The sequence below is a fragment of the Janthinobacterium sp. SUN176 genome, assembly GCF_030587335.1.
Lineage (GTDB): Bacteria > Pseudomonadota > Gammaproteobacteria > Burkholderiales > Burkholderiaceae_D > Janthinobacterium > Janthinobacterium kumbetense.
Genome location: NZ_JAPWIA010000001.1, coordinates 4158283 through 4273625, shown reverse-complemented (window position 1 = coordinate 4273625; position 115343 = coordinate 4158283). Strand labels below are relative to the sequence as shown.

General features: G+C 62.3%; 102 protein-coding genes (2 of these 102 only partly in view). 68 read left to right on the top strand and 34 right to left on the bottom strand.

Going from position 1 to position 115343, the window contains the following annotated elements; genetic code table 11:
• Positions 1–231, bottom strand: partial view of a M20 aminoacylase family protein gene (locus O3299_RS19290; protein ID WP_305062930.1) — the beginning only. Its footprint begins 963 nt before the window's first position; only the first 231 of its 1194 coding nucleotides appear in the window; the start codon lies at positions 229–231; the stop codon falls past the left edge of the window.
• 207 nt (positions 232–438) lie between these two features.
• Between O3299_RS19290 and O3299_RS19285 the strand changes: the two genes are divergently transcribed.
• The 4 genes from O3299_RS19285 (at position 439) to O3299_RS19270 (ending at position 7263) form a co-directional block, all read left to right on the top strand.
• Positions 439–2514, top strand: coding sequence for a molybdopterin-dependent oxidoreductase (locus O3299_RS19285; protein ID WP_305062929.1), 2076 nt, complete (start codon positions 439–441; stop codon positions 2512–2514).
• A gap of 2 nt (positions 2515–2516) precedes the next feature.
• Complete coding sequence (locus O3299_RS19280; protein WP_305062928.1) at positions 2517–3566, top strand: aminopeptidase; 1050 nt, start codon at positions 2517–2519, stop codon at positions 3564–3566.
• 276 nt (positions 3567–3842) lie between these two features.
• Positions 3843–5525 (top strand): long-chain fatty acid--CoA ligase, encoded by a 1683-nt coding sequence (locus tag O3299_RS19275; protein WP_099666194.1) that lies wholly within the window; start codon positions 3843–3845, stop codon positions 5523–5525.
• 55 nt (positions 5526–5580) lie between these two features.
• Positions 5581–7263 (top strand): long-chain fatty acid--CoA ligase, encoded by a 1683-nt coding sequence (locus O3299_RS19270; RefSeq protein WP_305062927.1) that lies wholly within the window; start codon positions 5581–5583, stop codon positions 7261–7263.
• Here O3299_RS19270 and O3299_RS19265 read toward each other — a convergent pair.
• Positions 7260–8432, bottom strand: coding sequence for an acyltransferase family protein (locus O3299_RS19265; protein ID WP_305062926.1), 1173 nt, complete (start codon positions 8430–8432; stop codon positions 7260–7262). The genes O3299_RS19270 and O3299_RS19265 overlap by 4 nt on opposite strands.
• A 158-nt stretch (positions 8433–8590) precedes the next feature.
• Between O3299_RS19265 and O3299_RS19260 the strand changes: the two genes are divergently transcribed.
• Positions 8591–9457, top strand: a complete 867-nt coding sequence (locus O3299_RS19260; protein WP_305062925.1) for a LytTR family DNA-binding domain-containing protein — start codon at positions 8591–8593, stop codon at positions 9455–9457.
• On the opposite strand, the gene O3299_RS19255 is transcribed toward O3299_RS19260, so the two are convergent.
• Both O3299_RS19255 and O3299_RS19250 read right to left on the bottom strand, forming a co-directional pair.
• Complete coding sequence (locus O3299_RS19255; protein WP_305062924.1) at positions 9454–11046, bottom strand: alkaline phosphatase; 1593 nt, start codon at positions 11044–11046, stop codon at positions 9454–9456. The genes O3299_RS19260 and O3299_RS19255 overlap by 4 nt on opposite strands.
• 42 nt (positions 11047–11088) lie before the next feature.
• Positions 11089–11529 carry an acyl-CoA thioesterase gene (locus O3299_RS19250; protein ID WP_052139932.1) on the bottom strand — a complete coding sequence of 147 codons (441 nt, stop codon included), beginning with the start codon at positions 11527–11529 and terminating at the stop codon, positions 11089–11091.
• A gap of 61 nt (positions 11530–11590) precedes the next feature.
• Here O3299_RS19250 and O3299_RS19245 point away from each other — a divergent pair, with 61 nt between their 5' ends.
• The 11 genes from O3299_RS19245 (at position 11591) to O3299_RS19195 (ending at position 22745) form a co-directional block, all read left to right on the top strand.
• A complete protein-coding gene (locus tag O3299_RS19245) occupies positions 11591–13441 on the top strand; it encodes an ABC transporter ATP-binding protein/permease (protein ID WP_305062923.1) in 1851 nt (616 codons plus the stop codon).
• Positions 13442–13636: 195 nt separating this feature from the next.
• Entirely contained in the window at positions 13637–14593 is a 957-nt protein-coding gene (locus O3299_RS19240) for an amino acid ABC transporter substrate-binding protein (RefSeq protein WP_099666199.1), read from the top strand.
• Between the two features lie 99 nt (positions 14594–14692).
• The gene (locus O3299_RS19235) at positions 14693–15442 is read left to right on the top strand and encodes an amino acid ABC transporter permease (protein ID WP_305062922.1); all 750 of its coding nucleotides are present in this window, start codon (positions 14693–14695) and stop codon (positions 15440–15442) included.
• Between the two features lies 1 nt (position 15443).
• Complete coding sequence (locus O3299_RS19230; RefSeq protein WP_152254769.1) at positions 15444–16136, top strand: amino acid ABC transporter permease; 693 nt, start codon at positions 15444–15446, stop codon at positions 16134–16136.
• Positions 16137–16155: 19 nt separating this feature from the next.
• A complete protein-coding gene (locus O3299_RS19225) occupies positions 16156–16881 on the top strand; it encodes an amino acid ABC transporter ATP-binding protein (protein ID WP_099666201.1) in 726 nt (241 codons plus the stop codon).
• A gap of 31 nt (positions 16882–16912) precedes the next feature.
• Positions 16913–18361 (top strand): amidohydrolase family protein, encoded by a 1449-nt coding sequence (locus O3299_RS19220; RefSeq protein WP_305062921.1) that lies wholly within the window; start codon positions 16913–16915, stop codon positions 18359–18361.
• Positions 18362–18512: 151 nt separating this feature from the next.
• Positions 18513–19577 carry a dihydroorotase gene (gene pyrC / locus O3299_RS19215; protein WP_305062920.1) on the top strand — a complete coding sequence of 355 codons (1065 nt, stop codon included), beginning with the start codon at positions 18513–18515 and terminating at the stop codon, positions 19575–19577.
• A 7-nt stretch (positions 19578–19584) separates the two neighbouring features.
• Positions 19585–20403, top strand: a complete 819-nt coding sequence (locus tag O3299_RS19210) for a DUF3025 domain-containing protein (RefSeq protein WP_305062919.1) — start codon at positions 19585–19587, stop codon at positions 20401–20403.
• Between the two features lies 1 nt (position 20404).
• Positions 20405–21394 (top strand): Gfo/Idh/MocA family protein, encoded by a 990-nt coding sequence (locus O3299_RS19205; RefSeq protein WP_305062918.1) that lies wholly within the window; start codon positions 20405–20407, stop codon positions 21392–21394.
• 11 nt (positions 21395–21405) lie between these two features.
• Complete coding sequence (locus tag O3299_RS19200; protein ID WP_099666206.1) at positions 21406–22620, top strand: MFS transporter; 1215 nt, start codon at positions 21406–21408, stop codon at positions 22618–22620.
• Complete coding sequence (locus tag O3299_RS19195) at positions 22620–22745, top strand: hypothetical protein (RefSeq protein WP_255206293.1); 126 nt, start codon at positions 22620–22622, stop codon at positions 22743–22745. Before O3299_RS19200 ends, O3299_RS19195 begins: the two co-directional genes overlap by 1 nt.
• A 7-nt stretch (positions 22746–22752) precedes the next feature.
• Here the strand turns inward: O3299_RS19195 and recG are convergent, their stop codons facing one another.
• Positions 22753–24855, bottom strand: a complete 2103-nt coding sequence (gene recG / locus O3299_RS19190) for an ATP-dependent DNA helicase RecG (RefSeq protein WP_305062917.1) — start codon at positions 24853–24855, stop codon at positions 22753–22755.
• Positions 24856–25032: 177 nt separating this feature from the next.
• On the opposite strand from recG, the gene queA reads away from it, so the two are divergent.
• From queA to O3299_RS19130, 12 genes are all read left to right on the top strand, one after another.
• Complete coding sequence (gene queA / locus O3299_RS19185; RefSeq protein WP_305062916.1) at positions 25033–26088, top strand: tRNA preQ1(34) S-adenosylmethionine ribosyltransferase-isomerase QueA; 1056 nt, start codon at positions 25033–25035, stop codon at positions 26086–26088.
• Between the two features lies 1 nt (position 26089).
• Complete coding sequence (gene tgt, locus O3299_RS19180) at positions 26090–27229, top strand: tRNA guanosine(34) transglycosylase Tgt (RefSeq protein ID WP_035822848.1); 1140 nt, start codon at positions 26090–26092, stop codon at positions 27227–27229.
• Between the two features lie 196 nt (positions 27230–27425).
• Positions 27426–27758, top strand: coding sequence for a preprotein translocase subunit YajC (gene yajC / locus O3299_RS19175; RefSeq protein ID WP_077408845.1), 333 nt, complete (start codon positions 27426–27428; stop codon positions 27756–27758).
• Positions 27759–27855: 97 nt separating this feature from the next.
• Entirely contained in the window at positions 27856–29721 is a 1866-nt protein-coding gene (gene secD, locus O3299_RS19170) for a protein translocase subunit SecD (protein ID WP_099666209.1), read from the top strand.
• Positions 29722–29811: 90 nt separating this feature from the next.
• Positions 29812–30834: a protein translocase subunit SecF gene (gene secF / locus O3299_RS19165; RefSeq protein ID WP_099666210.1), complete on the top strand. Its 1023-nt coding sequence runs from the start codon at positions 29812–29814 to the stop codon at positions 30832–30834.
• 75 nt (positions 30835–30909) lie between these two features.
• Positions 30910–31659: a hypothetical protein gene (locus O3299_RS19160; RefSeq protein ID WP_305062915.1), complete on the top strand. Its 750-nt coding sequence runs from the start codon at positions 30910–30912 to the stop codon at positions 31657–31659.
• The gene (locus O3299_RS19155; RefSeq protein ID WP_180278668.1) at positions 31656–32357 is read left to right on the top strand and encodes a YafY family protein; all 702 of its coding nucleotides are present in this window, start codon (positions 31656–31658) and stop codon (positions 32355–32357) included. Before O3299_RS19160 ends, O3299_RS19155 begins: the two co-directional genes overlap by 4 nt.
• A 90-nt stretch (positions 32358–32447) precedes the next feature.
• Complete coding sequence (locus tag O3299_RS19150; RefSeq protein ID WP_305054237.1) at positions 32448–33074, top strand: glutathione S-transferase family protein; 627 nt, start codon at positions 32448–32450, stop codon at positions 33072–33074.
• A gap of 196 nt (positions 33075–33270) precedes the next feature.
• Entirely contained in the window at positions 33271–33435 is a 165-nt protein-coding gene (locus O3299_RS19145) for a hypothetical protein (protein ID WP_305054236.1), read from the top strand.
• A 557-nt stretch (positions 33436–33992) separates the two neighbouring features.
• Positions 33993–35300, top strand: a complete 1308-nt coding sequence (locus tag O3299_RS19140; protein ID WP_305054235.1) for an HlyD family secretion protein — start codon at positions 33993–33995, stop codon at positions 35298–35300.
• A 39-nt stretch (positions 35301–35339) separates the two neighbouring features.
• Positions 35340–37475, top strand: coding sequence for a peptidase domain-containing ABC transporter (locus O3299_RS19135; protein WP_305054234.1), 2136 nt, complete (start codon positions 35340–35342; stop codon positions 37473–37475).
• Positions 37476–37904: 429 nt separating this feature from the next.
• Complete coding sequence (locus O3299_RS19130; RefSeq protein ID WP_143451431.1) at positions 37905–38018, top strand: class IIb bacteriocin, lactobin A/cerein 7B family; 114 nt, start codon at positions 37905–37907, stop codon at positions 38016–38018.
• Between the two features lie 382 nt (positions 38019–38400).
• Here the strand turns inward: O3299_RS19130 and O3299_RS19125 are convergent, their stop codons facing one another.
• The 3 genes from O3299_RS19125 to O3299_RS19115 all read right to left on the bottom strand — a co-directional run bounded on the left by O3299_RS19125 (position 38401) and on the right by O3299_RS19115 (position 40305).
• Complete coding sequence (locus tag O3299_RS19125; RefSeq protein ID WP_046684532.1) at positions 38401–39249, bottom strand: HDOD domain-containing protein; 849 nt, start codon at positions 39247–39249, stop codon at positions 38401–38403.
• 291 nt (positions 39250–39540) lie between these two features.
• Complete coding sequence (locus O3299_RS19120) at positions 39541–39825, bottom strand: hypothetical protein (protein WP_070220679.1); 285 nt, start codon at positions 39823–39825, stop codon at positions 39541–39543.
• 45 nt (positions 39826–39870) lie between these two features.
• Positions 39871–40305 carry a MarR family transcriptional regulator gene (locus O3299_RS19115; protein WP_180278670.1) on the bottom strand — a complete coding sequence of 145 codons (435 nt, stop codon included), beginning with the start codon at positions 40303–40305 and terminating at the stop codon, positions 39871–39873.
• A gap of 131 nt (positions 40306–40436) precedes the next feature.
• On the opposite strand from O3299_RS19115, the gene O3299_RS19110 reads away from it, so the two are divergent.
• From O3299_RS19110 to O3299_RS19065, 10 genes are all read left to right on the top strand, one after another.
• Positions 40437–41381 (top strand): GlxA family transcriptional regulator, encoded by a 945-nt coding sequence (locus tag O3299_RS19110; protein WP_099666215.1) that lies wholly within the window; start codon positions 40437–40439, stop codon positions 41379–41381.
• A 141-nt stretch (positions 41382–41522) separates the two neighbouring features.
• Positions 41523–42764, top strand: coding sequence for an acetylornithine/succinylornithine family transaminase (gene astC, locus O3299_RS19105; protein ID WP_305054233.1), 1242 nt, complete (start codon positions 41523–41525; stop codon positions 42762–42764).
• A gap of 107 nt (positions 42765–42871) precedes the next feature.
• Positions 42872–43903 (top strand): arginine N-succinyltransferase, encoded by a 1032-nt coding sequence (locus tag O3299_RS19100; RefSeq protein ID WP_099376231.1) that lies wholly within the window; start codon positions 42872–42874, stop codon positions 43901–43903.
• Between the two features lie 13 nt (positions 43904–43916).
• Positions 43917–44969, top strand: coding sequence for an arginine N-succinyltransferase (gene astA / locus O3299_RS19095; protein ID WP_305054232.1), 1053 nt, complete (start codon positions 43917–43919; stop codon positions 44967–44969).
• Positions 44962–46452: a succinylglutamate-semialdehyde dehydrogenase gene (astD, locus tag O3299_RS19090; protein WP_305054231.1), complete on the top strand. Its 1491-nt coding sequence runs from the start codon at positions 44962–44964 to the stop codon at positions 46450–46452. The genes astA and astD overlap by 8 nt, the downstream gene beginning before the upstream one ends.
• A 9-nt stretch (positions 46453–46461) precedes the next feature.
• Positions 46462–47802 (top strand): N-succinylarginine dihydrolase, encoded by a 1341-nt coding sequence (gene astB, locus O3299_RS19085; protein WP_305054230.1) that lies wholly within the window; start codon positions 46462–46464, stop codon positions 47800–47802.
• Between the two features lie 153 nt (positions 47803–47955).
• Entirely contained in the window at positions 47956–52683 is a 4728-nt protein-coding gene (locus O3299_RS19080) for an NAD-glutamate dehydrogenase domain-containing protein (RefSeq protein WP_305054229.1), read from the top strand.
• A complete protein-coding gene (locus tag O3299_RS19075; protein WP_289917799.1) occupies positions 52683–53714 on the top strand; it encodes a succinylglutamate desuccinylase in 1032 nt (343 codons plus the stop codon). Before O3299_RS19080 ends, O3299_RS19075 begins: the two co-directional genes overlap by 1 nt.
• 147 nt (positions 53715–53861) lie before the next feature.
• Positions 53862–54842 (top strand): DUF2167 domain-containing protein, encoded by a 981-nt coding sequence (locus O3299_RS19070; protein ID WP_099666222.1) that lies wholly within the window; start codon positions 53862–53864, stop codon positions 54840–54842.
• A 109-nt stretch (positions 54843–54951) separates the two neighbouring features.
• Positions 54952–55461 carry a DUF1993 family protein gene (locus O3299_RS19065; RefSeq protein WP_305062914.1) on the top strand — a complete coding sequence of 170 codons (510 nt, stop codon included), beginning with the start codon at positions 54952–54954 and terminating at the stop codon, positions 55459–55461.
• 109 nt (positions 55462–55570) lie between these two features.
• Here O3299_RS19065 and O3299_RS19060 read toward each other — a convergent pair whose 3' ends face one another.
• Positions 55571–56143 carry a glycine zipper 2TM domain-containing protein gene (locus tag O3299_RS19060; protein WP_305054225.1) on the bottom strand — a complete coding sequence of 191 codons (573 nt, stop codon included), beginning with the start codon at positions 56141–56143 and terminating at the stop codon, positions 55571–55573.
• A 163-nt stretch (positions 56144–56306) separates the two neighbouring features.
• Between O3299_RS19060 and O3299_RS19055 the strand changes: the two genes are divergently transcribed.
• The 6 genes from O3299_RS19055 to O3299_RS19030 all read left to right on the top strand — a co-directional run bounded on the left by O3299_RS19055 (position 56307) and on the right by O3299_RS19030 (position 65368).
• Positions 56307–57419 (top strand): NADH:flavin oxidoreductase/NADH oxidase, encoded by a 1113-nt coding sequence (locus O3299_RS19055; protein ID WP_305062913.1) that lies wholly within the window; start codon positions 56307–56309, stop codon positions 57417–57419.
• 161 nt (positions 57420–57580) lie between these two features.
• Positions 57581–59164, top strand: a complete 1584-nt coding sequence (locus tag O3299_RS19050) for an ATP-binding cassette domain-containing protein (RefSeq protein ID WP_305062912.1) — start codon at positions 57581–57583, stop codon at positions 59162–59164.
• Between the two features lie 254 nt (positions 59165–59418).
• Positions 59419–59877 carry a RidA family protein gene (locus tag O3299_RS19045; RefSeq protein ID WP_076571881.1) on the top strand — a complete coding sequence of 153 codons (459 nt, stop codon included), beginning with the start codon at positions 59419–59421 and terminating at the stop codon, positions 59875–59877.
• A gap of 116 nt (positions 59878–59993) precedes the next feature.
• Complete coding sequence (locus O3299_RS19040) at positions 59994–61424, top strand: amino acid permease (RefSeq protein ID WP_099666226.1); 1431 nt, start codon at positions 59994–59996, stop codon at positions 61422–61424.
• Between the two features lie 454 nt (positions 61425–61878).
• Positions 61879–63351 (top strand): amino acid permease, encoded by a 1473-nt coding sequence (locus O3299_RS19035; RefSeq protein WP_099666227.1) that lies wholly within the window; start codon positions 61879–61881, stop codon positions 63349–63351.
• A gap of 67 nt (positions 63352–63418) precedes the next feature.
• A complete protein-coding gene (locus tag O3299_RS19030; protein ID WP_305062911.1) occupies positions 63419–65368 on the top strand; it encodes a S9 family peptidase in 1950 nt (649 codons plus the stop codon).
• Between the two features lie 11 nt (positions 65369–65379).
• On the opposite strand, the gene O3299_RS19025 is transcribed toward O3299_RS19030, so the two are convergent.
• Positions 65380–67530, bottom strand: a complete 2151-nt coding sequence (locus tag O3299_RS19025; protein ID WP_305062910.1) for an FUSC family membrane protein — start codon at positions 67528–67530, stop codon at positions 65380–65382.
• 90 nt (positions 67531–67620) lie between these two features.
• Complete coding sequence (locus tag O3299_RS19020; RefSeq protein ID WP_305062909.1) at positions 67621–69309, bottom strand: M14 family zinc carboxypeptidase; 1689 nt, start codon at positions 69307–69309, stop codon at positions 67621–67623.
• Positions 69310–69458: 149 nt separating this feature from the next.
• On the opposite strand from O3299_RS19020, the gene O3299_RS19015 reads away from it, so the two are divergent.
• Positions 69459–70028 carry a hypothetical protein gene (locus tag O3299_RS19015; protein WP_305062908.1) on the top strand — a complete coding sequence of 190 codons (570 nt, stop codon included), beginning with the start codon at positions 69459–69461 and terminating at the stop codon, positions 70026–70028.
• Positions 70029–70096: 68 nt separating this feature from the next.
• Here the strand turns inward: O3299_RS19015 and O3299_RS19010 are convergent, their stop codons facing one another.
• The 6 genes from O3299_RS19010 to purB all read right to left on the bottom strand — a co-directional run bounded on the left by O3299_RS19010 (position 70097) and on the right by purB (position 76466).
• The gene (locus O3299_RS19010) at positions 70097–72250 is read right to left on the bottom strand and encodes a S46 family peptidase (RefSeq protein ID WP_305062907.1); all 2154 of its coding nucleotides are present in this window, start codon (positions 72248–72250) and stop codon (positions 70097–70099) included.
• 306 nt (positions 72251–72556) lie between these two features.
• Complete coding sequence (locus tag O3299_RS19005; protein ID WP_071075198.1) at positions 72557–72826, bottom strand: GlsB/YeaQ/YmgE family stress response membrane protein; 270 nt, start codon at positions 72824–72826, stop codon at positions 72557–72559.
• 173 nt (positions 72827–72999) lie between these two features.
• On the bottom strand, positions 73000–73575 hold the full coding sequence (locus tag O3299_RS19000; RefSeq protein WP_305062906.1) for a YceI family protein: 576 nt from the start codon (positions 73573–73575) through the stop codon (positions 73000–73002).
• A 142-nt stretch (positions 73576–73717) separates the two neighbouring features.
• Positions 73718–74272, bottom strand: coding sequence for a YceI family protein (locus O3299_RS18995; protein WP_034778891.1), 555 nt, complete (start codon positions 74270–74272; stop codon positions 73718–73720).
• A 103-nt stretch (positions 74273–74375) separates the two neighbouring features.
• Positions 74376–74900 (bottom strand): cytochrome b, encoded by a 525-nt coding sequence (locus O3299_RS18990; RefSeq protein ID WP_046684510.1) that lies wholly within the window; start codon positions 74898–74900, stop codon positions 74376–74378.
• Between the two features lie 186 nt (positions 74901–75086).
• The gene (purB, locus tag O3299_RS18985) at positions 75087–76466 is read right to left on the bottom strand and encodes an adenylosuccinate lyase (RefSeq protein ID WP_128141671.1); all 1380 of its coding nucleotides are present in this window, start codon (positions 76464–76466) and stop codon (positions 75087–75089) included.
• A gap of 277 nt (positions 76467–76743) precedes the next feature.
• On the opposite strand from purB, the gene O3299_RS18980 reads away from it, so the two are divergent.
• Positions 76744–77358 (top strand): glutathione S-transferase N-terminal domain-containing protein, encoded by a 615-nt coding sequence (locus tag O3299_RS18980; RefSeq protein WP_070290828.1) that lies wholly within the window; start codon positions 76744–76746, stop codon positions 77356–77358.
• 58 nt (positions 77359–77416) lie between these two features.
• Here O3299_RS18980 and bfr read toward each other — a convergent pair whose 3' ends face one another.
• A complete protein-coding gene (gene bfr, locus O3299_RS18975; protein ID WP_034745609.1) occupies positions 77417–77893 on the bottom strand; it encodes a bacterioferritin in 477 nt (158 codons plus the stop codon).
• A 204-nt stretch (positions 77894–78097) separates the two neighbouring features.
• Positions 78098–78313, bottom strand: coding sequence for a hypothetical protein (locus tag O3299_RS18970; protein ID WP_305054217.1), 216 nt, complete (start codon positions 78311–78313; stop codon positions 78098–78100).
• 1 nt (position 78314) lies between these two features.
• On the opposite strand from O3299_RS18970, the gene O3299_RS18965 reads away from it, so the two are divergent.
• Positions 78315–78995 carry a Fe2+-dependent dioxygenase gene (locus tag O3299_RS18965; protein ID WP_077408815.1) on the top strand — a complete coding sequence of 227 codons (681 nt, stop codon included), beginning with the start codon at positions 78315–78317 and terminating at the stop codon, positions 78993–78995.
• Positions 78996–79149: 154 nt separating this feature from the next.
• Here the strand turns inward: O3299_RS18965 and O3299_RS18960 are convergent, their stop codons facing one another.
• Together O3299_RS18960 and O3299_RS18955 are read right to left on the bottom strand one after the other, a co-directional pair.
• Complete coding sequence (locus O3299_RS18960; RefSeq protein WP_077409313.1) at positions 79150–79851, bottom strand: energy transducer TonB; 702 nt, start codon at positions 79849–79851, stop codon at positions 79150–79152.
• 17 nt (positions 79852–79868) lie between these two features.
• Entirely contained in the window at positions 79869–80084 is a 216-nt protein-coding gene (locus tag O3299_RS18955) for a bacterioferritin-associated ferredoxin (RefSeq protein ID WP_034745611.1), read from the bottom strand.
• Between the two features lie 412 nt (positions 80085–80496).
• Between O3299_RS18955 and O3299_RS18950 the strand changes: the two genes are divergently transcribed.
• The 4 genes from O3299_RS18950 to O3299_RS18935 all read left to right on the top strand — a co-directional run bounded on the left by O3299_RS18950 (position 80497) and on the right by O3299_RS18935 (position 83196).
• Positions 80497–80781 carry a FeoA family protein gene (locus tag O3299_RS18950; RefSeq protein ID WP_077408814.1) on the top strand — a complete coding sequence of 95 codons (285 nt, stop codon included), beginning with the start codon at positions 80497–80499 and terminating at the stop codon, positions 80779–80781.
• Between the two features lie 2 nt (positions 80782–80783).
• The gene (locus O3299_RS18945; RefSeq protein ID WP_251351323.1) at positions 80784–82685 is read left to right on the top strand and encodes a ferrous iron transporter B; all 1902 of its coding nucleotides are present in this window, start codon (positions 80784–80786) and stop codon (positions 82683–82685) included.
• Between the two features lie 9 nt (positions 82686–82694).
• Positions 82695–82970 carry a hypothetical protein gene (locus O3299_RS18940; protein WP_099666235.1) on the top strand — a complete coding sequence of 92 codons (276 nt, stop codon included), beginning with the start codon at positions 82695–82697 and terminating at the stop codon, positions 82968–82970.
• 64 nt (positions 82971–83034) lie between these two features.
• Positions 83035–83196, top strand: a complete 162-nt coding sequence (locus O3299_RS18935; protein ID WP_161784184.1) for a hypothetical protein — start codon at positions 83035–83037, stop codon at positions 83194–83196.
• Between the two features lie 35 nt (positions 83197–83231).
• Here the strand turns inward: O3299_RS18935 and O3299_RS18930 are convergent, their stop codons facing one another.
• On the bottom strand, positions 83232–84152 hold the full coding sequence (locus O3299_RS18930) for an AraC family transcriptional regulator (protein WP_099666236.1): 921 nt from the start codon (positions 84150–84152) through the stop codon (positions 83232–83234).
• Positions 84153–84280: 128 nt separating this feature from the next.
• Here O3299_RS18930 and O3299_RS18925 point away from each other — a divergent pair, with 128 nt between their 5' ends.
• Complete coding sequence (locus tag O3299_RS18925; protein ID WP_305062905.1) at positions 84281–85270, top strand: oxidoreductase; 990 nt, start codon at positions 84281–84283, stop codon at positions 85268–85270.
• 44 nt (positions 85271–85314) lie between these two features.
• Here O3299_RS18925 and nagZ read toward each other — a convergent pair whose 3' ends face one another.
• The 4 genes from nagZ to O3299_RS18905 all read right to left on the bottom strand — a co-directional run bounded on the left by nagZ (position 85315) and on the right by O3299_RS18905 (position 90939).
• Complete coding sequence (gene nagZ, locus O3299_RS18920; RefSeq protein WP_305062904.1) at positions 85315–86856, bottom strand: beta-N-acetylhexosaminidase; 1542 nt, start codon at positions 86854–86856, stop codon at positions 85315–85317.
• Between the two features lie 181 nt (positions 86857–87037).
• Positions 87038–88648 (bottom strand): FMN-binding glutamate synthase family protein, encoded by a 1611-nt coding sequence (locus tag O3299_RS18915; RefSeq protein WP_305062903.1) that lies wholly within the window; start codon positions 88646–88648, stop codon positions 87038–87040.
• 223 nt (positions 88649–88871) lie between these two features.
• Positions 88872–89885 carry a M48 family metallopeptidase gene (locus O3299_RS18910; RefSeq protein ID WP_305062902.1) on the bottom strand — a complete coding sequence of 338 codons (1014 nt, stop codon included), beginning with the start codon at positions 89883–89885 and terminating at the stop codon, positions 88872–88874.
• Between the two features lies 1 nt (position 89886).
• Positions 89887–90939: a YjgN family protein gene (locus O3299_RS18905; protein ID WP_305062901.1), complete on the bottom strand. Its 1053-nt coding sequence runs from the start codon at positions 90937–90939 to the stop codon at positions 89887–89889.
• Positions 90940–91102: 163 nt separating this feature from the next.
• On the opposite strand from O3299_RS18905, the gene O3299_RS18900 reads away from it, so the two are divergent.
• The 3 genes from O3299_RS18900 to O3299_RS18890 all read left to right on the top strand — a co-directional run bounded on the left by O3299_RS18900 (position 91103) and on the right by O3299_RS18890 (position 93077).
• Positions 91103–91774 (top strand): glutathione S-transferase, encoded by a 672-nt coding sequence (locus O3299_RS18900; protein WP_305062900.1) that lies wholly within the window; start codon positions 91103–91105, stop codon positions 91772–91774.
• A gap of 71 nt (positions 91775–91845) precedes the next feature.
• Positions 91846–92619: a 5'-3' exonuclease H3TH domain-containing protein gene (locus tag O3299_RS18895; protein WP_034778849.1), complete on the top strand. Its 774-nt coding sequence runs from the start codon at positions 91846–91848 to the stop codon at positions 92617–92619.
• A gap of 50 nt (positions 92620–92669) precedes the next feature.
• Positions 92670–93077 (top strand): response regulator, encoded by a 408-nt coding sequence (locus O3299_RS18890; RefSeq protein ID WP_034779039.1) that lies wholly within the window; start codon positions 92670–92672, stop codon positions 93075–93077.
• On the opposite strand, the gene mnmA is transcribed toward O3299_RS18890, so the two are convergent.
• Both mnmA and O3299_RS18880 read right to left on the bottom strand, forming a co-directional pair.
• Positions 93074–94195, bottom strand: coding sequence for a tRNA 2-thiouridine(34) synthase MnmA (gene mnmA, locus O3299_RS18885; RefSeq protein ID WP_289907283.1), 1122 nt, complete (start codon positions 94193–94195; stop codon positions 93074–93076). The two genes, O3299_RS18890 and mnmA, sit on opposite strands and share 4 nt — an antisense overlap.
• A 41-nt stretch (positions 94196–94236) precedes the next feature.
• On the bottom strand, positions 94237–94716 hold the full coding sequence (locus O3299_RS18880; RefSeq protein WP_010401817.1) for an NUDIX hydrolase: 480 nt from the start codon (positions 94714–94716) through the stop codon (positions 94237–94239).
• A gap of 412 nt (positions 94717–95128) precedes the next feature.
• On the opposite strand from O3299_RS18880, the gene O3299_RS18875 reads away from it, so the two are divergent.
• From O3299_RS18875 to O3299_RS18865, 3 genes are read left to right on the top strand one after another with little or no spacing between them, the layout of a single operon-like run.
• Positions 95129–96241 (top strand): Re/Si-specific NAD(P)(+) transhydrogenase subunit alpha, encoded by a 1113-nt coding sequence (locus O3299_RS18875; RefSeq protein ID WP_099389220.1) that lies wholly within the window; start codon positions 95129–95131, stop codon positions 96239–96241.
• Positions 96242–96279: 38 nt separating this feature from the next.
• On the top strand, positions 96280–96594 hold the full coding sequence (locus O3299_RS18870) for an NAD(P) transhydrogenase subunit alpha (RefSeq protein WP_034778841.1): 315 nt from the start codon (positions 96280–96282) through the stop codon (positions 96592–96594).
• An 8-nt stretch (positions 96595–96602) separates the two neighbouring features.
• Entirely contained in the window at positions 96603–98057 is a 1455-nt protein-coding gene (locus O3299_RS18865; protein WP_099666245.1) for an NAD(P)(+) transhydrogenase (Re/Si-specific) subunit beta, read from the top strand.
• 45 nt (positions 98058–98102) lie between these two features.
• Here the strand turns inward: O3299_RS18865 and O3299_RS18860 are convergent, their stop codons facing one another.
• The 5 genes from O3299_RS18860 to O3299_RS18840 all read right to left on the bottom strand — a co-directional run bounded on the left by O3299_RS18860 (position 98103) and on the right by O3299_RS18840 (position 103495).
• Complete coding sequence (locus O3299_RS18860) at positions 98103–99056, bottom strand: sensor domain-containing diguanylate cyclase (protein ID WP_305054209.1); 954 nt, start codon at positions 99054–99056, stop codon at positions 98103–98105.
• 115 nt (positions 99057–99171) lie between these two features.
• Entirely contained in the window at positions 99172–100314 is a 1143-nt protein-coding gene (locus tag O3299_RS18855; RefSeq protein ID WP_305062899.1) for an FAD-dependent monooxygenase, read from the bottom strand.
• A gap of 9 nt (positions 100315–100323) precedes the next feature.
• A complete protein-coding gene (locus O3299_RS18850) occupies positions 100324–101646 on the bottom strand; it encodes an aminopeptidase P N-terminal domain-containing protein (RefSeq protein ID WP_305054262.1) in 1323 nt (440 codons plus the stop codon).
• Complete coding sequence (gene murU, locus O3299_RS18845; protein WP_289907286.1) at positions 101646–102365, bottom strand: N-acetylmuramate alpha-1-phosphate uridylyltransferase MurU; 720 nt, start codon at positions 102363–102365, stop codon at positions 101646–101648. Before murU ends, O3299_RS18850 begins: the two co-directional genes overlap by 1 nt.
• A gap of 62 nt (positions 102366–102427) precedes the next feature.
• The gene (locus O3299_RS18840; protein WP_289912725.1) at positions 102428–103495 is read right to left on the bottom strand and encodes an aminoglycoside phosphotransferase family protein; all 1068 of its coding nucleotides are present in this window, start codon (positions 103493–103495) and stop codon (positions 102428–102430) included.
• Between the two features lie 99 nt (positions 103496–103594).
• Here O3299_RS18840 and O3299_RS18835 point away from each other — a divergent pair, with 99 nt between their 5' ends.
• The 4 genes from O3299_RS18835 (at position 103595) to rsmA (ending at position 109233) form a co-directional block, all read left to right on the top strand.
• Positions 103595–105841, top strand: a complete 2247-nt coding sequence (locus tag O3299_RS18835; protein WP_251351310.1) for an LPS-assembly protein LptD — start codon at positions 103595–103597, stop codon at positions 105839–105841.
• Positions 105842–105944: 103 nt separating this feature from the next.
• The gene (locus O3299_RS18830; RefSeq protein ID WP_305062898.1) at positions 105945–107333 is read left to right on the top strand and encodes a peptidylprolyl isomerase; all 1389 of its coding nucleotides are present in this window, start codon (positions 105945–105947) and stop codon (positions 107331–107333) included.
• 19 nt (positions 107334–107352) lie between these two features.
• Positions 107353–108402, top strand: coding sequence for a 4-hydroxythreonine-4-phosphate dehydrogenase PdxA (gene pdxA, locus O3299_RS18825; RefSeq protein ID WP_289900628.1), 1050 nt, complete (start codon positions 107353–107355; stop codon positions 108400–108402).
• A gap of 51 nt (positions 108403–108453) precedes the next feature.
• Positions 108454–109233 (top strand): 16S rRNA (adenine(1518)-N(6)/adenine(1519)-N(6))-dimethyltransferase RsmA, encoded by a 780-nt coding sequence (gene rsmA / locus O3299_RS18820; RefSeq protein ID WP_076573213.1) that lies wholly within the window; start codon positions 108454–108456, stop codon positions 109231–109233.
• 14 nt (positions 109234–109247) lie between these two features.
• On the opposite strand, the gene O3299_RS18815 is transcribed toward rsmA, so the two are convergent.
• Positions 109248–110165, bottom strand: coding sequence for a LysR family transcriptional regulator (locus O3299_RS18815; RefSeq protein ID WP_034778821.1), 918 nt, complete (start codon positions 110163–110165; stop codon positions 109248–109250).
• 238 nt (positions 110166–110403) lie between these two features.
• Here O3299_RS18815 and O3299_RS18810 point away from each other — a divergent pair, with 238 nt between their 5' ends.
• The 6 genes in view from O3299_RS18810 to O3299_RS18785 are tightly spaced (at most 57 nt apart) and all read left to right on the top strand, a layout consistent with a single transcriptional unit that may run on beyond the window.
• Positions 110404–111507 (top strand): porin, encoded by a 1104-nt coding sequence (locus O3299_RS18810; protein WP_305058912.1) that lies wholly within the window; start codon positions 110404–110406, stop codon positions 111505–111507.
• 57 nt (positions 111508–111564) lie between these two features.
• Entirely contained in the window at positions 111565–112587 is a 1023-nt protein-coding gene (locus tag O3299_RS18805) for an ABC transporter substrate-binding protein (RefSeq protein ID WP_289900629.1), read from the top strand.
• A 21-nt stretch (positions 112588–112608) separates the two neighbouring features.
• Positions 112609–113448 carry an ABC transporter permease gene (locus tag O3299_RS18800; RefSeq protein WP_099666257.1) on the top strand — a complete coding sequence of 280 codons (840 nt, stop codon included), beginning with the start codon at positions 112609–112611 and terminating at the stop codon, positions 113446–113448.
• Positions 113445–114224: an ABC transporter permease gene (locus tag O3299_RS18795; RefSeq protein WP_035822719.1), complete on the top strand. Its 780-nt coding sequence runs from the start codon at positions 113445–113447 to the stop codon at positions 114222–114224. Before O3299_RS18800 ends, O3299_RS18795 begins: the two co-directional genes overlap by 4 nt.
• 13 nt (positions 114225–114237) lie before the next feature.
• Positions 114238–115269, top strand: a complete 1032-nt coding sequence (locus tag O3299_RS18790; protein WP_099666258.1) for an ABC transporter ATP-binding protein — start codon at positions 114238–114240, stop codon at positions 115267–115269.
• Between the two features lie 19 nt (positions 115270–115288).
• Positions 115289–115343 carry the beginning of a nucleoside hydrolase gene (locus O3299_RS18785; RefSeq protein ID WP_305054205.1) on the top strand. 890 nt of this gene lie beyond the right edge of the window, so the window shows 55 of its 945 coding nt (coding positions 1–55); its start codon is at positions 115289–115291; its stop codon lies beyond the right edge, outside the window.

Here is a 115343-nt window from a genome sequence, read left to right as displayed (position 1 = left end):
CATATCGGCACGCAAGCCGATGGCGCGCTTGGACGTGCCATGCTGGATGATGCCGACCACGCCAGTGCGGCCCAGGCCGCGTACCACGGGAATGCCCCATTCCGTCAGTTTGGCGGCGACCACGTCCGAGGTGCGCTGTTCTTCGTAGCACAGCTCAGGATGCGCGTGCAGGTCGCGGCGGATACCTTGCAGCTCGGATTGAAACGCCAAGATCGGATCAACTAGTTTCATGGGACTCTCCTGTGGATGCTGGCGCGCAGCAATGTATGGCGCGCCGGACCGCGCTTGTTTGATCAAAAACAGACGCGGCTAATAGTGCATTGTAGCCCTTGTTTGCCGGGTAAATCCAGCGCACGGACGTGCTTGCCACGGCGCCAACAGCAAGCGCGCGGAATGGTTTACAGTATCGCCTTCCCCCAACGTTTTTGGATTGCCCCCATGACCACCACCCAAGTGCGCGCCGCCTGCCCGCTCGACTGCCCCGATACCTGCGCCTTGCTGGTCACCGTGACCGATGGGGTGGCAACAGCCGTCAAGGGCGATCCCGACCACCCGACCACGGCGGGCGTGCTGTGCACCAAGGTGTCGCGCTTCACGGAGCGCACCTACCATGCGGACCGGCTGCTGCATCCGCTGCGCCGCGTGGGCAAGAAGGGGGAAGGCAAGTTCGAGCGCATCAGCTGGGAAGAAGCGCTGCAGACCATCGCGGCCCGCTTGAAACCGATCGCCGCGCGCGATCCGCAGGCGATCTTGCCGTACAGCTACTGCGGCACCATGGGCCTGGTGCAGGGCGAGTCGATGTCGTCGCGTTTCTTCAACCAGCTCGGTGCTTCCTTGCTGGACCGCACCATCTGCGCCTCGGCGGGCGCCACGGGCTACCGCTACACGGTGGGCGCCAGCATCGGCACGGACCTGGAACAGTTCCAGAACGCCAAGTTGATCATCATCTGGGGCGGCAACCCGATCGCCTCGAATTTGCACTTCTGGATGCGCGCGCAGGAAGCCAAGCGCAATGGCGCCACCCTGATCGCCATCGACCCCTACCGTTCGCTGACGGCGGAAAAGTGCCACCAGCACGTCGCGTTGCTGCCGGGGACCGATGCGGCCCTGGCGCTGGGTTTGATGCATGTCTTGATTGTGGAAGATTTGCTCGATCATGATTACATCGAGCGCTACACTGTAGGCTACGACGCCTTGAAACAGCGGGCCCTGGAATGGCCGCCCGAGCGGGTGGCCGAGGTGTGCGGCATCACGGCCACGGAAGTGGTCGACTTGGCGCGCCTGTACGGCCAGGCGTGCCGCTCCGGCGAGGGTGCCGCCATCCGGGCCAACTATGGCGTGCAGCGCGTGCATGGCGGTGGCATGGCCGTGCGCAATATCGCCTGCCTGCCCGCCCTGACGGGCGCCTGGCGCCATCCGGCCGGCGGCATGCAGCTGTCGAGCTCGGGTTCCTTCCCCATCAACCGCAAGGCCCTGCAGCGCCCCGATTTGCTCAAAGGCACGCCGCGCACCATCAATATGAGCACCATCGGCGACGATTTATTGAAAGAAAGTTCCGCCGATTTCGGCCCGCAAGTCGAGGCCGTGATCGTCTACAACTCGAATCCCCTGGCCGTGGCGCCCGATTCCTCGAAAGTGGCGCAGGGTTTTGCCCGCGAAGACTTGTTTACGGTCGTGCTCGAGCACTTCCAGACCGATACCGTCGATTACGCCGACATCGTGTTGCCCGCCACCACGCAGCTGGAACACGTCGATACGCATGCCACCTATGGCCACCTGTACATGATGGCCAACAATGCGGCCGTGGCGCCGCTGGGCGAAGCGAAGGCGAATACGGAAATCTTCCGCCTGCTGGCCCAATACATGGGCTTTGATGATCCATGCTTCCAGGAAAGTGACGATGCGCTGGCGGCCAAGGCGTTCGATGCGACGGATGCGCGCGCCGTGCATTTCGACTGGGAATCGCTGAAACGCACGGGCTGGCAAAAGCTGGCCATGCCGGAAGCGCCATTTGCCGAGGGGCGTTTCCCCACGGCATCGGGCAAGTGCGAATTGTATTCGGAAGCCATGGCGCAGGCGGGACTCGATCCCTTGCCCGCGTATATCGCGCCGCACGAATCGCTGGCCAGCAATCCCGCGCTGGCGGCCCGCTATCCGTTGGCCATGATTTCCCCGCCGGCGCGCAATTTCCTCAATTCCACTTTCGTGAACGTGAAAAGCCTGCGCGCGGCCGAAGGCGAGCCGCACCTCGATATCCATCCCGACGATGGTGCCGCGCGCGGCATCGTGGCCGGCGACATGGTGCGCATCTTCAATGACCGCGGCAGCTTTGTGGCCAAGGCCAGGGTGACGGACAAGGCGCGACGGGGCCTGGTGGTGGGCTTGTCCGTGTGGTGGAAGAAACTCGCCAGCGACGGCAAGAACGCCAACGAAGTGACCAGCCAGCGCTTGACGGACATGGGCCGCGCGCCGACCTTCTACGATACGCTGGTTGAAGTGGAAAAGGCTGCCTGACCATGGCGCGCTGGCCGGCCCGCTTGCTCGTCGGCACGGTATGCCTGCTGCTGGGCGGCTGCACGCAGTTGCGCTACTACACGCAAGCGGCGCAGGGGCAATATGCGCTGTGGTCCGGCGCGCGTCCCATCGGCGACTGGCTCGATGATCCGGCCACCGAGCCGCGCCTGAAAGTGCGCCTGGCCAAGGCGCAGCAGATCCGCCTCTTTGCCGTCAGCGAGTTGGACTTGCCCGACAATGGCAGCTACAAGAACTATGCGGCATTGCGGCGCCCGTTTGTCCTGTGGAACGTGGTGGCCACGCCGGAATTGTCGCTGCAGCCGCTGCAATGGTGTTTTCCCATTGCCGGCTGCGTCAGCTATCGCGGCTATTACAGCAAGGAGGAGGCGCTCGCGTATGCCGACGAGTTGCGAGCCCAGCATTACGACGTCCAGGTGGGTGGCGTGCCCGCGTATTCCACCTTGGGCTGGTTCGACGATCCCCTGCTGTCGACCTTTATCAATTACAACGATGCGGAACTGGCGCGCCTGATCTTCCATGAGCTGGCGCACCAGGTGGTGTACGTGCCTGGCGACTCGGCCTTCAACGAGTCGTTTGCCAGTGCCGTGGAAGAGGCCGGCGTGCAGCGCTGGCTGGCGCGCGAGGGCAATGACAGCATGCGCGCGGCGTATGCCCAGTATGCGGCGCGGCGCCAGGATTTCCTGGCCTTGCTATTGAAATACCGGGGCGAACTGGAGTCCGTGTATGCGAGCGACGCCAGCGATGCGGACAAGCGCGCGCGCAAGGCGCAGGTATTTGCGGCATTGCAAGATGCCTACCAGGTACTGAAGCAAAACTGGGGTGGTTTTGCCGGTTACGACCGCTGGTTCGAGCAGCCATTGAGCAATGCGCACCTGGCTTCCGTGTCTACCTACAATGAATTTTTGCCCGCCTTTAAAAAATTGCTGGAAGAAAAAAAGAACTTTCGTGCTTTTTATGCTGCAGTGCACACAATGGCCCAGATCAAGAAGCCTGAGCGCAGGCAGGCGCTGGAACAATTGTCCAGCCCGTGACCCGTAAAGATTGTCCCGGACGTCAAGGCGAACGATCCTGCAACAGCGTATTTATCATGTTGCAGTGCAGCACAAAATACCCCTAGAGTTGCCGCTCGAATACTGTTGAAAGCGCTTGCATGGAAGCCCGGCGCCCGATAGCATCGCATTAGTAGCATAGAGCAATTGCTCGTCAGAATGCTCAAACTGACTGCAGGACGACAGAATCCGCAGCAATGATCCGCGCCGGCAGGGTGCGCCGGCTCCCCCACGATTATTCGAGACAAGAGGCACAGGATGGAAAAAATTTGGCTGAAGTCGTATCCTCCCGGCGTCCCCGCCGACATCGATCCTGATCAATATCGTTCGCTGGTGCATTTGCTGGAAGAAGCGTTTCAAAAATATGCGGATCGCAATGCCTATGTCTGCATGGACAAATTTCTCACCTATGCCGAACTCGACACCTATTCGCGCCAGCTGGGCGCCTGGCTGCAAAGCCGCGGCCTGAAGAAGGGCGCGCGCGTCGCCCTGATGATGCCGAACGTGCTCCAGTATCCGGTGGCGATTGCCGCTGTCTTGCGCGCCGGCTACACGGTAGTCAACGTCAACCCTTTATATACGCCACGCGAACTCGAGCATCAGCTCAATGATTCGGGCAGCGAAGCCATCATCGTGCTGGAAAACTTCGCCCATACCCTGGAACAGGTGCTGGGCAAGACGGCCGTCAAGCATGTCGTCGTCGCCAGCATGGGCGAAATGCTGGGCGGCTTGAAGGGCATGATCGTCAATTTTGTCGTGCGCAATGTCAAGAAGATGGTGCCCGCGTATTCCTTGCCGAACGCCATGCGCTTCAAGCAGGCGCTGGCGCTGGGCAGCCGCATGAAACTCACGCCCGTCGAGCTGAGCGTCCATGACGCTGCCTTCCTGCAATACACGGGCGGCACGACGGGCGTGTCGAAAGGCGCGACCTTGAGCCACCGCAATGTGATTGCCAATGTGCTGCAGAGCGAAGCGTGGTCCGGCGCGGCGCTCGACCAGAACAGCAAGGAACAGATGATCGTCGTCTGCGCCTTGCCGCTGTACCATATCTTTGCGCTGACGGCGTGCGCGATGTGGGGCACGCGGGTGGGCGCCCTGAATATCCTGATCCCGAATCCGCGCGATATTCCGGGCCTGATCAAGGAGTTGGGCAAGTACAAATTCAACCTGCTGCCAGCGGTCAATACCTTGTATAACGCGTTGGTGAATCACCCCGATTTCGCCAAGCTCGATTTCTCGGGCTTGAAGATCGCCAATGGCGGCGGCATGGCGGTGCAGCAAGCCGTCAACGACAAGTGGCTGCAAGTGACGGGCGTGTCCATCATCGAAGGCTATGGCTTGTCGGAAACGTCGCCTGTCGCCACCTGCAACCGCGCCGACAGCACGGCGTTTTCCGGCACCATCGGCTTGCCCGTACCCTCGACCGACATCGCCATCCTCGACGACGACGGCAAGGAAGTGCCGCTGGGCCAGACGGGCGAGATCGCCATCCGTGGGCCGCAAGTGATGAGCGGCTACTGGAACCGTCCCGACGAGACGGCCAAGGTCATGACCCCCGATGGCTACTTCAAGTCGGGCGACGTGGGCATCATGGACGAGCGCGGCTACGTGAAAATTGTCGACCGCAAGAAAGACATGATTCTCGTTTCCGGCTTCAATGTGTATCCGAACGAAGTCGAAGCCGTCATCGCGGCCCATCCTGGCGTGCTCGAGTGCGCCTGCGTGGGCGTGCCGGACGAACACTCGGGCGAGGCCGTGAAAGTGTTTGTCGTGCGCAAGGATCCGAACCTGACCCAGGCAGTGCTGGCCGCGTACTGCAAGGAACAATTCACGGGTTACAAGCGGCCGAAATACATCGAGTTCCGCGATGAACTGCCGAAGACCAACGTCGGCAAGATTTTGCGTCGCGCCCTGCGTGACGAAACAAAGATAGCAGCATAAACAGTGTGGGATGCGCCAGGAGGCGCGTCCCTTTTACAGATAAAGATGAGGCGAGATGGACAAGATTTGGTTGAAGTCGTACCCGGACAGCGTTCCCGCAGAGATTGATTGCACGCAATACCGTTCCGTCACGCATTTGCTGGAAGAGTCGTTCCAGAAATATGCGGACCGCAACGCTTTCGTGTGCATGGATAAATTCCTCACCTACCGCGAGCTTGACCAGCTGTCGCAGCAGATGGGTGCCTGGCTGCAAAGCAAGGGCCTGCAAGCGGGTGCGCGCGTGGCGATCATGTTGCCGAACGTGTTGCAGTATCCGGTGGCCATGGCGGCGATCTTGCGCGCCGGCTACACCGTGGTGAACGTCAATCCGCTGTACACGCCGCGCGAATTGCAGCACCAGCTGATCGATTCGGGCAGCGAAGCGATCATCGTGCTGGAAAACTTCGCCACCACGGTGGAACAGGTATTGCCGCACACCCAGGTCAAGCATGTGATCGTCGCCTCCATGGGCGACTTGCTCGGTGGCTTGAAGGGCACCATCGTCAACTTCGTCGTGCGCAAGATCAAGAAAATGGTGCCCGCGTTTTCCTTGCCGGGCGCCATCGGTTTCAACAAGATGCTGGCCGAGGGTGCCCGTTTGACCTTGACGCCGGTGCAGCAGGGACATGACGATATCGTCTTCCTGCAGTACACGGGTGGCACGACGGGCGTGTCGAAAGGCGCGATGTTGTTGCACCGTAACGTGATCGCCAACGTGCTGCAAAACGAGGCGTGGATGTCGCCCGTGATGACCAAGGAAATGCGTGCCACCTCGATGGGCTTCATGTGCGCCTTGCCCCTGTATCACATCTATTCGCTGACGGTCAGCGCCCTGATGGGCATGCGCCTGGGCGGCATGAGCGTGCTGATCCCCAACCCGCGCGACATCCCCGGTTTCGTCAAGGAATTGTCCAAGCACAAGATCGTCGTCTTCCCGGCAGTTAATACTCTGTACAACGCGCTGCTGAACAATGCCGACTTCGCCAAGCTCGATTTTTCCAGCTATAAAGTGTGCAATGGCGGCGGCATGGCCTTGCAGCGCAATGTGGCCGAGCGCTGGCTGAAATTGACGGGCTGCCCGCTGATCGAAGGCTATGGCATGTCGGAAACGTCGCCCGTGGTGACGGGCAACCGTGTCGACATCACGGAATTCACGGGCACCATCGGCTTGCCTTTCCCGTCGACGGAAGTGGCGATTTTGAACGACGATGGCGTGGAAGTGCCGCTGGGCGAACCGGGCGAAATCGCCGTGCGCGGCCCGCAAGTGATGGCGGGATACTGGCAGCGTCCGGACGAGACAGCCAAGTCGATGACGGCCGACGGCTATTTCAAGACGGGCGACGTGGGCGTCATGGACGAGCGCGGCTACGTGAAGATCGTGGACCGCAAGAAAGACATGATCATCGTTTCCGGCTTCAATGTGTATCCGAATGAAGTGGAAGACGTGGTTGCGTCGTGCCCGGGCGTGCTGGAATGCGCCTGCATCGGCGTGCCGGATGCCAACTCGGGTGAAGCCGTGAAAGTGTTTGTCGTGCGCAAGGATCCGAACCTGACGGTGGAACAGATCCGCGAGCATTGCAAGCATGAGTTGACGGCGTACAAGAAGCCGAAATACATCGAGTTCCGCGATGAATTGCCGAAAACCAATGTCGGCAAGATCTTGCGCCGTCAATTGCGCGACGAAAAGAAAGCGGCTTAACTCGCCGCCAGGGCTGTGTCCGCGGCCACGGCTTGCCGTGGCCGGGCGGGCAAGCCGAAGCAGGGACGCAGCCAGTTCACCTTGCTGATCAGCAGCGAGGTGCCCAGCCAGCAGGCCGCCACCGTGCCTGCCAATATCAGCAGCGGCTCGAGCACGGGGCCCAGTTTTAACGGCACCAGCCAGTAGGCCAGCAGTACGATTGCGCTCTGGTGCAAGATGTACCAGGGAAAGACGGCCTGGCGCGCCCATGGCAGCCAGGCAAACGGTTTGTTCAGCAAGGTGTGCGACCAGCCCAGGATGGCGCAGATGGCCAGCCACATGTACAGGTTGCGCATGGGCCAGGAACCAAACGAGGCCCAGGTCAGCAGGTTTTCCGAAGCCACCAGGTCAAAACCCAGATACACGGCAAACGCGCAGGGCGCCAGCAGCAGCGCCTGCCAGCGCAAGCGCGCCAGTTCCTGCCACACTCCCTTGTCATTGCCCAGCCACCAGCCATACAGATACATGGTGAAATAGATGGCGTGCGCGTACCAGTCCTTGAGCAGCGCATGGGTTTCCGGATAGCGCAGCTTCAGGAAGGCCGTTGCCGCCAGCGTTGGCAGGGCGGGCAGGACCAGCAGGCGCCAGCCGCGCAGGCCCGCAAACAGCGGTCTTGCCTTGGCCAGCAGCGGCTGCAAGGCCACCAGCACGATGGTGTACAGCAACAGGTACACCAGATACCACAGATGGTTCCACGTAAAACTGGTCTTCCAGCCTGTAAATGCGCCGGCCGGCCAGGCATGGCCGCCAAAGTAATGCAGCAGGAATGGTCCATAGCCAGGCTCGACCAGGCCGTTGCTGACGCCCTCGCAATACGGTTGCACGGGGATCACCACCAGCACGCCAAACAGCAAGGGCAGCGACAGGCGCTTGACGCGGCGCCACAGGAAAGCACCGCTGGACGCCTGCGTCATCATGGCGCAGGACACGCCGGAAATGAGGAACACGATTTCCATGCGCCACCGGTTGATAAAGACCATGGGAAAGTTCAATGTTTCCGTCAAGTAAGTACTTTTCATGTGGAAGGCGGCGCCATCCAGGTACAGCATGGCCGTGTGGTAGACGATCAGCAGGCTGAAGACAAGAAAGCGCAAGGCATCGATATCGTAACGGCGGGAATCTGCGGTCATGGTCGTGGGGTCCGTCGGTCAAGGAATGCCCCAGCATAGGCAGGCCGCATGGGGTGAACCAGCGAAAAGTGATCAATTGCGGGCTGTTTGTGACGAGCGGTGGCGCTGGGACGGCTTTGGGACCTTACAATCATGCAACTTATTCACTGTCTGTCACCATGCGCCTGTCTTCCACCGATTTGTTGCAACGATATCAACGCTGGCGCCAGATCGCCGAGCCAGCTTTCTGGATCGTCCTGTATCTGCTGCAAACGTCGCTCAACTGCTGGATCAGCTGGGCCGACCGCGTGCGCGTCGGGCTCGATACGCCCTTCTGGGAAGTGGCCGTGTGGGAGTGGAGCAGCAACCTGGTGCTGCTGGCGCTGGTACCTGTGGTGATCCTGGCTAACCAGTTTCGCCCCTTGCACCTGGTTTTCCAGCGCCAGAACCTGCGCTGGCACCTGGCCGCGTCGCTCGTCTACAGCCTGGTGCATGTGCTGGCCATGGTGGCCTTGCGCAAACTGGCTTACTGGAGTCAGGGCAGCGACTACGATTTCGGTAACTGGTGGCGCGAGTTGCCGTATGAATATATCAAGGATGTACGTACTTACTTCTCCATTTTATTGTTCACGGGCTTTTACCAGTTGCTGCTGATGCGCTGGCAAGGCGAGGCGACCCTGCTGGGCGAACCCGACGAAGGGCCTGCCGTGGAACCGGTGCAGCAGCCGGAACGCTTTCTGGTGCGCAAGCTGGGCAAGGATTTTCTGCTGCCGGCCTTTGAAATCGAGTGGATACAGGCGTGGGGCAATTATGTGAATCTGCATGTGCGCGGCCACGACTATCCGCTGCGCTCGACCATGGCCGCCATCGAGCGCCGCCTCGACGGCAAGCGCTTCCTGCGCGTGCACCGCAGTTACATCGTCAACCTCGATTTTGTGCGGAGCATCGTGCCGCTGGAATCGGGCGATGCGCGCGCGGTGCTGTCCACGGGCGGCGAAGTGCCCGTCAGCCGGCGCTACCGCGACGCCTTGAAAAGCATAGGCTAGACGCGTTGTACGCCAGCCTTGCCGTCCTGGACGGTGAAACTGGCCAGTGTCGCGATGGCCGACGCGCTGTCGCGCACGTTCTCCAGGCCCTGGAACAGGGCCGTGGTTTTCTCCGGCGTGATGTCCAGCAACATATAGCCGCGCTTGTCGCTGCGTCCGTAGCGGATGTGCGGGTTCATCGCCACGTACTGCTCCGTACGTGCCTGCGGGCGGGAACTCGATGTGATTGAGGTACCGCAAAACTCGGTGGCCAGCACGGGATTATCCTTGCCGACAGGGCGCATGGCGTTGCGGCTCAGTTCGGTGGCATAAAAGGTGTGCACGTCGCCCGACAGCACCAGCGGGTTGCTGGCCTTGCTGCTGCGCAAGGCGTCGAGCAAGTGCTGGCGCGCCATCGGATAGCCATCCCAGCCATCGGTCCAGATGCGTTCGTCGCCGGGCCGCAGGATGGGCACCTGGCTCGATTGCGCCATCAGGGTTTGCTGGGCCAAAATGTTCCAGCGCGCGGGAGAATCATCGAGCCCGGCTTGCAGCCAGCGCTGCTGTTCCTCGCCCAGCATCGTGCGTTCGGGCTTGCGCAAGTCGGGACAGTTACGCGTGGTGACGGAATTCGAGCCGCCGCGGCCCGGCTTGGCGCACGCGTGGTAGGCGCGGTATTGCCGGTCGTCCAGCACGTGGAAGCGCGCCAGGCGGCCCCAGTCATAGCGCTGGTAGATGCGCATGTCGACAAAACCCCGCCGGCCCAGCGGCAGCAGGCGCAGCGGCATGTGTTCATAAAATGCCTGGTAGGCGGCCGCGCGGCGCTGCAAAAAAGCAGGCGTGAGCAATTCGTCACGGTCATTGCCGTAATCGTTGGCCACTTCATGGTCGTCCCAGGTGACGATCCACGGCGCGGCCAGGTGCGCGCCCTGCAAGTCGCGGTCGCTCTTGTATTGCGCGTAGCGGGCGCGATAGTCGTCCAGAGTAAAACTTTCATGCGTGCGCACGGCCCGGCTCGGGTGCTGCAGCTGGTATGGACCCCATTCGTAGATGTAGTCGCCAAGGAAGGCCACCAGGTCGGGCGCGGCGGCGGCGATGTGCCGGTGCGCTGCATACGCGCCGAATTCCCAGTGCTGGCACGAGGCGACGGCCAGTTTCATCGAGGCGGGCATGGAGCCGGGCTCGGGCGCCGTGCGCGTGCGGCCCACGGGGCTGACGGCGTCGCCCAGCATGAAGCGGTACCAGTACCAGCGTCCGGGCGCCAGGCCGCCCACATCGACGTGCACGCTATGCGCGAGGGCGGGCGTGGCCGTGGCCTGGCCCTTGGCGGCGATGCGCCGGAACGCCTCGTCGTCCGCCACTTCCCAGCGCACGTTCAGGGCGATGGCGGGCGTGGCGCTGGCATGCAGCGGGTCGTAGCAGATGCGCGTCCACAGCACGACGGCGTCCGGCAAGGGCGAGCCGGAAGCGACGCCGAGCGCAAACGGGTAGCCGGCGCCATTCAGGCGCGTGGCGGCGCTCGCGCTGGAACCGGACAGCACGCTGCCGGCGGCGGCCAGCGCACCGATGCGGGCGGCGCTCTGCAGGAAGATGCGGCGCTGGTTATCCATGCCGTCTGAAAATAAAACGTGGGATTAATGTAACAGCGACAATCAAGGCGACAGCAAGGTCTCGATCGGCGGCACTTTGCGCGGTTTGCGGTCGGAGTCCGTCGCCACATAGATCAGGGTGGCTTCCGTGACTTTCACGATGCATGCTTGCAGGCGGTTGCGCTCGGCATACACCTCGACATTGACGGTGATCGAGGTGTTGCCAACCTTGACGATGTCGGCGTAGAAGGAGAGCAGATCGCCGACGAAGACGGGGTTTTTGAAGACGAAGGAGTTGACGGCGATGGTGGCGACACGGCCGTTGGCGCGCCGCGTGGCCGGCAGGGAACCGGCGATATCGACCTGCGCCATGATCCAGCCGCCGAAGACGTCGCCGTACACATTGGCGTCGGACGGCGCGGGCATCATGCGCAATTCCGGCATTTTTCCGGCGGGCAGGCCGGAGGCGAGGCAGTTGTCGGGACGGTCGGGGGAGGTGCTCATCTTTTATTCTCATGAAAGGCTACAATTGCCCCGATTGAACCATAAAAAGCCGACCTTCGCCATGCGCCGTTCCCAGACTCCCCCTCCGCCCCGCTCGCCAGCCTCCGCCAGCCACAGCGATTTCGCCACCATCAAGACCTTGCTGCCGTATCTCTGGGTCTACAAATGGCGGGTGCTGCTGGCGCTGCTATGCCTGGTGGGTGCCAAGCTGGCCAACGTGGGCGTGCCCCTGATCCTGAAAAAACTCGTTGACGCGATGACGATCACGGCGGCCCATCCGCAAGCGCTGCTGGTGTTGCCGGTCGGCTTGCTGGTGGCGTATGGCTTGCTGCGCCTGTCGACCACCCTGTTTACGGAGTTGCGCGAATTCCTGTTCGCGCGGGTCACGCAGCGGGCCGTGCGCACCATCGCCCTGCAAGTGTTCCGCCACCTGCATGCCTTGTCCCTGCGCTTTCACTTGAACCGCCAGACGGGCGGCATGACGCGCGACATCGAGCGGGGCACGCGCAGCGTCGGCTCGCTCATTTCCTACACCCTGTTCAACATCCTGCCGACCCTGGTGGAAATCACCCTCGTGCTCGGCTACCTGGTCTTGCACTACGACATCTGGTTTACCGTCATCACGGCGGTGGCGCTGGTGTCCTACATCGCGTTTACCGTGCTGGTGACGAACTGGCGCACGCATTTTCGCCGCACCATGAACGACCTCGACTCCAAGGCGAATACCAAGGCCATCGATTCGCTGATCAACTATGAAACCGTCAAGTATTTCGGCAACGAGGATTACGAGGCGAAGCGCTACGACGAAGGCTTGCAGCGCTATGAATCGGCCGCCGTCAAATCGCAGACTTCCTTGTCCCTGCTCAATACGGGCCAGTCGCTGATCATCGCCACGGCTGTTACCCTGATCCTGTGGCGCGCCACCGTGGGCGTCATCAACGGCACGATGACCCTGGGCGACCTGGTGCTGGTGAACGCCTTCATGATCCAGCTGTACATTCCCCTCAATTTCCTCGGGGTGATTTACCGCGAAATCAAGCAAAGCCTGGCCGACATGGAACGCCTGTTTTCGCTGCTGAACGAGAACCGTGAAATCGCCGATACGCCGGAAGCCAAGCCGCTCGTCACGCGGGGCGCGGCCGTGCGCTTTGCGCATGTGGATTTCAGCTATGAAGCCAAGCGGCAAATCCTGTTCGATGTGGATTTCCAGATTCCCGCCGGTACCACGACGGCCGTGGTGGGGCATAGCGGCTCGGGCAAGTCGACTCTGTCGCGTTTGCTGTTCCGCTTCTATGAAGTCGATGGCGGCGGCATTACCATCGATGGCCAGGACTTGCGCGCCATCACGCAGGATTCCCTGCGCGCGGCCATCGGGATCGTGCCGCAGGATACGGTGCTGTTCAACGACACCATCGAATACAACATCGCCTACGGCAAGCCGGGCGCCAGCAAGGACGCCATCGTGGCGGCGGCGAAAGCGGCGTCGATCCATGATTTTATTGAAAGCTTGCCAGATGGCTACAACTCCATGGTGGGTGAGCGAGGGCTAAAACTGTCGGGCGGCGAAAAGCAGCGCGTGGCCATTGCCCGCACCTTGCTGAAAGACCCGGCCATCCTGATCTTCGACGAAGCTACGTCGGCGCTCGATTCCAAGGCCGAGCAGGCGATCCAGTCGCAGCTGAAGGACATCGCCAAAAACCGCACCACCCTGGTCATTGCGCACCGCCTGTCGACGGTGGCGGATGCCCAGCAAATCCTGGTGCTCGACCATGGCCGCATCGTCGAGCGGGGCACGCATCCGCAATTGCTGGCGCTCGATGGCCTGTACGCGCAGATGTGGCAACGCCAGCAGGCAAATATGGACGACGAGGCGCAAGAGGACGAGTTGGCGGGGTTGGCGCCGGCAAAATAAATCGGGAAGGCGAAATCAGTAGGAAAAATGCTACAGCCGCGCCGATTCAGGCGCGCGTATAGCGCCTATTTGCGGGCAATCGCAGAAAACGGCTAGTCCAGCGCTGAAAATGAAATAAAATTAATTCCATTGGTGGCGTCTGCACCACAGTTGTTTCGTTCGGAGTCCATCCGGTTTGTCCGCCCAGGAGAATTTATGAAATTGACCAAAATCATCGCCACGCTGCTCAGCGTCGGTGTCATCAGCAGCATGTCGCCAGTCCAGGCCCAGGAATTGACCGGCACCTTGGCCAAGATCAAGAAAGCCGGTTCCGTCACCCTCGGCGTGCGCGACGGCTCCGTGCCTTTTTCCTATCTCGATGACAAGCAGCAATACCAGGGTTATTCGATCGACCTGTGCATGAAAGTCGTCACGGCCCTGCAAAAGCACCTGGGCCTGAGCGAACTGAAAGTGGTGATGAGCCCCGTCACGTCGGCCAACCGCATCCCGCTGATGGCCAACGGCACCATCGACCTCGAATGCGGCTCGACGACGAACAACCTGGAACGCCAGCAGCAGGTGGCATTCGCCCCCACCATGTTCGTCATCGGCAACCGCGTGCTGTCGAAAAAAACCTCGAATATCAAGACCCTGGAAGACTTGCGCGGCAAGACCCTGGTCGCCACGGCCGGCACGTCGACCATCAAGCAGATGACCATCCTGAACAAGGAAAAAAACCTGGGCATGACGATTGCCGTCGGCAAGGACCATCCTGAATCGTTCCTGATGCTGGAAACGGGCCGTGCGGTGGCCGAAGCCAATGACGATATCCTGCTGGCGTCGCAAGTGGCCAACTCGAAAAACCCGAACGACTACGAAATCACCAAGGAAGCGCTGTCGGTCGAGCCGTACGGCATCATGCTGCGCAAGGGCGATCCCGCCTTCAAGAAAGTGGTCGATGACGCGCTGATCCGCCTGTACAAGAGCGACGATATCAACCGCATCTACGCGAAATGGTTTACCTCGCCGATCCCGCCGAAAAACATCAACCTGAAATTCCCCATGCCGCCGCAATTGAAGGCGGTCTTCACGAATCCGACCGATTCGGGCGACCCGGCTGCGTATGCGGCCGTACCGGAAGCGCAGAAGACCTCGGACAAACGGAAAAAATAACAAGAGTGCGTAACAAATCGGGGGGCGCAAGCCTCCCGTTTTATTTACGGGACGGGTGGCGGACAAGCCGCTTTCCTTGAGCTGCATGGAAGGATGATCATGAATTACAACTGGAATTGGCGCATTTTCTGGGAGATTTCTCCCGATGGCGTGGGCACGTACATGGACACCCTGTGGTCCGGCCTCGTCTGGACCCTGGCCACGGCCGGTGCGGCGTGGATCATGGCGCTGATATTGGGCCTGGTGATCGGCACCATCCGCACCCTGCCGAACAAATGGCTGGTGGGCGTGGCCAATGCCTACGTCGAATTGTTCCGCAACGTGCCGCTGCTGGTGCAGATGTTCCTCTGGTATTTCGTCATGCCGGAGCTGCTGCCGCCTGACCTGGGCGCCTGGGTCAAGTCGCTGCCGAATGCGCCGTTCGTCACGGCCGTGCTGTGCCTGGGATTCTTTACGTCCTCGCGCGTGGCCGTGCAGGTAACGACGGGCATCGAGGCGCTGCCGCGCGGGCAGAAACTGGCCGGCACGGCGCTGGGCCTGACGCTGCCGCAAACCTACCGCTTCATTTTGCTGCCGATGGCCGCGCGCGTCATCATGCCGCCGCTGACCAGCGAATTTTTGAACATCATCAAGAACAGTTCCGTGGCGCTGACCATCGGCCTGATCGAACTGACGGCCAGCGCGCGCGCCATCCAGGAGTTTTCCTTCCAGGTGTTCGAGGCGTTTTCGGCCGCCACCATCATTTACGTCGTCGTCAACCTGGTGGTGGTGGTGCTGATGCACCTGATCGAGAAAAAGGTCGCCATTCCGGGCTTTATCGTCGCCGGCGCCAAGACGGGAGGACATTGATATGTTCGGTAATTTCGACTTCGATGTCATCTCCCGCTCGTGGGTCTACCTGTTCCAGACCGGCATGGTCTTCACCCTGAAACTGACGGCGCTGGCCATGGTCGGCGGCATCGTGCTGGGCACCCTGCTGGCGCTGATGCGCCTGTCCGGCAACCGCATCGTTTCGGGCGTGGCGTCGAGCTACGTCAACCTGATACGCTCGATCCCGCTGGTGCTGGTGATCTTCTGGTTCTACTTCCTGGTGCCGTACATCGCCGCCTGGGTCATCGGCGCGAACGAGCCCGTGAAAGTGGGCGCGTTTTCTTCCGCGCTGATCACCTTCATCATGTTCGAGGCGGCCTACTATTGCGAGATCATGCGTAGCGGCATACAGTCGATTCCGCGTGGCCAGGTGTGGGCCGGCCAGGCGCTGGGCATGAACTACCGGCAAACCATGGGCAGCATCGTGCTGCCGCAAGCGTTCCGCAACATGATCCCCGTGCTGCTGACGCAGACCATCGTGCTGTTCCAGGACGTGTCGCTCGTGTACGTGCTGTCGATTCCCGATTTTGTCGGCGCCGCCTCGAAGATCGCCCAGCGCGACGGCCGCCTGGTGGAGATGTACGTGTTTGTCGCCGTCGTGTATTTCGTGCTGTGCTATGCCTTGTCGTTCCTGGTAAAACGCCTGCAGAAACGCGTCGCCATCATTCGCTAACCGTAAAAGAAAGAACAAGATGATTGAACTCAATAACGTCAGCAAATGGTATGGCCAGTTCCAGGTACTCACCGACTGCACCACCAATGTCGCCAAGGGCGACGTGATGGTCATTTGCGGCCCTTCCGGCTCGGGCAAGTCGACCCTGATCAAGACCGTCAACGGCCTTGAGCCGATCCAGCAGGGGCAGATCATCGTCGACGGCATCAGCGTCAACGATCCGAAAACGAATTTGTCGAAACTGCGCGCGCGCATCGGCATGGTGTTCCAGAATTTCGAGCTGTTCCCGCATTTGTCGATCCGCGAAAACCTCACCATCGGCCAGATCAAGGTGCTGGGCCGCAGCGCCGACGAAGCCAATGCCAAGGGCTTGAAATACCTGGACCGTGTGGGCCTGCTGTCGCAGCAGGACAAATTCCCGGGCCAGCTGTCGGGCGGCCAGCAGCAGCGCGTGGCGATCGCCCGTGCGCTGTCGATGGATCCGATCGCCATGCTGTTCGACGAACCGACATCGGCGCTGGACCCGGAAATGATCAACGAAGTGCTCGACGTGATGGTGGGCCTGGCGCAGGAAGGCATGACGATGATGGTCGTCACCCACGAAATGGGCTTTGCCAAGCGCGTGGCCAACCGCATCGTCTTCATGGATCAGGGCAAGATCATCGAAGATTGCAGCAAGGATGACTTCTTCAACACGACGCGCTCGGACCGCGCGCGCGATTTCCTCGCCAAGATCATCCATTAATTTTTTTTGAAGTTGAGTACGAATGCCTGTCATGAAACTAATAGCCGGCGCCATGCTGGCGCTGGGCCTGCTCGCCCATGCCCACGCGGCCGACAAGATCGCCGTTGACATCGCCCTGCGCGACGCCACCCTGATCGACGTTGCTGGCGGTCGCGCCGTCAACGGCAAGACCGTGCTGCTCAAGGGTGACAGCATCGTCGCCGTCGTCGACGACGCGCAGTTGCGCAGCTACGCGCCGAAGCAGACCATCCGCCTGCCCGGCAAATACCTGATGCCGGGCCTGTGGGACACGCATGTGCACTTTGGCGGCGGCCCCGAGCTGATCGACGAGAACAAGCAGTTGCTGCCCCTGTACCTGGCGCACGGCATCACCACGGTGCGCGACTGCTCGGGCGACTTGCCCGACACGGTGCTGGCATGGCGCCGGCAGATCAACGCAGGTCAGTTGCAAGGGCCGACCATCTTCACGTCGGGCGCCAAGCTCGAAGGCATCAAGCCGTTGTGGAAGGGCACCATCGAAGTGGGCACGCCGCAGGAAGTCACGCGCGCGCTCGACGGCCTGCAGGCGCAGCAAGTGGACTTCGTGAAGATCACGGAAAACACGCTGAAGCCTGAGTTGTACCTGGAAGCGCTACGCCAGGCGCGCGAACGGGGCATGCGCACCTCGGGCCATATCCCTGTGCAGCTCACATTGGAGCAGATGGCCGATGCGGGCCTGGGCACGATCGAACATCAATCGTATTTGCTGCGCGCCACCACGCCGCGCGAGCAGGAACTGACGGACAAGGTGGCCGCCGGCGCGATGACGGGCAAGGAAGCCATGCACGCAAGCGTGCGAAGCTACGACGAGCCGACGGCGCGCAAGGCCTTCAGCTACCTGGCCGCGCGCGGCACGGCCATCGTGCCTACCCTGTGGGGTTCGCGCGTGACGGCTTACCTGGACCGCGAAGACCACACGCACGATCCGGCCCTGCAATACATCGGCAAGGGCTTGCGCGCCACCTACGACTGGCGCGTGCAGCGCGCCGCCAAGGATGGCCCGGAAGCCATCGCCCAGCGCCACACGCAGTTCGAGCAATCGGCAAAGCTGCTGCCGATCTTGCAGCAGCAGGGCGTGAGCATCATCGCCGGCACGGATGCGGGCTTTTTGAATTCCTTCGACTACCCGGGCCAGGCCTTGCACGATGAAATCGGCCTGTACGTGCAGTATGGCTTGACGCCGCAGCAAGCCTTGCAGGCTGCCGTCATCAACGGTCCCCGCTTCCTGGGCAAGCTGGATCGCTATGGCAGCGTGGCGGCAGGCAAGGCGGCCGACCTGCTGGTTCTCGACGCGAATCCGCTGCAGGACATCGGCGCCACGCGCCAGATCCGCCTGGTGGTCAGTCGTGGTCGGGTGTACGACCGCGCCGCGCTGGACCGGATGCTGGCCGATATCCGCGCCTGGGTGGCGAAGCAGGAAGAGCCGCAGGCCAAATCCTGATTCGCGTGTACTCTTGATATTGAAAACGGCCGGCGCATACCGGCCGTTTTGTCGTCCGGGAGGCCGCGCATACAGGTGATCCTGGCCGGCGGGTCGGCCCCGTGGCTGGTAAAATGGCGCTATCCGCAATGACCGCCTGAGAGCAGCCGCCATGTCCACACTCGATCACACCCAGACCGCCGTTCCATCCTCCATCACCATCACCCGTCCGGATGACTGGCATTTGCACCTGCGCGACGGCGCCGTCATGGCCAGCGTGCTGCCGCACAGCGCGCGCCAGTTTGGCCGCGCCATCGTCATGCCGAACCTGAAGCCGCCCGTCACCACCACGGCCGATGCCGCCGCCTACCGCGAACGCATCCTGGCCGCCGTGCCGCAAGGCGTGAACTTCGATCCGCTGATGGTGCTGTACCTGACGAACAACACCTCGCCCGACGAAATCCGCCGCGCGCAGGATAGCGGCATCGTGCAGGCCGTCAAATTGTATCCGGCCGGCGCCACGACGAATTCCGACCTGGGCGTGACGGATTTGAAAAATTGCTACAAGGTGCTCGAAGTGATGCAGGAAGTGGGCATGCCCTTCCTCGTGCACGGCGAAGTGACGGATCCGGAAATCGATATTTTCGACCGCGAAGCCGTCTTCATCGAGCGCGTGATGCGCCCGCTGCGCAGCGCCTTCCCGGCCCTGTCCGTCGTGTTCGAACACATCACCACCAAGGATGCGGCGCAGTACGTGGCCGAAGCGGAAGGCCCCATCGCCGCCACCATCACGGCGCACCATTTGCTGTACAACCGCAACGAGATTTTCAAGGGCGGCATCCGCCCGCATTACTACTGCCTGCCCATCCTCAAGCGCGAAGAGCACCGCCTGGCGCTGATGACGGCGGCCGCCAGCGGCGACGAGCGCTTCTTCCTCGGCACCGATTCGGCACCGCACGCGCAAGGCGCCAAGGAAATGGCCTGCGGCTGCGCCGGCTGCTACACGGCCCTGCATGCGATGGAAATGTATGCCGAAGCGTTCGAACGGGCCGGCGCGCTTGACAAGCTGGAAGCGTTCGCCAGCTTCCACGGCCCCGCCTTCTACGGCGTGCCGCGCAACACGGACACCATCACCCTGAAGCGCGAAAGCTGGACCTTGCCGGCCTCGCTGCCGCTGGGTGACAGCCATGTGATTCCGCTCAATGCGGGCGAGCAGATCAACTGGAAAATGGTGTAATTACTCCATGCTGCCATCGATAGACTGGACCCGCCCCTGGTTTGCCACGGTGCTGCCGGCGCGACGGCAGCTGGACCTGCAGCGCGACACGGTGATCGCTGCGTTGAACGGCCGGGCACGGGCGCTGGACTTGCGCAATCCCTCCGGCCTGCCGCTGGCTTTCGTGCCGCAAGCGGACCTGCCCGATGGCGTCGCCTACGAGGAGTTCATCGGCGCGACGGGCGGCGTGCCCACGCGCGACAATCTGCACGATTTTTTCAACGCGCTCGTGTGGCTCACCTTCCCGCGCATCAAGCGGCAATTGAACGCACTGCAGGCGGCGCAGATCGCCCTGTCCGGCGTGGGCAAATCGCGCGGTCCCGCACGCGATGGCGCGACGATTTTTGACGAAAATTCCGCCCTGCTGGTGCTGCGCGACAGCGATGCGGGGCGCGCGCTGGAAGCGGCGTTGCGCGGGCATGACTGGCGCAGCGCGTTCATTGCGCAGCGCGACAAGTTTGACGCGGGCGGCGACGCCGAGGTCTGGCTGTTCGGCCACGCGCTGATGGAAAAACTGGTGGCGCCGCGCAAGGCCATCACGGCGCATACGCGCGTGATCTTTGCCGGCGATGCCTATTTTGCGCTCGATGATGCGGCGCGGCGCGCCTGGCTCGACGAGCGGGTGGCGCAGGACCTGGCGCAGCAAGGCCTCACCACGGCGGACTTCACTCCGCTGCCCGTGCTCGGTTTGCCCGGCTGGTGCGAGGGCCAGGACGACGATTTTTACAATGACGCGGCGGTGTTCCGCCCGAAGCGCAAGGTGGCTGGCGCAGAAAGAGATCAATAGCATGGAAAATACCGTCCGCTGGGGCATTCTCGGCACAGGCAAGATCGCCCGCGCGATGGCCAATGGCTTGCGCGATGCACCCGGTGCGCAACTGGTGGCGGTAGCTTCGCGCAGCGAGGTTGGTGCACAAGCCTTCGGCGCCGAATTCGGCATCGAGCGTTGCCACGGTTCCTACCAGGCCCTGGCCCTTGACCCGGATGTGGATGTGATCTACATCGCCACGCCGCACACCCTGCATGCGGAAAATGCCATGCTGTGCCTGGCCGCCGGCAAGCACGTCGTGTGCGAAAAACCGTTCACCATGAATGCGCGCGAAGCGCAGGCCGTGGTCGATATGGCACGCGACAAAAAACTGTTTTTGATGGAAGCCATGTGGAGCCGTTTCCTGCCCGCCGTGCAGGAAGCGCAGCGCATCATCGCCAGCGGCGAAATCGGTGTGCTGCAGCAGGTACAGGCCGACATCGGCTTTGTCGCCAATTTCCCGCCCGAGCACCGCATGTTCAATCCCGAACTCGGCGGCGGCGCGCTGCTCGACGTGGGCATTTATCCGCTGTCGATGGCGGCCTTCTTCCTCGGCCCCGTATCGCAGGTACAGGCGCTGGCCGAGATGGGCGCCACAGGCGTCGATGAGCAGGTCGTGTTCTCGCTGCGGCACGCGGGCGGGGGCACCTCGTCCTGTGCCTGCAGCCTGCGCGCGCAGACGCCGACGGAAATGACCATTTCCGGCTGCCTGGGCCGGATTCGGCTGCCCAACCGTTTTTACAAACCCGACCACCTGATCGTCGAAACGATGGATGGCGAGCGCCGTGTCGTCGCCGCGCCCCATCTGGGCAATGGCTACGCGCACGAGGCGATCGAAGCGATGCGATGCATCCGCGCCGGCTTGCTGGAAAGTCCCGTCATGCCGCATGCGGACAGCGTGGCGCTGATGCACAACCTTGACACCATGCGTGGCCAGATCGGCCTCGTGTACCGAGCCGACCAGGCGTGAACAGGAACCCCATGACATTGCACCCATCCCGTCCCAGCCTGAAAACCGTCCTCATCGCCAGCGGCGTCGTGCTGACCCTGGCGATGGGCGTGCGCCATGGCCTGGGTTTCTGGATGCAGCCGATCTCGCAAGCGAATGGCTGGACGCGCGAAACGTATTCGCTGGCGCTGGCCATGCAAAACCTGATGTGGGGCGTCTTCGGCCCGTTCGCCGGCATGGCGGCCGACCGTTTCGGCACCATGCGCGTCGTCATCGTCGGCGCCATCAGCTACATGGCGGGCCTGGTGTGGATGGCGCTCGTGACGCAGCCCACGCTGTTCATCATCGGTTCCGGCATCTTCATCGGCCTGGCGCTGGCCTGTACGGCCTTTGGCGCCATCAGCGGCATCATCGGCCGCAGCGCGCCGCCCGAGCAGCGCTCGTGGGCCTTCGGCATCTCGTCGGCCGCCGGCTCGTTCGGCCAGTTCCTCATGATGCCGGTCGAGCAGCAACTGATTTCCGCCGTGGGCTGGCAAAACGCCTTTTATGTGCTGGCCGCGCTGGTGCTGCTGGCCATGATCCCGATGGCCTTCTACTTGCGTGAGCCGCCCGTGTCGCACGCCGGCGGCCCGCAGCAAAGCGTGGGTGCCGCTTTCCGCGAAGCCGTTGCCAGCCGTTCGTTCTGGCTGCTGCTGGCAGGGTATTTCGTGTGCGGCTTCCAGCTGGTGTTCATCGGCGTGCACTTGCCGGCCTACCTGAAGGACCAGGGCCTGATGAATCCGAATATCGCCGTCACGGCGCTGGCGCTGATCGGCCTGTTCAACATCATCGGCTCCTACTATGCGGGCAAACTCGGTGGCAAGATCGCCAAGCGCTACCTGCTGTCTGCCATCTACGTGACGCGCGCCGTGGTCATCACCGTGTTCCTGCTGGCGCCTTTGTCGGCGTGGTCCGTGTACCTGTTCGCCGCCGGCATGGGTGTGCTGTGGCTGTCGACCGTGCCGCTGACGAACGGCATCATCGCCGGCATCTTCGGCGTGAAGCATCTGTCGATGCTGGCGGGGATGGTGTTCTTCTCGCACCAGGTGGGCAGTTTCCTTGGCGCGTGGCTGGGCGGCTATCTGTACGAGCACCAGGGCAGTTACCACATCGTGTGGATGATCACCATCGGCCTGGGCCTGCTGGCCGCGCTGATCAACCTGCCCATCGACGAGCGCGCCGTCAAGCGCGTGGCGGTGGCCGCGTAATGGCCAGCTGGCGCACCTGGCTATGGCGCCTGGCTGGCGCCGCGCTGCTGGCTCTCGTCTTCCTGGCCTATCTGCGTCCCGATTTCATGCTGGACCTGGCGAACCGCTTCTGGATGTGCATGTAGGGCGCTCCTAGACTTTCAGGAACTCCTCTTTGCCGCCCAACCAGCGGGCCAGGTGCGCTTCCACGGTGGTCGCGGCGGCCGTCGTGGTGGCGTGCAGCAGGTCGTGCGCCACGTCGCGCGCCTGATCTACCAGCCATTGATCCGTTTCCAGGTCGGCGAAGCGCAGCATGGCCTGGCCAGACTGGCGCGCGCCGAGGAATTCGCCGGGGCCGCGGATTTCCAGGTCGCGGCGGGCAATTTCAAAACCGTCCGTCGTTTCGCGCATGGTCATCAAGCGCTGGCGTGCCACGCCGCCCAGGGGGCCCTGGTACAGCAGCAGGCAGACGCTGGCCGCCGAGCCGCGGCCCACGCGGCCGCGCAGCTGGTGCAGCTGCGACAATCCAAAACGCTCGGCGTGCTCGATCACCATCAGCGAGGCGTTCGGCACGTCGACGCCCACTTCGATGACGGTGGTGGCCACCAGCACGTGGATATGCCCGGCGATGAAGGCGTCCATCACTTCCTGCTTTTCCGCCGGCTTCAGGCGGCCGTGCACGAGGCCCACCTGCAGCGCGGGCAGGGCTTCGGCCAGCATCATGTAGGTGTCGGTGGCCGTCTGCAGCTGCAGCGCTTCCGATTCCTCGATCAACGGGCAGACCCAGTACACCTGCCGGCCTTCCAGCGCGGCCGCATACACGCGGGCGATGACTTCGTCGCGCCGGTTCTGGTCGATGGCGCGCGTGACGATGGGACTGCGGCCCGGCGGCAGCTCGTCGATCACCGACACTTCCAGGTCGGCGTAATACGTCATGGCCAGGGTGCGCGGAATCGGCGTGGCCGACATCATCAGCTGGTGCGGCACGGCTGCGCTGTCGCCCTTGTTGCGCAGGGTCAGGCGCTGGCCCACGCCGAAGCGGTGCTGCTCGTCGACGATGACCAGGCCCAGTTTGGCAAACAGCACATTGTCCTGGATCAGCGCATGCGTGCCGATCACCAGTTGCGCTTCGCCCGATTCGATCAGGGCCAGCGCCGCCGTCTTTTCTTTTTTCTTCAGGCTGCCCGTCAGCCAGGCCACCTTCACGCCCAGCGGCTCCATCCAGGCGGCGATCTTGCGGAAGTGCTGCTCCGCCAGGATCTCCGTGGGCGCCATCAGCGCGGCCTGGTAGCCGCTGTCGATGGCTTGCGTGGCCGACAGGGCGGCGACGACCGTCTTGCCGCTGCCAACGTCGCCTTGCAGCAGGCGCTGCATCGGGTAGGGCTGGCGCAGGTCGGCGCGGATTTCCTCGAGCACGCGCGCCTGCGCACCCGTCAGCTTGAAGGGCAGGGCGGTGCCGAAGGCGTTCGATAAAGTCCCGACGACGGGCAGCGAGGCGGCGCCTTTCGAGCGGCGCGCGCGCTGGGCGCGTTTGAGCGACAGCTGCTGCGCCAGCAGTTCATCGAACTTCATGCGCACCCAGGCCGGATGCGAGCGGTCCATCAGCGCGCTTTCATCGATATCCTGCGGCGGATAGTGCAGCAGGTGCACGGCGGCGCGGAACGGCGACAGCTGCATGTCGCGCAGCAGATGATCGGGCAAGGTGTCTTGCCAGTCGATGCGGCGCATGGCGTCGGCGATTTCGCGCCGCAGCACGTGCTGCGACAGGCCTTCGCCGGACGGGTACACGGGCGTCAGGGCCGTGGGCAGCGGCGCGCCTTCGTTGACCACCTTATACGTCGGGTGCACCATCTCGGCGCCGAAAAAGCCGTGTTTGAGTTCGGCGCGCGCGCGTACCCGCGTGCCTTCGGCCAGTTGCTTGACCTGGCTGCCATAAAAATTCATGAAGCGCAGCAACAAATTGCCCGTTTCATCGGCGATCGTCACCAGCAATTGCTTGCGCGGCTTGAAATTGACTTCGCACTTGGTGACGACGCCCTCGACTTGCCACGACTCGCCGCCGCGCAGGCAGGCGTCGCGTATCGTGTAGACCTTGGTTTCATCCTCGTAGCGCATCGGCAGGTGCAGCACCAGGTCCATATCCGTGCGCAAGCCCAGTTTGGCCAGCCGGCTTTCCGTGCTGACCACTTTTTTGGCGGCTTTCGGCTTCGCGGCGGGCTTGGCTGCGGGAGGAAGATCGGGCTTTGGATCGGACATATGCAAGGTTTTGGTGCCGCTAGCGTAAAATAGAGGGTTGTCCGGCACACCCTGTGCGTACCGCAGTCGTAGTTGTTGCGGCGGATTATTGTAATGCCTGTATAGGCGCACAGTATAGTGCCAGATGTTCCATTGCGCACTCCTAATCATTTTTGACGTACTTTTGAAGCAAAACGCATGTATTCGCTTTCCGATTTCGATTTTAATTTGCCGCAAGAAAACATTGCGCAAACTCCGTTGGCCGAGCGCAGCGCCTCGCGTCTGTTGCATCTGGACGGCGACGCCCTGGTTGACCGCAGCTTTGCCGATATCGTCGGGCTGCTGCAGGCGGGCGACCTGCTGGTGATGAACGATACGCGCGTGCTTAAAGCGCGCTTCTTCGGCGTCAAGGAAAGCGGCGGCAAGATTGAGGCGCTCGTCGAGCGCGTGCTGGACGACCGCACCGTGCTGGCCCAGGTGCGCGCCTCGAAGTCGCCGCCGCCCGGTTGCCGCATCCGCCTGGCCGATGCCTTCGACGTGACCGTCGGCCAGCGCGCCGGCGAGTTTTTTACGCTGCACTTCGACGCCGACGTGTTCGATCTGATCGAGGCGCATGGCCGCCTGCCGTTGCCGCCCTACATCGAGCACGATGCGGACGAATTTGACGAAACGCGCTACCAGACCGTGTTCAACAAGGTGCCCGGCGCCGTGGCGGCACCGACGGCCGGCCTGCATTTCGACCAGGCCCTGCTCGACCAGCTGAAAGCGAAGGGTGTCAACTTTGCCTATGTGACCCTGCACGTGGGCGCCGGCACCTTCCAGCCCGTGCGCACGGAGGTGCTGGCCGAACACAAGATGCATACCGAGTGGTACACCATGCCGCAGGAAACCGTCGACGCCGTGCGCGCCGCCCAACTTGCCGGGCGCGACGTGGTCGCCGTCGGCACGACCAGCCTGCGCGCGCTGGAATCGGCCTCGCAAAGCGGCCAGCTGGTGGCGGGCAGCGCCGATACGGCCCTGTTCATCACGCCCGGCTATGCGTTCAAGACGGTGACGCGCCTGATCACCAACTTCCATTTGCCGAAATCGACCCTGCTGATGCTGGTGTCGGCCTTTGCCGGCTATGAGCCGATCCGCAGCGCCTACGCGCATGCGATCGCGCAGAATTACCGTTTCTTCAGCTATGGCGACGCGATGCTGCTCACCACGCAATCGCGCGCTGCGCTGAACCTTGATACTCCCGTGAAAGACTGACATGCTGGAATTTAAACTACTCAAGACCGACACGAGCGGCCTGACCAAGGCACGCCGTGGCACCTTGAAACTCAACCATGGTGTAGTGCAGACGCCGATCTTCATGCCAGTGGGCACTTACGGTTCCGTGAAAGCCATGTCGCCGCTGGAACTCAACGAGATCGACGCGCAGATCATCCTGGGTAACACGTTTCACTTGTGGTTGCGTCCAGGCAACACCGTCATGGAGAAATTCGGCGGCTTGCATGGCTTCATGGGCTGGAACAAGCCGATCTTGACGGATTCGGGCGGCTTCCAGGTGTTTTCGCTGGGCGCCATGCGCAAGATCACGGAAGAGGGCGTGCATTTCAATTCGCCCATCAATGGCGATAAATTGTTCCTCTCGCCGGAAGTGTCGATGCAGGTGCAGCGCGTCTTGAATTCCGACATCGTCATGCAGTTCGACGAATGCACGCCGTACGAAATCCAGGGCCGTCCGGCCACCATCGAGGAAGCGGCCAAGTCCATGCGCATGTCGCTGCGCTGGGCGCAGCGCTCGAAGGATGAATTCCACCGCGGCGAAAACCCGAATGCGCTGTTTGGCATCGTGCAGGGCGGCATGTTCGAAATGCTGCGCGACGAGTCGCTGGCCAAGCTGGAAGAGATCGATTTCCCCGGTATCGCCATCGGCGGCCTGTCCGTCGGCGAGCCGAAGGAAGACATGATGCGCATGCTGGCCCACGTGGGTCCGCGCTTGCCGGCCAACAAGCCGCATTATCTGATGGGCGTGGGTACGCCGGAAGACCTGGTGGCGGGCGTGTCGAACGGCATCGACATGTTCGACTGCGTCATGCCGACGCGTAACGCCCGCAATGGCTGGCTGTTTACCCGTTTTGGCGACATCAAGATCAAGAACGCCAAGTACAAGGAAGACCAGGCGCCGCTGGACGAGACCTGCAGCTGCTACGCCTGCCGCAATTTCTCGCGCGCGTACCTGCACCATTTGCACCGCTCCAAGGAAATCCTCGGTGCGCGCCTGAACACCATCCACAACCTGCATTACTACCTGGACTTGATGCGTCAGATGCGCGAGGCGCTGGACGAAGACCGTTTCCACGCGTTTACCCTGCAATTCCATGCGGAACGCGCACGCGGAACTTAAGAAAAGCTTAGCTTGAGCCCTGGCTGCGGCATGGCCGGAAGTTTTGTGTATTGGTGCTTGGACTGGGGCGATAAAGCATTGCATAATGCTTTTTTAGCCCCATTTAAAGTTGCCATGGCTGCAATTCGGGTTATGGCGTATAGCCAATGCTAGAATACAGCGCTATTTTTTCAAACTGATTAGAACTGGAGTCACCGTGTTTTTCATTTCCAACGCTTATGCGCAAGCCCCAACCGAAGCCCTGGGCCTCGGCGGCAACCTGACCAGCTTCCTGCCGCTGGTATTGATGTTCGTGGTCATGTATTTCCTGATGATCCGCCCACAGCAAAAACGCGCCAAAGAACAACGGGCGATGATGGACGCGCTGGCCAAGGGTGACGAAGTCGTCACCGCCGGCGGCATGCTGGGCCGTGTTTCCAAGGTAGTGGACGCTTACGTCACCATCGAAGTGGCGGCCGGCACCGAAATCACGGTGCAAAAGAGTTCCATCACCACCTTGCTGCCTAAAGGCACCCTGAAGGCGCTGTAATTCCTCGCTGTCATTGCCTTGGCAATGATAGATCCGGGGCGGCTATCCGCCGCCCCTCGCGACGCCTCCGACGCTCAACACTGAACGCTGAATCACTATGAATCGCTATCCTGCCTGGAAATACATCATCATCGTCGTCGCCTTATTGCTGGGCGCACTCTATACGGCGCCCAACTATTTCGGTGAGTCACCGGCGCTGCAAGTAACCAGCGGCAAGTCGACCGTCAAAGTGACGGGCGAGCTGATGACGCAAGTCGAGCAAATATTGACGAAAGAGAACGTCAAGTCGGAAGGTGTCACCATGGATGGCGCCGGCAATCTCGCCTCCGTGCGCGTGCGTTTTGCCGATCCCGATACCCAGTTCAAGGCAAAACTGGTGCTGGAAAAGGATCTGAACCCCGATTCCACCGATCCCGCGTTCATCGTGACGGTCAACCTGCAAGCCAATACACCGATGTGGATGCAAAAATTGCATGCCTTGCCCATGTTCCTGGGCCTGGATTTGCGCGGTGGCGTGCACTTCCTGATGCAGGTCGATGCGAAAGCCGTACTGAACAAGAAAGTCCAGGGCGTCCAGTCCGCCGCGCGTAGCGTGTTGCGCGACAAGAATATCCGCCACGCCGGCATCGAGCGCGTGGGCGATAGCGTGCAAATCAACTTCCGCGACGCCGAGACGCGCCTGAAGGCAAAAAATGTCCTGTCCGACCAGATGACGGAACTGGCGTTCGCCGATGCGGGCGAAGGCAGTGATTTGAAACTGAACATCACCCTGAAACCGGCGGCCCTGAAGGCAACCATCGACGAAGGCGTAAAACAGAATATCTCCACCCTGTCCAAGCGCGTCAACGAGCTGGGCGTGGCCGAGCCGCTGATCCAGCAGCAAGGTCCTGACCGCATCGTGGTGCAATTGCCTGGTGTGCAGGACGTGGCCCGCGCGAAGGCCATCATCGGCCGCACGGCGACCCTGGAAGTGCGCCTGGTCGATGAAACCATCGTGCCTGGCACCGAACTGTCGAGCGCCATCCCGTTCAACTCGGAACTGTTCACCGTCGGCAAGGGCGTCCCTGTCGTGCTGGCGAAAGACGTGATCCTGACAGGCGACTATATCTCCAGCGCCACGGCCAGCTTCGACCAGAACCAGCAAGCGGCCGTGTCGATCGACCTGAATGGCGACGGCGGACGCAAGATGCGCGAAGCGACGCGCGAACGCGTCGGCAAGCGCATGGCCATCGTGCTGTTTGAAAAAGGCAAGCCGGAAGTGCTGTCGGTTGCGACCATCCAGCAGGAACTCGGTTCGCGCTTCCAGATCACAGGCATGGGCGGCGCGGAAAACGCGAATGAACTGGCGCTGCTGCTGCGCTCGGGCGCCCTGTCCGCACCGATGACCGTCATCGAAGAACGCACGATCGGACCGCAGCTGGGCGCGGAAAACATCGCCAAGGGCTTCCACTCGACCCTGTACGGCTTCATCGCCATCGCCATCTTCATGATCGCCTATTACATGCTGTTCGGCGCCTTCAGCGTACTGGCCTTGGCCACCAACCTGCTGCTGCTGGTCGGCTTGCTGTCGATGATACAGGTGACGCTGACCTTGCCAGGTATCGCCGCTATCGCGCTGGCACTGGGCATGGCGATTGACGCCAACGTGCTGATCAATGAACGTATCCGCGAAGAGCTGCGCGCCGGCAATACGCCGCAAGCGGCGATCGCCGCCGGCTTCGACCGCGCCTGGGCCACGATTCTCGATTCGAACGTGACCACCTTGATTGTCGGCCTGGCGCTGCTGGCCTTTGGCAGCGGCCCGGTGCGCGGCTTCGCTGTTGTGCATTGCCTGGGTATCCTGACCTCGATGTTCTCCTCCGTTTTCGTCTCGCGCGGCGTGGTCAACCTCTGGTATGGCCGCAAGAAAAAGCTGACGACCTTGTCGATCGGCACGGTCTGGGTACCGGGCACGAGCAAATAAGCCAGGGCTCCGACTTACCGAATAGCGTCAACAGCGATAGCGTCCTGCGGCCCAGCCGCCGGACGCACAGAATAGAACTCAGAGGATTTCATGGAATTTTTCCGGATCAAAAAAGATATTCCCTTCATGCGCCATGCGTTGATTTTCAACGTCATTTCGGCCGTGACCTTCATTGCCGCCGTCTTCTTCCTGTTCCACAAGGGCTTGCACCTGTCCGTGGAATTCAAGGGCGGCACCCTGATGGAGGTCAAATACCCGAAAGCGGCCAACCTTGAAGGCATACGCGGCACCCTGATCGGCCTCGGCTATGAAGAGCCGGGCGTGACCAGCTTCGATACGGCGCGCGACGTGATGATACGCCTGCCGGTGGAAAAGGGCGTGACTGCCGCGAATACCTCGCAGCGCGTGTTTGAAACGCTGTGCAAGGCCGAGCAAGGCACGACCAAGGGCATCGATACCGTCACCGACAAGGGCGAGCACGTCATCAAGACCGCCTGCGTGGACCCTGCCGGCAACGAAGCGCTGGTGCTGCAGAAAGTCGAATTCGTCGGCCCGCAAGTGGGCGAGGAACTGACGCAGAACGGCTTGAACGCGCTGGTGATGGTTGTCGTGTTTGTGATGATCTACCTGGCCGTGCGCTTCGAATGGAAATACGCCGTGTCGGCGATTATCGCCAACTTGCATGACGTGGTCATCATCCTGGGCTTCTTTGCCTTCTTCCAGTGGGAATTCTCGCTGACGGTGCTGGCGGCCATCCTGGCGGTGCTCGGTTATTCCGTCAACGAATCGGTGGTGATCTTTGACCGTATCCGCGAAAACTTCCGCAAGCAGCGCAAGGCTTCCGTGCATGAAGTGATCGACAACGCGATCACCAGCACCATTTCGCGTACCATCATCACCCACGGTTCGACCCAGATGATGGTGCTGTCGATGCTGGTCTTCGGCGGCCAGACCCTGCACCACTTCGCGCTGGCGCTGACCATCGGTATCTGCTTTGGTATTTACTCCTCCGTGTTCGTCGCGGCCTCGATCGCCATGTGGCTGGGCGTCAAGCGCGAAGACTTGATCAAGCCGGTCAAGGAAAAAGACGAAACCGACGGCGCCGTGGTGTAAGCGCAGGGTTTTTTGCAGGTCGAATGAAGAACGATCACCGTTTGCGGTGGTCGTTTTTTTTTATGGCGGATGACGATGAAGCGTTTTTTATGGGTAGGTTTGATGGCGGGCATGACGGCGCTGGCCGGCGCCGCCGATTTCAGCCGCACTGGCAGCGATAGCATCGCCATGCGCGGCCCGATCGCCGCCGGCGACGTGGCCAAGCTGCAAGGGTTGGCAGCGCCAGGCACCATGCTGTTGCGCGTCAATAGCGATGCAGGCGACCCGCAGGCGGCCATGCAACTGGGCCGCTATCTGCGCCAGCAGCAATGGCGTCTCACCATCGACACCGTCTGCGCGGGCAGCTGCGCGCTGTACGTCTTCCCGGCCGCGCGCCATGTGCATATCCCCGCCGGTGCCGTGCTGGCGCTGCAGGAATCGGCGTTCCTGCGCGCGCAGGCCGGCCCGGAGCGCATGCGCCGCAGCCTGATCGAGGCGGGCGTGCCTGCCGATGCGCTTGACCGTGAAACGGCGGCGCTGGCGGCCCAATTGGCAGAGACGGCAGCGCTGGAAACGGCGTTTGCCGCGGAGCTGGGCATTGCGCCCGCCTTTTACCGCGATTTCCGGCAAGTGGCAGCGCAGGCCGAGAGCGTGCGCCAGCGCTTTCCCGACCAGGAGGCGGCCGTCTACTGGTGGCCAGCCGCCGCCCGGCTGCAGCGCTGCTACGGCATCGCCGGCGTGCAAGAGGGGACGCGCGCGGCGCGCCTGGCGTCCGACGGCTATCTGTACGTGCCGGCCCTGTCGGCCCTGGTCATGGGCGACCAGGCTTTGCAGGCCTGTCCATGAGCCGCAGCGGCCGCCTGTTCCTGCTGATGGACGCCATGCGCGCCAGGCGCGTGCCCGTCACGGCGGCCCAGCTGGCGCAGCAGCTGGGCGTTTCCGAGCGCACGATTTATCGCGATATCCAGACCCTGGCCGAATTGGGCGCCCCCCTGCAGGGCGAGGCCGGCATCGGTTATGTGCTGCGCCGTGGCGCCTTCTTGCCGCCGCTGATGTTTGGCGCCGATGAACTGGAAGCGCTGGTGCTGGGCGCGCGCTGGGTGCGCCGGCAGGGCGATGCCGGCCTGGCGCAGGCGGCCAGCAATGCCCTGGCGAAGATCGCGGCCGCCTCGCCGCGCGACTTGCGCGACAGCATGGCCGAGACCAGCTTGTGGGTGCCGCTGGGGCGCCCCGCCGATGGCACGCAGCCGGCCGACCGCTACGTGCAGCCCGTGCGCGAGGCCATCCGCTACGAACAGAAGCTCACCCTGGGCTACCAGGATGAGCATGGCAGCGCCACCTCGCGCACGGTGTGGCCGTTTGCCCTGGCGTTTTTCGAAGGCAAGCGCCTGCTGGCCGCGTGGTGCGAGCTGCGCGGCGATTACCGGCATTTCCGCATCGACCGCATCGCCAGCGTGCAGCAGCATGACGAACGCTATCCCACGCGGCGCCATGTGCTGCTGGATGCCTGGCGCAAGGCGCACGAGATTGATCCGGAAAGCTAGCGATCCGGAATCCTGACATCCGCTCCTGACAAAAACTGTCAGTGACGGCGACTACGATGGTGGCTTCTTCACTCACCGGAGCCATCTGCCATGCGCCTGTACCACCACCCCATGTCCTCGAATGCCCGCCGTGCCCTGATGACGGCGATCCACCTCGGCTTGCCGCTGGAACTGGCGGAAGTCGACCTGATGAATGCGGATGACCGCCGCCGTCTGTCCGAGCTGAACCCGAACGGCAAGGTCCCCGTGCTGGCCGATGGCGCTTTCCTGCTGTGGGAATCGTGCGCCATCATGCAATACCTGGCCGAGCAGATGCCGGGCCAGACGATTTATCCGCAGGCGCCGCAAGCCCGCGCCGACGTCAACCGGTGGCTGTTCTGGGCCGTGCAGCACTTCGCGCCCGCCATCAGCGTGCTGGCCTGGGAACGCGCCTGGAAGGGCATGACGGGCAATGGTCCGGCGGATCCGCTGGAGGAGGCGCGCGGCGAGCGCGATCTGCATGAATGCGCCGTGGTGCTGGATGCGCATCTGGCGGGACGCGGCTGGCTCAGCGGAGAAGACGTGACCCTGGCCGATTTCGCCGTGGCCGCGCCGCTCATGTACAGCGAGGCCGTGCGGCTACCGCTGGCGCAGTACCAGCATATCCAGACGTGGTTTGCCCGCGTGCGGCAGCTGCGCGCCTGGCAGGAAACGGACGTGCAGCTATCGCCGGGATAATCTGCGCGCTAAGTGTGCCAGCGCACGGAGCTGGCGCGGCGCACGGCATAAGATAGGGCTGTCTCTTTCAGGACATCCCTAGCTTTGGACTTTACCCGCTTTCGAGCGGGTTTTTTTTGTCCGGTGTTTGAGGGTGGCTTGATAATTTGATACTTGCTGCACATGTGGGGCCTCTCCCACTGCCAGCAGGTACGCCATGTTCATGCCACGCCACCCGAAACCCCTGTTGAGTACCAAGGCGGTTGCCACGCAAGTCGTCCAGCAAAAGCAGGGAATGAAGGCCATGGACAAGCATGTGCTGATCGTCGACACGGTCAAGCCGGCAGCAGCACCGCCAGCGGGCAAGAAGCCTGCTGTTTGATGGACGAGCACCTTCAGCAGCGATGGCACCACATCGTCCCATTCTTGATTTTTTCCCGGACCAGGGGGATGGTCCGGGCGCAGCCATGCAGGGATGCGCAATTACCCAATTCGAAACGGAAGTCATTTTTGAACCTGGTGAAGTATTTAAAATAAAATCCTGGTGATTTTTAAATTTACCATTCTGTGATAATTCGATAGATTTCTTTGGTGGGATTAATGTAGAATTTTCTTTTGATTGTCAAATTTTCAAAGATGTTTTTCGTGACATGAAAAAGAGGTAAATTTCAAATGGCCTGAAAATCAGGATATTTTTCGCATATTTTTTTAAAAAGATATGGTTTGCTTATGCATGAGAACTTTCTTGATTTTTGGATTTCATTTTGATAAATTTTAATATTTTATGCCAATGAAAATAATCATCGTATTGCATTCTGAAAGACAGGGGCAGATGGTTTTGGAATGCGAGGTCACGGTCTGATTTGTAAAGTGCAGCACTCTTGCATAACAAGGTTCAGTTTTGGCTGATTAAAACTATTTTTCGAAAAGCAAATCATCTTGCGTGATCAACCCAGCGCCCCGGCTATCGAGACCAGCCCCGTCCAGCCAGTCCAGCAACTGTTCCGCCAGCAAGCCATCGAGCATCTGGGCAATAAACAATACGGCACCGTATTGCTGGCGCGGCCCGTCAGCCATGTATTCCTGACCTGGCTGTTCCTCGCTATCGCGCTAGCCATCGTCGCTTTCTTCATCTTCTTCAGCACCACGCGCAAGGCGCAGTCGCAGGGCGTGCTGCTGCCGACCAGCGGCGTGATCCGCGTCATGCCGGGCCAGGCGGGCGTCATCGCCGGGGTGCGCGTCAAGGAAGGGCAGGCCGTGCGCGCGGGCGAAGTGCTGTTCGTGCTGTCGGGCGAGCGCAGCAGCGCCAATGCGGGGGCGCCCCAGCAAGTTGTCTCGACCCTGCTGAAAAGCCGGCGCGACAGCTATGACGCGGAATTGCAGCAGTCGCACCTGCAATCGCGCCAGCGCATGGCGGCGGGACAGCGCCGTGCCAGCGACCTGGCGGCGGAAATCGCCCGCATGGACGACCAGATCACGCTACAGCAACGCCGCATTACCTTGGCGGAACAGTCCTACCAGCGCTACGGCGACCTGCACGCCACCCATTACATTTCGTCAGCGCAACTGCAGGATAAGCAAGCCGAGCTGCTGGACCAGCACCAGCGCCTGGCGGAATTGCAGCGCATCAAGTCGGCCAGCCAGCGCGACCTGGCCACCACGGAAGCGGACGTGCGCGACTTGCAGGTGCAAGCCCAGCGCGATACGGAAGGCTTGCAGCGCAATGTCTCCGCCATCGAGCAAGATTTGACGGAGAACGAGGCGCGCCGCGAAATCCTCGTGCGCGCGGCGCAGGATGGCATGGTCACGGCCATCACCACCGAACTGGGGCAAACCGTGGCGGCCAACAGCGTGCTCGCCTCCGTGCTGCCGCAAGGCGCCCAGCTGGAGGCGGAAATCTACGCGCCGTCGCGCTCGGTCGGCTTCATCAAGCCGGGCATGACGGTGTTGCTGCGCTACCAGGCGTATCCGTACCAGAAATTCGGCCAGTATCCGGCGCTGGTGCGCGAAGTGGCCAGCACCTCGCTGCGACCCGAAGAGCTGGCGGTGCCGGGCGCCGTCAGCGGCACGAATGGCGAACCCTTGTACCGCATCCGCTTGAGCTTGCAGCGCCAGAGCGTGCAGGCGTATGGCGAAACCCTGCCCCTGAAGTCGGGCATGCTGGTCGATGCCAGCGTGCTGCTGGAACAGCGCCGCCTGTTTGAATGGGTGCTCGAACCCCTGTTCAGCATTTCCGGGCGCCTGTAAGCCCACCCGCTCTCTTTTCACTTTTTACGTCTGCGCCGCATGCATTTTCCTGATCTCGCCCACCTGTCCTTCTGGCGCAGCCAGCGCCTGCCCGTCCTGCTGCAAACGGAAGCGGCCGAATGCGGCCTGGCCTGTTTGTCCATGGTGGCCAGCTACTGGGGCCACCAGACCGACATTTCCAGCATGCGCCGGCGCTTTTCCGTGTCATTGAAAGGCGTGACTTTAAAAGGGCTGATGGCGATGGCGCAGGGCCTAGCCCTGCATACGCGCCCCTTAAAACTCGACATGCAGCATTTGCCCGAGCTGAAACTGCCCGCCATCCTGCATTGGGATTTGAACCATTTTGTCGTGCTCAAGTCCGTCTCCGGCAGCCATGTGGTGATCCACGACCCGGCCGTGGGCGAGCGCCGCCTGCCGCTGGCGGAAGTGGCGAAACATTTTACGGGCGTGGCGCTGGAGCTGACGCCCACCGCCGAGTTCAAGAAGGCCGAGGAAAAGCAGCAGTTTTCCCTGCTCTCGCTGATGGGGCGCGTGGTGGGCCTGAAGCGCGGCTTGCTGCAATTGCTGGTGCTGGGCCTGGCCTTGCAGGTATGCGCGCTGGTGGCGCCGTTCTACATGCAATGGCTGGTCGATGAGGCCTTGCTGGCCGCCGACCGCGACCTGATCACCGTGCTCGGTTGCGGCTTCCTGTTGCTGGTGCTGGTGCAGACGGCCATCGGCGCCGTGCGTTCCTGGATCACCACGGTGCTGGCCACGAATTTGAATCTGCAATGGCTGGGGAATGCCTTTGCCCATCTGCTCAAGTTGCCGCTGCCGTATTTCGAGAAGCGCCACACGGGCGACATCGTTTCTCGCTTCAATTCCATCCAGACCATGCAGCGTAGCCTGACGACGCAATTTGTCGAGGGCGCCATCGATGGCGTGCTGGTGCTGGCCACCCTGGGCATGATGCTGGTCTACAGCCCGCTGCTGGCGGGCGTGGCCTGCATCGCCGTGCTGCTGTATGTGTTGCTGCGCTGGATCTTGTTCAAGGCCATGCGCGAAGCGACGGCCGAACAGATCATCCATGCAGCCCGGCAGCAGACGCACTTCCTGGAATCCGTGCGCGGCATCCAGAGCATCCGCCTGTTCGGCCGCGCCGCGGAGCGCCGCGCCAGCTGGACCAACGCGCTGGCCGACCAGTTCAATGCCGACCTGCGCATCGCCAAGCTGTCCGTGTCTTACCAGACGGCCAATACTTTGCTGTTCAGCGCCGAGCGGGTGATCGTCATCTGGATGGCGGCGCTGGCCGTGCTGGACAACCGCTTCTCGGTGGGCATGCTGTTCGCGTTCATCAGCTACAAGGACCAGTTCAGCCAGCGCATGGCCAGCCTGGTCGATAAATTATTTGAGCTGCGCATGCTGCGCCTGCATGGCGAGCGCGTGGCCGACATCGTCCTGACCGATGCGGAAACCGATGGCAGCGACGTCGAGGTCGACATGGACGATATCTCGCCATCGATCGAGATCCGCAACCTCACCTTCCGCTATGCCGCCAGCGAACCGAATGTCTTGAGCGGCCTCAATCTGAGCATTCCCGCCGGCCAGTGCATCGCCGTCACGGGCCCGTCCGGCTGCGGCAAGACGACGCTCATGAAGTTGTTGCTGGGTTTGCTGGAACCGACGGAAGGCGAAATCCTCATCGGCGGCATCCAGCTGGGCAGCCTGGGCTTGACGAACTACCGGCAATTGCTGGGCACGGTCATGCAGGAAGACACCTTGTTTGCCGGCTCGATCGCCGACAACATCAGCTTTTTTTCCCCGTCGCCGAACGACCAGCAAATCCAGGTCTGCGCGCACCTGGCCGCCGTGCATGCGGAAATCGCCGCCATGCCGATGGCATTCAATACCCTGGTGGGCGACATTGGCAGCGGCCTGTCCGGTGGCCAGAAACAGCGCATCCTGCTGGCGCGCGCCCTGTATAAGAATCCAAAGCTGCTGGTGCTCGACGAAGCGACCAGCCATCTGGACGTGTGGAACGAGCAAGCTGTCAATGCCGCGATCCAGAAAATCCAGCTCACGCGCGTGATCGTTGCACACCGCCCGGAAACCATCGCCATGGCGCAGCGGGTGGTGATATTACAGCAAGGAGTAATCGTTCAGGATGTGATGCAACAGGTTCAAGAAGCTGCATAGCGTACGCTGCCGGATAAAACATGGGACTGGCATTCCATTATAGTCAAGTACAGCTTACGCTATGTATTGGGATGAAACTGATGTATTTGTTGTGTGTCTTGCTTGCAACGTGAATTTTTTATTGAAAAAATAACATATTCATTGAGATTGATGGCTATTTTTCAGGATGCCAGGTGCGCAGCCACTTCAGCATGGCCTGCTGGGTGGGATCGATGAAAGTCTTGGTCAATATGTCTAATTAAAAAATTTCCAATGAGGATTGAGTGGCCAATATCCTCCAATTTTATATTCTACTTTCTAGATTATATTTAAAAAAGAAAAGTTAAATATTTTTTCATCATTACTTAAAAATATTCTTTTTATGCTACTATTATTCTGCCTTGAGAATACTTCCATGGCATATAACCTTAGACAAAAGGAAATAGAATCATGCAAGAAATGAATATCAGTGAAGTTGAAGCTGTATCTGGTGGCTTGGGTCCTCTTGCTGCATTGGCAGTTGTTTGTGTTGTATTCGCTGTTGCAAAAATGATACTCGATTAATTGGTTTTTTCAAGGGATTCAAGTATGGATCCCTTGAATAGAGAATTTTCTATCCAATAAGTTACATGTTATCCATAGGCTATGGTTTATCTATGGTTCGGATTTTTATATTCAATATCAGATAAGCCACCAAGAATTAACGATGCCAAGAGCTGGTTTGGTAATCTTGTAAAAATGTGATGTGGTAGATGACGCATTGCCAGAGTCATGCATCCCTCATGAAGCAATGAGATGCGCCAGGCGTCGATACGTTCAATGAGCAGGCGTCTACCGTGAGCGCGAGAAATAAGGCTATGCCCGTGAGCTGCATGAGCCAAGTATGGGCAGCCAGATGGGGCAGGAACTCAGCCGGCAGGCATCCGCCATGCCCGCTGAACCATGCCTAGTGCACGAGCACCTTCAGCAGCGACTGCACTTCATCGTCCGATTCTTCCATGATGCTCGACAAGGTCGCATCGTCGCCGATCAGGCAATCGATGCTGCGCGCGGCGCGGGCGGCGCGCACGGCGATGGCGGCCGGGCTTTCGTTGAGGGGCGACGAGACGGGCGCCAGGTCATTCGCCAGCAGCAGGGTATCGCCCAGCGATTCGGGCGGGATGGCGCGCAAGCCTTCCCACAGCGCATCGATGGCGCCCATCACCGCTTCCGGCACCTTCAGTTTAGTCAGGACGCCATGGCCGATCGCTTGTTCGCCATGTTCGACCCAGTCTTCCGGTTCGCCGTCGAGGATGCCGGGGAATTCGGCCGCGCGCGACAGCAGATAAAACCCGCCCACTTCATGCATGATGCCGGCAAACAGGGCCGTATCGGGGTCCACCTTGGTGACGCGGCGGGCCAGTACCTGCGACAGGGCCGCCACGTGGGCCGTATGCTCCCACAACTGGTTGGCCTTCGCTTGCAGCACGGGATCAGTGATGGTGCTGCCCAGCTGGCGCACAATCAGCGATGCCACCACCGACTGCAGGGTACGCACGCCGAGCCGTTGCACGGCGTTGCGCACGCTGGTGATTTCATTGCCGGACCGGTTGAACGCCACGGAATTGGCGATGGCCACCGTGCGCGCGGCCAGCAGCGGGTCAGCCTGCACCAGCTTGGCGGCGGCCTCGATATGGCAGTCGGGATCGGCCAGCGCCTCTTGCAGCTTGAGCGAAGCGTCCACATTGGCAGGAAAGGTCAGCTCGCCACGAGCGGCTTGTGCGGCGATGCTTTTAAAGGCGTCGAGTCTGTTCATTGAAAAAATTATACTCGCAATATTTCCGTACGGAACTTTTTAACCGTGATCTTTTCGCAAACAGCTTGGCAAAAGGCAAGCAAATGCCCCGGAAGCGAAAAAAGGCATGCCCCTGTATCGGTGGCATGCCTTTTTTCTAACGACAGCGTTCGTCACGGCGCTGGACAGGACCATCGCGAGCGGATGGGATTTGTGGCCGAGAAGCGCAACCGTACTTTAGTACGGGGGCGCCGAGCCGGTGAGCATCGCCGGCCGCAAAGCGCACCGCGCAGCAGGTCCTGTTCAGCGCTACTACAGAGCTTCGCTGAAGATGGCGTCACAGCCTTCAACCAGCTCGTCGCTGTCTTCCAGTTCATCCGTCAGGCCCAGGTCGAACAATTCCTCGACGGCGTTCATGAAGCTGTTGTGCTTGGTGGCGCCGATCAGGCGGTAGATTTCGCCGTCTTCGTTGCGCACGCCGATGATCAGTTTTTCCTGGCGCACCAGTTCCGGCGTGCTGGCGTTGAGCAGCAGGTTGCCGATGATGTGTTTATCGAAATGAGCGGGCTTTTTGCCTTCGAGCAGTGTGGTTTTCAACTTGGTTTCCTTTGTCTTGTTTGAATGTCTGTGCTTGGTGTATGGTCAGCCGTGGCCGTTGGCGATGGCGTGCTTCAAGCCCGCCAGGGTGGTTTCCAACCGCATGAAATCGTCTTCGGTATAGCCGTCGAACAGGCGCTGCCCCTGTTTTGTCAGTTTGGGGAACACGTCATGGAACACGTGTTCGCCCTCGCAGCTCAGGCGCACGTAATAGGAACGCTTGTCGCGTGGACAACGTTCGCGGATCACCAGCCCCTTTTGTTCCAGCCGGTCCACCACGCCCGTCAAGGTACCCTTGGTGATCAGGGTTTTCTGGCCCAGTTCCTTGTAGGACATGCCACAGGTGTTGCCGAGCGTGGCGATGATGTCGAATTGCGCATGCGTCAAGCCGTACTGGCGCACGAAGTCGCCAGAAAACCGCTCGAAGCCTTGCATGCATTCGGCCAGCAGCCGGATACTTTTTAAATATCGTTCACCCATGGGGGGGATTATATCCTTCCGCCCCGCTTTTTTCCGCCGCGCCAGGATGTGCCCTTGCATGAGGGGCTCGATGGGGCGGAAGTCCGGTATCATGTGGGCAACTCAGTCCTTGCCCCTGGCCCGCCTCGCCGATGTCCTTCGCTAATCTTTCCCGTATCGGCCTCGACAAACCGCTGCGTTTGCTGCTGGTCCATGCCGGCGATGCCGAGTCGATTACCTGGGCAGGCCTGGTGCAGCCGCTGCGCCTGTGCGCGCGGGCGCTGGGACCGGAAGCCCTGCAGCTGGACGTGCGCACGCCGGAACAGGTGGCCGCGCAGGGCGGCAACTGGCATATCGCACTGCTGGTGGCCGATGAAACGGAGGCGCCGCTGCGCGTCGAGCTGTGCCGGGCCGTGATCGAACGCTGCCGCTCGGCGCCATTCTGGGGCGGCGTGGGCGCTGCCGTGCTGTGGCTGGCCGACGCGGGCGTCATGGATGGCGTGCGCATCGCCTTGCCCTGGGCCTTGTATGCCGATGCGGAAGCGAAGGCCGAAAGGGCCATTTTGACGCCGCATTTGTTCGATATCGACGGTCCGCACGTTACCTGCTGCGGCGGCGCGGCCAGCATTGACTTTTCGCTGACCCTGATCGAGACCATCTTTGGTGCCGACGTGCAGGCGCTCGTCAAGGAGGCGTTGTGCGTGGACAAGGTGCGCGGCAAGGAAGAGCGCCAGCGCGTGGCCCTGCAGGCGCGCTTCGGCGTGCTGCAGCCGAAATTGTCCGAAGCGGTGACCTTGATGGAGGCCAATATCGAAGAACCGCTGTCGACCGACGACATCGCCAGCCTGGTGGGCCTGTCGCGGCGCCAGCTCGAGCGCCTGTTCAAGCAATACCTGGGCAGCCTGCCGTCGCGCTACTACCTGGAGCTGCGCCTGCAGCGCTCGCGGCAATTATTGCTTGATACACATTATTCCATCGTGCAAGTTGGCCTGATGTGCGGCTTTTCCTCCGGTTCGCACTTTTCCACGGCTTTCGGTACCCTGTTTGGCAATACCCCCCGCGAAGAGCGGCAACGCAAGCTGATGCCGCCGGCCTAGCGCCGCGTCAAGGCAGCTGTGATGAATTGTGAAAATCCTTGTCGCAGATTCAAAAGAGTTTTAGCATCCCGCTTTTTATAATGCAGTACACACGTAGCTGTCGTAGCTGCGGAGTACCTAACATATTGATGGGGAAATGCTATGAATGCCAAGCTTGATTCGACCGTAACGGCTCGTCCAGTCACCCGGGAAACCTTTGACCAGGTCCTCGTTCCTACCTACGCCCCTGCTGCCATGGTGCCCGTGCGCGGTTCCGGCCTGGATCTGTGGGACCAGTCAGGCAAGCATTACCTCGATTTCACTTCCGGCATCGCCGTCAACAGCCTGGGTCATTGCCATCCGGCCCTGGTCGACGTGCTGACCAAGCAAATCAATAATTTGTGGCATTTGGGCAACGGCTACACCAACGAGCCTGTCCTGCGCCTGGCGCTGGCCCTGACGGAAGCGACCTTCGCCGACCGCGCCTTCTTCTGCAACTCCGGCGCGGAAGCCAACGAAGCGGCCCTGAAACTGGCGCGCAAGTATGCGCACACCAAGTTTGGCGCGCACAAGTCGCGCATCATCTCGTGCTTCAGCTCCTTCCACGGCCGCACCCTGTTTACGGTCTCCGTCGGCGGCCAGGCCAAGTACACGGAAGGCTTCGAGCCGCTGCCGCCATCGATCGACCACATCGCCTACAACGACATCGAAGCGGCGCGCGCCGCCATCGGCGATGACGTGTGCGCCGTGATCGTCGAGCCGGTACAAGGCGAAGGCGGCGTGGTGCCAGGCAATCCGGAATTCCTCAAGGAGCTGCGCGCCCTGTGCGACAAGACGGGCGCCCTGCTGATTTTCGACGAAGTCCAGAGCGGCATGGGCCGCACTGGCGCGTTGTTCGCCTACATGGGCTACGGCGTCACGCCGGACATCCTGACGGCCGCCAAGGCGCTGGGCAACGGCTACCCGATCGGCGCCATGCTGACCACGAATGAACTGGCGCAAACCCTGGCCGTCGGCACCCACGGCACCACCTACGGCGGCAACCCGCTGGCCGCCACCGTGGCCCTGACCGTGCTGGAAACGATCAACACGCCGGCGTTCCTGGCGCGCGTGAAAGAAGCGAGCGTCAACACCATCGCCATGCTGCAAGGCTTGATCACGGATTACCCGCAAGTGTTCTCCGTCGTGCGCGGCAGCGGTTTGCTGCTGGGCCTGGTAGTCAGCGATGCCTTCAAGGGCCGCGCGAAAGACATCCAGAAAGCGGCCGAAGCGCAAGGCTTGATGGTGCTGATCGCCGGCGTGGACGTGGTGCGCCTGGCACCGGCCCTGATCGTCTCGGACGAACAGATCGCCGAAGCGGGCCGTCTACTGCGCGTCGCCATCGACGGCATGCTGAAAGCCTGAGGCTAGCCTCGCTCCCTGTTTGATCACCGGCCCGCCGCTTTGCTGCGGGCCGGCTTGGTTCTACCCGGGTTTTCAGCCCATGTATCGTCAGCATTGAAGGAGTACCCATGTATGTTGTCCGTCCGGTAGAAATTGCGGATATTGCAGCCCTCGAAGCGCTGGCCGCGGTAACCATGCCGGGTGTCCATACCCTGCCGAAGACGCGCGAAAAAATCGCCGCCTCCGTCGAGCGCTCCATCGCCTCGTTTGCCGCCCATGTCGACATCCCCAGCGAAGAATCGTATCTCTTCGTGCTTGAATCCCTGCTCGACAAGAGCATCGCCGGCACGGCCGCCATCTTTGCCTCGGCCGGCTCGAACGGCACCTATTTTTCCTTTCGCAACGACGTCATCCAGCAAGTCTCGCGCGACCTGAACATCAGCCACAGCGTGCATGCGCTGACCCTGTGCTCGGAGTTGACGGCGTATTCGCAGCTGTCCGGTTTCTATGTGCGCAACATGGAGCAGGCGGGCCTGGAAGCGGCCTTGCTGTCGCGCGCGCGGCTGCTGTTTGCCGTGCTGGCGCCGCACCGTTTCGGCGACCGCTTCTTCGTGCCGCTGGCCGGCATCACGGACGCCAACGGCCAGTCGCCGTTCTGGGATGCGCTGGGCCGCAAATTCTTCCAGATGGATTTCCTCGATGCCGAAAAAGTCATCGGCGGCGCGCGTAACCGCACCCTGATCGTCGAACTGATGCCGCATTACCCCGTGTACGTGCCGCTGCTGCCCGGCGACGCGCAGGCGGCCATGGGCCAGATCCACCCGAGCGGCGAACTGGCTTTCAATTTGCTGACGGAAGAAGGCTTTGAAGCCGACGATTACATCGACATCTTCGATGGCGGCCCGATCCTGCAGGCGCACAAGCATGCGCTGCGCTCGTTTACGGGTTCGCTCACGCGCCGCGTCGTCGCAGGCGTCACGCCCAGCCGCACGGGCCTGAAAGTGCATTACGCGGTCGCATCGGGCGCGGAGCGCAACTTCCGCGCCGTCACCTTTACCTGCGATGCGCTCGAAGCGCAGGACACCGTCGGCTTGCCGCCAGAGCTGCTCGAGGCGCTGGCCGTGGCCGAAGGCGACAGCGTCATTTGCGTGCGCATTTAACCGAGAGAACATTATGCTAGTAGTACGCGCCATCAACGCTTCTGACCTGGACGCCCTGTACGGCTTGGCCAGCCAGGTCGGCACCGGCATGACCACCCTCAAGCCGGACATGAAAATGCTGGGCGACCGCCTGGCCATCGCCTGCGCCTCGTTCGCCGAAACCATCCCGCCCGAAAAGCGCGACTACATGTTCGTCATGGAGGATACGGATACAGGCCGCCTGGCCGGCGTGTGCGCCATCAAGGGCGCCGTGGGCCTGGAAGAACCGTTCTATAACTACCGCATCGGCACCCTGGTCCATTCCAGTCGCGAACTCGACGTGTTTACGCGCATGGAAACCTTGTACCTGTCGAACGACCTGACGGGCAGCACGGAACTGTGCTCGCTGTTTTTGCACCCCGATTACCGCAGCGGCAACAACGGCAAGCTGCTGTCGAAAAGCCGCTTCCTCTTCATCGCCCAGTTCCCGCACCTGTTCACGGAAAAACTGATCGCGGAGATGCGCGGCTACCAGGCGCCGGACGGCAGCTCGCCGTTCTACGAGGGCCTGGGGCGCCACTTCTTCAAGATGGATTTCCACCACGTCGACGACTTGACGAGCCTCGGTAAAAAATCCTTCATCGCCGAGCTGATGCCCCGCCAGCCCATGTACGTGGCCTACCTGCCCGACGAAGCGCAGGAAGTCATCGGCAAGGTGCATCTGAGCACGGCGCCCGCGCGCCGCCTGCTGGAGCAGGAAGGCTTGCACTTCGAAGGCTATGTCGACATTTTCGACGCCGGTCCCGTGCTGCAGGCGCGCGTGTCCGAGTTGCGCGCCATGCGCGACAGCATGCCGGCCGTGCTCGACGCCGAGGCCGCGCCTGAAGTGTGCGGCGACGCCGTCCAGGCCGAGCCTTACCTGGTATCGAACACCGACCTGAAAGATTTCCGCATGATCGTCACCAGCGCCAATCCGCACAGCGGCAAGATCGCGCTGGACAACGATGAACTGCATTTGCTGCGCTGCCATCACGGCGACACCGTGCGCACCTTGTCACTCAACCCGAGGAAGCATTCCCATGTCTAACGTATTTAATTCGTCTACCGCAGCATCGAACTTCATCAACGGCACCTGGCTGCCAGGCACGGGCCGCGAACTGCTCACCATCGACCCGTCGAACGGCAAGCAGACCTGGGCCAGCCTGGAAGCGACGGAAAACGAAGTGGAGCAGGCTTGCCAGGCCGCCCGCGCCGCCTTTGAAGCATGGGCCGATACGCCCGTCGAAGAACGCATCGCCATCTGCGTGCGCTTCCGCGAGCTGCTGAAGGAGCACGCCGAAGCGCTGGCGCTGCTGATCTCGGAAGAAGTGGGCAAACCGCTGTGGGAATCGCGCACGGAAGTGGCCACCATGGCCAACAAGATCGATATCTCGGTGCAGTCGTACAACGCGCGCACGGGCATCACGCAAAGCAAGATCGCCGACGGCGACGCCGTGCTGCGCCACCGTCCGCATGGCGTGTTCGGCGTGTTCGGCCCGTACAATTTCCCCGGCCACCTGCCGAACGGGCACATCGTGCCGGCCCTGATCGCCGGTAACACCATCGTCTTCAAGCCCAGCGAATATGCGCCGCGCACGGCCATCAAAACCGTGCAGCTGTGGCAGCAGGCGGGCTTGCCGGATGGCGTCGTCAACCTCGTCAACGGCGGGCGCGACACGGGCGTGGCCCTGGGTGCCAATGCGCACCTTGACGGTGTGCTGTTTACGGGTTCCTGCCAGACGGGCATCAGCCTGCACCGCCAGTTCGGCGGCCAGCCGGGCAAGATGCTGGCGCTGGAAATGGGCGGCAACAACGCCCTCGTCGTGTGGGACGTGAAGGACGTGGACGCGGCCGTGCACCACGCGATTTTCTCCGCCTTTGTCTCCGCCGGCCAGCGCTGCACCTGCGCGCGCCGCCTGGTGGTGCAGGACAACGCTGCCGGTGCCGCGTTTGTCACGCGCCTGGTGGAAGTGGCCGCGAAACTGGGCATCGGCGCGTCCGACGCCCAGCCGCAGCCCTTCATGGGTCCAGTGGTGTCCAGTGCCGTGGCCGCGCGCCTGGTGCAGGCGCAGGCGGATATGGTCGCCAGGGGCGGCACCACCTTGCTGCAGATGCGCCAGCTCAATCCGCAGGCGGGTTTTGTCACGGCAGGTATCGTCGACGTCACCGATGCCGCCGGCATCCCCGACGAAGAATGGTTCGGTCCACTGCTGCAGGTGATCCGCGTGGCCGATTTCGATGCGGCCCTGAAGGTGGCCAACGCCACCGAATTTGGCCTGGCCGCGGCGCTCTTGTCCGACGATCCGGCCCTGTGGCAAACTTTTCAAACGCGCGCTCGCGCCGGCATCATCAACTGGAACCGTCCCACGACGGGAGCGGCCAGCACGGCGCCGTTCGGCGGCATCGGCAAGTCGGGCAACCACCGTCCGAGCGCGTATTACGCGGCCGATTACTGCGCCTACCCGGTCGCTTCGATCGAGAACAGCGCGCTGGAAATGCCAGCCAAGCTGTCGCCCGGCCTGAATTTTTAAGGAAATCCCATGCACAGCACGCGCGAATACAACTTTGACGGCCTGGTCGGGCCATCGCATAATTATGCCGGACTATCGTTCGGCAACGTGGCCTCGTTCAGCAATGTGAAAAGCGCTTCGAATCCGAAGCAGGCTGCCTTGCAGGGCCTGGCCAAGATGCGCGCCCTTGCCGCGCGTGGCTTTGCGCAAGCCTTGCTGCCGCCGCAGGAGCGGCCGAATTTCCGCCTGTTGCGCTCCATCGGTTTCACGGGCACGGATGCCGAAGTGCTGGCGCGCGCCTACAAGGAGTCGCCCGTCATCCTGGCCTGCGCATATTCCGCCTCGCCCATGTGGACGGCGAATGCCGCCACGGTCAGTCCGTCGGCCGACACGCAGGATGGCCGCGTGCATTTCACGGCCGCCAACCTGAATAACAAGCTGCACCGCGCCTTCGAGCACGCGCAGTCGGCGCGCAGCCTGCGCGCCATTTTCAGCGATGACAAGCACTTCGCCGTGCACGAGGCGCTGCCCTCGACGCCGGCCTTTGGCGACGAGGGCGCGGCCAACCATACGCGTCTGGGCGCAAGCCACGGTGCGCCATCGGTTGAACTGTTTGTGTATGGTCGCGTGGAGTTCGACCCATCGGCGCCGTCGCCGAAGCGCTATCCGGCGCGCCAGACCTTGGAAGCGTCGCAAGCCGTGGCGCGCCTGCATGGCCTGGACACCAAACGCACCGTGTACGTGCAGCAGAATCCTGACGTGATCGACCAGGGCGTGTTCCATAACGACGTCATCGCCGTCGGCAATGGCAATGTGCTGTTCTATCACGAGCAGGCGTTTGCCGATGAAGAGGCAAGCCTGTCGCAGCTGCACCGCGCCGTCGCCGCCACGGGGGCCGATTTGCAGGCGCTGCGCGTGGACACGGGCCAGGTGCCGATCGCGGACGCCGTCAGCAGCTATCTGTTCAACAGCCAGCTATTGACGAAAGAGGGCGGCAAGATGGCGCTGGTGATACCGCAGGAGTGCCAGGAAAACTGCGCCGTGTCGCGCTACCTGGACGGCCTGGTGGCCAGCGGTGGAGCCATCGATGAACTGATACATTTCGATCTGCGCCAGAGCATGCGCAACGGCGGCGGGCCCGCCTGCCTGCGTTTGCGCGTGGCCCTGACGGAAGCCGAGGCGCGCGCCATGCACCAGGGCGTGATCATGACGGAAACGCTGTACCATCGGCTGGTGCAGTGGGTGGAAAAACACTACCGCGACCATCTGGAGCCGGGCGACCTGGCCGATCCGCAGCTGGCGCTGGAAGTGCATGCGGCGCTTGAAGAATTGACGATCATCCTCAACTTACCGGGATTGTACGACTTGTAGGCGATAGAAAATACCCAGAAAAAATCCGAGACAGACTATCCGTAGCACAGACAGAATTGGACGGGCGACCCCCGTCTCTTGACACCGCTGCCGCCCAGCCACAAGCCCGAACGACAGCGTTGGACATTCACATTACCGTAATGGAGATGCAAGATGAATCACACGCCACAAGATTTGCGTACACAAACGCTGGAGTTGATTAACGCGGCTGGCAAGGCAGGCAAGGCGGCAGCGCCTGTCGTGCAACTGGTGCAGGCATGGCTCGACTCGCTCGACGCCGAAGACCTGGCCGACATCGCGCCGGACAGTCTGGCGCCCGTGCTGGTCGACGGCTTCACGCAAGCGGCCAAACGTACCGGCAATGGCTGCCAGATCGCCACCCTGCGCTATGCGGATGGCCGTGGCGGCATGGCGAGCGCCTTGCTGATCCTGAACGAAGACATGCCCTATCTGGTCGACTCCATCGTCATGGCCATGCGCCGCCAGCACCTGGCCGTGCGCGGTGTGATGAACACCGTGCTGCCCGTGCGCCGCGCCGCCGACGGCAGCGTGGAAGCGGTGCGCCAGCCGGGCGACCCGCTCGAATCGTATGTGCTGGTGCTGCTCGACGAAGAGCTGGCGCCGGAAGCTCTGGCCGCGCTGGTCGCCGCCCTGGAGACGGTCGCGCGTGACGCCGCGGTGGTGCGCCGCGATAGCGCCGCCATGAGCGAGCGCCTGGCCGCCGTCGCCACGACTGCCGCCCAGCATGGCGAAGAAGGCGCGGAAGTGGCCGCCTTCCTGGAATGGGCACGTAGCGGCGGCTTTGAAGTGTTCGGCTACGCCTACTACCGCGTCAAGCCGGGCGTGCGCGAACTCGAACGCGACATCCCGAGCCGCGTCGGCGTGCTGCAGGATACGGCGCACCCCGTCTACGGCACCTGCCTGGCGAATATCCCGGGCGACTTCGACACCCTGGCCAAGCGCGACTCGGCGCTGTCCATCGTCAAGGCTGACGTGGCAGGCACTTTGCATCGCGACCAGCAGCTGGACTTCATCGGCGTGCGCGACATGGATGCGCAAGGCGCGATCCTGGGCGAGCATTGCTTCGTCGGCCTGTTCACCCGCGCCGGCAATTCCACTCCGCTGGCGGCACTGCCATTTGCGCGCGGCCGCGTGGCCAAGGTATTGAGCCTGGCCGGCGTGCGCCAGCAAGGCTTCCGTGCCGAGAAATTCCGCGAAATCCTCGAATCCCTGCCGCGCACGGAAGCGCTGGAAGCGGACCTCGACTGGCTGGCGCAAGTGTGCGGCGCCGTCGTCTCGCTGTACAAGCAGCCGCGCACCAAGGTCTTCGCGCGCCGCGACGTGTATGCGCGCCACCTGAACGTGCTGGTCTACCTGCCGCGTGAGCGCTACAGCGCCAGCGTGGCATCGAGCCTGGCAAAAGCCCTGCAAGCAAGTTCCGGCGCCACGCATGTGAGCACGCAGACCCTGGTGGCCGACGGCCCGCTGGCGCGCGTCTACCTGATCGCCCACGCTGCGCGCTACCCGCTGGACCTGGAAACGGATATCGAACAGCCGTTGCTGGGCGTGCTCGATGGCTGGCATAACGGCTTTGCGGCCGTGGCCGACGCCGTGCCCGACGTGGCACTGCGCACCAGCCTGCGTAAACTCTGCGCTACTTTGCCGCTCGATTACGTGGCCGCCACCGCGCCCGCCATCGCCTTCCGCGACCTCGACACCATCCTGCGCAATACCGACCCGGCGCACGTGGCCGTGCGCATCGAGACCGGTGCCGTTACCACCATTCGTTTGTACTCGGCCAACAAGGTGCCGCCGCTGTCGACCATCCTGCCGGCCCTGCATAATGCGGGCGTGGCGATCGACCGCGAACAGGCGTATTCGGTTTCGCTGTCCGACGGCACGCGCTATTTCGTCACCAGCCTGACGGTCGATGCCGCCAGCGCGGCGAAACTGGCGCAGCCATCCGTCGTCGCTGTGGCGCAGGAATTGTTTGCCGCCCTGTTCAACGACACGGCCGAAGATGGCCGCCTGAACGGCCTGGTCATCGAAGGCGGCTTGTCGACGCGTGAAGTGCAACTGGTGCGCGCCTACACCAGCTACTGGCGCCAGACGGGCAGCCGCTTCTCGGTGCGCTACATTGCCGAAAGCCTGCGCAAGCAGCCGGCCCAGGTCAAAGCCCTGGTCGACGCTTTCCTGCAGCGCTTCGATCCTGCGCTGTCCGACGCGCAGCATGCGGCCGCCCTGGAGGCCATCGCTATCATCAAGGCCGGCCTGCCCTCCGTGAACCATGCGGACACCGAGGAAATCCTCGGCGCGCTGGCCGACTTGATCAGCGCCACGCTGCGCACCAGCTACTTCCAGAACAATCAAGCCGGCGACAAGATCATCTTCAAGTTCGACACCAGCAGCCTGGCGCTGGTGCCGGAACCGCGTCCTTACCGCGAGATTTTCGTCTTCTCGCGCCGCTTCGAAGGCGTGCACCTGCGCGGCGGCCCTGTCGCCCGTGGCGGCTTGCGCTGGTCCGACCGCATGGAAGACTACCGCACCGAAGTGCTGGGCCTGGTCAAGGCGCAGATGGTGAAAAACGCCGTCATCGTGCCGGCTGGCGCGAAGGGTGGTTTTGTCTGCAAGATGATGCCGAAGGATGCCGTGCGCGAAACCATCGCGGCCGAAGGCGAAGCCGTCTACCGTCTGTTCATTTCCAGCCTGCTGGAAGTGACGGACAACCGCTCGCTGGGCAATATCGTGCCGCCAGTCGACACCGTGTGCTTCGACGACGCCGACCCGTATCTGGTGGTGGCCGCCGACAAGGGCACGGCCACGTTCTCGGACATCGCCAACGGCATCGCCGTGCAGCGCGGTTTCTGGCTGGGCGACGCGTTCGCTTCGGGCGGTTCGAACGGCTACGACCACAAGAAACTGGGCATCACGGCCAAGGGCGCATTCGAAGCCGTGAAGCGCCACTTCTATGAAATGGACCACGACCTGAATACCACCCCGATCACCATGGTCGGCGTGGGCGACATGTCGGGCGACGTGTTCGGCAATGGCGTGCTGCTGTCGCGCCAGCTGAAGCTGGTGGCCGCGTTCGACCACCGTCACATCTTCCTCGACCCGACACCGGACGTCGCCGTCTCGTTCGATGAACGCGCGCGCCTGTTCGCCTTGCCGCGCTCCTCGTGGGACGACTACAACAAGGACTTGATCTCGGCAGGCGGCGGCGTGTATCCGCGCTCCGCCCGCACGATCGAACTGTCGCCGCAAATCCGCGCCGCACTCGATATCGCCGAAACCTCGCTGCCGCCGGAAGAACTGATGCACCGCATCCTGAAGTCGCCCGTGGACCTGTTCTACAACGGCGGCATCGGTACCTACATCAAGGCTTCCACCGAGACGCACGCACAGGTGAAGGACCGCGCGAATGACCATATCCGCGTCAGCGGCAATGAGCTGCGCGTGAAAGTCGTGGCCGAAGGCGGCAACCTGGGTGCGACGCAGGCCGGCCGCATCGAATTCGCGCTGGCGGGCGGACGCATCTTTACCGATGCGATCGACAACTCGGCCGGCGTGGATTGCTCGGACCATGAAGTGAACGTGAAAATCTGGCTGGACGTGGAAGTCAATGCGGGCAAGCTGACGGAAGCGGACCGCAATCGCGAGCTGTATGCGATGACGGACGACGTCGAGCGCCTGGTCTTGCGCGACAACACGCAGCAGACGCATTTGCTGGTGCGCGAATTGCAGGCGCAAAGCGAAAGCGCCGTGCAGGATGGCTATGCCGCGCTGATCGCCAGCCTGGAAGAAGAGGGCGCCCTGTCGCGCGAACTGGAGCAACTGCCGTCGGTGGCCGAACTGGCGCGTCGCAAGGCCGACGGCCGTGGCTTGACCACGCCGGAACTGGCCGTGGTGATCGCCAACGTGAAGAACCGCTTCAAGCGCATCCTCTCAAGCCTGCCGTTGACCGGTGAAACCTGGGCCGAGCCAGTCCTGAAACCGTACTTCCCATCCTTGCTGGTGGAAACCCGTTCGGCGCTCGACCACCCGCTGGCCAATGCCATCCTGGCGACCGTGCTGGCCAATGAAGTGATCAACCGCTGCGGTCCGCTGATGATCCGCAACCTGGCGGCGGAACACGGCGTGGACGAGTCCAGCGTGATCCTGGCCTGGGGCCAGGCTTGGGTGGCGCTGAACCTGGCGCCCGTGTTCGACGCGCTCGATGCGGACGCGCTGACGATCCCACGCGACGTGTCGATCAAGGTCGACGCGCAAACGCGCGTGCTGCAGCAAACGATGATCGCCGGCGTGCTGTCGGTGCCTGCCGAACAGTTGCGTGGCGCCGGCCTGGCCGAACTCACGCGCCTGTTTGGCGCGGAATCGAAGCGCGACCTGCTGAAAGCCGTTGGCATCAAGTCGGAAGCCGCACTGGTGCCGGGCTTGACACCAGCCTTCGTGCAGGCGTGGGATGCGGTCGATGCGCTGGAAGTCGTCGCCGGCTTCCTGTTCCCGGCCCTGTCCGTGCCGCGTCCTGCCTCGATGGACCTGGCGGCCTTCCTGCAAGTGGGCCTGGCCCTGCGCAGCCAGGCGGGTATCGGCACGCTGGAGCGTGGCTTGAAGCTGGCCGCGCAAGGCAAGTCGCAGGAGCAGTTGCGCAACTACGCGCAGCAAGCCCTGCGCCGCACGCAACAGCGTCTGCTGACGCAGGTGCTGGCGCGCGCCGAGCAAGGCAATGCAGGCCAGGCCGTCGATGCCGTGACGGGCGCGCTGGGCCTGTCGGCCTATGTGGCGGCGACGGAACTGGAGCAAGCCATGCTGGACGTGTGGACCTTGTCGGAAGCCGTGAATAAAATCACGGCGAAACCCACAGCGGAAGCGGCGGTGTAATGACGCAAGCAGTAACGCAGGTAGTAACCCAGGTAGTAGCGGGCGCTGGCGGCTTGCCGCCAGCCGTGCAGGCGCTGGCGCAGGCCGATTTCAGCGGCGTGGCGCAGCTGTTCGCCAACGCCGGTTTCACGGTGGCCTTGCCGGCGCCCGGCATGCTGCAAGTCGTCAAGCCGCAGGCCGATGCGGGGCGCGCCAGCGTGGCCGTCTCGGTGGGCGTGCATGGCGACGAAACGGGGCCGATCGAAGTGCTGGCGCATCTGCTCGACGCCCTGTCGCGCGATGCGTCGGCGCTGGCCGTCGACCTGCTCGTTTGCGTGGGCAATGTCGATGCGATCCGGGCCGGCAAGCGTTTCATCGACGCCGACCTGAATCGCATGTTCCGTCCCGTGCGGGGGAGTTTGGCGCAAGCGGCGGAAAGCGCGCGCGCCGATGAAATGATCGCTGCGACAGCAGCGTTCTTTGACGCGGCGGGCCCCGTGCGCTGGCACCTGGACTTGCACACAGCCATCCGGCCTTCCGTGTACCCCACGTTTGCCATCGTGCCCGACCTGGTGGCCGACGACGCCAAGGCACAGCTGATCGACTGGCTGGGCCAGGCGGCCATCGGCGCCATCATCATGAACCCGCAGTCGGCCGGCACCTACAGTTATTACTCGGCTGAGCATTTCGGCGCGGCTGCCAGCACGGTGGAGCTGGGCCGCGTGGGTACCCTGGGGCAGAACGATTTGTCCCTGTTCGACGATGTGTCGCGGGCGCTCGATGGCTTGCTGCGCGGCTTGCCTGCGCAGCCCGTCAAGGCGCAACCGCACGTGTTCAAGGTGGCGCAGGAAATCATCAAGCACAGCGATGAATTCCGCATGGCGTTTGATCGCAGCACGCAGAATTTCACCTCCCTGCCGCAGCACGCCGTGATCGCCAGCGATGGCGACCATGTCTACACGGTGCAGCATGCGGAAGAGCTGGTGGTGTTTCCGAACCCGGACGTGCGCGTGGGCTTGCGCGCGGGCTTGATGGTGGTGCGTACTTCCTGATCTTTCAGTCATGCATAGCATCAGGCGCCAGCCGGGGAAACCCGCCTGGCGCTTTTTTTGCCAAAAAGATGCCGCACAGAAATAATTATCCATTAAGCAATCAATTGGTTTAAAATATTTTCCCTTTTGCAATTTATTGGACCGTTCATGTTGAAACGCCTGCTGACAGCCCTGCTGTGCCTGACCCTCTCCGGCCTGACGGCTGCCGCCCCCGCCGATGAGAAGGCTTCTGCGCCGGAAATGACGGCCGAGCAATTCCTCGCCCAGTTGCACTTGCAGCGTGGCAAGATCACCTTGCCTGGCGGCATCGCCACCCTGGATTTGCCCGCCAACTTCCGTTATCTGTCGCCGACGGACGCCGAGCGCGTGCTGGTCGATGCCTGGGGCAATCCACCGGGCATGGTATCGCTGGGCATGATCGTGCCCGCCAAGACCAGCGTGCTCGAGCGCGACAGCTGGGGTGTCATCGTCACGTATGAAAAGGAAGGGCATATCAAGGATGACGATGCGGACAGCATCAAGTACGACGAATTGCTCAAGGATATGCAGGCGTCCGTGCTGGAAAACAATGCGGAGCGCAAGAAGCAGGGCTATCCCGGCATCCATTTGATGGGCTGGGCGGAAAAACCCAGCTATGCCAAGGATACGCACAAGCTGTACTGGGCCAAGGACTTGATGGTCGATGGCGGCGAGCATTCACTGAACTACAACGTGCGCGTGTTGGGCCGCGAAGGCGTGCTGAACCTGAACGCGATCGCCAGCATGCAGCAGATCGAGGCGATCAAGAAAGAGATGCAGCAAGTGACGGCGTTCACGGAATTTACCGAGGGTAACCGCTACACGGATTTCGACAGCAAGACGGACAAGGTAGCCGAATATGGCCTGGCGGCGCTGGTGGCAGGTGGCGTGGCCAGCAAGCTGGGCCTGTTTGGCAAACTGCTGGCGCTGTTGCTGGCCTTCAAGAAAGTGCTGATCCTGGCCGTGGTGGGCGGCGGTGCGGCCATCGTCAAGTTTTTCGGCGGCAAGCGCAAGGATAAGCAGGCGCCGCAGCCGCAGCCAGTACCGCAGCCGGAAGCGGCGGAACAGCCCGGCCATGCGCCGGATGGCAAGGTAAACCTGGACAAGTAATAGCAACTGGGCCGCTCGGTGCGCTGGCGCACAGGAGTGGCGTTGCGCGCGCTGCCGGAAGACGGCGCCTCGGGTACACTGGCTCATCGTTCATTCTCAGGAGTCCGCCATGTCCGTGTCCATGTATCAGGCAACCATTCCCGTCTTCATCCGCGGCTTGCGGGTCGTTTCGGCCTTGCTGGAAAAAGCACAAGCCCATGTGGAGGAGGATGGCATCGTGCCCGAGATTTTATTGGGCGCGCAACTGGCGCCCGACATGCTGGATCTGACGGCGCAGGTGCAGCGCGCCAGCGATACGTCGAAGATGTCGGTCGAGCGCCTGAGCGGCGTGCCGGCGCCGAAGTTCGAGGATAACGAAGCGTCGTTCGAGCAGCTGCAGGAACGTATCGCCAACACCATCGCCTACATCGACAGCGTGAATGCGGGCCAGATGGCGGGCAGTGCGCAGAAGGAAGTGGTGCTGAACTGGACCGACGAGGGGAAAAAATTCTCGGGCGACAATTACCTGCTCAGCTTTGCCTTGCCGAATTTTTATTTCCACGTCTCCATGGTCCACGCCATCCTCAGAAACAATGGCGTGACCGTAGGCAAGCTTGACTATCTTGGCCCTTACGATTGACAGGCCTGAAAAACCGTCGCGAGCGGCGATGATTTGTGGCCGAGAAGCGCAACTGTGCTGAAGCACAGTGAGCATCGCAGGCCGCAAAGCGCGACGCGCAGCAGGTTTTTTAACGCTGTGGCTGCTGTTGGACCTGATTCTGCACCGCATTGCCCAGCATCCCGCCGCCGATCACGCCGGCCACCGTCGCCAGCGCCTTGCCGCGGCCGCCACCGACCTGATTGCCGATCAAGCCGCCGATGACGGCGCCCGTGCCGATGCCCACGTAGTTCGGTTGTGCCGGCGCCGGTGCAGGCACTGGCTGCGGCTGGCGTACGGGTTCGCGGTAAGCCGTGTCGCGGTAGCCATCATTGTTATCGTTGTAGGCAGGACGCGCCTGCGCCACTTGCGTGTGGTGCACGACGCGCTTGTGCACGACGGGAGCCGGGGCTGGTGCCTGGGCGGCTTGCGCCACGACAGGCGCGGCGAGCGGGGCCGTCACGGGCGCTGCCAGGGCCGCGGCGCTGGCCGGCGTCATGGCGGCCACGTCGGCAGGAATGGCTGGCGTGGCAGGCACGTTCGCCCGCGAATTGGGCAGGATGCCGGCGATGGACGCCGCGCCGACCAGGCACAGGACGGTCACGGAAATGGCGGCGCCGGCCATCAAGGGGTGGATGCGGCTGGCGGTAGTCGTCGTGTTCATGTGTTCTCCTGGGTGGCAAGGTGTTGCGCTGTTGTTGATGTGTCCAGATTAACGGTCGCGTCGGCCCAAGGCTAGCCCTTGCGCTGTATCAAACGTAAGCAGGTGTAAGCCGCGCTTTCCAAAGCACAGTAGAATCGGTGCATTCCCTTCTCCGGAGTCCGCCATGAGCCAGTTATTCACGCCATATGCACTGGGGCCGCTGCTCGTGGCCAACCGTATCGCCATCGCACCCATGTGCCAGTACTCGGCCGACAACGGCAACGCCACCGACTGGCACATGATCCACCTGGGCCACCTGGCCCTGTCCGGGGCGGGCTTGCTGATGACGGAAGCGACGGCCGTCTCGCCCGAGGGACGCATCTCGGCCGAAGACCTGGGCCTGTGGTCGGACGCGAACCAGGCGGCGCTGGCCAACGTGGTGCAGGCGATCCGCCGCCACGCGCCGATTCCACTGGTGGTGCAGCTGGGCCACGCGGGACGCAAGGCGTCGAGCCGCGCGCCCTGGCAGGGCGGTGCCTGCGTGCACCTGGCCGAAGGCGGCTGGCAAACGGTGGCGCCATCCGCCATTGCCCACTCTCCCGGTGAAACCGTGCCCATCGCCCTCGATGAGATGGGTTTGTTGCAGATCAAGGGCGCGTTTGTGGCGGCTGCCCAGCGCGTGCATGCGCTCGGCATCGAAGGCATCGAACTGCATGCGGCGCACGGTTATCTGCTGCACCAGTTCCTCTCGCCCCTGTCCAATCACCGTACCGACGTGTACGGTGGCAGCCTGGAAAACCGCATGCGCTTTCCGCTGGAAGTATATGAAGCCGTGCGCGCCGCCGTGCCCGACAGCGTGGCCGTGGGCGTGCGCCTTTCCGCCACCGACTGGGTCGATGGCGGCTGGGAAATCGAACAAAGCGTGCGCTTCGCGCAGGAACTCAAGCAGCTGGGCGCCGACTTCATCCACGTTTCCAGCGGTGGCATTTCGCCGCAGCAGCAAATTCCCGTGAGTCCCGGCTACCAGGTGGCGTTTGCCGAGCGCATCAAGCGCGACAGCGGCTTGCCCACCATCAGCGTGGGCTTGATCACGGAAGCGCAGCAGGCGGAAGACATCATTGCGCAAGGTCAATCCGACATGGTGGCGCTGGCGCGCGCCATCCTGTTCGACCCGCGCTGGCCCTGGCATGCGGCGGCCCAGCTGGGCGCACAAGTGGAGGCGCCACCGCAGTACTGGCGTTCGCAGCCGCGCGAGTACAAGCACCTGTTCGGCGACACGACCCTGGGGCAGCGCTAACAGGCTTGCTCTGCTACACTGACGCTTCTTCCCCATTTCTCCAGGACGTTTCGACATGCGCCATTGATACTGCCGTGCTGTGCACGGCCTCGCCCTTCCCGCCACAGCGCCTTTGCGCCGCGCGGGTTCGCCAGCCCTGTCTGCACGTACAAGGAGTATCCATGCCCGCATTACTACAACTCGACCGTCTTTCCTTTGTGCTGCCCGATGGCCGCACCCTGTTTTCCGATTTGCAATTCGCGTTTGCCCCGCAACGTATCGGCCTCGTCGGCGATAACGGCGTGGGTAAGAGCGTGCTGGCGCGCCTGCTGGCATGCCAGGCGCAGCCGTCTTCTGGCGCCGTGCGCTGTGACGGCGCCGTGCATTACGTGGCACAGGAACTCGATCCGCAGCGCTATCCCACCGTGGCGGCCCTCGCCGGCGTGAGCAGCTTGCTGGCGGCGCTGGCGCGCATCGCCGAAGGCAGCATCGACGAGGCCGACTACACCCTGGTGGGAGAGCGCTGGGATGCCCATGCGCGCTTGCGCCAGGCGCTCGACGCGCTTGATTTATCTCATATCGATGCCGACACGCCGACGGCTGGCCTGAGCGGTGGCGAGCGCCAGCGCATCGCCCTGCAGGGCGCCTGGCTGTCGCAGGCGGACTGGCTGGTCTTCGATGAGCCGAGCAACCACCTTGATGTCCATCAACGTGCCCGCCTGGTGGCGCAGATGGCGCGCTGGCCAGGCGGCTTGCTGCTGATCAGCCATGACCGCGGCTTGCTGCAGCACGTCGATGAAATTGTCGAGCTGTCGCCGCAGGGCTTGCGCAGCTATGGCGGCAATTACGCCATGTTTGCGCAGCAGCGCGCGCTGGAACAGGCTGGCTACGCCGCCGCCCTGCAGGCGGAAAAGGCCGGCGCCAGGCGCGAACAGCGCGAGGCGCAGCAACAGGCAGAACGCCAGCAGAAACGGGTGACGCGCGGTGAGCGCGAGGGCCGCGAAGGCAATCAAAGCAAGCTGCTGCTGGACGCGAAAAAGGAGAAAAGCCAGGATAGCCAGGGCAGGCTGCGTGTGCGCGCGCAAGAGGCGCAGCAGGCGCGCCAGCAAAGGGTGATGGACGCCAGCGCCCGCTGCGCGCCCGAGGCCGAACGGCTGCTGCTGGCGCCCGAGAGTGGCGTGCCGAACGGGAAACTGATCCTGGAGCTGCGCGAATTGGTCTTGCCGCATGGCCAGGCGCACGCCATCAACCTGGTGCTGAGCGGCCCGCGCCGCCTGGCCGTGACGGGAGACAATGGCAGCGGCAAGTCGACCCTGCTGCGCGTGATCGTGGGACAGCTGGCGCCCGCCAGCGGCGCGCTGCGCTGCCATGCGCAGGTGGCGTGGCTGGACCAGCATGCTGGGCTGCAAGACGGCGAGTGGAGCGCCGTGCAACGCTTGCAGGAACGCAACAGCATTGTGCCGGAAGGCGAGCTGCGCATGCGGCTGGCGCTGCTGGGCATTGCCGGCGCGCGCGCCACCATGCCCAGCCGTTTGCTGAGCGGGGGCGAGCGCATGAAGGTGGCGCTGGCGGCCGAACTGTATGCGCAGACCCCGCCGCAATTGCTGCTGTTAGATGAACCCGACAATCATCTGGACTTGGCCAGCCTGCAGGCGCTCGAGCAGATGCTGCTGCAATATCAGGGGGCGTTACTTGTGGTTTCGCACGACCAGGCATTTCTGCAGGCGATAAACCTTGACCCGGAGGGCTTGACATTGCACAAGTGACAATTGAATGAAAAAATACACGCTCGATGCCTGGAGAGCATGCTTCATGAACCGATGCTGAATTTTGTTTGATTGTCGGTATAATCCACTGAATAACCGGGCCTATTTGTGAACTAAAACTGCTGGTTCACCAATATGATGACGTTTAATCTGGCACTGTTGTCGGTCACTGCCGCGCTGCCAGGGCGTCATCCTCCGTGCCCTGCCGTGCATGAATTTTGGTTTCGCTTATATTGTTTTCTTGGAGAAATAGCATGTCGTTTTACGAAAAACTCAAAGCCCTCAACATCGAATTGCCAGTCGTTGCCGCCCCAGCTGCCGCCTACGTGATGCATGCCCGCACGGGCAACACCGTCTTCCTGTCCGGCCACCTGGCCAAGAAGGATGGCAAGGTCTGGGTGGGTCAATTGGGCAAGGACGTCACCACGGAAGAAGGCAAGATCGCTGCGCGCGGCATCGCCATCGAACTGATCGCCACCTTGCAAGACGCATGCGGCGGCGACTTGAGCAAGGTCAAGCGCATCGTCAAGGTCATGAGCCTGGTCAATTCCACTTCCGAATTCACGGAACAGCACCTGGTGACCAATGGCGCCTCGGAACTGTTCGTCGAAGTCTTCGGCGACAGCGGCAAGCACGCCCGCTCCGCCTTCGGCGTGGCGCAAATCCCGCTGGGCGCTTGCGTCGAGATCGAACTGATCGCCGAACTGGCCTGATCAGCTGAGCATGCCGGCGCTTGCCGCCGGCTCGCCTTTTCCTCCTTTCCAGCAAGAGCGGAACCGCCATTGGGGTGGAGGGATCGGTGTATTCAAGAAAAAAACGGAGACACGTAATGAAAACGAGTGAACAAGGCTTGCACCGCGGCCTGGGCGAGCGGCAGATTCGCCTGATGGCGCTGGGCGCCGCGATTGGCGTGGGCCTGTTTTTGGGTTCCGGCAATGCGATCAAGATGGCCGGTCCCGGCATCATGCTGTCGTACATCATCGGTGGCGCGGTCATCTTCATGATCATGCGCGCGCTGGGCGAAATGGCCGTGCACAATCCCGTGGCTGGTTCCTTCAGCCGCTATGCCCAGGATTACCTGGGTCCCCTGCAAGGCTATCTGACGGGCTGGAACTACTGGTTCCTGTGGTTGGTCACGTGCGTGGCGGAAATTACCGCCGTCGCCATCTACATGGGCATCTGGTTCCCCGACGTGCCGCGCTGGATCTGGGCCCTGGCGGCCCTCGGCTCCATGGGCGCGATCAATTTGCTGGCCGTGAAAGCCTACGGCGAATTCGAATTCTGGTTTGCCCTGATCAAGGTCGTCACCATCATCCTGATGATCGTCGGCGGCACGGGCATGATCATCTTCGGTTTCGGCAATGGCGGCGTGGCCATCGGCATTTCCAACCTGTGGACGCATGGCGGCTTCTTCCCGAATGGCGCGCAGGGCGTGCTGATGTCGCTGCAGATGGTGATGTTTGCCTACTTGGGCGTGGAAATGATCGGCCTGACGGCCGGCGAAGCGGCGAACCCGAAGAAATCGATTCCCGACGCCATCAATTCGGTGTTCTGGCGCATCCTGATTTTCTATGTCGGCGCACTGTTCGTCATCCTGTCGATTTACCCATGGAATGAAATCGGCACCACCGGCAGCCCCTTCGTCATGACGTTCGAACGCCTGGGCATCAAGACGGCCGCCGGCATCATCAACTTCGTCGTGCTGACGGCAGCCTTGTCGTCGTGCAATGGCGGTATCTTCAGCACGGGCCGCATGCTGTACAACCTGGCGCTGCAAGGCCAGGCACCGAAGGCGTTTGCGGAAACGACGGCCAGCGGCGTGCCGCGCCGCGCCATCCTGGTCTCCGTGTTTGCCCTGCTGCTGGGCGTGCTGCTGAACTACCTGGTGCCGGAAAAAGTGTTTATCTGGGTTACCTCGATTTCCACCTTCGGCGCCGTCTGGACCTGGGGCGTGATCCTCGTCACGCAAATCCAGTTCCGCAAGACCTTGACGCCGCTGGAAATCAAGAACCTGGCCTTCCGCATGCCGTTCGCGCCCTACGGTTCCTGGATTTCGCTGGCTTTCCTGGCGCTGGTGATCGGCCTGATGGCGTATTTCCCCGATACGCGCATCGCCCTGATGGTGGGACCGGCCTGGCTGATCCTGCTGACGGTGCTGTACTACGCGCTGGGCCTGGCGCCGAAAGACCGCCGCGACGACGTGCCGCAAGGCTACGAAGCGGGCTGGCCGCCGGCCGATGTGCCGCACGGCAAGAAGTAATCCAGCCTAGTTGAGCTGAATCAAAAGCGCGCCCCTGCACTTGCAGCGGCGCGCTTTTTCTTTCATATTGGCCATTCCATGCCGCACTAGCGCCAGTGCGCGTTTGATGGCGCACGCCTGGCGTTGTTTCCTTGCATCAAAGTTCTGTTTAGCTGAACCGATGAAAGCCCTATAATCGCTTAGTTTTGAAAATGGACGCGATCTTTCCGGTTTTTTCCAGGTAAGTAATCGCCAGGAAATTATTGTGAATTTATAGCAAACAGAAGTGGATGCGATGCAAGGCGCCCGGCGCGACGCAGTGCGAGCACTGCTAGCGATGGGCAACGCAGCAGCGCGCCACTTATGGAAGCTAGAAAACACAAGAATTTATTGGGGGTTACTTAAGGCCGGGGCGCCGTTTTTAAGTGTTTTTACCCGTCATGCGAAAATACGTATGCCTCATAAAGGAAGTCTAGTGAGCCAAACCCTGGTCCAGAAACTTTGCCGCACCAAGCCGATCGATACCACGGTCGAATATGGTGAAGGCCTCAGCAGCAGTGGCTTGAGCCGGTCCATCGGCCTGTTTTCCCTCACCATGATCGGCGTGGGCGCCACCATCGGCACGGGCATTTTCTTTACCATGGTCGAAGCCGTCCCCAAGGCGGGCCCATCGGTTGTCCTGTCTTTCCTGATCGCCGCCATCACGGCCGGCCTGACGGCCCTGTGCTATGCGGAGCTGTCGTTCCGCATTCCCGCCTCCGGCTCTTCGTATTCGTTTGCCTATGCCACCGTGGGCGAGTTTCTGGCCTTCATCATGGCCGCCTGTCTGCTGCTCGAATATGGCTTGGCGGGCAGTGCCGTGGCCATCGGCTGGTCGTCCTACCTGAATAATTTCCTGGAAAATGCCTTCGGCTGGCACATTCCCGAGATGCTGCGCACGCCGATGATCGTTTCCGGCCCGCATGGCATGGAGTTTCATGCCGGCCACATCAACCTGCCGCCCATCTTCCTGATCTGCATGTGCGGCTTTTTGCTGCTGCGCGGTGCCAAGGAATCGGCCCTGATGAACGCCATCATGGTCATCATCAAGCTGGCGATTCTCGTGTTTTTCATCGTCATCGCGTTTTCCGGCTTCAATGCCGACAATTTCTTCCCCTTCTTCAATGCCGACAACAGCAAGGGCTTTGCCGGCATGACGGGCGTGACGGCGGCGGCCGGCACCGTCTTCTTCTCCTTCATCGGCCTCGATACGGTGGCGACGGCCGGCGACGAAGTGAAAAATCCCACGCGCAATGTGCCGCGCGGCATTCTCGGTGCCTTGCTCATCGTCACCGTGTTTTATTTGCTGGTGGCCGTGGCCGCCCTCGGCGCGCAACAGGCGAAATTGTTCGAAGGCCAGGAAGCGGGCCTGGCGGTGATCCTGCAAAACGTCACGGGCAAGACCTGGCCCGCACTGGTGTTGTCGGCCGGCGCCGTCATTTCCGTCTTCAGCGTGACCCTGGTGACGATCTACGGCCAGACGCGCATCCTGTTTGCCGTCAGCCGCGACGGTCTGATCCCGAAGTCGTTCCAGAAGATCCACCCGCGCACCCTGGTGCCGGTCAGCAATACCATCATCGTTTGCCTGGTGGTGGCCGTGGTGGCCGGTTCCGTCGATGCCACGTACCTGTGGGACATGGTCAGCATCGGTACCTTGACAGCCTTCATGGTGGTGTCGATTGCCGTGCCCGTGCTGCGCCACAAGCAGGGCGCGAACCGCATCGAAGGCTTCAGCGTGCCGTTCGGGCCATATGTGATTCCCGGCCTCAGCGTGCTCGCTTGCCTGTACATCATGCGCGATTTGCCGCATACGACGTTTGTCGTGTTCAGTGTGTGGATGGCGGTGACGGTAGCCATTTATTTCCTGTACAGCATGCGGCATTCGCACCTGGGCAAGAAGGCCCGCTAATGCAGTCTGTTCCATCCGAAACCGCCGCGCTTGCCGGCGGTTTTTTTTATTTCTAACCGGAATTTACATGATGAAAATAACTGATCTGGCCGCTTGCGGCTTGCTGGCAAGCAGCCTTCTGGGCACCCTGGCACAGGCCGCTCCCGCCACCGAACCGGCCTTGCGCGATTACCGTGCCGTCGCCCTGTCGGCCAATGGCCAGCGCATCGCCGCCATTGAATCGAGCAGGGCGGGCGAACAGCCGCAGCGTCCACACGCGGTCATCGTCGTGCGCGACGCCGCCAACGGCGCCATCGTGCAGCAATTCGATCCGTGCGCCGCGTGTTCCTACGACAAGCCCAGCTGGTCGCCCGATGGCCGGCAGCTGGCTTTTGTCGGCTACGACGCCAAGGCGGGCACGGCGCAGCTGTACCTTGCCACGATGACACAGGCGCAAGCCCAGGTATTGACGAGCATCAAAGGTGTGGCCAGTACGGCGCGCTGGTCGCCGGATGGCAAGCAGCTGGCCCTGCTCGCGACGGTGGGCGCGCGCAAGCTGGCCGGCGCCGTGGAAGCGGGTGCGCGCCAGGTGGGCGAAGTGGGCAGCGAAGACGATGCCCAGCGCATCGCCGTCGTGCCGGTCAGCGGCGGCGAGCCGCGTCTGCTGTCGCCAGGCGACACCTATGTGTATGAATACAGCTGGACGCCCGATGGCCGCGGCTTTGTCGCCACCAGCGCGCAAGGCAATGGCGACAGCAACTGGTGGGTCGCCAAGCTCAGCCATATTGATGCGGCCACGGGCGCCTTGCGCGTGATCGCGTCGCCGGCCATGCAGCTGAACCTGCCTTCGGTTTCACCGGATGGCAAGACGGTGGTCTTCATCGGCGGCCTGATGAGCGATTTCGGCTCCATCGGCGGCGATATCTACACCGTACCGCTGGCCGGCGGCACGCCGCGCAATCTCACGCCAGACTATCGCGGCACCTTCAATGGCGTCGTCTGGCGCGGCGCCGGCTTGCTGGCAACGGCCCTGATCGATTCGCAGCTGGCGCTGGTACCCGTCGATGCGCAAAGCGGCCCGGCCCGGCCTGTGCTGCTCGGTGAGCTCAGCAGCAGCGGCAGCGATGGCCGCCTGTCGTTCAGCGCCGATGGCCGTCACGCCGCTGCCGCCCAGGAAGATTTCACGCACGCCAGCTATCTGGTGGCGGGACCGGTGGGGCAGCTGAAAAAGATTACGCGCGACAATGACGGTTTTGCGCCGCAACTGACGGTGCAGAACGTGGGCTGGAACAACGAGCAATACAAGGTGCAAGGCTGGCTGCTGGGGCCGTTGAAGGCGGACGCAGGCAAGCGCTACCCGATGGTCGTCAATGTGCATGGCGGCCCGGGCGCCGCCGCTTCGCCCCGTTACGTGGGAGCGAGCACGCTGATCCATGAATTGACGCAAAAGGGTTATTTCGTCTTCCTGCCCAATCCGCGCGGCAGCTTTGGCCAGGGCCAGGCCTTTACGCGCGCGAACATGGCCGACTTCGGCGGCGGCGACTGGCGCGACATCCTGGCCGGCATTGATGCCGCGCAAAAAGTGGCGCCCATCGACGGGGACCGCCTGGGCCTGATCGGCCATTCGTATGGCGGCTTCATGACCATGTGGGGCGTCACGCACAGCGACCGCTTCAAGGCGGCCGTGGCGGGCGCGGGCGTGTCGAACTGGATCAGCTATTACGGCCAGAACGGCATCAACCAGTGGATGATCCCGTTCTTTGGCGCCTCCGCGTATGACAATCCCGCCGTCTACCGCAAGGCTTCGCCCATCGAATCGATCAAGGCGGCCAAGACGCCGACCCTGATCTACGTGGGCGAGCGCGACGTGGAAACGCCGGCTGCCCAGTCGCTGGAATTCTGGCACGGCTTGCGCGCCATGGGCGTGCCGTCCAGCCTGTTCATCTACGATGGCGAAGGCCATTCCTTCCGCAAGCCCGAGCATCAGCGCGACTTGCAGAAGCGCACCATCGGCTGGTTTGAGCAGTATCTGAAGTAAGTTGCGCCGGCTTAGCGCGGCGCTACAATATGCACGATCGCCGCGCTATGTATCACGATCTTGTCCGCATCTGCCTGTAACAAGCGGATGCGGCGCTGCACCAGCGGCCAGCCCGACCAGGTCACGTCGCTGACGGGCGGTGCGGCAGGCGCGGCCAGCGGGGCGCTGATGGCGGCCTTGTTATCGAGCTGTTCCAGTGCGCGCGACAGGGTCAGACACACTTGCGTATGGCTGTGGCTGAGCAGGGCGTTGACGGGCGCGACGGGTAGCTGGCTGGCGTGGCGCCCGAGGATCGAGCGCAGCGCCGCCACGTGGGCGACCAATAAATAATTTTGCACGATGAACAGGTTGATGTCTTCCACTGCCCGCTGCTTGCTGGCCGGTTCATCGAGCATGCGCACCAGCGCCGAGCTGAGCGCGGCCAGGCTGTCCATCAATCGCTTGCGCTCGATGCGGTAGGCGAAGTCATCGAAACATTTCCCCTGCAGCAGCGCGAAGCTGGCCTGCATATAACTCACATTCACATTCAGCACCTGGCGCACCAGCCGTGGCAGGCTCTGGTATTCCCAGTTGGCCAGCACGAAGCTGAACACGGTCGCCACTGCCGCGCCGATCAGGGTGTCGATCAGGCGCTCGCTGACGAGGTTCGGGTTGCTGGGCGCCACCAGGTGCATTTGCAGCAGAATCATCAGGCTCACGGCGATGGCCGTGTAGCGGTAGCGCAAATAGATGAAGGTGGGCGTGGCCACGATGGAGAGGAACAGGATGGCCATCAGCACGATATTGCTGTGCACGAAGCGGATCACGATGGCCGTGATGATGCAGCCGATGATGGTGCCGATGATGCGGTCGGCGCGGCGCTGGCGCGTCATGCTGAACGTGGGGCGCAAGATGATGACGATGGTCAATACTATCCAGTAGCTGTGCGCCGCATATGGCAGCCAGTGTCCGATCAGCAATCCCACTGAGATGGCCATCGAGACGCGCAGGGCGAAGCGGAACACGGGCGAGTCCAGGCGCAGGTTCGACAGCAGGGTTTTCAGTTCGTATTTCTGCTGCGACAGGAACGGCGCCATGTCCGCGCCGCTCCAGAACGGCACGTTGTCATACACTTTCTGGCTGGCCAGGTGCAATTCCGCGATCATTTTCAGAATGGCGCGGATCTTGTTGCGCTGCGCGCGCAGGGTGGCCAGCGCTTCTTGCGCAGCATCGCCTTTTACATGCAGGCGGGCAATTTCCTCTTCGATATCGGCCCATTCCTTGTCGTAACTGATCTGCGCATACGAGGCGCGCTTGCGCGTGACGGCGTAGGCCACGGCTTCGATGTCGCGCGCCGCTTTGTAGGCCAGGTCGTGCAAGGATTTCAGCACGTCGGAGTCCGCCAGGTGCTGGCGCAGCAGCGCGTAATCCGTGTGCGTGGAGAGTATCAGTTCATACAGATCCAGCATGCACACGTGCACCTGCACGACGATAGCATCCTTGCTGTTCTTGTGGCTGCGCAAAATCAAGTCGCGCGATGCCTGCTGGCGGTCGGCCAGGATGCTTTGATGGCGCACAAGCTTGTTGAACTGTTCCGTCAGGTTAAAACGCGTGTCGTAGAAATCGGCCTTGATATCGATGTAGGCGGCCAGTTCGAACAGGGCTTCGGCCAGCACTTGCTGCTTGATGCGGTGGCGCAAGACCCAGGCGATGGCCATGGCGTACGCCAGATAGATGAGGCCGCCGAGCATGAACAGGCCTGCGTGGTGGAACGATTGCTGCCACGTCATCTGGTGCTCCATTGACATGGTCATGATGAACAGGGCGGCCAGCTGCAAGGGCATGGATTTCTTGCCGTACACCACCATCATGCTGGCGAGGAAACTCACGAGCACGAGCACCGTCATCAACAGCCAATGCACGGGGCCGCACAAGCTGATCAGCAAGGTGACGGCACTGCACAGCAGCACAGAAGCGAGCATTTCATTGAACTTGTGGCGCAGCGGGCTGGGCATGTCCATCAGGGTCGTGCACAGGGCGCCGATGCACACCGTCATGGCGGTGGCGCTGTCGCTGATTTCCTGGGTCAGCAAGGCCAGGCCGACGAGACCGATGGCCACGCGCAAGCCCAGGTAAAAATAATGGCTGTAAATAAAGGTGCGCAGGTTCAGTGCGTAGTGCATGGGATTACCTTGTGGGCAGGGCACAGAAAGAGGCGCCGCACCGGGGTCTCCGATGCGGCGCCAGGATGTTGCAGTCGCTACAGCCTTGATTTATATCAGGGCAATTACGGGATATCTACGCCATTCCGGCTCGGCAAAGCGCTGGCAGTGTGCAAAGATGAAATTCAGCACGGCTTCCTGATTGCTCAGCAGGGCGGGATTCGCTGCTTTCCACTCGGCAAACTTGGCGGCCAGCGCCGGCTCGTCGCGCAGCAGTTCGGAAGCCATGTCTTCGAACACGTAATCGGAAAACGCTTCTTTCTTCTCCAGCACGCTGTTGAAGAACCCCCAGCGGAAGAAGCTGTCGTGCGCCTGCGGTTCCAGGGTTTCCACGGCGTAGCGGGCGTTGTCCTGGTCCAGGCTGACGACATAATCGCCTGCCTGCACGGTGAACTGGCCCGTGCGCGCTTCGAGTTCCACACTGTCGTGGAACATGTGGCCTTCGTAGGCCGTGGCCCGCGTGCCGACGTCGGTGATGTGATAGTAGCGCGCCGTTAGCGTCTGTTCGTTGGTGATGCGGTGCATTTCGACGCCGTTCCAGCGCAGCCGTTCGATGACTTCGCGCCACGCTTGCGGCACGATATAGGCTTTCGGCGCGGCCACGGTGACGTCCGCATCGAAGCGGTTGTAATACTTGATATCGCGTTCCCACGGCTGCGAGCGGTCGTAGGACAGGCGCTGGTAGTCGCCCAGCAGACTCGGCGTGTATTGCGCCGCATAGCCCTTGAAGGGGAAGGTCGACGGCTGTTCTTCATTCATGGTCCAGTGGATCGGCCATGCGGCTTGCGTGCGTCCGGCCGCCTTCGCTTGCGCGCGCAGCTGCTTGATCTGTTCGCCATGTTTGACCGTGAACGCCATGGTGATGTCGAGCAGGGCGCGCATGGAAGCGTAGCGGTCGGCAAACGGTTTCAACATGTGCGTTTCCGGCATGAAACCGATGACGTGATGCAAGGCCGCAAAGCCCGTCGAGAAACGGGGCACTTCGAGGAATTCGGCGATGCCGTGGTCGGGGCTATCCTTGACGGGGTTCACGTACGGGCAGGTGGGCCAGCCGGCTTGTTCCATCTGCGCAAAGATGTGCGGCAGCATGGTGTCTTGCAGGAAGGGACCGAGGCCATTGCCCAGCTTATCCGTCTGCGTGTGGATCAAGGTCATCGTGTACGGATAGTCGGCGCCGTTCGACGTGTGCGTGTCGACCATCACGTCCGGGTCCCAGCTGGCCAGCAGGCGGTTGAACACCTGCGCGTTCAGGCTGTCGCACTTGATGAAATCGCGGTTCAAGTCCAGGTGGCGGCTGTTGCCGCGGAAACCGAATTGCTCCGGGCCATCCTGGTTCACGCGCGAGGTATTGGCACGGTTCAGGCTGCCATCGACGTTGTAGATCGGAATGAACAGCAGCACGGTGCTGCCCAGCGCCGCCAGGCGTTCCGGCTGCGTGCAGAGGTCGCGCACGATGGCCATGCAGGCGTCGATGCCTTCCGGTTCGCCCGGGTGGATGCCGTTATTGTTGAAGAATACGGTGCGGCCTGCGCGCTTGATTTGCTCGCGGTCAAATACGCTGTCCGCGCTGACGACGCCAGCGTGGATGGGCACGCCCGAGTCGGACAGGCCGATCTGTTCGAAATGCAGCACGTGCGGATAGCGTGCGGCGAGATCTTGATAGAAGGTGATGCATTCCAGCCAGGTCGTGGTCTGGTTGTGGTTACCGAGTTCGTAGGTCGTGCGCAAGTCTGGTGGCATAGCGGTCTGAGTCTGGGAGGGGGAAGGCGCGCTGGGTAAGTACGCCCGCTAGGGGCCAATTGTAGCACCGGCGCTCCTGCCTTGAGGCGCCGCAGGGGCTTGCTGCCGTACTTGTGTTATGAATACGTTTCACGCGCAAGGGAGGCGGCATGGGCAAGGCGGCGATGGCGGCGCTGGTGTGGTGGGCTTGCCTGGCGGCACAGGCGGCGCCGTTGCGCTTGCCGGCGGGCAAGGAACCTGTGGCGCAGGGCGGCTCCGTCACGGCCACCGCGCAGGGCGCGCTGGTACGCTACCGGGGCTGGCTGCTGGCCGTCGATGGCGCCGTGGCGGAAGAACGGGCCGACCTCTTGCTGACGTCGGCGCAGGCGCAGCACGCGCCGCAGCTGCGGATCGGCGCCACGCAGCGCCCCTTGCCCCTGTGGTCAGCCTTCGAGCTCGTCAAGGGACGCGCGCGCCTGCGCATCACGGCATTGCCGGGGCCGGATGAGCTTCCCGCGCTGCTGCTGGACTTTGGCGATGGCGACTACCGCATCGTGATTCCCGCCGCCGGCATCGCGCGCCATGCTTATCCTGCGCTGGCGCAGCGCTTTCCCGGCGCCGACCTGGCCTTGCTGCTGCAGGATGGCCGGCGGGTCATGCTGCCGCTGGGAAGCGGCCGCGCGCAAGTGTTTGGCGCAGAGCAAGCCGTGCCTTACCGTTTTACCAAAGTAAAACGCTAGGCGAAAAAAAGCCACTCCCGCGGGAGTGGCTCAGGCTAAAGCGCCCGTTGCCGGGTTATTGCTTTTTGTTATTCAGCGCCCATTTCTTTCAGCAGGTTGTCTGCGTGGTCGATGTGTTTCATGTTCCACAGCATGTAGCGCAGGTCGACCTGGATCGAACGGGTGTTGGCTTTGTTGTAGTCCCAATCGGAAATGATCGAGTCCAGCGTGCCGTCGAAGGCCAGGCCGATGAATTCGCCTTTCGAATTCAGGGCAGCCGAACCGGAGTTACCGCCGGTGATGTCCAGGGTGGCCAGGTAGTCGACCGGCACGGTTTTCAGCTTCGGATCGACGAATTTGCCGAAGTCCTTGGCTTTGATCGCTGCCAGTTGATTCGCCGGTGCATTGAACTCACCTTGGCCCGTGGCTTTGGCCACCACGCCATTGACGGTGGTGAACGCGGTCCAGGTGGTGCCATCGGCGCCGTGGTCACGGCCGGCAACGCGGCCGAAGGTCACGCGCAGGGTGCTGTTGGCGTCAGGATAGACGGCTTGGCCTTTGCTCTTCATGAAGGCAATTTTTGCTTTCATGTAGTTGGCGTAGGCTTGCTGGATCTTGCCGGCCAGTTCTTCGTCTTCCGCTTCGTTTTTCAGCGAATCCGGATACATGGCGACGGCTGCCTGGATGAAGCTGTCCTTGCTGGCCTGGAACTCGGCTGGCGTGCGTTTCAGCCATGCCGCGCGTTCTTCCTTGTCGGCCAGCTTGCTGCCCGCATACAGTTTGTCCAGGGCGGCGGACAGGTCGGCTTGCGACATGCCGTCCTTGATGCCGATGGCGGCGTCAAAGCTGGCGCGGCGTTGTGCTGCCGGTTGCGCGGCATACTTGGTCAGGCTGTTCAGTACCAGCGCCTTGTCGACTTTTTCATCGTAGGTGCGCTCGACCGACGTGATGCTCGACGACAGACGTGGCAAATCGCGCGTCTGGTAGCCGGACTTGCGTTCCGTATCGGCCTTGGTGCCTTCGTTGGACAGGCGGTACAGGCTGCGTGCCGTGTTCAGCAGGCGTGGCTGTGCGTAGCTGAGGAAGAAATCGCGCTTGGTGTCGGCATCGCGCTCGGCGATCAGCTTTTCCACTTGCTCGATGTCGCCGGCAAATTCCGCCTTGCGGGCAGCATTCGCGTTGACCCAGGTTTTCAGGGCTTCATGTTCCGTCGTCTTGCGCGCCAGGAAGTCGCTGCCCGCGTACGAATCGAGCATGCCTTGGCGGTTCTTGTAGTAATTGTTCACGCCAGCGACCTGACCCGCGTATTTCAGGGCAACATCCTTGTTGTCCTTGGTTTCGCGCGCGATGATGGCCAGGGTTTCGCCCGATGCTTTCACGAAGGCCGGGTAGTTCCAGTCAAACGTGAACGCCACTTCCGACGGCAGGCGGTGACGGTTGGTGCGGCCAGGGTAGCCCAGCGCCATCACGAAATCGCCTTCTTTCAAGCCATCCTTGGCCAGTTTCAGTACGTGTTTTGGCTGGTAAGGTACGTTGTCCTTGCTGAAGTCGGCAGCTTTGCCGTCTTTGCTGACGTAGGCGCGGTAGAAGCCGTAGTCGCCCGTGTGGCGCGGCCACATCCAGTTGTCGGTGTCGCCGCCGAATTTACCCACGCCCGCTGGAGGCGCGTGCACCAGGCGCACGTCGCGGATTTCCAGTTGCTTGATCAGGTAGAACTCCAGGCCGCCGTAGTAGCTCGACACGGTGCAGCGGAAACCCGCTTCTTTTTCGCATTCGGCGACCAGTTTCTTCTGGTTCTTTTCGATCGCGTCGATGCGGGCCTTGCCTTGCAGCTTGGCTACGTCGGCGGTGATGATCTTGTCGCTGACATTGGTCACGGCCGAGGTGACGAAGATGCGGCTGCCTGGGGCGGCCGGCAATTCTTCAGCGAACGTCTTGGCCAGGAAACCGTTGGCCAGCAAATCGCGCTCCTTGGTCGAATTGACCGCCACGCTGTTGTAGACGCAATGGTGGTTGGTGGCAACCAGGCCTTGCGGCGAGACGAACGAGGCCGAGCAACCGCCCAGGCTGACGATGGCGCCCATCGGGAACTCGGTCAGCTTGGTCAGGGTGGTCGGGTCGAGTTTCAGTCCGGCGGCTTTCAATTCCTTGGCTACTTGTGGCAGCTGTTGGGGCATCCACATGCCTTCGTCGGCGTGTGCGAAGTTGCTCAGGATAGCGAGCGCGATTAAAGATTTTTTCATTCGAGTTCTAGTCTTTTACATGAAGGGAAGTCGGAACCAACGTGTACCCAGTGTTTTTTCTCAGCGGGCGACATAGAGTATCCGTATCGAACTCGCACTAGTCAATCACATTTTCCCGAGGGCATGTTTATCGTCGATTGTAAAAATGGCATTATTTTCGGCGTTGCAGGGGCAGGAGCCGGCTGTCAGCGGGCATTTTCTCGTGCCGCGGCTGTGGTATTGTCCATACAATTGTCCTGGCGGCAATAAAAAATGACCGGGGCTTGCGCGGCCCGGCCACTTGCTGATGCGTTGCCCTGTGTCTGCTTAGCGTATTTTGCCGCGGCGCAAAAGATTCACGATGCCCAGCAGGATCACGGCGCCCAGGAACGAAACGAGCAGTGAAGACAGGCTGAAATTGTCGCTATTGATGGTGCCCGTGCCGAACAGGGGGGCCAGCAGCCAGCCGCCCAGGAAGGCACCGACGATGCCGACGACGATATTGAGGAAGATGCCCTGTTGCGCATCCGTTTTCATGACCATGCTGGCCAGCCAGCCGATGACACCGCCAATAACGATCCAGATAATGAAATTCATGTAATCCTCCGCGCGATGGATGAATGGTTGCGCCAGAGCGGTGCGGCCTGCACGTCATGGCAAATTGATACTGATGCCGCACGATAGAAAAGTCCAGCGGATTCGCATGGCGCATGCAAAAGCCCGCCTGGCTGGGGGCAGCGAGGCGGGCTTGTCATACGGCAAGGTCGTGTTTAGTCGGCCTTGATCGCTTCCACCTGGATGGCCAGCTTGACTTCCGGCGAGAACGCCGGCATGCCGTAGTTCAGGCCAAAATCGCTGCGCTTGAATTCCGCCGTGGCATCGGCACCGCACACTTCGCGCTTGTAACGCGGATGCATGATGCACTTGAACTTGCTCACGTTCAACTTGACGGGCTTGGTCACGCCCAGCAGGGTCAGTTCGCCATCGACTTCCACCAGTTGCTCGCCGTTGAACTTGAGCGACTTGCTCTTGTAGGTGATTTCAGGGAATTTCTCGACGTTGAACATGTCCGCTTTCTTCGCGTGCGTGTTCATGGCGTCCAGGCCGAAGTCGATCGAATCGGCATCGATGACGAGGTCCAGGCTGCCTTTCTTGGCCGCACGGTCCAGGGTCACGGTGCCCTTGGTCTTGTTGAACTTGCCGCGCCATACCGACATGCCCATGTGATCGGCTTCAAAACTGGGGAAAGTGTGCGTCGGGTCGAGGTTGTAGGTGTCGGTAGCGGCCATGGCCGAACCCGCGCCGGCAGCTGCCAGCACGGCGATCATCAAGTGCTTAAGTTTCATCAATATCCTAAAAAGAATCGGTTGGTGGTGTGATTTGAATCAGTAGCGGTTGAAAAACGTTCAGGGCAAGGCGCCTTGCCGAAGGCAGTACGAATAGTACGACGAGGCAAGAGTAACGCAGCCATGGACGTTTTCTCAGGTGTTACTGCGCAGCGACGTGGAACTTGATGGTGACCTCGTCGGCAACCATGCTCGTGTCTTTCCACTCGCCTTCGCCGATGTTGTAGGTCAGGCGCTTGATCGGCAGGGCGCCGTCGAACGCATATTTACCGCCGTCGGCTTTCACCGTCAGGGGGAAGGTCACGTCGGTGGTCTTGCCTTTGATGCTTAGCTTGCCGCTGACCGTCAGCTTGCCCGCGCCAGCGGCCTTGATGCTGCTCGAGACGAAGGTGGCTTTCGGGAACTGGGCCGCGTTAAACCATTCTTTCTTGGCCACTTCCTTGTTGTATTCCGGGTCGCCGATATCGATGCTGGCCGTCTCGATTTCCACCGATGCTTTCGACGCGTCCGGCGTGGCCGGGTTGTAATCGATGGCGATATTGAATTTCTTGAACTTCGCTTCCACGGGCACGTTCATTTGCTTGAACACGGCCGACACGCTGGTCTTGGCGGGATCGACTTTCAGCAGGGTGGCGGCGGTGGCGGCCACGGACAGGCCCAGCAGGGAAGCGAGGACGATGCGTTGGGTGGTTTTCATCTTATTTTTCCTGGAGTTTCAGTGAGCAAAGCAGATTAAGAAGGGCTTGGAACGCCGGACAAAACCGCAAATCGCGACGCGCAGCAGGTTTGGTTCGACGTTCTTATGGCAGCATGCGTTTCAGTACGCCATCGCGGTCGATGAACTGGTGCTTCAGCGCCGCCAGCACATGGGCGGCCACGGCGGCGGCCATCGTCATGTTCAGAACATAATGAATCTCTTTTAAAAGCGGCTTAAGTTCCGGGTTCGGCGCCATGATGACGGGCAGCTGGAACAGGCCCAGGTAGACCACGGGAACGCCGGCAGCCAGCGTGTACAGGTAGCCGGAGACGGGCACGGCGAAGATCAGGATATACAGCAGCACGTGCATGGCGTCGGCCGCCTTCTTTTGCCAGGCCACCATGCTGGCAGGGTGCGGCGGCGGCACGTTGGCCTTGCGCCACAACAGGCGGATGGCGGCGATGGCCAGCACGGTCACGCCCAGCCACTTATGCCACGAGAAATATTTGAGTTTGGTGGGCGTCAGGCCGGGAATATCGACCATGACCAGGCCCATGACGAAGGCGCTGATGATCAGCAGGGCGGTCAGCCAGTGCAGGATGATGGCGGTGGTGGTGTAGCGTTGCATCGACGGCTTTCTTGAAAGTAGTACGTGTTAGGACTAATTCGGCCTAATATACCAAAGAAAAGCAAATTGCGCTGCGTGCTGCAGATTCTACAAGAAAGATTGCCGGAAAAACCGCGGGGCGGGCAGCATTTGTGTGCTGGCCGCCCCGCGGGAGTGGGATCGTGAGGATCCCCATGTGGAAACTGCTTAGATGGCTTTGGCCAATTGCGCCGCGATACCGATGTAGTTAGCCGGCGTCATGGTCAGGAGTACGTCCTTGGCATCCTGCGGAATGGCCAGGCCATTGACGAAGGTTTGCAGCGCTTCTTTCGAGATGCCCTTGCCGCGCGTCAGCTCTTTCAGCTGCTCGTACGGGTTTTCGATGCCATAGCGGCGCATCACGGTTTGCACGGGCTCGGCCAGCACTTCCCACGTCGCGTCCAGGTCTTGCGCCAGACGCGCATGGTTCACTTCCAGCTTGTTCAGGCCGCGCAGGCAGCTGTCATAGGCCAGCAGGGTGTAACCGAGGCCCACGCCGATATTGCGCAGCACGGTCGAATCGGTCAGGTCGCGCTGCATGCGCGAGACGGGCAGTTTTTCCGACAGGTGTTTCAGCACGGCGTTGGCCAGGCCCAGGTTGCCTTCCGAGTTTTCGAAGTCGATCGGGTTGACCTTGTGCGGCATGGTCGAGGAACCGATTTCGCCCGCTTTCAGTTTTTGCTTGAAGTAGCCCAGCGACACGTACGTCCAGATGTCGCGGTTCAGGTCCAGCAAGATCGTGTTGGCGCGCGCGAAGGCGTCGAACAGTTCGGCCATGTAGTCATGCGGCTCGATCTGGATGGTGTACGGATTGAACACCAGGCCCAGGCGCTGTTCGATGACGGCCTTGGAGAAAGCCGGCCAGTCGAAGCCGGGGTAGGCGGACAGGTGGGCGTTGTAGTTGCCGACGGCGCCATTCATCTTGCCGAGGATTTCCACTTGCTCGATGCGTTTTACGGCGCGCTGCAGGCGGGCCACGACGTTGGCAAATTCCTTGCCCAGAGTGGTCGGGCTGGCCGTCTGGCCGTGCGTGCGCGACAGCATCGGCACGTCCGCATTGTCGTGCGCGATTTGCGTCAGCTTGGCCACCAGGCCGTTCAATGCCGGCAGCATCACGCCATCGCGGGCCGCTTTCAGCATCATGCCGTGCGAAGTGTTGTTGATGTCTTCCGAGGTGCAGGCGAAATGGATGAATTCCGACGCCGCCACCAGTTCCGGCACGTCTGCCACTTGTTCCTTCAGCCAGTACTCGACGGCCTTGACGTCATGGTTGGTGACCGCTTCGATGGCCTTGATGCGGGCCGCGTCGGCTTCCGAGAAGTCGGCTGCCATCTTGTCGAGCAGGGCGCTCGCTTCGGCCGAAAAAGGCTTGATTTCGGCGAAACCGGCTTGCGACAGCGCTTGCAGCCAGGAGATTTCCACTTTCACGCGGTGGTGCATGAAACCGGCTTCGGACAGGATCGGGCGCAGCAGATCGGTCTTGCTGGCGTAGCGGCCATCGAGCGGAGACAGGGCCGACAGCGTGGAATACGGAGTAGTAGAAGTCATGAGAGCGGACGCAAGTTAAAGAAACGGTTGGCGTGTGGCGCGCGGGGAGGGCAGGGCTATTGCAATACAGCAACACTGACGGCGCCACAGTAAAGGGCGATTTTACCACCGCTGGCCGCTGGCCAGCCGTCCGTTGGCCGCCGGCACGCCGCTTTTGGACCGAATCCGGCGCCGATGCGGCGTGCCTGCCACATCCGCCGGGCCGCCGGGCGCGTGCTGCCAAACAGCGCTGCCGCCGATGCTATACTGCTTGCTGCTCCCTTACCTTAAAGTACCTATGAAACTGATCGGTTCCCTCGCCAGCCCGTATGTCCGCAAAGCCCGCATCGTGCTGGCGGAAAAAAAGCTCGACTATGTCTTCGAGCTGGAAAACGTGTGGGTGCCGGAAACCCGCATCGCCCAGGCCAATCCCTTGGGCAAGGTGCCCTGCCTGGTGATGGAGGATGGCAGCACCTTGATCGATTCGAAAGTCATCGTCGAATACCTCGACACGCTCACACCCGTGTGCAAGCTGCTGCCGGCGGGCGGCAACGGCCGCGAGCGGGCCGATATCAAGAACTGGGAAGCGCTGGCCGACGGCATTCTCGACGCGGGCGTGCTGGTGCGCCTGGAGCGCACGCAGCGCCCGCCCGAGCAGCAAAGCGCGGCCTGGATCGCGCGCCAGCTGGACAAAGTCACCCTGGGCCTGGCGGCGCTGGAAGCGCGCCTGGGCGAGAGCGCGTATTGCGCCGGCAAGAACTACACGCTGGCCGACGTGGCCGTGGGCTGCACCCTGGGCTGGCTCAGCTTCCGCTTCCCGGAAATCGACTGGCGCGCCGATCACCCCGCGCTGGCGCGCCTGTTCGACAAACTGTCCGAGCGGCAGTCGTTCAAGGACACCGTGCCGCAATAAGGCGCGGACGTAAAAAAAACCGGCGATTGCCGGTTTTTTTATCTGCCTCGAAGAAAAATTACTCTTCAATCGCCATCTGGCTTTGCAGGTAGTTCTGGATGCCGACTTTGGCGATCAGGTCGATCTGCGTTTCCAGCCAGTCGATATGTTCTTCCGTGTCTTCCAGGATCATCAGGAACAGGTCGCGCGAGACGTAGTCGCCCGCTTTTTCGCTGATGGCGATGCCTTCCTTGACGGTGGCGTGCGCGGCGCGTTCCAGCTTCAAGTCGCATTCCAGCATTTCCGGCGTGTTCTCGCCGATCAGCAGCTTGTGCAGCGCTTGCAGGTTCGGCAGGCCGTCGAGCATCAGGATGCGGTCGATCAGCTTGTCGGCGTGTTTCATTTCGCCGATCGATTCTTCGTATTCCTTCTTGCCCAGCTTTTCCAGGCCCCAGTGCTTGTACATGCGCGCATGCAGGAAGTACTGGTTGATGGCCGACAGTTCATTGGTGAGCTGTGCGTTGAGCATGCGGATGACTTCTTTATCGCCCTTCATGGGATTTCCTTTGTTCTGTGTCGCGTTCGATGATGAAACCGGAGGCTGCTGGCGTTCACTGCCGGGTGGCGCTGGCTGCCTGGTGGCGCGCAGGTTGCCGGTTTCGCTATGCCCGCATGATAGCGCAAAATATGGGCGATTTCGGGCGGTAAACGGCATTTTTCCGTCTTTTTAACGTAAATATCGTGCGAATAAAACCCATTCTCAAATGGATTGCCACATTTTTCCGTTTTTTATTTGCCAAGGAAAATGATGGCCATTCTCATTCGCGTTCCTGGCGCTTTTTTGCTGCTGCTGGCGCGCCTGCATGGCCGCGCTGAAAAGGCGGGAAATGTTGCTCCGTTCTTGCTTTTGTGTCTTCTTGGCCGCTGCCGGCGATGCGATAATCAGGCAGCGATATTTACTGAAAAAGGATAGCAAGATGATGCTGCATATACCCGGCGTGCTGACGCCGGAACAGGTCACGCAGTTTCGCCAGCGCCTGGCGCAGACGGACTGGGTCGACGGGCGCGCCAGCGTCGGGGCGCAAGGCGCGCAAGTCAAGCGCAACCGCCAGCTGGCGGAAGGTTCGCCGCTGGCGCTGGAACTGGGCGAGATCGTCAGCCGCGCGCTGATGGCCAATCCCCTGTTCTTTTCCGCCGTGCTGCCGCTGCGCATCCTGCCGCCGTTCTTCAACAGCTATGCGGGCGGCGAGCACTATGGCCTGCATATCGACGGCGCCATCCGCACGCCGAAAAACGGCATGCAATCGATGCGCGCCGACGTCTCGTCGACCGTGTTTTTGAGCGAGCCGGACGAGTATGAAGGCGGCGAGCTGGTGGTGGTCGACGCGTATGGCACGCATGAAGTGAAATTGCCGGCCGGCGACGTGATCGTGTATCCGTCGAGCAGCGTGCATCAGGTGCTGCCCGTCACCAGCGGCGAGCGCATCTGCTCCTTCCTGTGGACGCAAAGCATGGTGCGCGAGGATTGGAAGCGCAGCATGCTGTTTGAGCTCGATCAAAACATCCAGAGCGTGCGCGGAGAACACGGCGATTCGCCGGCGACGGTGGGCTTGACGGGGCATTATCACAACCTGCTCAGGATGTGGGCGGAGATGTAGCGCGCAAAAAAAAGTCTGCCTGGCCCGGGGATGTAGGCTGGCAGACTGAAACAAGCAGTTGCTTGACTGGTACAGAAAACAGGGCGCAAAAAAGCAAGCAGGGCACAGGGTGCGGTGCTTGCGGGCTGGCAGCGGCGCAAGGGCCGCCGGAAGGCTAGCTCAGTTGGAAGGTCAGCGGTACTAACACGTACACGGGAACAGGCTTGCCGTTTTCGATCATCGGCTTGAACAGCGCGCGCTGGGCGGCCTGGCGGCCCGCTTCGTCGAGGTTGCCGTAGCCGGTCGATTTATGGATCAGGATTTGCTCGGGCAAGCCCTTTTCATTGATCAGGATGCGCAACACCACGGTGCCGCTTTCGCCCAGGCGGCGCGACAGATTCGGGTAGATCAGTTGCGGCGCCTTGATGTATTCGACGCTGCTGACGGTGCGCGGCGTCGACGGCGCCGGAGGCGTCGGCGACGGTGTCGATGGCGCTGTCGGTGCGGCGGTGGCAACCGGTGCCGCTTCGGCGCGCGTCGGCTGCGGCGGCGTGATCGTCGGTTCGCTCGGCGCCACGGCGATCAGCGGCAGCGGCGGGATCACGGCGCGCGGCACGGGGGCGCTCAATTCCACGGTTTTCGGTACAGACGGCGCCGGCGGCTTGGGCGGCGCCGGCGGGGCGATGATGCTGATGGTGGTGATGGTCGGCATGGCCGCCGTGACCACACGGCTCAGCAGGCCGCTCTGGATGGCGTAAAAGCCGGCGATGTGCAGGACGACGATGGCCATCAGCGGCGCGAATTTGTTGCGCTTCTTGTCGAAGTCGGCAAATTGCTGCACGGCCTGCACCGTTACGGGCGGGGGCATCATCGTCATGGCGTTCATCGCTTTCTTTAGTTTGTCAGTACAGCTCGCATCAATACGGTTTCTTGCAGCGCCACGGTGGCGTTCAGGTGATCGTTCAGCACTTCCCGCGCGCAGGTGTGGCATTTGCCGCAGCAGGTGGCCACGCCCAGGTCGCGGCGCAGTTCGGCCATGCTGGACAGGCCAAGATCGACGGCTTGACGGATTTCACGATCAGATATGTTGTTGCAGACACATACAATCATTGATACACCTTCTGGCTAGAGGATGAACAGACACTAGTGCTGGAAAGCATTGTTGCTAGTGTTTTAATGAGAATCATTATCATTACGTTTCATTGTCGCGCAAAGCGGGGGACAATGCAAGTGATTTTGATCAAGTGTGCGGCAATTGGCGGCCTGGCGCCGCAGCTTCACAGGCCATGTTTCCGAATGACGCAGCCCTTGATGGGGGCGGCTCTCCGGGCTAAATAAAAACTATTCGCATTCATGTTTATAATGCTGGTATTGTCTCGGACGGTCGCCGTCTGGACAGATTGAATGGCCGCTTGTCGGTAATGCGCAACAGTTGCGTTTTACCTCACAAACCTGGAACCGGTGCAAGGCGCCTTGCGCCGTCGCCGGTATCAGGTGTTCTTAATTTGAACGGAATTTGCTCATGACTCTAGTTCCACCCATGATGACGCTCGATGCGCTGGCAGTCGGCCAGAGCGGCACGGTGTTGCATATCACGCCCCACACGGCAGGACAGACGGAGGACGGCGTCGACCTGGCCCGCCGCCTGATGGAGCTGGGGTTCGTTCCCGGCGAACGAATCCGCATGCTCAAGCGCGGCATTCCCGGCGGCGATCCGCTGGCCATCAAGGTCGGCAATGCCACGTTCGCACTGCGCCGCTTCGAAGCGGCGCTGATTACGATTCAACCGCTGCTTCAACCGGAATGACCATGGGTGCTGTCGAAACTATCGTGGATGCAGGCGTGCACAAGCCGCCGCATCAGCCACAAATTGCCTTGCTGGGCAATCCGAACTGCGGCAAGACCGCCCTGTTCAACCGTTTGACGGGCGCGCGCCAGAAAGTGGCGAACTACGCCGGCGTGACCATCGAGCGCAAGGAAGGCCATTTCACCTCGCCAGCCGGCAAGCCCGTGCGCCTGCTCGATCTGCCGGGCGCCTACAGCCTGTCGGCCACCACGCCCGATGAAGCCATCACGCGCGACGTGGTGGGCGGCTTGCGCCGCGGCGACCCGCGTCCGGACGCCATCATCTGCGTCGTCGACGCCACCAACCTGCGCCTGAATCTGCGCCTGGTGCTGGAAGTCAAGCGCCTGGGCCTGCCCATGTTGCTGGCGCTGAACATGACCGACGTGGCGCGCAAGCGCGGCATGCTGATCGACACGGTGAAACTGTCGCAGGAACTGGGCATGCCCGTGGTGGAAACCGTGGCGGTGCAGCACGATGGCGAAAAAGCCTTGCTGAACGCCATCGACGCCATGCTGCCGCTGCCGGCCGTGGAAGCGAAACCGCTGGCGGCTATCGATGCCGTCACCGTCGAAGAAACCCAGCGCGAAGTGCGCCGCATTCTGTCCGCCGTCAGCAATGACACGAGCGACAAGGGCAACCTGACGGAAAAGATCGACGACGTGGTGCTGCACCCCGTGTTCGGTCCCATCATCCTGGCCGTGCTGATGTTCCTGATCTTCCAGGCCGTGTTTGCCTGGGCCGCCACGCCGATGGAAATGATCACCGATGGCGTGGGCCACCTGGGCGCCGTACTGACGGCGAACATGCCAGATGGTCACCTGAAAAGCTTGCTGGTGGAAGGCATCATCGGCGGCGTCGGCAGCGTGCTGGTGTTCCTGCCGCAGATCCTGATCCTGTTCTTCTTCATCCTGAGCCTGGAAGACTGCGGCTACCTGCCGCGCGCCGCCTTCCTGCTGGATCGCCTGATGGGCGGCGTGGGCTTGTCCGGCCGCGCCTTCATCCCGCTGCTGTCGAGCTTTGCCTGCGCCATTCCCGGCGTGATGGCGGCGCGTACCATCCAGAATCCGCGCGACCGTCTGGTCACCATCATGATCGCGCCGCTGATGACGTGTTCGGCGCGCCTGCCCGTGTATGCGCTGATCATCGCCGCCTTCATCCCGGAACGCCAGGTATGGGGCTATCTGAGCCTGCAAGGCCTGGTGCTGTTCGTGCTGTACTTCGCCGGCATCATCTCGGCCATGGCCGTGGCCTGGGTCATGAAGCGCGGCATGGGCGTGCGCGGCAACCAGCCGCTGATGCTGGAATTGCCCGCCTATCACTGGCCGCACCTGCGCAACCTGGCCGTCAGCCTGTGGGAGCGCGCGAAGATCTTCCTGACGCGCGTCGGTACCATCATCCTGAGCCTGATGATCATCCTGTGGTTCCTCAGCACCTTCCCCGGCGCGCCGGATAACGCCATCCATCCGCCGATCTACTACAGCCTGGCCGGCATCCTGGGCCGCGGCCTGGAAGTGATCTTCGCGCCCATCGGCTTCAACTGGCAGATCTGCATCGCGCTGGTGCCGGGCATGGCGGCGCGCGAAGTGGCCGTCGGCGCCCTGGGTACCGTGTATGCGCTGTCGCAAACGGGCGACGCGCTGGCCACCACCCTGGAGCCGCTGATCGCCCATTCGTGGTCGCTGGCGACCGCGCTGTCCTTGCTGGCCTGGTATGTGTTTGCGCCGCAGTGCCTGTCGACCCTCTCCGTGGTCAAGCGCGAGACGGGCGGCTGGCGCTATCCGCTGCTGATGGCCGGCTACATGTTTGCCCTGGCGTATGCCGCCTCGTTCATCACGTACCGCGTCGCCCTGATGCTGGGCGCTTAGGAGAAAACCATGTGGCAAACCCTCATCGTCGCCCTGATCGTCGCAGCCGCGCTGCTGCATTTTTCGACCAAGTACCTGCCGGCGGGCGTGCGCCGCGCCATCGTGCGGGGCCTCGTGCGCTGCGGCCTCGATGAGGCGAAGATGTCGACCTTCTTCAAGGTGGCGCCGGGCTGCGGCAGCGGTTGCGGTTCCTGCGGCTCGTGCGACAGCCCGCCGCCGCCGTCAAGCGCGCCGCCAGCCGATGGCAGCAGCAAGCGCGTGATACTGATGCAGGTGCAGCGCTAATTGCAGTGTAGCCACGGGCGCGCCCGTGGGCTACACTGGGCTTTCCGCATGGCAAGGAGTGGCAATGGCGATACTGTTGATCTTCATGTTTTTGTTTGCGGTCGCCACCTGGCTGCTGGCCAGCCGGCGCGGCCGCCACGGGGGACTGTGGTTCGGCATCGGCCTGTTTCTCGGGCCGTTTGCCTTGCTGGCGGTAGCGGCCTTGCCGCCCGTGCCGGCGCGCTGACCTTGTATGATTAAAACCCGCAAGCGCGGGTTTTTTTACGCCTGCGCATCCGCGTGGCGCAGCCGGTACTGGCGCGGCGAGCAAGCCATGACGCGCTTGAAGGCGTGGCTGAAGGCGCTGTCGGAATCGTAGCCCAGCGCCTGCGCGATCAAGGTGACGGGTGCGCTGCCGCCCTTCAGGCGCCGCGTGGCCAGGCGCATGCGCCAGCGCAGCAGATAGTCGAGCGGCGTTACGCCCACCCGCTTCTTGAAGTGCAAGGCAAAGGCGGAGCGCGACTGCCCCGCGACGGCAGCCAGCTGCGACAAGGTCCAGCGCCGCGCCGGTTGCGCGTGCATGGCCTCGATGGCGGCGCGCAGCCGTGGATCGGCCAGCGCGAACAGCCAGCCCACCGGGTGCGAGGCCTGCGCTTCAAGATACTGGCGCAGCATTTGCAGCAGCATCATGTGGCCAAGGTGGCGCGTCATCAGCGCCGCGCCGGGCGCCGTCGCCTGCAGTTCCTGCGCCAGCCGTTGCAAGGCCCAGTGCAGCACGCTGGCCTGGTCCGTATCGCCGCGCACGTGCAGCAGCGGCGGCAGGCAGTCGAGCAGGATGGCCGCCTCGTCGCCAAAGTGGAAGCGCCCGCCGATGAGGAAGAAATCGTGCTGCGGCGCGCCGTGGCGGGCCACGCCCTGCTGCGTGTACCGGTACACTTCCAGCGCTGGCGCGGCCGGCAAGCCGGGCGTGCTGGCCAGGGTGAACGCGCGTCCCGGCGCCAGCAGGAAGCAGTCGCCCGTCTGCAGCTGCACGGGAGCGTCGATACCCGCGACCGTCAGCCAGCAAGCGCCTTCGATCACGGCGTTGAACTTGATGCCGTCCGGCGGTGGAAAATCGATGGCCCACTCGCCGCCCGCCTTCAGGCCGGCAAAGTAGGAGCTGCGCGTATCAAACAGCGAGAGTACATCGGAGAGCAAATCCATGGTGGCGGCAATTCTGGACGATGGCGATAGTATTGCGGATTTTACGCCATTCACCGTCCAGAACTGCTCGCGCAAAATACGCATGTCGCCAGCCATCCCGCGCTGGCCACCCACATGCAGAGGCAGACATGACATACGGCGATCACAGGCAAATTCCCCTTCATTCCGGCTTCGGCGCGGCCACGACCGCCAGCGAGGTGCTGGCTGGCCGCGACCTGTCCGGCGTGCAGGCTATCGTCACGGGCGGCGCGTCGGGCCTGGGGCTGGAAACGGTGCGCGTGCTGGCTGGCGCCGGCGCCAGGGTGCTGGTGCCGGCGCGCGACCAGCATCAGGCGCAAGCGGCCCTGGCCGGCATGGCTGGCGTGGAGGTCGCGGTGCTCGACCTGTTCGATCCGCAATCGATTGACGCATTCGCGGCCGCCTTCCTTGCCACCGGCCGCCCCCTGCACCTGCTGGTGAACGGCGCCGGCATCATGGCCACGCCCTTGCTGCGCGATGCGCGCGGCTACGAGGCGCAGTTCGCGACGAATCACCTGGGGCATTTCCAGCTGACGGCGTGCCTGTGGCCAGCCTTGCGGCAGGCGCAGGGCGCGCGCGTCGTGTGCGTGTCGTCGCTGGGACACCGGCAGGCGGGCGTCGACCTGGACGACCCGCATTTCCTGCGCCAGCCGTACGATAAATGGCGCGCGTATGCGCAGTCGAAAAGCGCCAATGCGCTGTTTGCCGTGGAGCTGGACCGTCGCGGCGCGGCGCACGGCGTGCGCGCCTACTCGCTGCATCCGGGCGCCATCCTGACGCCGCTGGTGCGCCACCTGGACCAGGATGATTTGCGCAGGGTGGGTGCGCTTGACGATGCGGGCCAGGTGAATCCGCCGCCGCAGTCGGGTTTCAAGAATGTGGCGCAGGGAGCGGCCACCACCGTCTGGTGCGCCACCAGCGCGCAGCTTGAGGGCATTGGCGGCGTGTATTGCGAGGATGGCGATATCGCCCCCTTGGTGGAGGACGACAGCATGGGGCCGGGCGTGCGGCGCTGGGCCATCGATCCCGGGCAGGCAAGCCGGCTATGGATGCTGAGCGAACAGATGACGGGCGTGCGCTTCGATTGCGACGCGGCATAAAAAATGCCGAGCAAGGCCCGGCATGTGCAGGAGGGGGCGTGGCTTTACGCCTTGCCCGCCAGTTTTTCCACCACGGGCACCAGCGCGGCCGGGCGGCAGCCGAAGGCGGCCAGGCGGCCTTGCGCATTCGGCGCCAGGTCCAGGTCGTAGGGCAAACGGCCCGCCACCAGCCACAGTTTATCGTGCGGCAGGGCGTCGACGAGGCGGCGCTGGCCGTCGACGAACATGGCGTTATACGTTTGCAGCACGATTTGCTGCGCGCCTTGCGCAAAGGCGATGGCTGCATTGACTTCGTCGTCCAGCGCCTCGGCCGACAAGGCGTACTCGCGCACGTCCAGGCCCGCTTCGAGCAGCGCCGGCAGCATCGAGCTGCGCGCTTCCTTGTTGCGGCCCAGCGCCACTTCGTCGATTTCGCTGCGCGAACGCACTTCCACCGTCAGCAGGGTCACGGGCAGGCCCGCGTTGAGCGGGCGGTAGTCGCCCTGCACGCGCAAGGCCGCCTTTTGCAGCAGCTGCGACAGGGCCATGGCGGCCGGCTGCATCAGCGCCGGCGGGGTGAGCGGACGCGCGCGCCAGTCGCGTACGGCGCGGTTGCGCTTGAGTTCAGCCACGCGGGCACAAGCGGCGTCGATGCGGGAGAGCGCGATGTCGCCGCGCTCCACGGCGGCGATGACGGCGTCGATGGCGGCAGTCTGCTGCGCTTCGCGGTGCGAAATGAGGACGATGTCGGCGCCTGCCTGCAAGGTGGCGATGGCGCCCTGGGCGATGCCGATGCCGTCGGCGATGGCCGCCATTTCCAGGCAGTCGGTGATGACGACGCCCTTGTAACCCATTTCACCGCGCAGCAGGTCCGTCAGCACGCCTTTCGACAGGGTGGCCGGCACGCTGGTGTCGGCCTCGAAGGCGGGGAAGACCACGTGCGCCGTCATGATGGCGTCCACGCCGCCGGCAATGGCCGCGCGGAACGGCGCCAGTTCCACGGCGCGCAGGCGTTCCTTGTCGTGCGGGACCAGGGCCATGGCGTAATGCGTGTCGGTGGCCGTGTCGCCGTGGCCGGGGAAGTGCTTGGCGGTGACGGCCATGCCGCTGGCGCGCTGGCCGCGCATGGCCGCCATGCCGTAGTCGATGACGGTGGCGGCATCCTCGCCATACGCGCGCACACCGATGACGGGGTTGTTGCGGTTGTTGTTCACGTCCAGCACGGGGGCGAGCAGCAGGTTGATGCCCACCTGGCGCATTTCATCGCCGCTGATCTGGTTCATGCGTTCGCAGTCGTCGATGGAGCCGGCCGCCTGGAAAGCCATCGCCGCGGGAATCGGCGTGACGCCCTGCTCGATGCGCATCACCATGCCGCCTTCCTGGTCGATGGAGATGAGCAGCGGAATGTCGGACACTTCCGCGTTGATTTCCTGCAGTTCGCGGCACAGGGCGGACACTTGCGCGGGCGTATGCACGTTGCGGCGGAACAGGATCACGCCGCCCACCTTCTTGTCGCGTATCAAGGTCTTGATATGCTCGTCCGCCTGCAGGGCGTCGAAGCCCACCATGAATAGCTGTCCTACTTTCTCGCGCAAACCCTGCTCCATGCTGCAACTCCTCCGGTATTCATTCTGATGACGACAAGTCCGTATTGTGGCCCGCGGCGGCGCAATGGAGCGCTCACCGGAAAGCTGCCTTGGTTTTGACCTTATTTTGGTATTGTATTGGATTTGGGTTTTTGCGCAAGTGGTTATTAAGTGGTATTGCTCAACTTGCGCAAAGCCGGGTTCAATCCAGGCGCTGGAACGATGCCGATTGCGCCTTCGGCCAGTACAGGCCGAACACGGGCGGCAGCTGCGGCAGCTGGCTCGGGTCGAGCAGCTGGCCCGCTTCGAGGAAGGGCAGCAGGGCCGAGGCCAGTTTCACCTGGTTCGGCGAGATGCGCCGCACCAGGTGGTGCGGGCGCAGTTCCTGCGGATGCGCCAAGCCGGCGGCGGCGATCAGTTCGGCCAGCGCCTTCATGGTGTTCTGGTGGAAGTGCGCCACGCGGGAGATCTTGTCCGACACCACCAGCGCGCGCTGGCGCTGCGGGTCTTGCGTGGCCACGCCCGTGGGGCAGCGGTCCGTGTGGCAGCTTTGCGACTGGATGCAGCCCAGCGCGAACATGAAGCCGCGCGCCGAATTGCACCAGTCGGCGCCCAGCGCCAGCAGGCGGGCGATGTCGAAGGCCGTGATGATCTTGCCCGAGCAGCCGATCTTGATCCTGTCGCGCAGGTTGGCGCCCACCAGGGTGTTATGCACGAGCACCAGCGCTTCCTGCAGCGGCGTGCCCACGTGGTCCGTGAATTCCAGGGGCGCGGCGCCCGTGCCCCCTTCGCTGCCGTCGACGACGATGAAGTCGGGCGTGATGCCCGTTTCCAGCATGGCCTTGACGATGGCGAAGAATTCCCACGGGTGGCCGATGGCCAGCTTGAAGCCCGTCGGCTTGCCGCCGGAGAGCGTGCGCAGGCGGTCGATAAAGTGCAGCATTTCCAGCGGCGTGGAAAAGGCGCTGTGCGCCGCCGGCGAGACGCAATCCTCGCCCACCATCACGCCGCGCGTGGTGGCGATCTCGATGGTCACTTTCGGCCCCGGCAGCACGCCGCCGTGGCCCGGCTTGGCGCCCTGCGACATTTTCAGCTCGATCATTTTCACCTGCTCCGAGCTGGCGTTGGCGATGAAGCGTTCCTCGGAAAACGTGCCGTCCTGGTTGCGGCAGCCGAAGTAGCCGGAGCCGATTTCCCACACCAGGTCGCCGCCGTTTTCGCGGTGATAAGGACTGATGCTGCCTTCGCCCGTGTCGTGCATGAAGCCGCCGCTGCGCGCGCCGCCGTTCAGGGCCAGGATGGCATTGGCCGACAGGGCGCCAAAGCTCATCGCCGAGATATTGAAGACGCTGGCCGAATACGGTTTTGCACGCGGGCAGTCCGGATGGTTGCCGATCTCGATGCGGAAATCGTGGCCCGTCACCTTGGCGGGGGCAATGGAATGGTTGATCCATTCATAGCCCGCTTCATACACGTCGAGCTGGGTGCCGAACGGGCGCTTGTCCGTCTGCTCCTTGGCGCGCTGGTAGACGATGCTGCGCTGGCTGCGCGAGAACGGTGTCGCTTCGCTGTCGCTTTCCAGGAAGTACTGGCGGATTTCGGGGCGGATGCTCTCGAAGAAAAAACGGAAGTGCGCGAGGATGGGGTAATTGCGGCGCAGGGCGCGCTTCGTTTGCAGCAGGTCGCTGATGCCGACCAGGGTCAGCGCACCGGCCAGCACGGGCAGCCAGTAGTGATCGTAGTAAAACAGGGACAGGACAAAGATGGCTGCCGTCGCAATGAAGGTCAGGTAGCGAAATGGTACTAGGTGCATGGGCACTCCGGGGAAGTCAGGCTGATATTGCTGAGTGTACCGGTGATTTGTAGATCTTGCTGACTGGCAAAGTGTACTGTCAGAGTGACGCTATCCATACGTGCGACACCTGACAAAACCGTAGCGAGCGGCAGCGATTTGTGGCCGAGAAGCGCAACCGTACTTTAGTACGGTGAGCATCGCCGGCCGCAAAGCGCGACGCGCAGTAGGTTTGGTCAGGTGTTCACCGTTGTGCGGCGCGGATGCGCTCGACCCGTTCGGCGCTGGCCGGATGGCTCGACAGGTACGGCGTGCCGTGGTCCAGCTTGCCCAGGGCGACAAACACTTGCGCCAGGTGTTCCAGCGGGATGCCGTTCTGGCGCAGCATGGCGATCGCGTAGTCGTCCGCATCGCGTTCGACATCGCGCGAGTACTTCAAGTCCAGCAGCAGCGGCGGCAGGGTCGCCACCACCGTCGACACGTCGCCGAACAGCAGCGCGGCGCCGGCGCCCACGGCCGAGGTCTGGATGATGCGCCGCGTCAGGTGGCGCTGCTGCAAATGTCCCAGCTCATGCGCGAGCACGCCCATGATGGCCTGGTCGTCCGGCAGCAGTTCGATCATTTCGTCGGTCAGCACGATGTCGCCGGACGGCAGGGCAAACGCGTTCGGGCCGATCTTGCTCTTGCGAAACACGATGCGGTGCTCGGGCGTGCTGTCGCCGGGCGTGGCCAGGCGCGCGAACTGGGCGCGCAAGGCTTGCTGGCGCGCGCCATCGAGCTGGCTGGGCGCGAATACATGGCGGTCCAGCATGTCGAGCACGCCCTGGCCCAGTTGCCGTTCGACCGACTGCGGCAGGGTATACGCGATGCCCTTGGCCGCCAGCGGCAGCAGGTATTGATAGCTGAGCCACAGGGCCACGATGGTGGCCACGGTGGCCAGCAGGGCGCCGCGCCAGCTTTGCTGCAGCCGCACCACCCAGCCGTCCCGGTGGCCCGTGTCGTGCAGCAGGCTGTTGAAGGCTGCCTGGTCGGCGATTTCCAGGTAGGCGCCGTCGGCAAAGCTGACCTTGCGCACGGCGTGGCTGCTGCGTTCGGACACGTGCAGTTCGCCCAGCGGGCAGCTGCGCTCGATGTCGCCGGCCAGCACGGCCTGGCCATCGCGCACGCTGAGCATCACGTGGTACAGGCGCGAGGTCTGGCCGTCGAAATAGCGCGCGGGCACGGGAGCCGCATCCGGCGCGTCATGATCGAGCGTCATGCTACAGCGACAGGTCGAAGTCCAGCAGGTCGACCACGCCTTCGCCCGTGGCCGACACTTGCTGGCCCGTGGCGGCGACGAATTCGTCCAGGCTGCCGTGCACCAGCATGGACGTCGCTTCCAGGCGGTACTTCAGCCAGCGCACGTGGGCGAATGGCGTAAACAGGCCCAGGGTGACGACGATGCCTAGCAGGTTGCTCAGCATGACGAAGGTGGTGCGGCCCCACGTCAGCTGCGACTGGAACTGGTGCTGCTGCAGGCGCGTGTGGTTCCAGATCAGGTTCTGGATCATGGTCAGGAACAGCGGCAGCACGGTGAACGCCCACAGGTACAGGGCGCCGATGGCAAACAGCAGGCTGCCAACCTTGGTCTTGTCATTCGCATTGGCCGCAAACGAGGCGAACACGCTGCCGAAGACGACGAAAATCAGGACCAGCAAGCCGCCCAGCAGCAGCGCGAAGAACAGCAAATAGGTCTTGTAGAAGCTGCCGACCGTGGCGTCAAAGCTGAAATGGGTGGCGCCGAAACGGCTTTGCGTGTGCTGGAAGCGCTTCAGGCGCTGGTGCAGGAAAGGCGTCATCAGGCCGCCCGTGAAGGTATTCAGGATGGGCAGCCACAGGAAGTACTTGTAGGCTTCCTTGGCGCTGCCGCCAAAGCCGAAGCGGATGCCGCGGTAGCTGGTGTTGTACAGCTTGAATTGCAGGCTTTTCCAGACCAGCCAGGGCAGGATGGCGGCCAGCAGCACGAACATCAGCAAGCCCACGATGGGCGAGACCTGGAAGGCGATGTTGTAGCCGGCGATCAGCACCACGGCGGCGATGCGGCCTTTCAGGATGGCGACGGCGTTGCCGTGGTATTCGAAGCTGCCACCCGCCAGGTGGGTGCTCGAATAAAAGTAGCGGTTACGGCGCACCTTGGCCCAGGCGGAATAAATGCCCAGGGTGACGATGCTCAGCAGCAGGTTGACGATCCAGATACGGAAGTATTCGCTGCCGGTGGCACTGAAGGTGATGGCTTCTTGTCGGGGAGTAGTGTTGTTTGCGTCGAAATCCACAGGGGTTTCCTTACTTATTGGAAACAAAACAAGATAAGGGATTATTGAAAAGTTATCAATTGAAAATACTGTTTTTCGCAATATTTTCGTCGATTCGCTTGCGCTGACCCGATCCGGCCGTCCCCGGCTATACTGGAACTCAACCATTGTTACCGGGAAAACCATGATCGTCGTCCACCATTTGAACAATTCGCGCTCGCAGCGCGTGCTCTGGCTGCTCGAGGAACTGGGCCTCGACTACGAGGTCAAGCGCTACCAGCGCGACCCGAAGACCATGCTGGCACCCGCTTCGCTGAAGGCCGTGCATCCGCTGGGCAAGTCGCCCGTGATCACGGATGGCGCCAACACCATCGCCGAATCGGGCGCCATCATCGACTACCTGGTCGAGCGCTACGGCAATGGCCGATTGATCCCGGCGGCGGGCACGCCGGACAAGCTGCGCTGGACCTACTGGCTGCATTTCGCGGAAGGCTCGGCCATGCCGCCGTTGCTGCTGAAGCTGGTGTTCGACAAGGTCGAGTCGTCGCCGATGCCGTTTTTCGTCAAACCCATCGCGCGCGGCATCGCCAGCAAGGTCAAGAGCAGCTTCATCATGCCCAATATCAACAGCCAGCTGGCCTACATGGAAGCGGAGCTGGAAAAAAACAAATGGTTTGCCGGCAATGAATTCACGGCGGCCGACATCCAGATGAGCTTTCCGCTGGAAGCGGCGGCCATGCGCGGCGGACTCGACGAGCGCCTGCCCAAGCTGACGGCCTTCCTGCAGCGCATCCATGCACGCCCGGCCTACCAGCGCGCGCTGGAAAAAGGCGGGCCCTACGATTTCGTCAAATAAGCGGCATTCAAGGCCGATATGCGGGGAACCATACGGTAAAATGCCCGATTCAACCTGTATCCACTTACCGCATGGCCAGACTCCTCGCTATCGACGGCTTGAATATCGTACGCCGCGTCTACGAAGCCAGTCCTGAACCCGATTCCGACCTGAAGGCGGAGATCGCGCTGCGCCATGCGCTGTCGTCGTTCCGCACCCTCATCAACGACCACGAGCCGACGCATATCCTGCCGGCCTTCGACTTTGGCGGCCCCACCTGGCGCCACGCCCTGTATGCCGGTTACCGCGAGGGGCGCCAGCCCATGCCGCAGGTGCTGCGCGACGCCTTGCCCGGCTTTTACGCCACGCTGGCCAGCTTCGGCATGCACGTGGTCAGCATTCCCGAGGTCGAGGCCGACGACGTGATCGGTACGGCCGTCATGCGCTGGCTGCACGAGGGGCGCGGCGCGGCCGTCATCGCCACCACCGACAAGGATTTGCACGGCTTGATCGCCCACGGCGCACTCGTGTGGGACCATTTCAAGGGCGTCTGGCACGACCACGCCTGGGTCGAGAAAAAGTTCGGCGTGCCGCCGGAACTGCTGCCCGACCTGCTGGCGCTGATGGGCGACGTCACCGACAGTATCCCCGGCGTGTCGAAGATCGGCCTGAAGACGGGCGCGAAACTGTTGCGCGCCTACGGCAATATCGATGCCGTGATGGCCGGCGCGGGCATTTTGCCCGGCGCGCTGGGCGAAAGCCTGCGAAAAGAGCGGGAAATACTGTATCTTTCAAGAAAGTTAGTGGCGCTGAAAACGGATGTCACGTTAGGCGTGACCTGGAACAAGCTCGTGTGGGAAAAATAGAGCTCTTTTGGCCAGAACACGGAATAAATCAAGCAAGGAAAGTAATCATGATGTTAAAGACAGTCCTGATCGATAGCAGCGCCGTGGCGCGCGGCCTGCTGAACACGGTCCTGACCGATGGCGGCTACGATGTCTGCGGGCAGACGCATACCAGCGCGCTGGGGCTGGCGCTGCTGGTCAAGCACCACCCGCATTTCGTGTGCATCGCGCGCGAGCAGGTGGAAGACGGGAGCAATGTAGTGCAGACCATCCGTGCCCAGTATCCGAAGACGCTCATTTTCATGGTTTCGGGCGGCATCGACGCCGCCTCGCTGCAGGCGGCCCACGCCATGGGCGTGTCGGGCTTCATCGTGAAACCGTTCATGGCCGACACGGTCCTGAAAACCGTGCGCAATACCGTCATTGCCATGGTGCGCAAGCAGCAAGCCCTGGCCGCCGCCGCGCAAGGCAATTCCTAGCTGCCAGCCAAACCCGTGGCGCTGGCGATGATGCCGCCGCCGAGGCAGACGTCGCCGTCATACAGCACGGCCGACTGGCCGGGCGTGACGGCCCATTGCGCCTGGTCAAACGCCAGGCTGAACAGTTCATTCCCGTCCGGCAGCAGCTGGCAAGCCACGTCGGCCTGGCGGTAGCGGGTCTTGGCGCTCAAGGCGCCTGCCTGCGGCGCGCTGCCTGCCACCCAGCTGGCCTGGTCGGCCGTCAGGGATGGCGACAGCAGCCACGGGTGGTCATGGCCCTGCACCACCCACAGGGTGTTGTTGGCGATATCCTTGCGCGCCACATACCAGGCATCGCTGCTGCCGTCCGCGTTCTGGTACGACTTCACGCCGCCGATGCCGATGCCCTTGCGCTGGCCCAGCGTATAAAAACTCAGTCCCACGTGTTCGCCCACGGTCTTGCCGTCGGCCGTCTTCATGGGGCCCGGCTTGTACGACAGGTAGCGGTTCAAGAATTCGCGGAACGGGCGTTCGCCGATGAAGCAGATGCCCGTCGAATCCTTCTTTTGCGCGTTCGGCAGGGCCAGTTTCTCGGCGATCTGGCGCACTTGCGTCTTCGGAATTTCACCGAGCGGGAACAAGGTCTTGGACAGCTGCGCCTGGTTCAAACGGTGCAGGAAGTAGCTTTGATCCTTGCTGGCGTCGACGGCTTTCAGCAGCTCGTAGCGGCCCGCATCGGTCGGCGCCTGGCGCACGCGCGCATAGTGGCCGGTGGCGATCAGGTCGGCGCCCAGGGTCATGGCGTGGTCGAGGAAGGCCTTGAACTTGATTTCGGCGTTGCACAGCACGTCCGGGTTCGGCGTGCGGCCGGCCTGGTATTCGCGCAAAAAATCGGCGAACACGCGGTCCTTGTATTCGGAGGCGAAATTGACGGCTTCGATATCGACGCCGATGACGTCGGCCACGCTGGCCGCGTCGATCCAGTCCTGGCGCGTGGAGCAGTATTCCGAATCGTCGTCATCTTCCCAGTTTTTCATGAACAGGCCGATGACTTCATAGCCTTGTTCCTTCAGCATCCATGCCGCGACCGAGGAATCGACCCCGCCCGACATGCCGATAACGACTTTCTTCTTGCTCATCTTGCTTTCCAGTTACTTTAATAATATGGCAATGCGTGTTGCTATGCGCTATTGAAAACGGACGCATGCGTGTGCAGCAGGGCCAGCGGCGCGCGCCGGCCAGCCAGGTATTCGTCCACGCACTGCAGCACCAGCGGGCTGCGGTGGCGTTCCTGGCACGCCGCCAGCTCGTCGCGCGTCATCCACAGGGTGCGGATGATGCCTTCGTCCAGCGGGCGGTCATGCTCGGCGCCGGCCGTGCCGCAAAAGGTGAAGCGCAAATAGGTCACGTCCTCGCCCGTGCGCAGTGACTGATAGCGCGACATGTACATGCCGACCAGTGCCGTGGGGATGAAATCGTAGGCCGCTTCTTCCAGCGTTTCGCGGATCACCGCCTGTTCCAGCGACTCGAACGGGTCGAGGTGACCGGCCGGCTGGTTGAGCTTGATGCCTTCGCTGGTCTCTTCTTCAATCAGTAAAAACAGGCCGTCGCGCTCGACGATGGCGGCAACGGTGACAGAGGGTTTCCAGATTCTCGGCATGATTCCATCCTTGAAAGAGCCGACATTTTATCTTGTTCTGCGCGCGCGGTTTGAACCCGGCCTTCTGTTGCGCGGACATATTGATAAATGACAACGTTTTAGCAAATAGCGGTGGGAGGTACTTACGTCTTTCCCGGGGAGCGCACTAGCATGGGGGCTTAGTCGCCAAGATGGCAGGAAACGCCCGCTAATATAGGCTTTCCCTGTGGCCAAAACAAGCGCGCACGCACGCTCGACTGTGGTGAGATTGACACACCTTTCCCACAATATGGGCGCCGCGCCGCATGGTGAAACGAATCGTGGGATGCTGGTGAAATTAGTGTCGTACGACTAAAAGTTGCTGGTTCACAAACGTTTAACGCGCTGCTTTCCGTGTTAGATTCTAGTCAGTTTATCAATTAGCGGAGGCATCATGAGGATAGGCATACCGGCCGAAACACGGCCTGGTGAAACACGGGTGGCAGCAACGCCCGAGACAGTCAAGAAGCTGGCAGCCAAACATCAGATCGTCGTGCAATCGGGAGCGGGCCTGCAAGCATCGATTCCCGACGACGCGTATGCCGCCGCCGGCGCGCAGATCGGCACCGCCCAGGAAGCCTATGGCTGCGCCATCGTGCTCAAGGTGCGCGCGCCCGATGCCGATGAACGGGCCCTGATGGCCAGCGGTACGGTGCTGATCGGCATGTTGAACCCGTTTGACGCGGACAATATCGCCGCCATGGCCACGGCCGGCCTGTCCGCCTTCGCCCTGGAAGCCGTGCCGCGCATCACGCGCGCGCAGTCGATGGACGTGCTGTCGTCGCAGGCGAACATCGCCGGCTACAAGGCCGTGCTGGTGGCGGCCAACACTTACCAGCGCTTCATGCCGATGCTGATGACGGCGGCCGGCACCGTCAAGGCGGCCCGCGTGCTGATCATGGGCGTGGGCGTGGCAGGGCTGCAGGCGATCGCCACGGCCAAGCGCCTGGGCGCCGTCATCGAAGCGTCCGACGTGCGCCCGCCCGTCAAGGAACAAGTGGAGTCGCTGGGCGCCAAGTTCCTCGACGTGCCTTTCCTCACCGATGAAGAAAAAGAGATCGCCAAGGGTTCGGGCGGCTATGCGCGCGCCATGCCGGCCGACTGGATGCGCCGCCAGGCCGAACTGGTGCACGAACGGGCGAAACTGGCCGACATCATCATCACCACGGCGCTGATCCCCGGCCGCGCCGCGCCCGTGCTCATTTCCGAAGAAACGGTGAAGGCCATGAAACCCGGTTCCGTCATCGTCGACCTGGCCGTGGAGCAGGGCGGCAACTGCCCGCTCTCGGAACTGGGCAAGACGGTGCTCAAGCACGGCGTCTACATCGTGGGCGAACCGAATCTGGCGACCCTGGTGGCGGCCGACGCTTCCGCCCTGTATGCGCGCAACGTGCTGGACTTCTTGAAGCTCATCATCGACAAGGACGACCAGTTGCTGATCGACCGCGAGGATGAAATCATCAAGGCCAGCCTGGTGTGTGCGGGCAGCGAAATCTTACGTAAATAAGTTACAAAAACAACGCGGCACCGGGAGAGAACCACATCATGGAAATCAGTCACACCATCATTAACCTGATCATCTTCGTGCTGGCCATTTATGTCGGCTACCACGTCGTCTGGACCGTCACGCCGGCATTGCATACGCCGCTGATGGCCGTCACCAATGCCATTTCCGCCATCATCATCGTCGGCGCCATGCTGGCGGCCGGCCTGACGCAAGGCCCGCTGGCGCAGGCGGCCGGCACCCTGGCCGTGGCCCTGGCCGCCGTCAACGTGTTTGGCGGCTTCCTCGTCACGCAGCGCATGCTCGAGATGTTCCGTAAAAAAGAACCGAAAGCCAAGCAAGGAGCAAAAGAATGAGTCACGCCATGAGCTTCGTCACCCTGAACCTGGTGACGATGATGTACCTGATCGCCTCGGTGTGCTTCATCCAGGCCTTGAAAGGCCTGTCGTCGCCCTCGACGGCGCGCCGCGGCAATGCCTTCGGCATGAGCGGCATGGCCATTGCCGCCGTCACCACCGTGGCGCTGATCCTGAAACTGAAGGAGCAGCAAGCGGGCGGCATGGGCCTGACCCTCGTCATCATCGGCATCGTCACGGGCGGCGCCATCGGCGCCTACCTGGCGAAAACCGTGGAAATGACGAAGATGCCGGAACTGGTGGCGGCCATGCATTCGCTGATCGGCCTGGCGGCCGTGTGCATCGCCGTGGCGGCCGTCTCCGAGCCATGGGCCTTCAATATCGCCAAACAGGGCGAGGCGCTGCCCATCGGTAACCGCTTCGAGCTGTTCATCGGCACCTTTGTCGGCGCCATCACCTTCTCCGGTTCGGTGATCGCCTTCGGCAAGCTGTCGGGCAAATACAAGTTTCGCCTGTTCCAGGGCGCGCCCGTCAGCTTCAAGGGCCAGCACATGCTCAACCTGGTGCTGGCGCTGGTGATGATCGCGCTGGGCCTGGTGTTCTGCTTTGCCGACGGCGCCGAGCCGGCCTGGACGCCGTTCATCGTCATGGCCGTCATCGCCTTTGCGCTGGGCGTGCTGATCATCATCCCCATCGGCGGCGCCGACATGCCGGTGGTGGTATCCATGCTCAACAGCTACTCGGGCTGGGCCGCGGCCGGCATCGGTTTTTCGCTGAATAACTCGATGCTGATCATCGCCGGTTCGCTCGTCGGCTCGTCCGGCGCGATCCTGTCGTACATCATGTGCAAGGCCATGAACCGCTCGTTCTTCAACGTCATCCTCGGCGGCTTCGGCGGCGATGCGCCGGCCGCCGGCGTGGCGGGCGCGCAGGAACAGCGTCCCGTGAAATCCGGTTCGGCCGACGACGCCGCCTTCATCATGGGCAATGCGGAAACCGTCATCATCGTGCCCGGCTACGGCCTGGCCGTGGCGCGCGCGCAGCACTCGCTGAAAGAGCTGGTGGAAAAGCTCACGCACAAGGGCGTCACCGTCAAGTATGCGATTCACCCGGTGGCGGGGCGCATGCCGGGCCACATGAACGTGCTGCTGGCCGAGGCGGAAGTGCCGTACGACCAGGTCTTCGAGATGGAAGACATCAACGGCGAATTCGGCCAGACGGACGTGGTGCTGGTGCTGGGTGCGAACGACGTGGTCAACCCCGCGGCGAAAGACCCGAAATCGTCGATCGCCGGCATGCCGATCCTGGAAGCCTACAAGGCCAAGAGCATCATCGTCAACAAGCGCTCGATGGCATCCGGCTATGCGGGCCTGGACAACGATTTGTTCTATCAGGCGAACACGATGATGGTGTTTGGCGACGCCAAGAAGGTGATCGAGGATATGGTGAAGGCAATCGAGTAAAGTCTACCGGTGCAGGAGGAGCGGCCCGCCTTGCGCGGGCCGTTTTTATTGGCCGGCCGCTGCCGCGACGACATGGTTGCGTCCCTGGTGCTTGGCGACATACAGGGCCTTGTCGGCATCCGACATGGCCGCATCCAGGCTGGCGCCTTGCACCAGCGGCGCCACGCCGATGCTGATGGTGACGTGCAGCGGGGAACCGTCGGGCAGCACGGTGACCGCCGCCGCCACGGCTGCGCGGATGCGTTCGGCCACCTGGTGTGCCTGCTGCAGGCTGGCGTCGGGGAACAGCAGGCCGAACTCCTCGCCGCCGAGGCGCGCCGCCACATCGGTGATGCGTCCCGTGTCGCGCAGCGCCTGCGCCACCGTGCGCAGCACGGCGTCGCCCACGGCATGGCCATAGCGGTCGTTGATCTTCTTGAAGTGGTCGAGGTCGGCCACGCCCACGCTCAGGGCGGCGCCGCTGCGCGCCGCGCGCGCCATCGCCTGCTCGGCTTGCGCTTCATAGGCGCGCCGGTTCGGCAGCGACGTCAGCGCATCGTGCAGCGCCTGCTGTTCCAGCTGCGCCAGCAGGCTGGCGTTTTTCGCCGCCAGTTCGCGCCGTTCGCGCACGTCGAGCAAGAAGGCGCCGAAATAGCGCATGCCGTCGACCACGCCCAGGTCCATCGCCTTCATTTCGATGGGGATCATTTGCGTGTCGCGGTGGCGGATGGCGAATTCGCGTATCTTGCCCAGCACGCTGGAGGTGCGCGAGCTGCGGATGTAGTTGAGCACATGGTTGTCATGCTGCGCGCCGACGGCGTCGGGCAGCAGGCCGTTCAGGGTCTGGCCCAGCAATTCCCCGCTGGCATAGCCCGACAGCGTTTGCATGGCGCCATTGATATAGCGGATGCGGCAATGCTCGTCGATGATGATGACGGCGTCGAGGGCGTCTTCCAGCAGGCGGGAAAAGAGGACTTCGGGAAGAGCGGCAGGCGGTGCTGCGGGCAATGCATCTGTCATGGAACGGTCGCCAAAAGCCAGGTGACAGCCATTGTCGCATCCGCGGGCCGTTTACTCCATGCCGGATCGCCCGCCTGTTTCTTTTTCGCCCGTGCCCTTTCCTTATTGCTAAGACTCAGCGGCGGCCGTACATCATCAGCTCGGCCAGCGTCTTGCGCGCAGGGGGAAATGCGTCCAGCAGGCCCAGCGACAGGCCCAGCAAGCCTTGCGTGGGCGCGCTGCCCGTGAAGATGCGCGCCATGGTGTCGGTGACGCGCACGGTCAGCCCCCGGTCTGCCTGGCGCAGGCTGGCGTAGCGTTCCAGCCCGGCCGGGCTGCTGTCCTGCGCCAGCACGCGGGCCAGCACGGCGGCGTCGCGCAAGCCCAGGTTCAGGCCTTGTCCCGCGACCGGATGCAGGGTTTGCGCCGCATTACCGATGGCGACCGTGCGCGCCGTGCCGCCCGCCTGCGCGTTCAGACCCAGCGGATAGGCCAGGCGCGGCGTCGTGTGGGTAAACCGCCCCAGGCGGCTGCCGAAGGCGGCGCCCAGGCGCGCCAGGAAGGCTGCCTCGTCGAGCGCCAGCAACTGTTCCGCGCGCGTGGGCGGCACGCACCAGACCAGCGCGTAGCCGTCGTCCTGCGGCAGCAGGGCCAGCGGCCCTTCGTCGGTGAAGCGCTCGTACGCGCGGTGGGCGACGGGATCGCTGGTGCGCACGCGGGCAATGATGGCGCTTTGACCATAATCGCGGCTGACGGCGCGTTCCGGCTGCTGGCCGAACAGGCCGCCCTCGGCCTGCACCAGCAGGCTGGCGCGCAAGCTCGAGGCGGCGCCCTCCCGTTCCAGCTGCACGCTGACGCCATCGGCGTCTTCCACGCTGCCCGTCACCAGGGCCGGGCGCAAACTGGCCACGCCCAGGCGTTCGCACACGTCGGCCAGCGCGCTGACGACGGCGCCGTAACGGGCCACATAGCCGAGCGCCTCGACGCCATGCTCGCCGCGGTCCATCAGGCTGCGCCCGAACTTGCCGCGGCGCGAAACGTGGATCTGGTGAATCGGGGTCGCCGCCACGGGCCAGGCGCCCGCTTCCTCGAGAATCTGGCGGCTGCCGTGCGACAGGGCGATGGTGCGCGGGTCGCGCCTGGCTTGGTCGAGGGATTTGGCGTCGAGCATGGCGATGCCGGCGGCGCGGCAGCCCCGCTGCACCAGCAGGGCGGCCAGCGCCATGCCGACGGGGCCGGCGCCGCAGATGGCGAGATCGAAAGTGGACGGTGTATGCATGCGGCGGCGTTAATCCTGTGACATCAGTTGTTCGATTTCAGCGACACCCTTGGGCGCCGTGCTGAAGACTTCGTGGCCTTGCGGCGTGACCAGCACATCGTCTTCGATGCGGATGCCGGTATGCCAGAACTGCTCCGGCACGCCCGCGCCGGGACGCACATAGATGCCCGGTTCCACCGTCAGCACCATGCCCACTTCGAGCGGGCGCCATGGCTTGCCGGGCGCGTCCGTGTCGCGGTAGGCCCCCACGTCGTGCACGTCCATGCCCAGCCAGTGGCTGGTGCCGTGCATGTAGAAGGGCATATAAGCCTTGTCGGCGATGACGTCCTGCGCGCTGCCGCTTTTCTGCCGGTCCAGCAAACCCAGGTCCAGCATGCCTTGCGCCAGTACCTGCACGGCCGCCTCGTGGATGGCGCTGTGCGGCAAGCCGGGGCGCACCATGTCCAGCGACGCCTGTTGCGCGGCCAGCACCAGTTCATACAGGGCCCGCTGCGGGCCGCTGAAACGGCCGTTGACGGGCCAGGTGCGCGTGATGTCGGAGGCGTAGCCATCGAGTTCGCAGCCGGCGTCGATCAGTACCAGCTCGCCGTCCTGTAATACCGCGTTGTTGGCGCTGTAATGCAGGATGCAGGCGTTGTCGCCGCCGGCCACGATGGAGGAATACGCGGGGAATTGCGCGCCGCTGCGCCGGAATTCGTACAGCAGCTCCGCTTCCAGCGCGTATTCGTGCATGCCGGGCCGTGTGGCGCGCATGGCGCGCGCGTGGGCCGCGCTGGAAATGGCGGCCGCGCGGCGCATCAACTGCTGTTCCTGCGTGTCTTTCAGCAGGCGCATGGCGTCGAGCATGCCATGGATGTCATGCGCGATGGCGGGCGCCGTGACGCCGCTGCGGGCCTTTTGCCGCACGTTGTGCCGCCAGACCTTGACCTGCGCATCGAGGCTGCCGCCCAGCGCATAGTAAATGGCGGGGACGTCGGCCAGCAGGCGCGTCATTTCCACGTCGAGTTCCTCGATGGGGAAGGCGGCGTCGAAGCCGAAGCTGGCGCGCGCCGCCTCGGGGCCGTGGCGGAAACCGTCCCAGATTTCGCGCTCCGTATTCTTGGCGCGGCAAAACAGGATGGCGCGCGCCGGCGCCGTGGCGCTGGCGGCCACGAGGGCCACGGCGCTGTCGGGCTCCGTAAAGCCGCTCAGGTAATAGAAATAGCTGTCGTGGCGGTACGGATAATCGCAATCGCTGTTGCGCGGCACTTCGGGCGCCGTGGCGAGGATGGCCACGCTGCCCGGCAGCATCTGCGCCAGCAGCGCCGCGCGCCGTGCCGCGTAGTTGGCCATCATGTTGCGCTGGCCTTGGCCGTGACGCCGTTGAGGGCGTCGAGCTGTGCCGGCGTGCCCACATTCGTCCATTCGCCCGGATAGACTTCGCCGCCCACGCGGCCCTGGTCCGCGTACTGGCGCAGCAAATCGCCCAGTTTGGCGTGGCTGCCGGGCGCGATGCCGTCGAACATCTCGGGACGGTACACGCCGATATTGGCGAAGGTCCACTTGGTGTCGTCCGTATTGTTGATCGCGAACAAGGTCAGGCCGAAGTCGCCTGTGGGATGGAAGTCGGGATTGGGCACCAGGTACGTCCAGGCGATGTCGCGCTGGTCGGCCGGATACGGCGTGCCCAGCACGTCCTTGTCGGCCAGCACGTCGAGTACTTGCGTGAAATCAAAGTAGGGGCAATAGATGTCGCCGGAAATGGCGAGGAATGGCTCCTCGCCCAGCAGGTGGCGCGCCTGGGCGATGCCGCCCGCCGTTTCCAGCGGCGTGCTCTCGGGCGAATACGCGATGCGCGCGCCATACGCGCTGCCATCGCCCAGGGTTTCCTCGATCTGGTGGCCCAGGTGGGAATGGTTGATGACGATGTCCGTGATGCCGGCGCGCACCAGGTTCAGCACATGCCAGACGATCAGTGGACGGCCGCGCACTTTCAGCAGCGGTTTGGGACAGGTATCGGTAAGCGGACGCATCCGTTCACCGCGGCCTGCGGCAAAGATCATGGCTTTCATGGGTAGTCGTTTTCTGTATCGGTAAGTCGGCTGCGCGGGCATGCCGCGCAGCGGGAAGGTGCCTAGAATGTATAGCCGACTTGCGGGGTCTTGTTTTCCAATGCATCGAGCAGACGCACCAGCGGCTTGAGTTCCGTATAGCGGTTGGCCGTCTTGCGCACGTAATCGAGCACGGTTGGCAGGTCGCCCATGTACAGATCCTTGCCGTCGCGGTAATTCAGGCGCGCGAACAGGCCGAGGATTTTCAGGTGGCGCTGCAGGGCCGTGAATTCGAAATCGCGGTAGAAGGCGTCGATGTCGGGATTGACTGGCAAGCCCAGCTGCTTGGCGCGCTGCCAGTAGCGGATCACCCAGTCGAGCACCAGTTCTTCATCCCACTGGAGATACGCATCGCGCAGCAGCGAGGCGATGTCGTAGGTGACGGGGCCGAAGACGGCGTCCTGGAAATCGAGGATGCCGGGATTGGGAATCGAACCATCGTTGATGTGCATCAAATTGCGCGAATGGTAGTCGCGGTGCATGAACACTTGCTGCTGCGACAAGATATTCGCCGTGATGGCTTCGAAGACCTTGTCCAGCTGGGTTTGTTGCACATCCGTCAAGGTGGCGCCCAGGTGCTTGCCAATAAACCATTCCGGGAACAAATTCATTTCGCGCAGGATGAAGGCGCGGTCGAATTCGGGCAAGACGTCCGGCTGGCTGGCCAGCTGGATTTTCATCAGCGACTCGAGCGCTTCCGCGTACAGCACGCTGGCATTGTCGTGGTTCAGGGCGTCGAGGTAGGTGGTCGTGCCCAGGTCGGAGAGCAGCAGGAAGCCATTCTCCAGGTCTTGCGCGATGATCTCGGGCACGGACACGCCGGCGCCTTTCAGCAAGCCGGCCACCTTGACGAAGGCGGGCACGTTTTCGCGCTCGGGCGGCGCATCCATGGCAATCAATGTACTTCCTGGCAATGTTGTATTGCCTGGCAGCACATCGAGACGGTAGTAGCGGCGGAAGCTCGCATCGCTGGAAGCGGGGCGGGCGGAATCGGGCGCAACGAGGTTCAGCGGGGCCAACCAGGCTTTCAACAGGGTCAGGCGAGCGTCGGCGGAGGCCGGCGCGGCAGGGGAATTGGGGGAGAATGACATTAAGCGGCCTGTGGAATCGGGTTGATGGTGCAGATTCCCATATAATAAGGGATTCAAATCAAAAAATCGCCTGTCAATGGTGCTTGCCCCTTCCAATTCATGAGCTGGTTTTCGGCCTCCCCCCCTTCGCAGCGCTGGGCTTTCGCCATCAGCGCGCTCGTCGCCGCCACGACGGTGCCTGTCCACGCCCAGAAAGCGCCGCGTCCGGTTCATGTGGAAGATCCCGACGCGCCCACCGTCATGACGGCGAACAGCATGAAGGGACGCCCCGAAAGGGAGCTCAATCTCGATCAGAATGTCGTGATTGAGCGCGGAAAAACCACAAAAATGACGGCCGATACAGCTTGTTACAAACAAGTTGAAGATGAGTTCGACGCCGAGGGCCATATCAAGATGTGGCGTTTCGGCGATTACTACACGGGCGACGTCCTGAAGCTGAACATGGAGACCGGCAAGGGTTTCCTGCTCAACCCGACATACCGCTTCGAAGTGGGCGGCGGCCAGGGCAAGGCCGAGCGCGTCGACTTCATCAACCCCGATGAAGCCAATGTCATCGACGGTACCTACAGTACCTGCGAAGGGCCGAATCCGGACTGGTACCTGAAATCGAGCACCTTGAACCTCGATACGGGCCGCGACGTGGGTACCGGCAGCAAGACCATCATCTATTTCAAGGACGTGCCGATCCTGGGCACGCCGGGCATCTCGTTTTCGCTGTCGGGCGCGCGCCGCTCGGGCTGGCTGGCGCCCACGCCGGGCTTTGCCTCGAAGAACGGTTTCGAGCTGCTGATGCCGTACTACCTGAACATTGCGCCGAACCGCGACCTGACCCTGTACCCGCGCTACATCCAGCGGCGCGGCATCCAGCTCGGTGCGACGGGCCGCTACATGGGCGAGACGGATGCCGGCCTGTACCAGGGCGAAACATCGTTTGAATTCTTGCCTAACGACAAGCAAACCAAGACCAACCGCTACATGATCAAGTCCAAGCATGAGCAGGCGCTGGCCAAGGGCTGGAGTTACAGCTGGGATTTGCGCGAGGCGTCCGACAATAATTACCCGAACGATTTTTCGAAAACCGTCGCCACCGCCACCGAGCGCCAGTTGCTGCGCGAATTGCGCACCGATTACCGCACCGAGGACTGGAGCCTGACGGCGCGCGTGCAGAATTACCAGGTGCTGCAGGATCCCGATCCCACGGCGACCGTGCCGCGCCCGTATGACCGCTTGCCGGCGGTGAACTTCCACGCTGGCAAATATGACGTCTGGGGCGGCTTCGACTGGACCTTCGACGCGGAAGCGACGCGTTTCGCTCATCCGACCCAGGTGCAAGGGTCGCGCCTCGTGGCCGTGCCGCAGGTGAGTTTCCCCATCGTGCGCCCTGGCTACTTCGTCACGCCCAAGCTGATGCTCAATGCCAGCGCATATCAGCTTGATAACGATGCCAGAACCAAGGCGCTGCTGTTCAATACGACCTCGTTTACGCGCGCCGTGCCCACTTTCTCGGTCGACAGCGGCCTGGTGTTCGAACGCGACACAAATCTGTTTGGCGCCAAGGGCGGCACGCAAACTCTGGAACCGCGCCTGTTCTATGTCTATACGCCGTACCGCGACCAGTCGCAGTTCCCGAAATTCGATACGGCCGACGGCACCTTCAACCTGACGCAAATCTTCACGGAAAACCGGTTTGTCGGCAGCGACCGCATCGGCGACGCCAACCAGGTCACGGCCGCCCTGGTATCGCGCTTCCTGCAGGCGGACGGTACGGAACGCATGCGCCTGACCTTCGGCCAGCGTTTCTATTTTGCCGACCAGCGCGTGCAACTCAATTCGACCACGCCCGTCAACCAGTCGCGTTCGGACATCCTGCTGGCCGCGACGGGCCGCGTGTCCGAGACTTGGACCGCCGACAGCCTGGTGCAGTACAATCCCAGCGATCGCCAGTTGATGAACTACAACTACACCTTGCAATATCAGCCAGGTGCCAAGAAAGTATTGAATTTCAGCAATCGTTTCCAGCGTGGGGATGCCGGTTGGCGCAATGCGGAAGTATCGACGCAATGGCCGTTGACGGACCGCCTGTATGGCGTGGGCCGCATCAGTTACTCCTTGAAGAACCGCAGCATGCTGGAAAGCCTGGTCGGCCTGGAATACAAGGGCGATTGCTGGGTGTTCCGCATGGGCGCGCAGCGTTTCGTGACGACGTCCAATACCGTTTCGACGCCGATCTTCTTCCAGCTGGAATTGACGGGCTTGTCGAATGGCCTGGGTCTGGGCGCGAATGGCCTGGAAACTTTTACAAAAACCATCCCTGGTTACCAGACACTGAGCCAGCCACTCCGTTAAGATAGGCACCGTTGCCGCCGCCGGTGTTCCCGGCGCTGGCACAAACCGGTTTTTTTATTCACCTGAACTCATGAGCGCTCTACACATTATGCGTAATGCCAGTATGCACCAACTCAAAATTGCAACGGTTTTGTTGTGCGCCATTTCCGGCGCCACGACCAGTAGTGTCTGGGCGCAACAGGCTGCGTCAGCGCCTGTCGCCAAGCCCGCCGCCGCGGCACCGGCCAAGGGGTTCACGCCGCCGGCCTCGAGCAGTGGCCAGACCATCGACTCCATCGCCGTCGTCGTCAATGACGAGGTGATTACGCGTAATGAAGTGGCGGCCCGCATCACGAGCGTGGAGCAGCGCATGAAGGCGCAGAACGTGCCCTTGCCCGATCCTGCCGACCTGCGTCGTCAATTGCTGGAGCGCATGATTGTTGAACGCGCCCAAATGCAGCTGGCCAAGGAAATGGGCGTGCGCGTGGATGACCTGACCCTGGACCGCGCGATTAGCCGTATTGCTGAACAGCAAAAAATGACGGTACAGGAACTGCGCAACCAGATGGAAAAGGAAGGCACGCCGTTTGCGACTTTCCGCGAACAAATCCGCGATGAAATCATCATGCAGCGTCTGCGCGAGCATGAAGTCGATGCCAAGATCCAGATTTCCGATTCCGAAGTGGATAACTTCCTGGAAGCGGAAAAAGCGGCCGCCAGCGAACAGGTGGAACTGAACCTGGCGCAGATTCTCGTGCGTATTCCGGAAAATTCCAGCCCCGAACAGATCGCCGCGCGCCGCGCGCGCGCCGAAGAAGTCAGCCGCCAGCTGCGCACGGGCGCCGATTTCGCCAAGATGGCCGCCACCTATTCCGACGCCAGCGATGCGCTGAGCGGCGGCGATATCGGCTGGCGCCATAGCGACCGCGTGCCGCCCCTGTTCACGGAACAGTTGCTGAAACTGAAGCCGGGCCAGATCACGCCTATCATCAAGAGCAACACCGGTTTCCATATCCTCAAGCTGGTGGACCGCCGCAGCGCGGCCGAAGCGCAAGCCGTCGCTGCCGTGCAGCAGACGCATGCCCGCCATATCTTGCTGAAAGTAACCCCGACCTTGTCGGCTGCCGAAGCCAAGCGCAAATTGCTGGAATTGAAAGAGCGTCTCGATAACAAGGCCGCCAAGTTCGAAGACCTGGCCCGCTTGTTCTCGAACGACGGTTCCGCGGCCAAGGGCGGCGACCTGGGCTGGCTGTATCCAGGCGACACCGTGCCGGAATTTGAAACGGCGATGAATGCGCTGAAACCGGGCGAAGTGAGCCAGCCGATCGAATCGAGCTTTGGCTTCCACCTGATCGAAGTGCTGGAACGCAAGAGCGATGACGTCTCGAAAGAGAAACAGCGCGCCGCCGCACGCAATGCCTTGCGCGAACGCAAGCTGGAAGAAGCGACGGAAAACTGGGCGCGCGAAGTGCGCGACCGTGCCTACGTCGAATTCCGCGCGGACGACCAGTAATGCTGCTGATTCATTGCGCATGAGTAACTTGCCCCTTGCACGCCGCCCGGCCATCGCCATCACTTGTGGCGAACCGGCCGGTGTCGGCCCGGAAATCTCCATACGCGCGGCCTGGGCCATGCGCAATGAAGTCAACTGCATCCTGCTGGGCGACGCCGCCTTCCTGGCGCTGACGGCCAGCCTGATCGACCCGGATATCCGCCTGGCGGCGCTGTCGCTGCAAGCCGTGCGCAACAGCGGCCTGCCCCAGTTCGGACCGGGCCGCCTGGCCGTGATCGATATTCCCACCGTCAACAATGTCATCCCCGGCGTGCTGGACAAGGAAAACGGGCGCTCCGTGCTCGCCACCCTGGACGCGGCCGTGGAAGGTATACAGGCCGGCTGGTTTGGCGCCATGGTCACGGCACCCTTGCAAAAGAGCACGATCAACGACGCCGGCGTGGCTTTTTCCGGCCATACGGAATACCTGGCAGAAAAAACCGATACGCCGCAGGTGGTGATGATGCTGGCCGGCGAACCCGGCCATGGCGAACCGGCCCTGCGCGTGGCGCTGGCCACCACGCATCTGCCCTTGAAGGACGTGTCCGCCGCCATCACGCTGGACAGCCTGGCCGTCACCCTGGACATTATCCAGCGCGACCTGCAACAGAAATTCGGCATCGCCGCGCCGCGCATCCTGGTGACCGGCCTGAACCCGCACGCGGGCGAGGGCGGCTACCTGGGACGCGAGGAAATCGATGTCATCGCTCCGGCGATTGCCGCGGCGCAAGCGCGCGGCATCGATGCGCGCGGACCGTATCCTGCCGACACCTTGTTCCAGCACAAATACCTGGCCGATGCCGATTGCGTGCTGGCCATGTACCACGACCAGGGCTTGCCCGTGCTGAAATACGCGACCTTCGGGCGCGGCATCAATGTCACGCTGGGCTTGCCGCTGATCCGCACCTCGGTCGACCACGGCACGGCGCTGGACCTGGCCGCGCAAGGGCTGGGGCTGGCCGATTGCCACAGCATGGAGCAAGCCCTGCAAACGGCGCTCGCCATGCTGCGCGCCAGCACCCGCGCCTGACCGCCCCCGGTTTTACCCCGCTACACCGCCTCTAGAATAGAAAAACAGAATATGAAACACGTTGCCCGCAAACGCTTTGGCCAGAACTTCCTGCATGACCGCTTCGTCCTCGACGACATCACGGCCGCCATCGCGCCGCAGGCGGACGATGCCATGGTCGAGATCGGTCCCGGCCTGGGCGCCATGACGGAGCAGCTGCTGCGCCATTTGAAACAGATGCATGTGGTCGAGCTGGACCGCGACCTGATCGTGCGCCTGGAAAAGACCTTCAATCCGGCCAAGCTGACGATCCACTCGGGCGATGCGCTGAAGTTTGATTTCGCGCAAATTCCCGTGCCGGCCGGCCAGAAGCTGCGTATCGTGGGCAACTTGCCGTACAACATCTCCAGCCCGCTGCTGTTCCACCTGGCGGACTTCGCGCCGCTGGTGCAGGACCAGCATTTCATGCTGCAAAAGGAAGTCGTCGAGCGCATGGTCGCCGAGCCGGGCAGCAAGGCGTATGGCCGCTTGTCCGTGATGCTGCAATGGCGCTATGACATGTCGCTGCTGTTCATCGTGCCGCCGACGGCCTTCGACCCGCCGCCGAAAGTGGAATCGGCCATCGTGCGCATGATCCCCGTGGCCGAGCGCCTGGCGTGCGACCAGGCGACCCTGGAAGCGGTGGTCATGAAGGCCTTCTCGCAGCGCCGCAAGGTGATCCGCAACTGCCTGGCCGGGATGTTTACGGAAGAGCAGATCAAGGCGGCCGGCATCGACCCGACCCTGCGTCCGGAAACCGTGGGCCTGGAGCAATATGTTGCTTTGGCGAACTTGCTGAAGGCGCCGGCCTAAGCCCCCGGTTTAACTCAAAACCACTGGTCGACCTGTTGCAGATCTTGCCGCAACGCTGAAAAGCAGTCATCGACATGGTGGTTGCGGCTGATTTCATTGCGCCGCATCAAGGCGATCTTGCGCTTGCAGGTGGGCTGGCGCAACGGCGCCACGTGCAAGTCCTCGTCATTGAGGAAGGTCGTGTACAGGCTGGGCATGATGCCCACGGCGATGCCGGCGCGCACTACGCCATACAGCGACTCGCTGTGGATCATCTGGTACAGGCTCGACGGGCTCAAGCCATGCTGGCGCAGGGCGCTCGAGGCGAACTCCCAGATGCTGCCCTTGGTAAATACGACGATTTCCTGGCCCGCCAACTGTTCCCAGCGCACTTCCTTGAGCGGCGCCAGCGCATGGCGTCCCGCCGTCACCAGCACCAGCTCGTCCTCGAACAGGCCCACGCTTTCCAGCGACACGGAGCCGGGCACCTCGATGCCCACGCAAAAGTCCAGCTGGCCCGAATGCAGCGCGTGCAGCAAGCCATCGTTGGGCATGTCCGACAGGACGATTTCCACTTCATCGCCATGTTGCTCGCAGTAGCGCGCCACCACCACAGCCGTCATCGCCATGGCCGAGGGGATGGCGCCGATGCGGATGCGGTGGCGGCCGCTGCCGATGGCGCGCTGGATGTCGGCAAAGGTATTGCTCGCCGTATTCAATAAATGCGTGGCGTAATCGAGCGCCAGCTTGCCTTCGCGCGTCAGTTCCAGCTGGTGGGTTGTGCGGTTAAACAACTTTTTTCCCAGTTGATTTTCCAGCAGCTTGATCGACGCGCTGAGGGCCGGCTGGGTCACGCACAATTCCTGTGCAGCCTTGCTGAAGCTGTTTACCCGGGCTAAGGTGGCAAACGCTTGTAAATGTCGTAAGGAAATCTTCTTGCTCAACTCATGCATGGTTTTGCTTATTAGAAAAAGTAATGGATTTATAAAAATAAACAAATTTTCTTATCCCGCAATTTACCATATTCTGGACTGGTCTTTACTTGTCTTGAATGCAACAATATTCGGGAGAAGAGCCTGGAATGCGGCGCCGGCACTTGCGGCGGTGCGCCAGGCAAGGGACGCATCAATAAAATAATTCCAAAAAAACTCAGGGTTTATTCTTTTTAGGGCGGCGGCGATGAACAAATGGATGACTGGAACGATGGTAGTTGGGGGCTTGCTGGCGGCGCAGGGCGCGGCGCAGGCGCAAAGCAGCGTGCAAGTGTATGGCTTGCTGTCGGCCGGTATCGGCTATGTATCGGATGAGGGTAACGGCAGCCGCACGCATGCGCTGAGCGGTACGAATCAGAATCCCCGCATCGGTTTCCGCGGCCAGGAAGACCTGGGCAACGGCACCAAGGCCGTCTTCGCGCTGGAAAACGGTTTTAACGTCATGACGGGCACGGCCTCGCAAAGCGGCCGTCTGTTCGGTCGCCAGTCGTATGTGGGCCTGTCGAGCAACGACAAGGGCACCCTGACCCTGGGCCGCCAGTACGAAGCCGTCAAGGACCTGCTGGGTCCGGTGGTCATCGCCAGTAACGGCGTGCACATCGGCGACAACGACAATGGCTACAACAACCTGCGCGTGCAAAATGCCGTCAAGTATGTCAGCCCGAACATCAGCAACCTGTCGTTTACGGGTTTGTACGGTTTCAGCGAAAATCCGGAAGATTCCAACCGCAACCGCGTCTACAGCATGGGCGCCGGCTACAAAGTCGATGCCTTCAGCTGGGCCGTCGCCTACACCAAGATGGATCGCCCGAACAGCCCGGACGCGCCGAATGGCGCCATCGGCAATGACTATGGCAGTTCCCTGTTGATCTTCAACAAGAGCGCCGTCAAGGGCGCGGGCGTGGACAGCCAGGCCATCGCCGGCACGGGAGGCTTTTATAATGTGGGCAGGACCAAGTTCGGCGCGCTGTACACCAACGTGCGCTACCACTACCTGGACCAAAGCAACCTGACCCTGCAAAACGTGGACTTGAACGTGAACCACAAGCTGACGGAAGCGTTGAACCTGGGCGCGTCGTATTTCTTTACCACTGGTAAATATGACGTGATCAACAAGACGCCGAAATGGCATCAGGTCAACTTCCAGGCCGATTACTTCCTGTCCAAGCGCACCGATGTCGCCATCACCTGGAGCTACCAGAAAGCGGCCGGCGATGCGACGTTCGCGCGCGTGTTCGGCTTCGGCGCCTCGGGCGGCAAGACGCAAAGCGTGCTGATCGTCGGCATGCGACATTATTTCTGAGTCTGATTCATCTTTACAGGCGCTGTCCCCCAGCGCCGTCCCCTGAAAGGAAGCATCTTGAAAAAGCACCTCATGTTGGCGTTGAGCCTAGGCTTGCTGGCCAACGCCGCCCACGCGGAAAAACGCGAGCTGGTCATTTCGGCCTACCCGATTGCCCAGCCCTTGTTCATGAAGTATGTGTACGAGCCGTTCAAGGCCAAATGCGGTTGCGATATCAAGGTGGAAACGGGGAATAATGCGGACCGCATCGCCAAGCTGGTGGTGCACGCCAAGAATCCGGTGATCGACCTGGTGCTGCTGTCCGATTCCGGCATGCTGGAAGCGGCGCAAAAGGGCGTCATCCAGCCCATGGATTACTCCAAGCTGAGCAATTACAAGGCGCTGTACGACGTGGCGAAAAACCCCGTCGGCGGCAATTTCGCCGTCGGCTACACCCTGTATTCGGTCGGCCTGGTGTACCGCAGCGACAAGATCGCCCCGCTGACGTCCTGGAAGGACCTGTGGCGCCCCGAACTGAAGGGCCGCGTGGCCTTCCCCGACGTGAGCACCACGCAGGGCCCGTTGATGCTGCGCATGGCCGATGCGGCCTGGGGCGGCAAGACGGACGACTACGCCACCGGTTTTGCGAAAATCGTCGGCATGAAGGGCAACGTCGTCACCTTCTCGAAAAACAGCGCGCAGCTGGCCGCCCTGTTCGCCCAGGATGAAATCTGGGCCGCGCCCGTGGCGCGCTTTACCTGGTCGCAAATGCTCAAGACGGGCTTGCCCCTGAAATGGAGCATCCCGGCCGAAGGCCAGGCGGCAGGCATGAACGTGATGGGCATCGTTGCCGGCTCGAAGAATGCGGACCTGGCGTACCAGCTGATGGATTTCTGGCTGTCCAAGGAAGTGCAGACGCAGCTGGCGACCAACCTGGTCGATTCGCCCGTCAACAAGGACGTACGCCTGTCGGTGGCCGCCGCGCAATTCAACACCTATGGTGCCGACCAGATCAATTCGCTGAAATTCGTCAAACCGGAAACCATCATCAAGCAGCGCAGCAACTGGATGACGCAGTGGAACAAGGCCATGAGCAAATAGTGGTGACGAGGAGAAAACACCATGTTTGCTGATCCAAAAAAGCGCCTGGGACTGCTGCTGGTCCTGCCGGCGCTGATCTTTATCGTTGTCTGCTTCCTGCTGCCCGTGCTGGCCTTGCTGGTCGACGCCTTCCGCGTCGGCGACGGCATGCAGTGGGGCGTGGACCGCTTCGTCGAATTCTTTTCGCAAGAGTTCAACCGCACCATCTTCTGGCGAACCCTGCGCATCGCCGCGCTGGTGACGCTCGCTTCCATCATCCTCGGCTACCCTGCCGCGCAAGCCGTGGCGCGCGTGTCGCCGAAGTGGCGCGGCCTGGTGGTGGGCATGATGATCTTGCCGCTGATGGTCTCGCCGATCGCGCGTACCTACGCCTGGATCGTGCTGCTGGGCCGCAATGGCGCCGTCAACGCGGCGCTGGTCAACATGGGCTTGACGGAAGAGCCCCTGCGCCTGCTGTTCAGCGAGTTCGCCGTGTTTGTCGGCCTGCTGCAACTGCTGCTGCCGCTGATGCTGATGTCGCTGGCGGGCGCGCTGGAAAACCTGCCGCGCGACGTGGAACCGGCTGCCGCCACCCTGGGCGCCAATCCATGGCAAGTGTTTTGCAAGGTCACCCTGCCGCTGACGCAGGAAGGCCTGGTCGTCGGCGGCACCCTGGTGTTTACGGGCTGCGTGACGGCCTATGTGACGCCGGCCCTGCTGGGCGGCACCAAGGTGCTGATGCTGGAAACCCTGCTGTACCAAAAGGTCAGCGTGGAGAGCGATTTCGGTGCGGCGAATGTCATCGCCGTCATCCTCGTCTGCATGACCTTGCTGGTGAATGCCGGCCTTAAACGTATTTCCTCGAGCCGGAGTTCCGTATGAAAGAAAGCCTGTTTTCACGTGCCGTTTTATGGCTGGTATTCCTGTTCCTGCTGGGGCCTTTCGCCATCGTCGTGCTGGCCGGTTTTTCCGGCGGCGAAACCCTGGCGTTCCCGCCCGAGTCGTATTCGCTGCGCTGGATTCTGGAAGTGTGGTCGGCGCCCGAGTTCCGCCGCGCCTTCCAGACCAGCCTGGAAATCGGCCTGATTGCCACCGTCATCGCGCTGTTGCTGGGCATTCCCGTCGCGTATGCGTTTTCGCGCATGCCGCCGCCGGGCATCGGCGCCATCCGGCAGATACTGACGTCGCCGCTGATCATTCCCGCCATCCTCGTGGGCCTGGGCTTGCTGCACCACCTGGTGCTGACCATCAATGCGCCCGTCTACGTGGGACTCTTGATCGGCCATATCGCGCTGCTGATTCCGTACTCGGTGCGCGTCGTGTACGCCAGCCTGGTGAACTTGCGCGTCGATATCGAGGATGCCGCCATCACGCTGGGCGCGTCGCGTTTGCGCGCGTTCTTCATGATCGTGCTGCCGAATATCCGCAACGCCGTGATCGCCGCCTTCTTCCTCGCCTTCGTCACCTCGTTCAACCAGGTGCCCGTCTCGCTGTTCTTGACGGGCCCGGGTATCAGCACCTTGCCGATCGAGATGCTGGGACATATGGAAAACAGTTTCGATCCGTCGATCGCTGCCCTGTCGACCTTGCTGGTCTTGTTCACCATGGCCTTCGTGATGGTGACCGAGAAGGTGCTGGGCATTTCTAAATACATGTAAGAGGCAACACACCATGAGTTATCTGGAACTGCACAAGCTGAACCTCGGCTACGCCAAGAACACGACGTCCGTGAAAGACCTGGACCTGCACGTCGAGCAGGGCGAACTGATTTCCCTGCTGGGCCCCAGCGGCTGCGGCAAGACCACCACCATGCGCGCCATCGCCGGCCTGATGCCGCTGCAGTCGGGCCGCATCGTGCTCGACGGCCGCGAAATCGGCAAGCTGGCGCCGAACAAGCGCAATATCGGCATGGTCTTCCAGTCGTACGCGCTGTTCCCGCACTTGAATGTATACGACAACATCGCTTTCGGTTTGCGCTTGCGCAAGGTCGCGCCAGCTTTGCTGAAAACGAAGGTGGAAGCGGTGATCGCCGCCGTCGGCCTGACGGGTTTTGAAACGCGCTTGCCGGCGCAGATGTCCGGTGGCCAGCAGCAGCGCGTGGCGCTGGCGCGCGCCATCGTCGTCGAGCCGGCCCTGCTGCTGCTCGACGAGCCGCTGTCGAACCTGGACGCCAAGCTGCGCGTGCAGATGCGCGCCGAACTGCGCCGCATCCAGCGCGAGCTGGGCATCACCATGCTGTATGTCACGCACGACCAGGAAGAAGCGCTGGCCCTGTCCGACCGCATCGTTGTCATGAATGGCGGGCGCATCGAGCAATTGGCCGCGCCGGAAGCCGTCTTCAATACGCCGTCGACGCGCTTCGTGGCCAACTTCATGGGCTTCGAGAACCTGTTCGACTACCGCGACGGCGCGCTGCACCATGCGGGCGCCAGCCTGCCGTACACATCGCCCGTCGCGGCCGGCACCACGGTGCTGGGCTGGCGTCCGGACAAGGTGCGCGTCTGCGCGCCCGACGACGCGGCCGGTCAATACCCGGGTACCGTGCTGGCGCGGGGCTTCCTGGGCGACACCGTCGAATACCTGCTGCAAACGCCGCTGGGCCAGGTCAAGGGCATTTGCGCGGCCGGCGGCGCCGCCTGGCGCGAAGGCACGGCCGTCTCCTTCGTGCTGCCGTCCGACAGCGCCCTGTGGCTGGGCGCGTAATTTCTTACTGGAAAGCATCATGACCCAATCCTTGAAAAAGATCTGGCTCGATACCGATCCCGGTTTCGACGACT

What these genes read in the sequence shown, in the direction of transcription:
- O3299_RS19005 (WP_071075198.1), bottom strand. Translation starts at nt 72,826, where the DNA reads ATGAATTTCATTATCTGGATCGTTATTGGCGGTGTCATCGGCTGGCTG.
- O3299_RS18960 (WP_077409313.1), bottom strand. Translation starts at nt 79,851, where the DNA reads ATGACGATGATGCCCCCGCCCGTAACGGTGCAGGCCGTGCAGCAATTT.
- O3299_RS18875 (WP_099389220.1), top strand. Translation starts at nt 95,129, where the DNA reads ATGAGGATAGGCATACCGGCCGAAACACGGCCTGGTGAAACACGGGTG.
- O3299_RS19110 (WP_099666215.1), top strand. Translation starts at nt 40,437, where the DNA reads ATGTCCTTCGCTAATCTTTCCCGTATCGGCCTCGACAAACCGCTGCGT.
- O3299_RS19270 (WP_305062927.1), top strand. Translation starts at nt 5,581, where the DNA reads ATGGACAAGATTTGGTTGAAGTCGTACCCGGACAGCGTTCCCGCAGAG.
- rsmA (WP_076573213.1), top strand. Translation starts at nt 108,454, where the DNA reads ATGAAACACGTTGCCCGCAAACGCTTTGGCCAGAACTTCCTGCATGAC.
- O3299_RS18950 (WP_077408814.1), top strand. Translation starts at nt 80,497, where the DNA reads ATGACTCTAGTTCCACCCATGATGACGCTCGATGCGCTGGCAGTCGGC.
- O3299_RS19200 (WP_099666206.1), top strand. Translation starts at nt 21,406, where the DNA reads ATGACATTGCACCCATCCCGTCCCAGCCTGAAAACCGTCCTCATCGCC.
- O3299_RS19025 (WP_305062910.1), bottom strand. Translation starts at nt 67,530, where the DNA reads ATGCACTACGCACTGAACCTGCGCACCTTTATTTACAGCCATTATTTT.
- O3299_RS19235 (WP_305062922.1), top strand. Translation starts at nt 14,693, where the DNA reads ATGAATTACAACTGGAATTGGCGCATTTTCTGGGAGATTTCTCCCGAT.
- O3299_RS18955 (WP_034745611.1), bottom strand. Translation starts at nt 80,084, where the DNA reads ATGATTGTATGTGTCTGCAACAACATATCTGATCGTGAAATCCGTCAA.
- purB (WP_128141671.1), bottom strand. Translation starts at nt 76,466, where the DNA reads ATGACTTCTACTACTCCGTATTCCACGCTGTCGGCCCTGTCTCCGCTC.
- O3299_RS18855 (WP_305062899.1), bottom strand. Translation starts at nt 100,314, where the DNA reads ATGCATACACCGTCCACTTTCGATCTCGCCATCTGCGGCGCCGGCCCC.
- O3299_RS19000 (WP_305062906.1), bottom strand. Translation starts at nt 73,575, where the DNA reads ATGAAACTTAAGCACTTGATGATCGCCGTGCTGGCAGCTGCCGGCGCG.
- pyrC (WP_305062920.1), top strand. Translation starts at nt 18,513, where the DNA reads ATGTCCACACTCGATCACACCCAGACCGCCGTTCCATCCTCCATCACC.
- O3299_RS19205 (WP_305062918.1), top strand. Translation starts at nt 20,405, where the DNA reads ATGGAAAATACCGTCCGCTGGGGCATTCTCGGCACAGGCAAGATCGCC.
- O3299_RS19135 (WP_305054234.1), top strand. Translation starts at nt 35,340, where the DNA reads ATGCATTTTCCTGATCTCGCCCACCTGTCCTTCTGGCGCAGCCAGCGC.
- O3299_RS18835 (WP_251351310.1), top strand. Translation starts at nt 103,595, where the DNA reads ATGAGCTGGTTTTCGGCCTCCCCCCCTTCGCAGCGCTGGGCTTTCGCC.
- O3299_RS19255 (WP_305062924.1), bottom strand. Translation starts at nt 11,046, where the DNA reads ATGGATAACCAGCGCCGCATCTTCCTGCAGAGCGCCGCCCGCATCGGT.
- queA (WP_305062916.1), top strand. Translation starts at nt 25,033, where the DNA reads ATGTATTCGCTTTCCGATTTCGATTTTAATTTGCCGCAAGAAAACATT.
- O3299_RS19160 (WP_305062915.1), top strand. Translation starts at nt 30,910, where the DNA reads ATGAAGCGTTTTTTATGGGTAGGTTTGATGGCGGGCATGACGGCGCTG.
- O3299_RS18945 (WP_251351323.1), top strand. Translation starts at nt 80,784, where the DNA reads ATGGGTGCTGTCGAAACTATCGTGGATGCAGGCGTGCACAAGCCGCCG.
- astC (WP_305054233.1), top strand. Translation starts at nt 41,523, where the DNA reads ATGAATGCCAAGCTTGATTCGACCGTAACGGCTCGTCCAGTCACCCGG.
- O3299_RS19075 (WP_289917799.1), top strand. Translation starts at nt 52,683, where the DNA reads ATGACGCAAGCAGTAACGCAGGTAGTAACCCAGGTAGTAGCGGGCGCT.
- O3299_RS18860 (WP_305054209.1), bottom strand. Translation starts at nt 99,056, where the DNA reads ATGACAGATGCATTGCCCGCAGCACCGCCTGCCGCTCTTCCCGAAGTC.
- O3299_RS18900 (WP_305062900.1), top strand. Translation starts at nt 91,103, where the DNA reads ATGATCGTCGTCCACCATTTGAACAATTCGCGCTCGCAGCGCGTGCTC.
- O3299_RS18990 (WP_046684510.1), bottom strand. Translation starts at nt 74,900, where the DNA reads ATGCAACGCTACACCACCACCGCCATCATCCTGCACTGGCTGACCGCC.
- O3299_RS18800 (WP_099666257.1), top strand. Translation starts at nt 112,609, where the DNA reads ATGTTTGCTGATCCAAAAAAGCGCCTGGGACTGCTGCTGGTCCTGCCG.
- astB (WP_305054230.1), top strand. Translation starts at nt 46,462, where the DNA reads ATGCACAGCACGCGCGAATACAACTTTGACGGCCTGGTCGGGCCATCG.
- O3299_RS19265 (WP_305062926.1), bottom strand. Translation starts at nt 8,432, where the DNA reads ATGACCGCAGATTCCCGCCGTTACGATATCGATGCCTTGCGCTTTCTT.
- O3299_RS18850 (WP_305054262.1), bottom strand. Translation starts at nt 101,646, where the DNA reads ATGGCCAACTACGCGGCACGGCGCGCGGCGCTGCTGGCGCAGATGCTG.
- O3299_RS18790 (WP_099666258.1), top strand. Translation starts at nt 114,238, where the DNA reads ATGAGTTATCTGGAACTGCACAAGCTGAACCTCGGCTACGCCAAGAAC.
- secD (WP_099666209.1), top strand. Translation starts at nt 27,856, where the DNA reads ATGAATCGCTATCCTGCCTGGAAATACATCATCATCGTCGTCGCCTTA.
- O3299_RS19285 (WP_305062929.1), top strand. Translation starts at nt 439, where the DNA reads ATGACCACCACCCAAGTGCGCGCCGCCTGCCCGCTCGACTGCCCCGAT.
- O3299_RS18895 (WP_034778849.1), top strand. Translation starts at nt 91,846, where the DNA reads ATGGCCAGACTCCTCGCTATCGACGGCTTGAATATCGTACGCCGCGTC.
- mnmA (WP_289907283.1), bottom strand. Translation starts at nt 94,195, where the DNA reads ATGAGCAAGAAGAAAGTCGTTATCGGCATGTCGGGCGGGGTCGATTCC.
- O3299_RS19240 (WP_099666199.1), top strand. Translation starts at nt 13,637, where the DNA reads ATGAAATTGACCAAAATCATCGCCACGCTGCTCAGCGTCGGTGTCATC.
- O3299_RS19280 (WP_305062928.1), top strand. Translation starts at nt 2,517, where the DNA reads ATGGCGCGCTGGCCGGCCCGCTTGCTCGTCGGCACGGTATGCCTGCTG.
- O3299_RS19070 (WP_099666222.1), top strand. Translation starts at nt 53,862, where the DNA reads ATGTTGAAACGCCTGCTGACAGCCCTGCTGTGCCTGACCCTCTCCGGC.
- O3299_RS19015 (WP_305062908.1), top strand. Translation starts at nt 69,459, where the DNA reads ATGGGCAAGGCGGCGATGGCGGCGCTGGTGTGGTGGGCTTGCCTGGCG.
- O3299_RS19155 (WP_180278668.1), top strand. Translation starts at nt 31,656, where the DNA reads ATGAGCCGCAGCGGCCGCCTGTTCCTGCTGATGGACGCCATGCGCGCC.
- O3299_RS19230 (WP_152254769.1), top strand. Translation starts at nt 15,444, where the DNA reads ATGTTCGGTAATTTCGACTTCGATGTCATCTCCCGCTCGTGGGTCTAC.
- O3299_RS19080 (WP_305054229.1), top strand. Translation starts at nt 47,956, where the DNA reads ATGAATCACACGCCACAAGATTTGCGTACACAAACGCTGGAGTTGATT.
- O3299_RS19010 (WP_305062907.1), bottom strand. Translation starts at nt 72,250, where the DNA reads ATGAAAAAATCTTTAATCGCGCTCGCTATCCTGAGCAACTTCGCACAC.
- O3299_RS19050 (WP_305062912.1), top strand. Translation starts at nt 57,581, where the DNA reads ATGCCCGCATTACTACAACTCGACCGTCTTTCCTTTGTGCTGCCCGAT.
- O3299_RS19260 (WP_305062925.1), top strand. Translation starts at nt 8,591, where the DNA reads ATGCGCCTGTCTTCCACCGATTTGTTGCAACGATATCAACGCTGGCGC.
- O3299_RS19125 (WP_046684532.1), bottom strand. Translation starts at nt 39,249, where the DNA reads ATGAACAGACTCGACGCCTTTAAAAGCATCGCCGCACAAGCCGCTCGT.
- O3299_RS19220 (WP_305062921.1), top strand. Translation starts at nt 16,913, where the DNA reads ATGAAACTAATAGCCGGCGCCATGCTGGCGCTGGGCCTGCTCGCCCAT.
- O3299_RS18910 (WP_305062902.1), bottom strand. Translation starts at nt 89,885, where the DNA reads ATGACGCTCGATCATGACGCGCCGGATGCGGCTCCCGTGCCCGCGCGC.
- O3299_RS19065 (WP_305062914.1), top strand. Translation starts at nt 54,952, where the DNA reads ATGTCCGTGTCCATGTATCAGGCAACCATTCCCGTCTTCATCCGCGGC.
- O3299_RS18870 (WP_034778841.1), top strand. Translation starts at nt 96,280, where the DNA reads ATGGAAATCAGTCACACCATCATTAACCTGATCATCTTCGTGCTGGCC.
- O3299_RS18930 (WP_099666236.1), bottom strand. Translation starts at nt 84,152, where the DNA reads ATGGATTTGCTCTCCGATGTACTCTCGCTGTTTGATACGCGCAGCTCC.
- O3299_RS19030 (WP_305062911.1), top strand. Translation starts at nt 63,419, where the DNA reads ATGATGAAAATAACTGATCTGGCCGCTTGCGGCTTGCTGGCAAGCAGC.
- recG (WP_305062917.1), bottom strand. Translation starts at nt 24,855, where the DNA reads ATGTCCGATCCAAAGCCCGATCTTCCTCCCGCAGCCAAGCCCGCCGCG.
- O3299_RS18980 (WP_070290828.1), top strand. Translation starts at nt 76,744, where the DNA reads ATGAAACTGATCGGTTCCCTCGCCAGCCCGTATGTCCGCAAAGCCCGC.
- O3299_RS19245 (WP_305062923.1), top strand. Translation starts at nt 11,591, where the DNA reads ATGCGCCGTTCCCAGACTCCCCCTCCGCCCCGCTCGCCAGCCTCCGCC.
- O3299_RS19210 (WP_305062919.1), top strand. Translation starts at nt 19,585, where the DNA reads ATGCTGCCATCGATAGACTGGACCCGCCCCTGGTTTGCCACGGTGCTG.
- O3299_RS18935 (WP_161784184.1), top strand. Translation starts at nt 83,035, where the DNA reads ATGGCGATACTGTTGATCTTCATGTTTTTGTTTGCGGTCGCCACCTGG.
- O3299_RS19040 (WP_099666226.1), top strand. Translation starts at nt 59,994, where the DNA reads ATGAAAACGAGTGAACAAGGCTTGCACCGCGGCCTGGGCGAGCGGCAG.
- O3299_RS18810 (WP_305058912.1), top strand. Translation starts at nt 110,404, where the DNA reads ATGACTGGAACGATGGTAGTTGGGGGCTTGCTGGCGGCGCAGGGCGCG.
- O3299_RS18965 (WP_077408815.1), top strand. Translation starts at nt 78,315, where the DNA reads ATGATGCTGCATATACCCGGCGTGCTGACGCCGGAACAGGTCACGCAG.
- O3299_RS19195 (WP_255206293.1), top strand. Translation starts at nt 22,620, where the DNA reads ATGGCCAGCTGGCGCACCTGGCTATGGCGCCTGGCTGGCGCCGCGCTG.
- O3299_RS19150 (WP_305054237.1), top strand. Translation starts at nt 32,448, where the DNA reads ATGCGCCTGTACCACCACCCCATGTCCTCGAATGCCCGCCGTGCCCTG.
- pdxA (WP_289900628.1), top strand. Translation starts at nt 107,353, where the DNA reads ATGAGTAACTTGCCCCTTGCACGCCGCCCGGCCATCGCCATCACTTGT.
- tgt (WP_035822848.1), top strand. Translation starts at nt 26,090, where the DNA reads ATGCTGGAATTTAAACTACTCAAGACCGACACGAGCGGCCTGACCAAG.
- O3299_RS18890 (WP_034779039.1), top strand. Translation starts at nt 92,670, where the DNA reads ATGTTAAAGACAGTCCTGATCGATAGCAGCGCCGTGGCGCGCGGCCTG.
- O3299_RS18830 (WP_305062898.1), top strand. Translation starts at nt 105,945, where the DNA reads ATGCACCAACTCAAAATTGCAACGGTTTTGTTGTGCGCCATTTCCGGC.
- O3299_RS18880 (WP_010401817.1), bottom strand. Translation starts at nt 94,716, where the DNA reads ATGCCGAGAATCTGGAAACCCTCTGTCACCGTTGCCGCCATCGTCGAG.
- astD (WP_305054231.1), top strand. Translation starts at nt 44,962, where the DNA reads ATGTCTAACGTATTTAATTCGTCTACCGCAGCATCGAACTTCATCAAC.
- nagZ (WP_305062904.1), bottom strand. Translation starts at nt 86,856, where the DNA reads ATGGAGCAGGGTTTGCGCGAGAAAGTAGGACAGCTATTCATGGTGGGC.
- O3299_RS19225 (WP_099666201.1), top strand. Translation starts at nt 16,156, where the DNA reads ATGATTGAACTCAATAACGTCAGCAAATGGTATGGCCAGTTCCAGGTA.
- O3299_RS18915 (WP_305062903.1), bottom strand. Translation starts at nt 88,648, where the DNA reads ATGCACCTAGTACCATTTCGCTACCTGACCTTCATTGCGACGGCAGCC.
- O3299_RS18865 (WP_099666245.1), top strand. Translation starts at nt 96,603, where the DNA reads ATGAGCTTCGTCACCCTGAACCTGGTGACGATGATGTACCTGATCGCC.
- bfr (WP_034745609.1), bottom strand. Translation starts at nt 77,893, where the DNA reads ATGAAGGGCGATAAAGAAGTCATCCGCATGCTCAACGCACAGCTCACC.
- O3299_RS19115 (WP_180278670.1), bottom strand. Translation starts at nt 40,305, where the DNA reads ATGGGTGAACGATATTTAAAAAGTATCCGGCTGCTGGCCGAATGCATG.
- O3299_RS19275 (WP_099666194.1), top strand. Translation starts at nt 3,843, where the DNA reads ATGGAAAAAATTTGGCTGAAGTCGTATCCTCCCGGCGTCCCCGCCGAC.
- O3299_RS19055 (WP_305062913.1), top strand. Translation starts at nt 56,307, where the DNA reads ATGAGCCAGTTATTCACGCCATATGCACTGGGGCCGCTGCTCGTGGCC.
- O3299_RS19045 (WP_076571881.1), top strand. Translation starts at nt 59,419, where the DNA reads ATGTCGTTTTACGAAAAACTCAAAGCCCTCAACATCGAATTGCCAGTC.
- O3299_RS18925 (WP_305062905.1), top strand. Translation starts at nt 84,281, where the DNA reads ATGACATACGGCGATCACAGGCAAATTCCCCTTCATTCCGGCTTCGGC.
- O3299_RS18995 (WP_034778891.1), bottom strand. Translation starts at nt 74,272, where the DNA reads ATGAAAACCACCCAACGCATCGTCCTCGCTTCCCTGCTGGGCCTGTCC.
- O3299_RS19060 (WP_305054225.1), bottom strand. Translation starts at nt 56,143, where the DNA reads ATGAACACGACGACTACCGCCAGCCGCATCCACCCCTTGATGGCCGGC.
- astA (WP_305054232.1), top strand. Translation starts at nt 43,917, where the DNA reads ATGCTAGTAGTACGCGCCATCAACGCTTCTGACCTGGACGCCCTGTAC.
- O3299_RS19145 (WP_305054236.1), top strand. Translation starts at nt 33,271, where the DNA reads ATGTTCATGCCACGCCACCCGAAACCCCTGTTGAGTACCAAGGCGGTT.
- O3299_RS18940 (WP_099666235.1), top strand. Translation starts at nt 82,695, where the DNA reads ATGTGGCAAACCCTCATCGTCGCCCTGATCGTCGCAGCCGCGCTGCTG.
- O3299_RS19020 (WP_305062909.1), bottom strand. Translation starts at nt 69,309, where the DNA reads ATGCCACCAGACTTGCGCACGACCTACGAACTCGGTAACCACAACCAG.
- secF (WP_099666210.1), top strand. Translation starts at nt 29,812, where the DNA reads ATGGAATTTTTCCGGATCAAAAAAGATATTCCCTTCATGCGCCATGCG.
- O3299_RS18795 (WP_035822719.1), top strand. Translation starts at nt 113,445, where the DNA reads ATGAAAGAAAGCCTGTTTTCACGTGCCGTTTTATGGCTGGTATTCCTG.
- murU (WP_289907286.1), bottom strand. Translation starts at nt 102,365, where the DNA reads ATGAAAGCCATGATCTTTGCCGCAGGCCGCGGTGAACGGATGCGTCCG.
- O3299_RS19250 (WP_052139932.1), bottom strand. Translation starts at nt 11,529, where the DNA reads ATGAGCACCTCCCCCGACCGTCCCGACAACTGCCTCGCCTCCGGCCTG.
- O3299_RS19100 (WP_099376231.1), top strand. Translation starts at nt 42,872, where the DNA reads ATGTATGTTGTCCGTCCGGTAGAAATTGCGGATATTGCAGCCCTCGAA.
- O3299_RS19130 (WP_143451431.1), top strand. Translation starts at nt 37,905, where the DNA reads ATGCAAGAAATGAATATCAGTGAAGTTGAAGCTGTATCTGGTGGCTTG.
- O3299_RS18815 (WP_034778821.1), bottom strand. Translation starts at nt 110,165, where the DNA reads ATGCATGAGTTGAGCAAGAAGATTTCCTTACGACATTTACAAGCGTTT.
- O3299_RS18840 (WP_289912725.1), bottom strand. Translation starts at nt 103,495, where the DNA reads ATGTCATTCTCCCCCAATTCCCCTGCCGCGCCGGCCTCCGCCGACGCT.